This window comes from Niallia sp. FSL W8-0177 (genome assembly GCF_038006285.1).
GTDB classification, from domain to species: domain Bacteria; phylum Bacillota; class Bacilli; order Bacillales; family Cytobacillaceae; genus Niallia; species Niallia circulans_A.
Window position 1 is genome coordinate 3,227,997 of the sequence record NZ_JBBOUX010000001.1, and the last position, 115,343, is coordinate 3,343,339.

The 115,343-nt window shown below is 34.7% G+C and carries 95 protein-coding genes, 1 pseudogene and 4 riboswitches (2 of these 100 cut by a window edge); of the genes and pseudogenes, 20 read left to right on the forward strand and 76 right to left on the reverse strand.

The window, feature by feature from the left end; genetic code table 11:
* From NST77_RS15910 to NST77_RS16085, 36 genes are all read right to left on the reverse strand, one after another.
* On the reverse strand, positions 1–244 hold the 5' portion of the coding sequence (locus NST77_RS15910) for a hypothetical protein (protein WP_095322053.1). It extends 110 nt beyond the left edge of the window; 244 of the gene's 354 nt are visible here — the first part of the coding sequence; it begins with the start codon at positions 242–244; the stop codon falls past the left edge of the window.
* Positions 244–645, reverse strand: coding sequence for a flagellar export chaperone FliS (fliS, locus tag NST77_RS15915; protein ID WP_095330289.1), 402 nt, complete (start codon positions 643–645; stop codon positions 244–246). Before fliS (NST77_RS15915) ends, NST77_RS15910 begins: the two co-directional genes overlap by 1 nt.
* A gap of 25 nt (positions 646–670) precedes the next feature.
* On the reverse strand, positions 671–2,494 hold the full coding sequence (fliD, locus tag NST77_RS15920) for a flagellar filament capping protein FliD (RefSeq protein WP_095330288.1): 1,824 nt from the start codon (positions 2,492–2,494) through the stop codon (positions 671–673).
* Between the two features lie 18 nt (positions 2,495–2,512).
* The gene (locus NST77_RS15925; RefSeq protein ID WP_082138407.1) at positions 2,513–2,935 is read right to left on the reverse strand and encodes a flagellar protein FlaG; all 423 of its coding nucleotides are present in this window, start codon (positions 2,933–2,935) and stop codon (positions 2,513–2,515) included.
* Between the two features lie 53 nt (positions 2,936–2,988).
* On the reverse strand, positions 2,989–4,176 hold the full coding sequence (pseC, locus tag NST77_RS15930) for a UDP-4-amino-4,6-dideoxy-N-acetyl-beta-L-altrosamine transaminase (protein ID WP_095330287.1): 1,188 nt from the start codon (positions 4,174–4,176) through the stop codon (positions 2,989–2,991).
* A gap of 30 nt (positions 4,177–4,206) precedes the next feature.
* Positions 4,207–5,148, reverse strand: a complete 942-nt coding sequence (locus tag NST77_RS15935) for an SDR family NAD(P)-dependent oxidoreductase (protein WP_047943887.1) — start codon at positions 5,146–5,148, stop codon at positions 4,207–4,209.
* A 128-nt stretch (positions 5,149–5,276) separates the two neighbouring features.
* Positions 5,277–6,329, reverse strand: coding sequence for a pseudaminic acid synthase (pseI, locus tag NST77_RS15940; protein WP_095330286.1), 1,053 nt, complete (start codon positions 6,327–6,329; stop codon positions 5,277–5,279).
* A 17-nt stretch (positions 6,330–6,346) separates the two neighbouring features.
* Positions 6,347–7,282, reverse strand: coding sequence for a CatB-related O-acetyltransferase (locus NST77_RS15945; RefSeq protein ID WP_095330285.1), 936 nt, complete (start codon positions 7,280–7,282; stop codon positions 6,347–6,349).
* A 33-nt stretch (positions 7,283–7,315) separates the two neighbouring features.
* The gene (locus NST77_RS15950; RefSeq protein ID WP_095330284.1) at positions 7,316–9,220 is read right to left on the reverse strand and encodes an NAD-dependent epimerase/dehydratase family protein; all 1,905 of its coding nucleotides are present in this window, start codon (positions 9,218–9,220) and stop codon (positions 7,316–7,318) included.
* 2 nt (positions 9,221–9,222) lie between these two features.
* A complete protein-coding gene (locus NST77_RS15955; protein WP_095330283.1) occupies positions 9,223–9,804 on the reverse strand; it encodes a GNAT family N-acetyltransferase in 582 nt (193 codons plus the stop codon).
* Positions 9,798–10,592 carry an SDR family NAD(P)-dependent oxidoreductase gene (locus NST77_RS15960; protein WP_235850274.1) on the reverse strand — a complete coding sequence of 265 codons (795 nt, stop codon included), beginning with the start codon at positions 10,590–10,592 and terminating at the stop codon, positions 9,798–9,800. Before NST77_RS15960 ends, NST77_RS15955 begins: the two co-directional genes overlap by 7 nt.
* Before the next feature lie 2 nt (positions 10,593–10,594).
* Entirely contained in the window at positions 10,595–11,491 is an 897-nt protein-coding gene (locus tag NST77_RS15965; protein ID WP_095330281.1) for an aldo/keto reductase, read from the reverse strand.
* Between the two features lies 1 nt (position 11,492).
* Positions 11,493–12,218: a cytidylyltransferase domain-containing protein gene (locus NST77_RS15970; RefSeq protein ID WP_095330280.1), complete on the reverse strand. Its 726-nt coding sequence runs from the start codon at positions 12,216–12,218 to the stop codon at positions 11,493–11,495.
* Between the two features lie 15 nt (positions 12,219–12,233).
* A complete protein-coding gene (locus NST77_RS15975) occupies positions 12,234–12,902 on the reverse strand; it encodes an HAD family hydrolase (RefSeq protein WP_095330279.1) in 669 nt (222 codons plus the stop codon).
* Between the two features lie 101 nt (positions 12,903–13,003).
* Positions 13,004–13,681: a CDP-alcohol phosphatidyltransferase family protein gene (locus NST77_RS15980; protein ID WP_095330278.1), complete on the reverse strand. Its 678-nt coding sequence runs from the start codon at positions 13,679–13,681 to the stop codon at positions 13,004–13,006.
* A 7-nt stretch (positions 13,682–13,688) separates the two neighbouring features.
* The gene (locus tag NST77_RS15985; protein WP_095330277.1) at positions 13,689–14,828 is read right to left on the reverse strand and encodes a glycosyltransferase family 8 protein; all 1,140 of its coding nucleotides are present in this window, start codon (positions 14,826–14,828) and stop codon (positions 13,689–13,691) included.
* Between the two features lie 71 nt (positions 14,829–14,899).
* On the reverse strand, positions 14,900–16,204 hold the full coding sequence (locus NST77_RS15990; RefSeq protein ID WP_095330276.1) for a glycosyltransferase family 2 protein: 1,305 nt from the start codon (positions 16,202–16,204) through the stop codon (positions 14,900–14,902).
* Positions 16,205–16,274: 70 nt separating this feature from the next.
* Entirely contained in the window at positions 16,275–17,552 is a 1,278-nt protein-coding gene (locus tag NST77_RS15995) for a glycosyltransferase (RefSeq protein ID WP_095330275.1), read from the reverse strand.
* Between the two features lie 270 nt (positions 17,553–17,822).
* Positions 17,823–20,654 (reverse strand): motility associated factor glycosyltransferase family protein, encoded by a 2,832-nt coding sequence (locus NST77_RS16000; protein WP_176474202.1) that lies wholly within the window; start codon positions 20,652–20,654, stop codon positions 17,823–17,825.
* 21 nt (positions 20,655–20,675) lie between these two features.
* A complete protein-coding gene (locus NST77_RS16005; protein WP_095330273.1) occupies positions 20,676–21,686 on the reverse strand; it encodes a UDP-N-acetylglucosamine 4,6-dehydratase family protein in 1,011 nt (336 codons plus the stop codon).
* Between the two features lie 15 nt (positions 21,687–21,701).
* Positions 21,702–22,292, reverse strand: coding sequence for a hypothetical protein (locus NST77_RS16010; RefSeq protein WP_095320499.1), 591 nt, complete (start codon positions 22,290–22,292; stop codon positions 21,702–21,704).
* A 152-nt stretch (positions 22,293–22,444) separates the two neighbouring features.
* Positions 22,445–23,557: a flagellin N-terminal helical domain-containing protein gene (locus NST77_RS16015; RefSeq protein ID WP_095320498.1), complete on the reverse strand. Its 1,113-nt coding sequence runs from the start codon at positions 23,555–23,557 to the stop codon at positions 22,445–22,447.
* 146 nt (positions 23,558–23,703) lie between these two features.
* Positions 23,704–23,937: a carbon storage regulator CsrA gene (csrA, locus tag NST77_RS16020; protein ID WP_095330271.1), complete on the reverse strand. Its 234-nt coding sequence runs from the start codon at positions 23,935–23,937 to the stop codon at positions 23,704–23,706.
* Positions 23,937–24,386, reverse strand: a complete 450-nt coding sequence (gene fliW, locus NST77_RS16025; RefSeq protein WP_095330270.1) for a flagellar assembly protein FliW — start codon at positions 24,384–24,386, stop codon at positions 23,937–23,939. Before fliW ends, csrA begins: the two co-directional genes overlap by 1 nt.
* Before the next feature lie 120 nt (positions 24,387–24,506).
* Positions 24,507–25,652 (reverse strand): flagellar hook-associated protein FlgL, encoded by a 1,146-nt coding sequence (gene flgL / locus NST77_RS16030; protein ID WP_095330269.1) that lies wholly within the window; start codon positions 25,650–25,652, stop codon positions 24,507–24,509.
* A 45-nt stretch (positions 25,653–25,697) separates the two neighbouring features.
* Complete coding sequence (gene flgK, locus NST77_RS16035; protein ID WP_095330268.1) at positions 25,698–27,347, reverse strand: flagellar hook-associated protein FlgK; 1,650 nt, start codon at positions 27,345–27,347, stop codon at positions 25,698–25,700.
* Between the two features lie 11 nt (positions 27,348–27,358).
* Positions 27,359–27,844, reverse strand: a complete 486-nt coding sequence (locus NST77_RS16040; RefSeq protein ID WP_095330267.1) for a flagellar protein FlgN — start codon at positions 27,842–27,844, stop codon at positions 27,359–27,361.
* Between the two features lie 21 nt (positions 27,845–27,865).
* Positions 27,866–28,120, reverse strand: a complete 255-nt coding sequence (gene flgM, locus NST77_RS16045; RefSeq protein ID WP_095330266.1) for a flagellar biosynthesis anti-sigma factor FlgM — start codon at positions 28,118–28,120, stop codon at positions 27,866–27,868.
* Between the two features lie 279 nt (positions 28,121–28,399).
* Positions 28,400–28,837, reverse strand: coding sequence for a YaaR family protein (locus tag NST77_RS16050; protein ID WP_095330265.1), 438 nt, complete (start codon positions 28,835–28,837; stop codon positions 28,400–28,402).
* A gap of 165 nt (positions 28,838–29,002) precedes the next feature.
* On the reverse strand, positions 29,003–30,412 hold the full coding sequence (locus NST77_RS16055) for a flagellin N-terminal helical domain-containing protein (protein ID WP_095330264.1): 1,410 nt from the start codon (positions 30,410–30,412) through the stop codon (positions 29,003–29,005).
* A gap of 20 nt (positions 30,413–30,432) precedes the next feature.
* Positions 30,433–30,864 carry a flagellar export chaperone FliS gene (gene fliS / locus NST77_RS16060; protein ID WP_095330263.1) on the reverse strand — a complete coding sequence of 144 codons (432 nt, stop codon included), beginning with the start codon at positions 30,862–30,864 and terminating at the stop codon, positions 30,433–30,435.
* Between the two features lie 55 nt (positions 30,865–30,919).
* Entirely contained in the window at positions 30,920–31,216 is a 297-nt protein-coding gene (locus tag NST77_RS16065; protein ID WP_047944767.1) for an EscU/YscU/HrcU family type III secretion system export apparatus switch protein, read from the reverse strand.
* Complete coding sequence (locus NST77_RS16070) at positions 31,213–36,333, reverse strand: hypothetical protein (RefSeq protein ID WP_341123197.1); 5,121 nt, start codon at positions 36,331–36,333, stop codon at positions 31,213–31,215. Before NST77_RS16070 ends, NST77_RS16065 begins: the two co-directional genes overlap by 4 nt.
* 137 nt (positions 36,334–36,470) lie before the next feature.
* Positions 36,471–36,884 carry a TIGR03826 family flagellar region protein gene (locus tag NST77_RS16075; RefSeq protein WP_095334308.1) on the reverse strand — a complete coding sequence of 138 codons (414 nt, stop codon included), beginning with the start codon at positions 36,882–36,884 and terminating at the stop codon, positions 36,471–36,473.
* Positions 36,885–36,897: 13 nt separating this feature from the next.
* Positions 36,898–37,590 carry a ComF family protein gene (locus NST77_RS16080; RefSeq protein ID WP_095334307.1) on the reverse strand — a complete coding sequence of 231 codons (693 nt, stop codon included), beginning with the start codon at positions 37,588–37,590 and terminating at the stop codon, positions 36,898–36,900.
* A complete protein-coding gene (locus tag NST77_RS16085) occupies positions 37,587–39,086 on the reverse strand; it encodes a DEAD/DEAH box helicase (RefSeq protein ID WP_095334306.1) in 1,500 nt (499 codons plus the stop codon). The genes NST77_RS16080 and NST77_RS16085 overlap by 4 nt, the downstream gene beginning before the upstream one ends.
* A 466-nt stretch (positions 39,087–39,552) precedes the next feature.
* Here NST77_RS16085 and NST77_RS16090 point away from each other — a divergent pair, with 466 nt between their 5' ends.
* Complete coding sequence (locus tag NST77_RS16090; RefSeq protein ID WP_095334305.1) at positions 39,553–40,509, forward strand: hypothetical protein; 957 nt, start codon at positions 39,553–39,555, stop codon at positions 40,507–40,509.
* A 561-nt stretch (positions 40,510–41,070) separates the two neighbouring features.
* Here the strand turns inward: NST77_RS16090 and NST77_RS16095 are convergent.
* The 3 genes from NST77_RS16095 to NST77_RS16105 all read right to left on the reverse strand — a co-directional run bounded on the left by NST77_RS16095 (position 41,071) and on the right by NST77_RS16105 (position 44,224).
* On the reverse strand, positions 41,071–41,910 hold the full coding sequence (locus tag NST77_RS16095) for a DegV family protein (RefSeq protein ID WP_095334304.1): 840 nt from the start codon (positions 41,908–41,910) through the stop codon (positions 41,071–41,073).
* Between the two features lie 317 nt (positions 41,911–42,227).
* A complete protein-coding gene (locus NST77_RS16100; RefSeq protein WP_095334303.1) occupies positions 42,228–42,914 on the reverse strand; it encodes a response regulator in 687 nt (228 codons plus the stop codon).
* Between the two features lie 170 nt (positions 42,915–43,084).
* A complete protein-coding gene (locus NST77_RS16105; RefSeq protein ID WP_095334302.1) occupies positions 43,085–44,224 on the reverse strand; it encodes a sensor histidine kinase in 1,140 nt (379 codons plus the stop codon).
* 544 nt (positions 44,225–44,768) lie between these two features.
* Between NST77_RS16105 and NST77_RS16110 the strand changes: the two genes are divergently transcribed.
* From NST77_RS16110 to NST77_RS16125, 4 genes are all read left to right on the forward strand, one after another.
* Complete coding sequence (locus tag NST77_RS16110; RefSeq protein WP_341123754.1) at positions 44,769–45,401, forward strand: YigZ family protein; 633 nt, start codon at positions 44,769–44,771, stop codon at positions 45,399–45,401.
* A 130-nt stretch (positions 45,402–45,531) separates the two neighbouring features.
* The gene (locus NST77_RS16115) at positions 45,532–46,629 is read left to right on the forward strand and encodes an LCP family protein (protein WP_172859593.1); all 1,098 of its coding nucleotides are present in this window, start codon (positions 45,532–45,534) and stop codon (positions 46,627–46,629) included.
* A gap of 271 nt (positions 46,630–46,900) precedes the next feature.
* The gene (locus NST77_RS16120) at positions 46,901–49,270 is read left to right on the forward strand and encodes a SpoIID/LytB domain-containing protein (protein ID WP_341123199.1); all 2,370 of its coding nucleotides are present in this window, start codon (positions 46,901–46,903) and stop codon (positions 49,268–49,270) included.
* A gap of 154 nt (positions 49,271–49,424) precedes the next feature.
* Entirely contained in the window at positions 49,425–49,562 is a 138-nt protein-coding gene (locus tag NST77_RS16125) for a hypothetical protein (protein ID WP_163186423.1), read from the forward strand.
* A 63-nt stretch (positions 49,563–49,625) separates the two neighbouring features.
* Here the strand turns inward: NST77_RS16125 and NST77_RS16130 are convergent, their stop codons facing one another.
* The 6 genes from NST77_RS16130 to galU all read right to left on the reverse strand — a co-directional run bounded on the left by NST77_RS16130 (position 49,626) and on the right by galU (position 59,953).
* Complete coding sequence (locus NST77_RS16130; protein WP_123258255.1) at positions 49,626–50,684, reverse strand: glycosyltransferase family 4 protein; 1,059 nt, start codon at positions 50,682–50,684, stop codon at positions 49,626–49,628.
* Positions 50,685–50,983: 299 nt separating this feature from the next.
* Complete coding sequence (locus tag NST77_RS16135) at positions 50,984–52,537, reverse strand: glycosyltransferase family 2 protein (protein ID WP_123258256.1); 1,554 nt, start codon at positions 52,535–52,537, stop codon at positions 50,984–50,986.
* A gap of 161 nt (positions 52,538–52,698) precedes the next feature.
* A complete protein-coding gene (gene tagH / locus NST77_RS16140) occupies positions 52,699–53,508 on the reverse strand; it encodes a teichoic acids export ABC transporter ATP-binding subunit TagH (protein ID WP_095334310.1) in 810 nt (269 codons plus the stop codon).
* A gap of 16 nt (positions 53,509–53,524) precedes the next feature.
* The gene (locus NST77_RS16145; RefSeq protein ID WP_095334296.1) at positions 53,525–54,343 is read right to left on the reverse strand and encodes an ABC transporter permease; all 819 of its coding nucleotides are present in this window, start codon (positions 54,341–54,343) and stop codon (positions 53,525–53,527) included.
* 508 nt (positions 54,344–54,851) lie between these two features.
* Positions 54,852–58,709, reverse strand: a complete 3,858-nt coding sequence (locus tag NST77_RS16150; RefSeq protein ID WP_341123200.1) for a PA14 domain-containing protein — start codon at positions 58,707–58,709, stop codon at positions 54,852–54,854.
* A 344-nt stretch (positions 58,710–59,053) separates the two neighbouring features.
* The gene (gene galU, locus NST77_RS16155) at positions 59,054–59,953 is read right to left on the reverse strand and encodes a UTP--glucose-1-phosphate uridylyltransferase GalU (RefSeq protein ID WP_095334294.1); all 900 of its coding nucleotides are present in this window, start codon (positions 59,951–59,953) and stop codon (positions 59,054–59,056) included.
* Between the two features lie 564 nt (positions 59,954–60,517).
* Between galU and tagU the strand changes: the two genes are divergently transcribed.
* On the forward strand, positions 60,518–61,444 hold the full coding sequence (gene tagU, locus NST77_RS16160) for a polyisoprenyl-teichoic acid--peptidoglycan teichoic acid transferase TagU (RefSeq protein ID WP_095334293.1): 927 nt from the start codon (positions 60,518–60,520) through the stop codon (positions 61,442–61,444).
* A gap of 77 nt (positions 61,445–61,521) precedes the next feature.
* On the opposite strand, the gene NST77_RS16165 is transcribed toward tagU, so the two are convergent.
* Positions 61,522–63,642: a CDP-glycerol glycerophosphotransferase family protein gene (locus tag NST77_RS16165; RefSeq protein WP_164464098.1), complete on the reverse strand. Its 2,121-nt coding sequence runs from the start codon at positions 63,640–63,642 to the stop codon at positions 61,522–61,524.
* A 535-nt stretch (positions 63,643–64,177) separates the two neighbouring features.
* Here NST77_RS16165 and tagD point away from each other — a divergent pair.
* Positions 64,178–64,573: a glycerol-3-phosphate cytidylyltransferase gene (gene tagD, locus NST77_RS16170; RefSeq protein ID WP_095334292.1), complete on the forward strand. Its 396-nt coding sequence runs from the start codon at positions 64,178–64,180 to the stop codon at positions 64,571–64,573.
* Positions 64,566–65,744, forward strand: a complete 1,179-nt coding sequence (locus tag NST77_RS16175) for a CDP-glycerol glycerophosphotransferase family protein (RefSeq protein ID WP_341123201.1) — start codon at positions 64,566–64,568, stop codon at positions 65,742–65,744. The genes tagD and NST77_RS16175 overlap by 8 nt, the downstream gene beginning before the upstream one ends.
* Positions 65,745–66,017: 273 nt before the next feature.
* On the opposite strand, the gene gloA2 is transcribed toward NST77_RS16175, so the two are convergent.
* On the reverse strand, positions 66,018–66,407 hold the full coding sequence (gene gloA2, locus NST77_RS16180) for an SMU1112c/YaeR family gloxylase I-like metalloprotein (RefSeq protein WP_341123202.1): 390 nt from the start codon (positions 66,405–66,407) through the stop codon (positions 66,018–66,020).
* Positions 66,408–66,494: 87 nt separating this feature from the next.
* Entirely contained in the window at positions 66,495–67,457 is a 963-nt protein-coding gene (gene galE / locus NST77_RS16185) for a UDP-glucose 4-epimerase GalE (RefSeq protein ID WP_341123203.1), read from the reverse strand.
* Positions 67,458–67,828: 371 nt separating this feature from the next.
* Here galE and NST77_RS16190 point away from each other — a divergent pair, with 371 nt between their 5' ends.
* Positions 67,829–71,449 carry an alpha-amylase family glycosyl hydrolase gene (locus tag NST77_RS16190; RefSeq protein WP_341123204.1) on the forward strand — a complete coding sequence of 1,207 codons (3,621 nt, stop codon included), beginning with the start codon at positions 67,829–67,831 and terminating at the stop codon, positions 71,447–71,449.
* Positions 71,450–71,488: 39 nt separating this feature from the next.
* Here NST77_RS16190 and NST77_RS16195 read toward each other — a convergent pair whose 3' ends face one another.
* The 5 genes from NST77_RS16195 to NST77_RS16215 all read right to left on the reverse strand — a co-directional run bounded on the left by NST77_RS16195 (position 71,489) and on the right by NST77_RS16215 (position 76,141).
* Positions 71,489–72,235 (reverse strand): WecB/TagA/CpsF family glycosyltransferase, encoded by a 747-nt coding sequence (locus tag NST77_RS16195; RefSeq protein ID WP_171509966.1) that lies wholly within the window; start codon positions 72,233–72,235, stop codon positions 71,489–71,491.
* Between the two features lie 233 nt (positions 72,236–72,468).
* A riboswitch (cyclic di-GMP riboswitch) is annotated at positions 72,469–72,557 on the forward strand.
* 405 nt (positions 72,558–72,962) lie between these two features.
* Positions 72,963–73,109: a hypothetical protein gene (locus NST77_RS16200; protein ID WP_164463704.1), complete on the reverse strand. Its 147-nt coding sequence runs from the start codon at positions 73,107–73,109 to the stop codon at positions 72,963–72,965.
* A 14-nt stretch (positions 73,110–73,123) separates the two neighbouring features.
* Positions 73,124–73,465: a single-stranded DNA-binding protein gene (locus NST77_RS16205; RefSeq protein WP_095329937.1), complete on the reverse strand. Its 342-nt coding sequence runs from the start codon at positions 73,463–73,465 to the stop codon at positions 73,124–73,126.
* Positions 73,466–73,733: 268 nt separating this feature from the next.
* Positions 73,734–75,470, reverse strand: a complete 1,737-nt coding sequence (locus tag NST77_RS16210) for a phospho-sugar mutase (RefSeq protein WP_123258261.1) — start codon at positions 75,468–75,470, stop codon at positions 73,734–73,736.
* Positions 75,471–75,634: 164 nt separating this feature from the next.
* Entirely contained in the window at positions 75,635–76,141 is a 507-nt protein-coding gene (locus NST77_RS16215) for a cupin domain-containing protein (RefSeq protein WP_095329935.1), read from the reverse strand.
* 236 nt (positions 76,142–76,377) lie between these two features.
* Between NST77_RS16215 and NST77_RS16220 the strand changes: the two genes are divergently transcribed.
* Entirely contained in the window at positions 76,378–78,060 is a 1,683-nt protein-coding gene (locus NST77_RS16220; protein WP_171509967.1) for a methyl-accepting chemotaxis protein, read from the forward strand.
* Between the two features lie 858 nt (positions 78,061–78,918).
* Here the strand turns inward: NST77_RS16220 and NST77_RS16225 are convergent.
* From NST77_RS16225 to NST77_RS16275, 11 genes are all read right to left on the reverse strand, one after another.
* The gene (locus NST77_RS16225; protein ID WP_095329932.1) at positions 78,919–80,376 is read right to left on the reverse strand and encodes an MFS transporter; all 1,458 of its coding nucleotides are present in this window, start codon (positions 80,374–80,376) and stop codon (positions 78,919–78,921) included.
* Between the two features lie 97 nt (positions 80,377–80,473).
* Complete coding sequence (locus NST77_RS16230; RefSeq protein WP_171509968.1) at positions 80,474–81,085, reverse strand: cysteine hydrolase family protein; 612 nt, start codon at positions 81,083–81,085, stop codon at positions 80,474–80,476.
* Positions 81,086–81,155: 70 nt separating this feature from the next.
* Complete coding sequence (locus tag NST77_RS16235) at positions 81,156–82,190, reverse strand: ABC transporter substrate-binding protein (protein WP_171509969.1); 1,035 nt, start codon at positions 82,188–82,190, stop codon at positions 81,156–81,158.
* A gap of 44 nt (positions 82,191–82,234) precedes the next feature.
* The gene (locus NST77_RS16240) at positions 82,235–83,050 is read right to left on the reverse strand and encodes an ABC transporter permease (RefSeq protein WP_095329933.1); all 816 of its coding nucleotides are present in this window, start codon (positions 83,048–83,050) and stop codon (positions 82,235–82,237) included.
* Positions 83,051–83,121: 71 nt separating this feature from the next.
* A complete protein-coding gene (locus NST77_RS16245) occupies positions 83,122–83,892 on the reverse strand; it encodes an ABC transporter ATP-binding protein (protein WP_341123207.1) in 771 nt (256 codons plus the stop codon).
* Positions 83,893–84,011: 119 nt separating this feature from the next.
* Positions 84,012–84,404, reverse strand: a complete 393-nt coding sequence (locus tag NST77_RS16250; RefSeq protein ID WP_204259866.1) for a Na-translocating system protein MpsC family protein — start codon at positions 84,402–84,404, stop codon at positions 84,012–84,014.
* Positions 84,405–84,579: 175 nt separating this feature from the next.
* A complete protein-coding gene (locus NST77_RS16255; RefSeq protein ID WP_303984314.1) occupies positions 84,580–86,013 on the reverse strand; it encodes an NAD-dependent succinate-semialdehyde dehydrogenase in 1,434 nt (477 codons plus the stop codon).
* A 127-nt stretch (positions 86,014–86,140) separates the two neighbouring features.
* The gene (locus tag NST77_RS16260) at positions 86,141–88,381 is read right to left on the reverse strand and encodes a GAP1-N2 domain-containing protein (protein WP_341123208.1); all 2,241 of its coding nucleotides are present in this window, start codon (positions 88,379–88,381) and stop codon (positions 86,141–86,143) included.
* Positions 88,382–89,203: 822 nt separating this feature from the next.
* A complete protein-coding gene (locus NST77_RS16265) occupies positions 89,204–90,154 on the reverse strand; it encodes a nuclease-related domain-containing protein (RefSeq protein WP_341123209.1) in 951 nt (316 codons plus the stop codon).
* Positions 90,155–90,176: 22 nt separating this feature from the next.
* A complete protein-coding gene (locus NST77_RS16270) occupies positions 90,177–91,172 on the reverse strand; it encodes an acrylyl-CoA reductase family protein (RefSeq protein ID WP_341123210.1) in 996 nt (331 codons plus the stop codon).
* 312 nt (positions 91,173–91,484) lie between these two features.
* Positions 91,485–92,081 (reverse strand): AAA family ATPase, encoded by a 597-nt coding sequence (locus NST77_RS16275; RefSeq protein WP_341123211.1) that lies wholly within the window; start codon positions 92,079–92,081, stop codon positions 91,485–91,487.
* A gap of 174 nt (positions 92,082–92,255) precedes the next feature.
* Between NST77_RS16275 and NST77_RS16280 the strand changes: the two genes are divergently transcribed.
* A complete protein-coding gene (locus NST77_RS16280; protein WP_163186517.1) occupies positions 92,256–93,344 on the forward strand; it encodes an iron-containing alcohol dehydrogenase family protein in 1,089 nt (362 codons plus the stop codon).
* A gap of 32 nt (positions 93,345–93,376) precedes the next feature.
* Here the strand turns inward: NST77_RS16280 and NST77_RS16285 are convergent, their stop codons facing one another.
* Both NST77_RS16285 and ric read right to left on the reverse strand, forming a co-directional pair.
* Complete coding sequence (locus NST77_RS16285) at positions 93,377–94,273, reverse strand: NAD(P)-dependent oxidoreductase (protein WP_341123212.1); 897 nt, start codon at positions 94,271–94,273, stop codon at positions 93,377–93,379.
* Positions 94,274–94,341: 68 nt separating this feature from the next.
* On the reverse strand, positions 94,342–95,031 hold the full coding sequence (gene ric / locus NST77_RS16290; RefSeq protein ID WP_095329919.1) for an iron-sulfur cluster repair di-iron protein: 690 nt from the start codon (positions 95,029–95,031) through the stop codon (positions 94,342–94,344).
* Positions 95,032–95,185: 154 nt separating this feature from the next.
* On the opposite strand from ric, the gene NST77_RS16295 reads away from it, so the two are divergent.
* Positions 95,186–95,881, forward strand: a complete 696-nt coding sequence (locus NST77_RS16295) for a Crp/Fnr family transcriptional regulator (RefSeq protein WP_341123213.1) — start codon at positions 95,186–95,188, stop codon at positions 95,879–95,881.
* Positions 95,882–96,306: 425 nt separating this feature from the next.
* Entirely contained in the window at positions 96,307–96,756 is a 450-nt protein-coding gene (locus NST77_RS16300) for an AraC family transcriptional regulator (protein ID WP_163186454.1), read from the forward strand.
* 412 nt (positions 96,757–97,168) lie between these two features.
* Here the strand turns inward: NST77_RS16300 and NST77_RS16305 are convergent, their stop codons facing one another.
* Complete coding sequence (locus NST77_RS16305) at positions 97,169–97,651, reverse strand: transporter (RefSeq protein WP_341123214.1); 483 nt, start codon at positions 97,649–97,651, stop codon at positions 97,169–97,171.
* A gap of 847 nt (positions 97,652–98,498) precedes the next feature.
* Positions 98,499–98,600, forward strand: a riboswitch (cyclic di-GMP riboswitch).
* A 66-nt stretch (positions 98,601–98,666) separates the two neighbouring features.
* Between NST77_RS16305 and NST77_RS16310 the strand changes: the two genes are divergently transcribed.
* Positions 98,667–98,858, forward strand: a complete 192-nt coding sequence (locus tag NST77_RS16310; RefSeq protein WP_163186415.1) for a hypothetical protein — start codon at positions 98,667–98,669, stop codon at positions 98,856–98,858.
* 91 nt (positions 98,859–98,949) lie between these two features.
* Positions 98,950–99,357: a YkvA family protein gene (locus tag NST77_RS16315; RefSeq protein ID WP_163186456.1), complete on the forward strand. Its 408-nt coding sequence runs from the start codon at positions 98,950–98,952 to the stop codon at positions 99,355–99,357.
* 33 nt (positions 99,358–99,390) lie between these two features.
* Here the strand turns inward: NST77_RS16315 and NST77_RS16320 are convergent, their stop codons facing one another.
* From NST77_RS16320 to NST77_RS16355, 8 genes are all read right to left on the reverse strand, one after another.
* Positions 99,391–100,572: a NupC/NupG family nucleoside CNT transporter gene (locus NST77_RS16320; RefSeq protein ID WP_095329897.1), complete on the reverse strand. Its 1,182-nt coding sequence runs from the start codon at positions 100,570–100,572 to the stop codon at positions 99,391–99,393.
* 348 nt (positions 100,573–100,920) lie between these two features.
* Complete coding sequence (locus NST77_RS16325) at positions 100,921–102,129, reverse strand: M20 family metallopeptidase (RefSeq protein ID WP_341123215.1); 1,209 nt, start codon at positions 102,127–102,129, stop codon at positions 100,921–100,923.
* A 12-nt stretch (positions 102,130–102,141) separates the two neighbouring features.
* The gene (locus tag NST77_RS16330) at positions 102,142–102,999 is read right to left on the reverse strand and encodes a MetQ/NlpA family ABC transporter substrate-binding protein (protein ID WP_095329895.1); all 858 of its coding nucleotides are present in this window, start codon (positions 102,997–102,999) and stop codon (positions 102,142–102,144) included.
* An 80-nt stretch (positions 103,000–103,079) separates the two neighbouring features.
* Positions 103,080–103,742, reverse strand: a complete 663-nt coding sequence (locus NST77_RS16335; protein WP_047943633.1) for a methionine ABC transporter permease — start codon at positions 103,740–103,742, stop codon at positions 103,080–103,082.
* The gene (locus tag NST77_RS16340; protein ID WP_095258424.1) at positions 103,742–104,758 is read right to left on the reverse strand and encodes a methionine ABC transporter ATP-binding protein; all 1,017 of its coding nucleotides are present in this window, start codon (positions 104,756–104,758) and stop codon (positions 103,742–103,744) included. Before NST77_RS16340 ends, NST77_RS16335 begins: the two co-directional genes overlap by 1 nt.
* A gap of 140 nt (positions 104,759–104,898) precedes the next feature.
* A riboswitch (SAM riboswitch) is annotated at positions 104,899–105,009 on the reverse strand.
* Positions 105,010–105,520: 511 nt separating this feature from the next.
* Positions 105,521–106,828: a nucleobase:cation symporter-2 family protein gene (locus NST77_RS16345; protein WP_123260535.1), complete on the reverse strand. Its 1,308-nt coding sequence runs from the start codon at positions 106,826–106,828 to the stop codon at positions 105,521–105,523.
* A 1-nt stretch (position 106,829) separates the two neighbouring features.
* Entirely contained in the window at positions 106,830–107,438 is a 609-nt protein-coding gene (locus NST77_RS16350; RefSeq protein ID WP_095329891.1) for a xanthine phosphoribosyltransferase, read from the reverse strand.
* 162 nt (positions 107,439–107,600) lie between these two features.
* Positions 107,601–107,702, reverse strand: a riboswitch (purine riboswitch).
* Positions 107,703–107,827: 125 nt separating this feature from the next.
* Positions 107,828–108,706 (reverse strand): methyl-accepting chemotaxis protein, encoded by an 879-nt coding sequence (locus NST77_RS16355; RefSeq protein ID WP_163186462.1) that lies wholly within the window; start codon positions 108,704–108,706, stop codon positions 107,828–107,830.
* A gap of 134 nt (positions 108,707–108,840) precedes the next feature.
* On the opposite strand from NST77_RS16355, the gene NST77_RS16360 reads away from it, so the two are divergent.
* The 5 genes from NST77_RS16360 (at position 108,841) to NST77_RS16380 (ending at position 114,852) form a co-directional block, all read left to right on the forward strand.
* A complete protein-coding gene (locus NST77_RS16360; protein ID WP_095329890.1) occupies positions 108,841–109,530 on the forward strand; it encodes a response regulator transcription factor in 690 nt (229 codons plus the stop codon).
* Positions 109,527–110,528 carry a sensor histidine kinase gene (locus NST77_RS16365; RefSeq protein ID WP_172859431.1) on the forward strand — a complete coding sequence of 334 codons (1,002 nt, stop codon included), beginning with the start codon at positions 109,527–109,529 and terminating at the stop codon, positions 110,526–110,528. The genes NST77_RS16360 and NST77_RS16365 overlap by 4 nt, the downstream gene beginning before the upstream one ends.
* Positions 110,529–110,651: 123 nt before the next feature.
* Positions 110,652–111,416, forward strand: coding sequence for an ABC transporter ATP-binding protein (locus NST77_RS16370; RefSeq protein WP_095329888.1), 765 nt, complete (start codon positions 110,652–110,654; stop codon positions 111,414–111,416).
* The gene (locus NST77_RS16375; protein ID WP_095329887.1) at positions 111,403–113,346 is read left to right on the forward strand and encodes an ABC transporter permease; all 1,944 of its coding nucleotides are present in this window, start codon (positions 111,403–111,405) and stop codon (positions 113,344–113,346) included. Before NST77_RS16370 ends, NST77_RS16375 begins: the two co-directional genes overlap by 14 nt.
* 246 nt (positions 113,347–113,592) lie before the next feature.
* Positions 113,593–114,852 carry an IS110 family transposase gene (locus tag NST77_RS16380; RefSeq protein WP_341122637.1) on the forward strand — a complete coding sequence of 420 codons (1,260 nt, stop codon included), beginning with the start codon at positions 113,593–113,595 and terminating at the stop codon, positions 114,850–114,852.
* 241 nt (positions 114,853–115,093) lie between these two features.
* Here NST77_RS16380 and NST77_RS16385 read toward each other — a convergent pair.
* Positions 115,094–115,343 (reverse strand): annotated as a pseudogene (locus tag NST77_RS16385) (IS1182 family transposase) (its annotated part continues 1,310 nt past the right edge of the window); the annotation flags it as partial.

A 115,343-nucleotide genomic window follows, 5' to 3' on the forward strand; every position in this document is an offset into this window, starting at 1 on the left:
TTATTTTCCCTTGCAAAGAAACCATCTTGTCATTCAGAAGTTTCTCTGAAGCTATCATTTCCTTTTTATCTGCTTCATTAATCTTCGGCCATAAAGGAAGCTGATTTAATAGTTCTTCCCTCTTCTCTAATAAATCATTTATTTCCTTTATAACAGCTTCTCTTTCCTCTATCGTTCCTTCCTCTATCGTAAGAAGTCCAAGCAGCTTTTTCGTACACTCTTTATAGTCAGTTAATAGACTCATTATGCTAATCCATTGGAAGGTCCAATATCTTTTTTCGCTATTTTTATTACTTCCTTCCAAGTATCACGAAATTCGATAACATAACCTTCGACTTCATTTAATATATTAATATCATTCTTAGTATTAGCTTCCACTAACCTTCTGTAAATATAATCGTACATTTGGAGCATATTTTTAGAAATATCGATCTCTAAATTTAATGTAATCATCAACTCATTAATAATATTTTGTGCTTTACCCAGATTTTCATTTCGTTTTTCAATATTTTTATCCTCAATAGCTCTTTTCGCTAATGTAATAAATTTCAAACAACCATTATACAGCATAAGAGTCAAATCACCGGGAGACGAAGTATTGACTGCATTCTGCTTATAGGTTTGGTATGGTTGATTAACTGCCATCTACTTACTCACCCCTAAGTTATTATTATCCATTTTGTGCAAAAAAGCCTGTTAATTGCGAAGATTGATTATTTAATTTTTGTATAGCCTTTTCCATTGCGTTATACTGTGCCCAATAACGATCTTCTATTTGCTTTAATCGATATTCCATTGATTCAATATTATCATCAATTCGCAGCATATCTTTACCAATGGTATAATTATATTCCGTTTTAAACGTATTACCAGCTTTTTCTTCAATTTGTTTCATTGTATCTGATATATCCGTTCTTAACCTTCTCGCTAATCCTTGTTGATCAGTTGTTGGGCCATCCGCCATAAATAACTGGTATACCGCTTCTGGATTATCTTCGATTGCTGCTTTTAATTTATCTTCATTAATTTCTAGCTTACCACGTTCTAAATAGTCCTTCGAAGTAGTGATTCCAATTTCAGCCAACTGATTATATTTTTCAATTGTTTTTGTTTTATCATTAACTGTTACAGACGCATATAAGGAGTTTCTCATTTTATTTAAACCAGAGGTTAAAAGGGGATCTCTCTTCAGTAAGCCACTTTTCGCCTTTTCCTCCCATTGCTCAATCTCCTTTTCACCCATTGCCGCCTTCTGTTCTTCTGTAAGAGGCTGAAAAGCTGAATAACGCTGAGCAGTAAGTTCTGTATTAACAGCACCGATTGTTTCATTATATTTATCTACAAAAGATTTTATCGTATCAAAAATACTATCTGTATCAGTTTGAATATTTACATTCACACTTTCACCAGCAGTAGTATTTTTATTTAAATTAAAGGTAACATCGTTCATTGTAAAGGTATTGGATTTTCTAGTAGTTTTTAAACCATTAATAGTGAATTCAGCATCAGACCCAGCAGTTTTTTCAGTTAAAATCAGAGTTTTAGTAAAAAATTCTGCATCCTTTCCCAAAAACTCAATTTCTTCTGCTCCATTATTTAGTATACCAGTATCTGTGCGTTGGGCGACTACTTTATCTGTACCAGTGTCATAAAACATACTGATCCCGACATTAGAACTGTTAATTTTACTAAACATACTATTTAATGAAGTGGAGCCATCAATTTTAAAACTTTGCTTATTCTTTGTACCATCTTCATTTGTTGTTTGAATATCAAACTCAATATAGCTGTTCTTCTTAAGATTGTCCCCACTCACTGTTACCGTGCTATTTTCTGGAAGAATTTCACCAAATGTCATTTTTCCGGTGGCTGGATTAACATATACAGTATCAGCTGCTCTAGTGCCTTTTTCTGGAGCATCTCCTTCTATCAGCTGAACTTTAAACGTTTTATCGGTCCCTCCTGTGACAGTTATTGAATCAGGAAATCCAGATAAGGAAGTACCACCTAGATATATTTCGTCTCCTTGTCCTGTTAAAGTCTGTGAAAAACTTTCTCCCTTCCATTGAATTCCTGAGTCATCAGAGAGTTTGCTTTGCTGGGAAAGTAAACTCTTGGTAGGATCTAACGTACTATTACTAATTTTATTTGCACTTTGTACTTTAGCGGACTTTGCCATTACAACATCGGAGATATTATAGGAAACATTCCCCGCATTCGCTTTTGCACTTACTGATACTATATCCTTGTTCGAAGAAACAGCAGTTCTTTTCATCATATTTGATTGTTTGGAAATACCTTCAAATATAAATGTATCGAACTCTTTTAATTTTGCATTCATTGTTCGGTAATTATCACGTTGCCATTCTAAAATTTGCTTTTGTTGTTTTAGTTTGTCTAGGGGCATACGCTGCACTTTCATTAATGAATCGACAATCGATTGTGTGTCAAGTCCACTGGCAAGACCGGTGAATTTTATTGAATTTACACTCATTATAAATCCTCCTATAATTTAAAGCTTTTTATCGATAAATATTCCGATAAACTCTGTCATTTTTGCATAGATGTCTAAAAGTTCTTTAGATGGAATTTCTCTTATAACCTTCTCTGTAGCTTTATCAACGACTTCTATATAATAGCGTTCTGTTTCATCATGGACCTTAAAATTTATAGAAGTATAATGTGGCTTTAAAAATTCATTGATACTCGTTACTATTTCTTCCGCTTTCTCTTTTTTCAGAATGTTAGTCGATTCTTCTGAAAGAGTATCCACCAATTTGGTGTAGTCCCTATTATTTAAGCTAATTTCATTATCATTTCTGGTTGAGTTCACTAAGTTAGATATAGTCGATTGTTGTTGATTCATCTCCAATTTCATCCATATAACAGCTCCTCTATCAGATCCTTTAATTTTTATATCGGATACTCTAAACATTTATTAACAAAAAGTTATTTCAATTGTAAATAAAATGGGATAAATAAGGAAAATTACCTTTCTTTCGAAAAATAGCCTATTACTTTCTGCACTGCTTTTATTACAGATTGCACATCTTCCTCTGTCATTTTCGGAAATAAAGGAAGTGTAATCGCTTCTTCATAGTAGAGTTCAGCGTTAGGACAAATTCCCTTCTTATATCCTAAGTTTCGGTAATAAGCTAAAGTATGGACTGGGATATAATGAACATGCACACCTATATTTTCAGCACGTAAAGCTTCAAATATTGTCTTTCTATCTACCCTTAAACTCTCTAATCGCAATCGAAGCATGTATAAATGCCAACTTGATTCACCAGCTGCCTCTTGAAAAGGTACCACTACATTCGGAATGTTATGAAAAGCAACTGTATATTGATTAGCAATCTCTCTGCGTCTTTTCACAAAACTATCAAGTCTTTTTAATTGGGAACATCCAAGACTAGCTTGTATATCTGTCATTCGGTAGTTCATACCTAAATCAACCATTTCATAGCTCCATGGTCCCTCATCCCCTTTTAAAGTATCCTTCGTAATGCCATGTGACCGAAATAATCGAAGTTTTTTTGCATATTCATCTGAATTAGTGACAATAATGCCACCTTCACCTGTCGTTATATGCTTAACAGGATGAAAGCTGAACATCGTCATATCAGCTTGAGAACCAACCTTTTCTCCTTTATAAGAAGCGCCGATCGAATGTGCACCGTCTTCTATAAAAACTAAATGATGCTTTTTACATAACGCTTTAATTCCATCTAAATCCGCCGGCTGTCCTGTATAATCTACAGCAATAATTGCCTTTGTTTTAGAGGTAATCAGTTTCTCGATATTAATTGGGTCAATATTATAAGTTTGTTTATCAATATCCGCAAAAACTGGTTTTCCTCCCATATAAAGAACACAGTTGGCGGACGCTGCAAATGTCATTGGGGTTGTAATGACTTCATCTCCATCATCTATGCCAGCTGCATAACAAGCACCATGCAGAGCAGCTGTGCCATTTATAAAAGCAACGGCATATTTTGTGCCGACATATTCTGCTATCGCTTGTTCAAATTGATCAATTTTAGGACCCTGTGTTAAATAAGGACTTTGCAATGTTTCTACAACTGCCTGTACATCTTCTTCTGTAATCCATTGTTGGCCATATGACAGAAACTCCTGTCTTACTGGTTGGCCTCCATACAATGCTAATTCCATTTCATTTTCCTCCTTTGGAAAAAAGCCACCTTACATCAGGTGACTTTTAATCCATTCTTCCGTTTCTCTTAATCCTGCTTCTAAGGTATACTTAGGGCTCCAATTTAATAATTGTTTTGCCTTATCATAATTGCATAAAAGCTTTTGAATCTCACTTTGCGGATGAATATGTTCAATGTGTTTAATACGGTCCGAATCTCCAACAATTTTAAGGGCCAGTTCATTGATAGAAACGTCTCTTCCTAAGCCAGCATTTACAATTTCTCCGTTTACAGCATCTGAATATCCAGCATTCACAACAAATTCTGCACAATCTTCCACATATAATAAATCTCTTGTTTGCGTTCCCTCACCATATATATGAAGCTGCTCTCCAGCTATTTTTTTCTTCAGAAAAATAGCTACTACGCCACCTTCTCCTCCAGTTTTCTGAAAAGGTCCATATGTATTAAACGGACGGATTACAACAGTTGGCAAACCGTAAGCATGATAATAAGACAATACCATATTTTCCGCTGCAATTTTACTTCCTGCATAAGGAGAAGCTGGTTTAATTGCATGCTGTTCTGTAATCCCTGTTTCATCGGTACATTGATCATACACCATACATGTACTCATAAACACAACCTTTGTGTTGGTTTTTCTACACTGTTCCAATACATAGAAAGTCCCGATAGTATCGTTGTTAAAAGTTGTTCGAGGATCATCAATCGAATCTTGGACATTAATCGATGCTCCAAGATGATAGCAAATATCAAAGGATGTTTTAGCAAACAATTTCTCTAGCAATGCCTCATCCTTAATATCGCCAATAATGAATTCCTCCAGTTGATCTTTAAATTCCTCAATATTTTTCTCACTGCCATTGGATAAATCATCTAAAATCCAGACTTTATGTCCATCTGCCAGCAACTTCTTTGCCACAGCTCTGCCAATAAAGCCTGCTCCGCCTGTTAATAGAATATTCTTCAACTTTAATCCTCCTACTGAATTGCTTTACCTTGCTTTTAAGCTTAAAACATGAACCACATTATAATAAGATCCAATATTTTTTATCATAAACTTGTTCTTAAATAGATTATAAGATAGTAATTCGCCCTTTATTTGAAACAATCCCAAGATAATGGTGTCCCTTTTTTAAAGGACTTCTGAAATTTCATCCCTAATGTCCGTTCAAAATATTTAGGCGACAATCCTTTACCTGGACGGATAGATCGAACATTTTCAGTAGTAACTAGCTCTCCTTCTTCTACATCCTTAACAATGTAAAGAGAACGTCGATGTTCTAAAGAGGCGGATTCATCTTTTGTTGTTCCATAAGTAACTTTTCCTAAACTTTGCCATGCTCGCTTACTATCTTCCACTAGTACTTTCATTTCTTGCGGTTCCATGGAAAAAGTAGAGTCTACTCCACCATCAGACCGTAATGTTGTAAAATGCTTTTCTATTACGGTTGCTCCTAATGCTACGCTAGCAACAGAGACACCTACACCTAACGTATGATCTGACAAACCAACCTCACATTTAAAAAGCTCTTTCATATGTGGAATTGTTCTAATATTCGTATTTTCCGGGGAAGATGGATAAGTACTTGTACACTTCAATAATATTAAATCCTCACACCCTGCTTCTCTCGCGGCACGCACGGCCTCATCAATTTCAGCGATGCTAGCCATTCCAGTAGAAATAATAACTGGTTTGCCTGTCGAAGCGACTTTCTTGATAAGAGGAATGTCGACATTTTCAAAAGACGCAATTTTATATGCAGGAACATTTAATGTTTCTAAAAAGTCAACCGCACTTTCATCAAAAGGAGAACTAAAAGCTAATATACCTAACTCCTCGCATTTCTTAAAAATTTGTTCATGCCATTCCCAAGGAGTATAGGCTTCTTTATATAATTTATAGAGTGAACTTCCCTTCCATAAATTATTGTCATTCTCAATAAAAAACTCCCCTTCATCAATATCCAAGGTCATTGTATCTGCTGTATAGGTTTGCAACTTAATTGCATCAACACCTGCTTCCGCAGCTTTTTCAACAATTTGTAATGCTCTTTCCAATGATTGATTATGATTTCCAGACATCTCTGCGATAATAAAGGGAGGATGGTTCTCTCCAATTAATCGATTTCCAATACGTATCTCTTTCATTTGTACCCTCTTTTTATTTATTTTTTAATTTCTTTACTGTATTTTTCGAAGAATTCAGTTGGATTCATAAGAAGATCCATATTTGCTTCAATTTTACCATTTGGCCAATCCCACCATCTAACTTTATTGAGAATCTCAATTTGCTGATGAGTAAATCTGTATTTTAATACCCTAGCAGGTACTCCTACAACTACTGCATAGTCTGGAACATTTTTTGTAACAACTGCTCCTGCACCTATTACTGCTCCATTGCCAATGTTCACACCTGGCAATATCACTGCATTTGCCCCAATCCATACATCATTTCCAATGATAATCGGCTTATTCTTGTCTATTGATAGAATATCAATTGGATTAACATTTCCATTTATTATAGGCCCTCTTACTTCTCTTCCTATTATTGATTCCTCTACATATAAAATAGGATGGGTTGTGATCAAATCTATCGGATGATTTCTAACACCAATTATAGCTGAAGAATGTATAGAACAAAATGCACCTATTTTTTTTAATACTCCCATATCGAAACTACAGTATTTTAAATATCCATAACTAAACTTGCCTATTTGTATTCCGTTAATAACTTGTTCATAATCCTTAATTTCTGGATTTTGTTTACTTATAGGATATCTACTATAATGTTTGTCCTCAATTAGTCCCATACTTATTAATTGCTTAGAAATCACCTTATAACTAGCACTTGCAATAAAAATAAACAGATTATCAAAGATATCTTCTAATATATATTTGGGTGAATGAACAGGTTTATTTAAAAAGGTAATATCCCATCTTGTTGAATTATTATCAAGATAATAAAAGACCTCTCTACTAATTAATTTTAAATTAGCTGATAACTTAATCGCACTAGAACCTGTACCAAATATTACTATTTTTCTATCTTGTACATTCTTCTCGATATAATCATTTAACAAAATTAGTTGATCATAGTTCATTTATTTCTTCAACTCCGTGTCCTATTGAGGTTATTAAACAAATGTATCACTAACAAAACGAACCATTTTTACTCCAGTTTTTGCGGGAACAAAGGAATAATCATTAATATTCATTCCCTCTGACTCTAATAAAAACCAACGGAAACTGTCTAACCCTGCATTTATACTTAACGTACTAGCTCCGCCAAATCTAGCATTGCACTCTATTATGTGATAATTTTCTTTCTCGTCTTTTATAACCTGCAAAACAACATGTCCATATAAATTTAATTTTTCTACTAATCCTTTTGCTAACTCTTCTAAGCGTTGATCTTGAATGGTTGTAGTAATTTGAGATTCCCCATTTACTACTAAGTCTCTTGTTCTACATATAACTCCCTTAGCCTTTCCATTTTTGCCAACATATAAATCTATGCTTATTTCTTTCCCTTTTATATAGGGCTGATAGATTGGCTCCATTAATTTTTCTGCATGCAATTTGGCATTTTCCTCATTTAAATTTATTCCGATATTTTGCGAACCTGCACCAAATCGTTCTTTCACCACATATGAACTCGCTTTAACTTGATCAATTGACAAAGCAGTCGGAATAACAGGTAGGTTGAATGACTCTAACTCCTTAGCAAAAGTTAATTTATCTAAAGAAGCAGCAATTCCCTTTTCATCTGATACCATAACGTGTACACCCGCTGCTGCTAATTGGTCTTTATTACGAGCAAACCATAATAATTCGCCATCACGTGTCGGAATAATATATTTAATTGTATTTTCCTTACAATAACGCAACAGCTCCTCCACAGTTAAAACAGAAAGTAATGGCATATGCCAAAAATCATCAGTAAAATATGCTGCCATGCTATTCTCGTTACCATCTGCACTTATTATTTTGCTATCCCATCCTAACTTTTGAACAGCTTTTCTAACTGCTTCTATTAAAGGTACTTTTTTTGAGGCACTGGTAATTAAAATATTTCCAAATGCTCCGGTATCTTCCTTCTGTTTCTCCACTTGTTTCTTTTCGAAAGCAATTAATTCTGGAATCATATCCTCTACTTGTTTTTCAGGCATCCAGCCAGTATATTGTTTTAACTTTGTTACATCAGCTTGAGAGGCTTCATAAAGGATATCACTTTCTTCTTCCGAATAATTCATATCAGGGAAATGCTGTTTTAAAACAGCTACTACATCTGATACTTTTCGTGCGTTTCCATTACCAAGGTTCACAATACCACTTGCATCGCTAACAGCAAGCCTTAAAAGTCCTTCTGCCACTTCTCCTGCATAAATATAGTCAAACATGCCTTCTTTTCGATAGACTTTGATTGGCTCCTTATTTAATAGAGCTCTAATCCATCTTGAAATGATGTCACGAGAATTCTTTCCATAAACTCGATAAATTCGAGCATTAACCGAACTAAAAGAAACCTGATTGAACCCTTCTAAAAAGCGCAGTTCAATTTCATGCATTAATTTAGCCACACCTGTCAGATTCCGTGGATAGATAGGGTCACTTTCTTTTAACAATGTTGGCACGGAAGCCGGCTGATTAAATTGATATAAATCAGGATTATAAATTAAGTAACTAGATGCAAAAACTACTCTTTTCAGATTAGGATTATCTTTTAAACAATCCATTAAATGATGGCCTAATTTTACATTATGCTGATCATTCTCACTCCAGAATTCATATGTTTCCACCGATCTTTCAAACGTTGCCGCTAAATGAAAGAAATATTCCGGATCAAAAGCATCCAGTTCTTCTTTTGTTATGTAGTTTAAATCTCCTTGCCAGTATTTAATATTTTCAGACCATTCTGCTGGCTTGGATTTTAAATCTCCTACAAGAATTTCTGCACCTAATTGGTGAAGCTTAGAAACTAATTCCCTTCCAATAACTCCTGCACCACCGCTAACAAAAACACGCTTGCCTTTAAGCATGATTAACACTCCTTACTTAATAAACATCCATGTAGTAATGAATCGACAAATTCATTTTTTATTACAACATGCTGCTTCATTCTTCCCTCAAATTCAAACCCATTCGCTTCTAAAATCCCCACATGAAATGGTCGTATATCATACGTTTCTGTGAATAAACGATTAAATTTTAACTGCTGTTTCGCTATTCTTTTTAAAAAGTTTAAGAAATACTGAAAATCTTTTTCATACAGTTGATTATTTTTTACTCGGTTAGGATTAACTAAAAAGGATACTTCTGCTCGTTTAGCCTCCCAATCAATATTTGTCAGTCCTCCATATCCGATTAACTCTTTATTATAAAAATAACTAAAAAGCAATTGTTTAGGTTCTTCTTCCCCAAAAAGCGGGATCACTACTTTTTGGTAATACAAAACTTGTCCTTCATCTGTTATTGGCTGCTTTTGTCTTAATACATCCATTTGTTTATTTCGATATTCCTTTATCTTCATCATATCTTCTCGTCTAAGCGGCTCTATATGATAATTATCCTGCTCTAGAATATTCTCCTTCAGGCACTTATATTGATAGGATTTACTTACCATGCTGTCCAACCACCATCCACACATAGATTATGTCCTGTTACAAAAGAAGAAGCATCTGATGCGAGATAAGCAACCGCCCCTTTCAATTCTTCCGGTCTCCCTACTCTGTTCAATGGATTCTTCCTAGCTAGCTGTTCTACAAATTCTCCATTCTTCAGTACTTCAGGTTTTGGAAAAGGGCCTGGCGAAATGGAATTAGCTCTAATTCCTTCCTTGCCATAATGACTTGCTATATATTTTGTAAATTGGATAATAGCTGCTTTGCCAGCACCATAATTGGGCGGATTATTTTGGCCACTGTCCCCGTAAATTTCTGGATTTGGCGATACTACTCCATACATAGAGGAAATATTAATAATATTTCCAGAGCCTTGGGCAACCATATAGGGCAAAATACTATTCGTCAGGCGAAAGGCCTGATTAATTGTTCCATCAATACCCATTTCCCACATCTTGTCAGTCATGGATTCAATCTTCCCTGTTGTTCCATATGAAGCATTATTAATTAGAATATCAATCTTTTCAAACTCTTTCAGAGCTACTTCAACACAATTAGTAATAGAATCTCTATTTGAAACGTCTAAATAGATAGGTAGGCAAATAACTCCATATTGATTCATTAATTTTTCCGCTAGCAGCTTATTATTTTCTTGGTTTCTGCCTGCCAATATTACATTGGCACCTGACTCTGCAAGACTTTCAGAAATGGCGGAGCCTAAATGCCCACTGGCACCAGTTATAAGAGCGGTTTTATGTTTTAAAGAGAATAACTCCTTCAACGATTTCAATACTAATCCCTCCATTTTGACGGATTTATTATATTTTCAGGAATATCTCTAAAGGATATATTAATTTCATCCATAATTGAAGAGGAGAGCGTAGGCAATTCACTAATGCGTATGTTTTCTCTCAACTGGTCCAAAGATTCACATCCAACAATCATTTTATCCACATAAGAATTGTCTCTTATAAAGAGAAAAGCGAGTTCACTTATCTTCAATTTCTCCCTTGCCGCAATTTTTTTTAATTTTAGTAAATACGGAGAGGCAGCTTTTAAAGAATTGGGCAGCTCCTGTTCCTCTAAAAATAATAGCCCCTGCAAATAAACGCTTCTCACATGGATTTCAATTTTATTATTACTTAATTCTTGTAGAAGCCCCTCATTTATTAAACGTAGGTCAAAAACATTCATTGGCACTTGAATGATGTCAAAAATCCCTAACTCTATTACTCTTTTCACCTGCTCAGGTGAATAAATAGAAATTCCCATTTTATTAATGTGATACTTTTCTTTCAGGTTTTCAATCCATTCACGATCTTTGTTCGTTAATTTTTCCAAAACATTTGCATCATGGAATAACACACCATATAGCTTTTCTATCCCTAATTTGTTCTGTGATGCTTTTATAGATTTTTCTATTTCCTCAATATTATTTTCGTTCATAGAAGGAATTTTAGTAATAATATTTAACGATTCATCCATTTCTTCTTTTAAAAATGATCCTATTATTTCTTCACTTTGCCCATATCCAGGTGCAGTGTCAAATGTCATAATTCCGTGTTTTACAGCATAATTTAAGATTTCTGCTGCTTTTTGCTTATCAGGTTGACCAATTCGGTTTGCAATCCCATATACCTGCCCTAACTGAACCGTTCCTAAGGCTAATTTCTTTTGCGTGTGATTCATCTTATTTCACCTTTTTTTGTTCAATATGTTGATTTATCATAGTTAATTCTTTATTTCCCTCTAGATAGTTTAGAATATCCTCTGTAGAGATAAATTTATTATCTGCAAAATGCGTCGCAATAACGGATAAGAGTTGATAATCCTCTTGTGTATCTAATGTTAATCTTACATCTTTGTCTAAAACATACTTAGGAATTTCCACGTTAACTTGTTTAAATAATTCTCTATTTTCATAAGCATAGTAGGTTACATGCTCTCGATGATAATCTTTCTTGCCATGGTTATAGATATAAGTCAACGCTGAAGAAGAAATAATTTCAACTCCTAATCCTAATGGAATAGGTTCCTTATATATTACAATATCTCCTTGCACTCTCTTTATGTCTTCAATAACTTCATCAGCTAGTTCATAATGAAAGAAAGGACAATCGCCAAGTGCCCTGATCACATAATCTGCTTTATATTGTTTTGCACATTCAAAATATCTAGATAATACATCTTCTTCCGAACCTTGAAATACCTCTATGGCATTTTGATTACACCATTCTACAATCTGGTTATCAGCTTCTTTCTCAGAAGTCGCCACAATCACTTGATCAATACCTTTTGCTGCCTGGCATCTTGAAACTGCATAATCTAACACGTTCGTATGTCCAAATGGTAATAGCACCTTGCCAGGCAATCTTGTCGATCCCATTCGCGCTTGTAGTATAGCGATAACTTTCATGTTTTCACCTGTTTCCTATCTTATTTCCATTAAGGAATAAATCTTTTTATCTGCTTCATAACCTTGATCAAGTTTTGTCTGCATATGATCTCCAATTTCTCTTACGATACGGATCGTATGGAGACCTAATTTTTTCGCCGTTACGAAATCCTTATTGGGATTATCCCCAATATATACACAGTCTTTCATATCCACCTTTAAACAATCGCTCATCCTCTGAAAAGCTAGAGGATGAGGCTTCCAAAACTCAGAACCACCTAAATCATCCGTAACAATAATAGAGGGAATTTGCTTATCTAACCCTAACGCTTTTAACTTATTCCATTGCATGGATGAATTCCCATCTGTGATAATACCAATGGGAATCTTCTTTTCCGTTAATCTCTTTAGGCATAAAACAGCGTCCTCGTATAAATGAATAGAAGGCTCATGCTTACGATATACATCTACTAGTTGCTTTACATCTACTTGAATACCATACCTGTCACAGACATGATTAAATACCTTTCCTCGTCCGTTTTGTTTCCATTCCATTATAAAATGCTCGGCCAATTCTTCTTCATCGAGAAAAGGATTCACTTTTGCTAGAAAGGAAGCAACACTGTAAAATCCTGATTTTACATAATCATGCTCACAATACAAGGTGTCATCCAAATCGAATATGTAGGCTTTATGATTAAACATTTTAAAACTTCCTTTTTATCGTTCTGTTATCATCATTATTATTATCGGAAAAGTTTAGCGTTTATTAAACAAAAAAAGACTTGAGAATTCAAGCCTTTTTATTATTTTCGATACTGGGTTTTTAAACATTCCCATACCCGATATAGCCAATCTATATTTTTTAGTATTATAACAATATAAATAACCACATCTAATCTTTGAAAAATAGCTCCTAAAGAAATTAGAAAAAAGATTGTAAAATGATCAAATCCTGGTATAATTCCTTTACTTAAAAACCATTCCTTCCATTTGGCACGCTTCATTTTATTTCTTCTCATAAAAGGAAGTATATAATAATGAACAATAAATAAATCCCAATAGATTGTTACAATAAACAATATTTTTGCCCATAACGGTACATCTATAATTATTGCTAATGTTAAAAACAAAACTATTCTAACTAATTGATCAAAAAGTTTATCTAACTTTGCTCCTAAAGCAGAGCAATTATTAGTTAGTCTCGCTAAATTCCCATCTGCTCCATCCATAAAATGATGAAGCTGAAGAAGGATTGCACCTGTAATCCAATAGTCGAAAATAAAAAATACCGATGCGACTATTCCTAAAAAACCAGCAATAATAGTAACCATATTTGGTGTTAGCTTCAAATCATAGACTATTTTTGTAAAGAACGGATCAATTACATGGGCATAATAGCGATTAATTGCATAGTCGTGTTCTCTTCTTTGCTGAACAATGTATTTGTTTTTAAATACCTGATACTCTTTTGTTAAATTCATATTTTAGCTACCATTCTTTTAATAATTCATTTTCATACCCTAATGAAACGAAATGCTTTAATCTTTTAAGCCCCAACTCTGTTAGCTGTTCTTCAATCTCTACATAATACATACTCGCTATGATGATAAAGATTTCATCTATATTTTCATCTGCTAACACATTAGGAGTATGGATTTTCTTACCCTTTGCTACCTTCCCTGATAAATCTTTATTGTTATCTAAAAAATAAGACACAGTACCATTCAATTCAGTTACTCTTTCTAGTAATCTTAAGCCACTACCACCACTACCAAATATTATAATCCTCTTATCCATTAATAACTTGTGAATAATAGCATTTTCAGGCGGAATATCATCTTTCCAAGGTGTCATGGCTAAGTACTTTTCATATTCCTTTTTAAATGGGTGATTATTTAAGAGTTGCCAAGGTTTAGAGGCTTCAGTAAAATGGACAAGTTTTGGCCCTCTAAATGAACTATTGCCATAAACATCCTGACTTAATATATTCCATTCTGATGGGATTTCAAGGGAATCATTATACAATAATGCATTAATCCCATCTTGATCGTGATAAAGTAAATTATCCCCAAATTTATTTAGATAAGTAAAAACGTTTGAAGAATGATTACATTGCCTCCATTTATTTAAATTCATTAGTAATACACCTGCATTAAAATATGGTGCTTTCTTCGGCATATTCAAATATTCATTTCGTTGATTATTAGCTGCTTCTTTTTTTGCCCCAATAGAAAACTCACTTATATCCATATTCCACAATTCACTGATATCTCCATTGACTACGATATCACTATCCAGATAGACAACTTTATCTATATCATTACTAAGTAAGTTAGGTATTAAGATTCTATAATATGTCGCTGTTGAAAGATGTTTATCTACCTTCAATTTCTTAATCTCATCTTCATTTGTCATAAGAAACCTAAACTTAGCTTTATTTGTAATGAATATCTCTTCTAATTTGTCAATGTTCTCCTGATGAATACCGCCATTTATAATATAAAAATTTATGTTTCTAGTTTTAGTATTATTAATAATGGATATAATTAAAACTGCAAGATGTTTCACATATCTATCATCACAAGCACACACTATATTTATCAAAATAACACCTTCAATAATAATCATTTAGTCAACAGATTTAAATAATAACTTACAGAACTTCATAATTATTTTGTAGTTTCATTAAAACTCTTAAGTTAGATTAGTTCATCTATTATTACAATTTGTTGAGGATTAATTCCATATCTATTTATTAGGTTTTCTTTAATTACATACCTTTCTTCTGAAAGAACAGATATAAAATATGTTATTTGTTGTTTATTTTTAAGGTTTTCTATCCCTATTATGGGACAACCTTCAATTTCTTTTCCTACAATCGAACTATTGCTATCTATATAACTGATCACTCTTATACCATAATTATTTAATGTTTCCTTAAAATAATATGCCATTCTCTTAGATCCAACAATAACACTATTATTCTTTATACTTTGTACCTTCTGCTCTACTTTGTTTTGTTTAAGCTCCTGTTCAGATAATCTAATATAGTTTGAAAATACAGATTCATCCCATAAGTCAAATAATGCTTTTTGATAGTATCCTACTGCCTCAGTTATATGAAATAATTTTTTTGCTATAATTGATTCTAAATATGTTTGTGAATAAATTTTTTTCATTCTATTAGACTCTAGTAAGAAATGTCCCCATTCAAGAAATTTTATATATTCGTTAGGTGTAATTTCTTTTATTTGGGCATTACTTAGTTTGGTATGAATTATCAATTCTTCAGGTAATGGATTGATATCTAATCTTTTCAACTGCTCTAATCTTATTTTATCTGCAAATTGTTGTTGTATTTTATAACCAGCAGTCGATATTTGTTCCTTATGTCTTCTATAATAATAAAGTACCTCCGGAATACAATGAATTTTAATATTATTATTTAATTGTGTATACCATTGATAATCAACAGCTGCCTTAAAGCTTTCATCATGATAAAGTAATTTTTCCTTCGTAATCTTATCTTTACGAAACATCATAAAACTAGGTATTCCTGGTTGAAATAACCAATTAGCTCTAATTGCTTCATCAGTACAATCGTATGAATGTATAGCTCCATATCGATTATCTTTAATCTCTTGAACCTTACATACTACGACATCAATATCTAAGTTTTCATCTAGAAAGGCAGACTGTTTAAATAATCTATCCTTATGATTTATATCATCCGAGTCTGATATTGCTATATATTCACCAATTGCATGTCTAAAGCCAATATTCCTACTTGCTGCTACTCCTAAATTTACTTTATTCTTAATTAACTTTATTCGTTTATCTTTATATTTTCCAATTAAGTTAACTGTATTATCTGTAGAACAATCATCAACTATTATTATTTCGATATCTGCTAGTGATTGATTTAGCAGACTATCAATATTGTCACATATATATTTTTCCCTATTAAAACTAGGTATAATCACACTTACTTTTGGTTTTTTCATTCTATTCTCCTTTGAATATAGTCAAGGAGTTAACTTGCTTTTATTTTATAGCTTTTAGTATAGTCTGCAGCTACTTATTAACAATCAAGAAGTTTTCTCCTCTTTTGTATCCTTTACTTTCTAATTGAAAGGAAATTTCCCTATACCAACTCGAAGCAATAATAATAAAATCTTCATTAAAAGAAATTTGACTAGGATCGTTTATAACAACATTTTCTATAAACGAATCCCAATGGTTAGGGTTATTGTCATAAAAATTTTTTATTTTTATTCCAAGACCCTTTAAAAAAGAATAAGTTAACTTTCCAAGTTCTCCAGCACCAAAAATACAAATATTTCCATATGAAATACCCTTCAATAGAACTGATATATCAGTATCCTCTAAATAGAAAAAATAATCGTTAAAATCATCCATTAAAAATTCTTCATTTCTATTAAATATTTTCTTTTTTAATATTTCAACTTCTTCCCAAGCCCCTGTTCGTTTGGTTATTTTTGGTAACACTTTCTGTTCCAACTGATATAAATTACGCCAATTAAATAACAAACTCTCCCAATTTTTATGTTTCCCTTTTAATCTATCTTTTGATATTCGTTGTTTTTCTAATTTCTTCTGTAGATGTTCTTCATTATTAGCATAATCATGAAATATTATAGAAATTGGAGAATAAATTTGTTTTTTCATATCTGGTTCATACTCCAATAATCTAATAGAAAGATCTGGTCCTCCATGACCAAATGTAATATTATCATCCCAGCCTCCAACTCTATAAAAAGACTCAGCATTGATTGAGGCATTTCCCTCCAAATCAATATACGATGGGAAAAATTTATTGCCATGATAATAATGGTTCTGTTTTGTATTTAGAATATTATTATTTATCTTAGGTAAATAAACTCCTCTCACACATATTACATCGTAAACTTCAAAAGTTAATAAATGAGACTCAACTAATTGTATATCTGGTATTCCATCATCCTCTAGAAAGAGCAAAATTGGCCCATTAGCAAAAACTGCACCAACGTTTCTAGCTAAATAGGCACCAGTATTTTTATTTAATTTAATATAAGTATCGACAAAAGGAATTACTTCAATAAACTCTTCATCACTCTCACCATTATTTACAAATATTAATTCAAAGTTATGACATCGCTGTTTTTGAAGTATCTGTATGTTTTTAATAGTATCTGGGTGTCTTCTCCATGAAATTATTACAATAGATATACGAGGATTATTTATTATTGTTTGTCTTTCTGCTTTCTCGAAGCATTTAATGTACTCCTTTTTCTTAAAATCCCATTTTTTCTTGTTTAGCTCTTCATTTAAAGAATAAGTATAACTTGACATATTTTACTCCTAAGTATTGATAATAATACATAATTCATATATCAAAAAAACGAACAAGATATTTTAGCATTTCTTCTGTCTTTTTAAATATTTATTATATCCGCTAGGTAACATTCCATTCATTAAAGAGAGTCTATTTCTTATTTCTCCACTATAAACATAGATCTCTTCTTATTATTCACAATCTATAAAGTTATTACAATCTTATCATTTTGTTTTCTTAAAAAGTCGCACAATTCTTCTTATAAAAGGAATTTACTCTAACTGAAATTATAATTTTAACAATGGCCTGAAGCCATTTACTTTGTAACTTTTACTACCTTTTGTATAACTCCAGTAATTCCCATCTTTACCATACCATTTATCTAGACGACAGTACTTTCCTCTTATTACTATCTTATCATTTGTATTATCTACAAAATCGTTGCACCAAGAAGTTCTTCCATCTATTAAATTCCAATCAACTTCATCCATTAAAGGGCTTTCTATATAATTCGTCCAATCATTATCAATATCTTTTTTATTTTTCCCTCCAGTTGGTAAACTTATTTTCTTATTTAGTCTGTTTTCCTCTAATCTAAAATTATTTAAACCACTTTTAATATTAATCCAAGAAATTTCATTCTGCACATTACGATCAGCAATTAATTTTTTCTCTCCACCTATTTCATCCACCATAATAAAATAAAAGTCACCATCCGGATATGCAGAAGCTTCTGGCGGAAGGAATGGTCCTGTTTCTTCGCCTAATCCACTAAACTGTCCAACCTGATTGTATTTAGCAGCATAATGACAGCGAATTCGTTCACCAATTTTTATTGTATTTATATCCGTAACTTCATCTACATGAAGTAATCTTCCTGTTCTCTCTATCTCCACTCCAGTAAAATAAAAATTACCTTCTCCTTTAATTACAACATGATGTTCTTTATTCTCCAAATTTGATTCTTGAAAGAGCATTTGATTTATTCTTTTTGCAAAAAGCTCCTCATTTTTATTTATATGGGTAGTAAATCTTTTAACATTACCATCTATCCTTATTTCCATATTTTTCGAACCTAGTTTACTAGTAGAGCCAAAAATCTTAAATGATGTTCCTGTAAATTTAAACTCTAATTTAGAATCCCCGCTAGAAACCATCTGTTTGACAGGATAATTAATCATTTTGCTAGGAGCATAGTTTTCCTTTTTCCATTCTCCTTGAAAATCAAAAGCTCCACAATCACTTGCATAAAATTTGTAGTGTTGCTTTTTTGCATTTGTTTCAAGAAGTAAATGCACATTATATACACTTCCAATCACTTGATCCATTGTTTGTTTGCATCGATTAACATATGGAAGAAATGCATTGAGCACTAATTTTGCCTTCTGATAAATGTCCTCAGTCTTTCTAATTTCTGTGGCTCTTATAATCAATGCTTGATATTGAGTTCTGTTTATTGGGAGGATGTATACTTTATAGAATTCATTATTAGTTAGTTTTTGCATTTCATTGTTCAACTGATTAATAGCTTTATCGAGTTTTCTTGCTTGTTTTTTCTCAGCTAACTCTTCTATCTCTATAAAGTATTTTAGAACTCGCTTATGCAATTTTAAATATTGCTCTATCGATTGTTCTACTAAGCCTATCTTATTACTTAGAGTGTTTTCAATGTAACTTGATTGTTTCTTATGCCAATCCTTTGAGACAACTTCGATTTTTAATCTTTCTTCCATTAAAAGACTTAATGGCTGATATTTAGTTCCAATGATAGCAGCTCCGCCATTTGTAGTATTTATAACTTCGATATTTTTATAGGAAGATACATAATGTTCTAAATAAGTCTTCATATTAATAAACCCTTTAGTAGACTTAATTAGATTGCCATGTACATCTTCTACCATTACAATATTTTCTTTATCCTCTTCAATCTTTTCCTTTTCATTTTCTATTTCACTTGAATAACGTTGCTCTCCTTTTAGGGCCAGGTTTTGTCCGACCAAAATGATTGGATTAGATTTTAATTCGCATGCAAGCTGCAAAGTAACTGCAGCGATAGTTGGTGCATCATTAATTCGTTTTACATATTGAGCAGAATCTCCAATATAATATGGTGTAACGGTATCCTGAGAAGTAATCATATGAAGTTTAGGTCCAGGATAGTGCTTAAGTGTTTCAAATCCCACGCTCGTCCCATAAATCATGGGGACATCAATCACATCATTTTCAAGCATTTTTGTAAATACTGAATAGTTTATTTCTTGAGGATCATAAGTGCACACAGCATCAGGAATAATCCCATTTACAATAAGTGCTTTATTAGCAGAACCAACTGCAAAAATAAATGCTGTCTTTTGCGCTTTTATTTTTCTTAAGTTTTCATATTCCTCTTCTAAAGATGGGCCAGCAGAAACAATAATTAATGGTTTATCCTTAAATACTTCTTCATACCCATTAAGTATATTGGGGCTAGATAGAGTAACTGGCAGATTAATAAGACTATTCAATGTCCATCGAGAACTATATTTATTATCAATATAATAACTTTCATATTTACGAGTAATGGCTTCCCTAAAGTGTTCCGCAAACTCCTCCGATTTTTGATTGAAGACTCTTTCATAACTTGGAAGTACTATAAGTAATATTCTCTCTTGAATATTCAATGTTAAATTAAGTAAAAATTTTTCCGAACCATCTTCTACTGTATCGATGTAGAGATTTTTTAAACGGTTTAAATCTAGTTTTTCTAACCTATTTAATTCAAGAAATCTTTTAAACACATTCGGTATTGGTTCAAACATAGAATAATTCAATTTTGGATATCTATTTAATAATTCCTCAACATGATATCCAAGTCCTACCCCATAAAATAGCACGTGATCATACTTATCTAATTCGTCCTTGTAGCGATCTATCAAAATCTCTGCTTCTCTTATTGGATCATATTTACTATGAAGATAGTAAGGACGTTTATCTATTATTACAGAGAGCGTTGCAACTTGATCATCCTTTGTTTTAAGGATCTCTATATTCATCTCATCCTTATAATTTTCCAAAATACTAAAGGAACTACGCAAATGAGGAAATTTATTAATGATACTAGTTTGTTTATCCCCTATCATCTGAGTCTCTCCAATCATTAATTAAATTAAGTTTTCTTTCCGTATCCATGTTTTTAATATATCCTTTGATATTACTGCCTCCTCATGTGGATGTACTTTTTGAAACGTCGGAGTAATTAAATTTGGATAGTTCTCGCCTGTCGCACCATATGGTGGCCTGATTATATACATATCCTCTGTTTCTAATGCAACTCGACCTTCATCCTCGGTCATTAATTCTTCATACATTTTTTCACCAGGGCGTAAGCCGATTTCCTTAATATCAACTCGATGGGAGCTGTACTGTTGTTCCATATCATCGACAATGATTTCCACTAAATCCTGCAAGCGTATAACAGGCATTTTCAAGACAAAAACTTCTCCGCCGTAAGCTATTGCATTAGCCTTTAACATTAAAGCTATTGCCTGCTTAGGCGTCATCATATAACGAAGCATTTCCTTATTGGTCACAGTCACGTGACCTTTTTCTATAATTTGCTTTTTAAATAATGGGATAACCGATCCCCTTGATCCCATTACATTGCCGAATCGAACAGAACTAAAGATGGTATTTTTAGGACCCTTTTGATAGTTGGCTGCAGAGATGAGTCTTTCCGCTGTCAATTTTGTTGCTCCATATGCATTTGTAGGGGCAATTGCTTTATCTGTACTTGTAAATAGGACTCTTTTTACACCCGCATCTAATGCTGCTTGAATGACATTCTGTGTTCCGATAACATTTGTCTTTACTGCTTCAAAGGGATTATATTCACAAGCAGGCACATGTTTCATTGCTGCTAAATGAAATACAAAATCAATATCTTCCATCGCCATTAGTAATCTTTGTTGGTCTCTTACATCACCAATTAGGTATCTGATATTCGATTTATTTCCCATCTCTTGCTGCAGTTCAAATTGTTTATATTCATCCCTGCTAAATATCCGAACAACTTCCGGTTCACACTTTAAAAGTTCTATTAAAAGCTGCTTACCTATTGTTCCTGTTCCGCCAATAATTAAAATCTTTTTACGATAGTATAGATTATTATCCATTTAATTAACTCTTTTCTACTTATTTATAACCTGAAATGTCTTTTCAGTGATTGATTCAATTGATTCAAATTGTGGGAGAATTTCATAAGAAATAATATCTCCAATTAAGATGTAATCATGATTTTCAATTGCATCCAGCAGGTTAGGCAATTCAACTTCGAAATGATTAGCGACATTCAATAGATTTTCCTTATACTCATTTAACTCCGTATTACCCATACTCTTTATCGTACTATACACCCAATTTAAACCTTCCAATAAATCTTGAAGCAATCCCCATGCTTCTTCTGTTGGAGATTGATAAAACTGCTCTGTAAGCTGCTTAATAATTGGGATGGCACGATTACTATATTGGTTTAATGATACCGTTAAATCGTTAATAAATTCATCAATTGTTTTTGTCACTAATTCTATTTTTTCAATTGTATTGATTTGCTCCATAATTTGTTCTTCAAAATCACTATAAACTTCTTTTCCATTAATAATTAAATGACTAAAGTATAATTTGTTTTTTTCTAAGTCTTCATTAATTTTTTGTATAAGTATATCTATATTTTTCACGCTATTTTCATAAATAAGCATTTCACTGGATAGATGTAATTCCATTTAGTAACCCCCAACAATGTATTCTACTTACTATATCGGTATTATTTCAAAGAGTTGAATAACAAAACAGAAGATAAATAATGGAAGGAAAGGTATCGAGGCGTTATAAAAGCAAAAAATGACTACCGAAATCCGGTAGTCATTTAAGATTATTAACCTAATAATTGTAATACTGATTGTGGACGTTGGTTAGCTTGAGCAAGCATAGATTGTGATGCTTGAGAAAGGATGTTAGACTTAGTCATTTCCATCATTTCTTTCGCCATGTCTACGTCACGTACACGAGATTCAGCAGATTGTAGGTTCTCAGCAGAGTTACCTAAGTTACTGATAGTATGCTCTAAACGGTTTTGGAATGCTCCAAGCTTAGAACGCTCAGCAGAAACTTGGTTAATAGCTGCATCGATAGTTGAAATTGCAGCAGTAGCTTTTTTATGATCACTGATATCTAGAGCATATACTGCAGCACCAGTAGCGTTACCAGCATCAGTAAGTTTATTTGCAGCACCTGAAGCAAATTTAGCATCAGAAGATTTTTCTACAAGTTCAGCACCAATAGTTGTGCCATTTTCAGTTAGAATTTTGTTTCCAGTTGTTGAAGCACCACTAGCAGATGTATATTTTTCAGTTCCATTAGTAGTCCAAGCATTTTTTTGACCAACTTTATCGGAATCACCAATTTTTGCTGTAGAATTCTCAGTTCCAGCAACACCAAGTGCTTCAGCACGCATATCGAAAATGTCTACTGTAAAGTTTTGTTGTGAGTTTGCACCAACTTGTAAATGTAAACCATTTCCACTTTCTGTGTTACCAGCAGTTGCAACTCGCTCACCATCTTTTAATGCTTGTGAACCATTAAGAAGTTTCTTTTGGTTAAACTCAGTATTGTTACCAATACGGTTGATTTCAGAAGTTAATTGGTTCAATTCTTTTTGTAGCTCTTGACGGTCTTGATCTGTATTAGTATCGTTAGATGCTTGTGTAGCAAGTTCACGCATACGTTGCAGAATAGAATGCGTTTCGTTTAAAGCACCTTCAGCTGTTTGGATCAATGAAATACCATCTTGAGAATTACGTTGTGCTTGGTTTAAACCGCTGATTTGTCCACGCATTTTTTCAGAAATTGCTAGACCAGCTGCGTCGTCTCCTGCACGGTTAATACGTAAACCAGAAGATAATTTCTCCATAGATTTTGAAGCATTTACTTGGTTTGAACCCATTTGGCGATAAGTATTCATCGCTGATAAGTTATGATTGATAATCATTATTTGTTTTCCTCCCTGAATATAAATAGTTCCACATCCATGTGGTTAGCCGGTCATTTCAAAAAGTCGGCCGCCTTCTTGAATTGCCGTTCTATTAAATATATCGTCAGGGAATTATTTATGTTTAGTATATTAACAATAAAAATCTAATTATTTTTTCCTAATTGATTAGTAAGATTTTTTACGAAATCAACTGAGGCAATTCCCGCCTCATTATTCTCATTTTGGATGGCAACATAGACTTCTTTTCTATGTATTTCAATATGTTTCGGTGCTTCGATTCCGATTTTTATTTGCTCTCCTTCAATTGCTAGAATCGTTATCTCAATATCATTTGCAATTTTTATCGATTGATTTACTTTCCGTTTTAATACCAGCATTATTTAGAACCCTCCTTTTGTTCCTTGAAAAGAAAAAGTTCATGTTTGGTTTGATAATCTGAATCTACTAGTATGACTTGCTTGCCTCTTTTCAGCCTATCATTTATAACAATTGGACCTTGAAGATTAGCTGTAATGCTTTTCAGCTCTTCTTTAATGGTTAATAGAGAAAAGATGACTACTTCTTTTGTATCTTGTATTTTTAATAACTCTTTCACCTCATCGGAAATTTTCACTGCATATTCTTTAAAATACAAAAATGGATCTATCATGACAAAAGCTAATAAGGGGGTTGCTACTGATTGAAGTACGAAAAGGTCTGCTCCTCCTTCTAAAGGCAATATATAAAATTCCTTCTCCTCTTCAAAACCAGGTAATCCTTGTTCAAATCGAATTATTTTTTCTTTTTCTATAGCAACATTCCCATGAAATTTCGTTTTTATTTCCACTTTATTACCACCATTCTCATTTTAATTTATTATTTGCATCCAGTTAAAAAAAAATTCTGTTTACCATCCTATCTATAGGTAATTCTATTATAAAGGAAAAAAGCTATCCAATCGGACAGCTTATCGTAAAAAGTCTACTAATGATCTTTGCATAATTTGCGCTCCTACTTGAAGTGATGCATTATGAACCAGCTGCTGTGTTAAGTAGCCCATCACAGCTTCTTCAAAATCCATATTTTCATTCTCAGAAAGTGTTTGATTCGCAACAACTTCTTGCTTCTTCAATCTACTTTCAACCATTTCAGCACGATTCAATTGTGCTCCTAATTGAGACTGTGTAGAAACAACATCCGTTATATATCCATCAATTGCATCTAATGATTTAGTAATTTCCTTGCCTGTTGCATCGGGGTCCAAGATCATTTTCTTAATTGCCTCAATTCCACCAAACATATCTAATGAAAAAGCATTACTTGAAGTTATGTTAACAGGGATAGATATACCTTTTGAGACTTCTAATAGCACTTGATTTGAATTCGTCGAAACAGCAGTATCTTTTGAAATAACAATACTTCCACTATCTATTTTCTTTTCAGCAGCAACTGTTTCTCCATCTTTATATGGTAATTCTTCTTGATAGGTATATGTTATTTCTCCTGTATTTCCATCAATTTCAATCGAAGAGCCATTTTTATTTTTAAACATATTATCTGTACTATCATAGGTATATTTATTTCCTTGATAGTTTATTACATATTCAGAAGGATTAATAGACCCATCTGCTAAACCAGCTTGAAATCCCTCAAATTCCATATCTATTTGATTTAAATTCATGGGAGAGGAAGCTGTATCAGTGCCATTAAAAATATACTTATCCCCTACTTTTGTTTCTGCCAATGTTACTAACTGTTCTTGTAATGTGGTAATTTCATCGACAATATTCTTACGTGCCGTTTCATCATACGTATCATTTGACGCTTGCACTGTCAATTCTCTAATTTTTTTTAAAATTTGATTCGAGCTATCTAGAGCTGTATCAGCATTTTCCATCCAGTTATATCCTTCATTAAGGTTGCGCTGATATTGTTTTATCTCCGATACTTGTGTACGATAACGCATCCCTTTCATAGCTATAACAGGGTCATCTGAGGGTCTAGTTATTTTTTTCCCCGTTGTAATTTGATCAGAAAGCCTTTGTAAATCCTTATAGCTATTACTAATGTATTTCATATTATTATTGGTAAGCATTGATTGAGTTACTCTCATTATCTATTACACTCCTAGTTTTAATTAGTTAGGAAATAGAAGTTTTTATCTTCCTCCGACACCCATTCCATTAATAACTTTATCAAGCATTTCATCCACGATTGTAATCATTCTTGCCGCTGAATTATATGCCTGCTGGTATTTGATTAAGTCTACCATCTCTTCATCAATTGATACACCACTTACAGACATTCTTGATTGCTCAACTGAAGTCTTTAATATTCCTGAAGTCTTTTCCATCCTATTTGCCTCAGAAGCTTGTTCTCCTAATTTGCCAATAACCCCTTGATAAAAGGCTTGGACATTTGTTTTATTCCCGCCAAAATCAAGAATCGAATCCTTTACTTTTGAAAGGTTTAAGGCATTTGTTCCATTTCCAGCAGAGGACTCTGTAGCAGCTGCTATGTTATCTACATCCTCCAAAATTTCCTTGGACAATACAATACTACCAGCTGCTCCTTTTGGATTATCAGCTGTTATATTGCTATCTGTAAAACTAAAGAAGTCAATATCTTTGGCAGTTCCATCTTCTATTTCATTTAAACTATATCCACTTCGGTGAACCTCATTAAAAGCTGTTACAAACGTATAGACCATTTCATCTAAATCGTCAAACATAGCATTATATGTGCCCTTTATTTCTCCGCCTTCCATATAACCGTAACCTTCAATTACGCCTTTCAGCTTCCCTTGACTATTTAAGGCCTTGAAATCGTTTAAAGTATATACACCATTTGCAGCATCAGCATCAGCATCCGTTTCTATTCCATCAAACTTACTTTTAGCAGTCGGGTCATCATTTAGTTTAAAAAATTTAAAAGAGGTAACTGGGCTGTCTAATTCTTCTCTACTATCAAATTGGATATGGATGCCATTTGCTGTTCTTGTTGATGCATCTATTAGTTTAATAGGCTGACCATTAGAATCTGTTAAGATATCCCCCTCAGGTGTTGCCATGTATACATCATAAAGTCCCTCAGCACTTGCCCGAGCTAATCCGCCGCTGGACTTAGCTTCTACTTTAATATTCATCATCGTAGAAAGAGAATCAAGCAATCTATCACGTTCATCATATAAGTCATTAGGCAAATAGCCATTAGGCTCCACAGCACCTATTTGCTGATTCAATTGATTAATTTGCTTCAACACACTATTAATATTATCTTCTGTATTTTCTAATTCATTTCTATTATCTTTTTGAATTGCTTTTAAAGAAGAATACATATATTTAAACGTATCCGCCAAAGCAGATCCACGTTCTCTAACAACTCTTCTTGCCCCTTCATTTTCTGGCTCTGTCGCTAAATCCTGTAAGGAATTCCAAAATTGATCCATACTATTCGAAATCCCTGTTCCAGATAACTCATCCATAACATTTTCCATTTGTGATAACATTTGTGCCTTCGAATCCCAATATCCCAATTTACTAGATTCTTTGCGATATTGCATATCTACAAAGCTATCTCTAATTCGTTCAACCTGATCAGCTTGAACTCCAGTCCCCAAATGACCTGGCATTACCGGACTATTCTGACCAACTGTAGGAAATCCTTGTGTAGCAGCTAAACTTACTCTTTGTCTCGTATAGCCTAATGTATTAGCATTTGCAATATTATGCCCAGCTGTAGCAATAGCTGATTGCTGTGTTGTCAAAGCACGCTTTGCAGTTTCTAAGCCCATAAAGGTTGAAACCATTGATTCTCCTCCTAAATCTTTGATTCAAATATCGAAAATCCTTCTTTTTGATAAGGATTTTTCGTCTCTGACCGATTGTAATTATATGTGTCTATATCTGGCTTTAATAAATCAAGAGAGACCTCAATAAATTGCAGAGATTGGTTAATAAGTTGTTGATTTGTGTCATTTTGCGTTTTTATTAATCCCAGCACTTCTACCAGTTTCTGTTTTATTTCCATTAATATCTCTTTCGTTTGATCGTCAACCATTTTTATAACATCATTTAATGTTGTCTGCGTTGATACATTACCTAAAAAATTATTACAATTCAATTGCAATTCTTGATCCTTTTTTTGAATAGCTTTAATATACTTTTGTTCTTTGCCTGTGATTACTCTTAATTGATCTGTATCGCCTTTAATAAGGATGTCTTTTTTTTCAAAAGAAAGTTGCAACAGATCTTCATGCAAGGAAAGTATGTCTTTTAACGAAGCTTCAATCTTTTCGGTCTGCATCCGAAATCCTCCTATCTTTCCTTAGCTCTTTTTCCAGAATGATAGAATTTTTTCAGCAACTTCTTTTGAATCTACTTGATATGTTCCTTCACTAATTTGCTTTTTTAGCTCTTGAATTTTTTCTAGTCTTACTTCATCTTGTGTACCTTGAAGTTCTAACGCAGCTTTTGATATTTCCACTTTGTCTTCTTTTTTTATGTTTTGTGCAGTTGCATTTTTTTCCATCTGCTTTTTATATGGATTCATATTTACCGGATTATAATTATTAATTTTCATTTTTACACTCCTCTACAGAAAATTTGACCTTATGTTTCATATATGGAAATTTACTATACTCATCTTTCAGTTCTTATTCTTCTATCTTCTATATCGGTCAAAATTTTTCCTTTTAAAGACTAAAACTTGTTTTTATACAAATTAGACTGATATTCCTATTTCTATTCTAACCAGTCTATTCATATTTCATGTTCAATTTAGTCAAAATATCCCGATATAATAAAAAAGCAGCATAGAATTCCTGGGAATTCACTTGCCGCAATAGTTCTAATTACTTATTCAAGTATATATATTAATTAAAAGACCTTGGATTTCACCAACTGATTGTAATATATCTAAACCGTTTTTTTCTTTGTCTAATAAGGTATTGGTTAAGTCCACCAGCTTTTTATCCACTTCTTTAACAATTTTATATACTTTCGTTCTTCCTCTTCGATTAAAACCACTCTGCTCTTCTAGTTTCAAAGCATTGTTAACCGCTTCATCCATAAAATCTTTTACCATTTTTTTGTATCTGCGCAAATCATCTACCGTACGGTGTTCCGATAATTTTTTCCCTTGTCCCTCAATTTCTTCTACTAATTTTGTTAATTTGTCATAAACTGCCTGTTGACGATTTTTAGAAATAACTTCTTGAAAAGAAATACTCTCTGCCGGCAAATTATCTTTACTTTTTATTTTATCCGTACTTGTCCTCGATACTCTTTGTACTTCCATATATAAACCTCCCTTTCATAATTATAAATATATTTAGATTTCCAAGAGAAGATTGTTAATGTAGTTAATTTTATATTTATTACACACATATAGCATTTATATTATCATAAAATAGAAAGAAAAAAGCTAGTCCATCTTTTACCAGGACTAGCTTTGATTTAATAATTACGATTGTAGAAGCTGTAGAACTCCATTTGGTAATTGATTTGCTTGAGCCAGCATCGCTTGAGCTGATTGATTCAAGATATTATTTTTTGTAAACTCGGTCATTTCTTGAGCCATATCTGTATCACGGATACGAGATTCTGCAGATGTTAAGTTCTCATTTGTTACTTGCAGATTGCTGATTGTGTGCTCTAAACGGTTTTGGGTAGCACCTAGTTTAGCACGAATGGAAGAAATTTGGTTAATCGCTTGGTCGATTTTGAAAATTGATTTGCTTGCATCATCATTTGAAAGAATATTCAAATTATTAATCCCCAGCTTTACAGTGCTTAATTGCGGGATATCAATATTCAGATTCTGATTTGTATTGGCACCAATTTGGAATGTTAGAGCTTTGTTTGTTAAATCAAATTGTGATGAACCCTCTTTAACATTCGCTCCAAAAGATAGCTTCAATCCGCCGTGCTCAACTTCTCCATTTCTTGTAATAAGCTCTTTAGAGAAAGTAATTGGAGTAGTAGAATCGTCACCATTCACTTTAGAAACAGATAATGTAACTTTAGATTCTATTTGAACTTTAGCTGTACCATTTCCAGTAATTTGTGCTGTGTCTATCTTTATTTTCTTGCCAGTCTCTGTTCCAATTGTCTCAGTTTTTCCATCTTCACCTACTACTGCTGCAAGCTGGCCAATAGAAAATCCACTTGGATCAAAAATTTCAATATTGGCGCTTCTTTTTGTTCCATCATCCTGATATCCTGTAACCACCACAGAATATTCTCCTAATGCTAAGTCACTGTCTGGATCCATTGTAAGAACATCTGAGGAACTGATTCCCGCACCTGGTTGATTTAATGTATTAACAAATTGCGGAGTTCCAGAAACTGCCACTTCGTATTTGCCTGTTGCCAAAGTTGGATCTACTACTGTAGGAACCTGCTTTAAGTTTGTTTTTGCCTGTTCTCCATCAAGGAATTGTGTATCAACTGCACTAGAACCATCTAATAGCTTACGTGTATTAAATTCAGTTTTAGCGGCAACACTATCAATCTCTTTTAACAGCTGATCAATTTCTTGTTGAATGGAATTACGATCTGAATCGGTATTTGTGTCATTTGCTGCCTGTACAGATAGTTCACGCATACGTTGAAGCATTGAGTGCACTTCATTCATTGCTCCTTCTGCTACTTGCATTAAAGAAACACCATCTAGTGAGTTGCGTTCTGCCATAGATAAGCCTTTAATTTGCGAACGCATTTTTTCAGAAATCGCAAGTCCTGCTGCATCATCGGCTGCACGATTGATTCTTAAACCAGAAGATAATCTTTCTAGGTTTTTGGAAGTATTGAATTGGTTTTGGTATAGATTGCGGTAAGCATTCAGCGCCTGAATATTGTGATTAATTTTCATTTTAATATGCTCCTTTTGTTTTAATTTTTATCATATGTCATGATATTTTTTTCGTATGCCAATGTTTTTTGGCGAAGACCAGTATTTATCTTAGGTGTTTTTTCTTTCATGCTTGCAGTCCAAGCTGCAAGCAGTTCTTCTACTATCGTTTTAACTTCTTGGATAATGGATATATCTTTTTTTAAATTGGCATCAATAAGTTTTCCTGCTATATAGTTATATAACATGTCTAGTTGATCGGCGATAATTCCTGCCTCATAATTAATCCCAGCGCCAAGTCTCCAGACAATGTCATTAGCTTTCTTTAATTTAACATTCGCGAGGATATAATCTTTATTCTCTATATTTTCAATTGCTTCTTCTAAATTATTTAGGCATGCTTCGTATAATAACGCTGTGAGTTCTTGTGGAGATTTTTGATAGAGTACTTCTTCTGTAATAAGGTTAGCCATGATTTTCCACCTCCAAATGCTCCTGTTTTTTTTATCGGAACAACTTTTAATTTCTTTAATATTTTTTATTCATTTCTTCAATTAATAGAAGAATTTCTGCTATTACTGAATATAATTGAGGAGGAATACTATCTCCTAAGTCCATATCTAATAGATTTGCGACAAGAGAGGAGTCTTCTTGCATATGGATATTATTTTTTTGGGCCAATTCTATTATTTGTTGAGCAACTGCTCCCTTTCCTTGTGCAACAACGGAAGGGGCAGTACTTTTATCGTCATATTTTAATACTGCTGCAACTGGCCCATTTCTTTCAAAACGATTTTTTTGATTATAATATCTTGTCATGCTCATATTTGTAAGTTAACTCCTTTCTCTTGTATGAATTCATTAACGCTTGCAAGCCTTTTATTCTCTTTTTTCTCTATTGCTTCAGCTGAAGGATTCGTAAGATGCGTAAATTGGATATTTTGAACTTGATAACCAATCTCTTGTAAACGATCTACCGCAATTTTAGATAGCGGCGACATTTTCTTTTCAAAATCTGCTGAATCATTTTTTACGGTGATAGATAGATTGCGATCTGTCGCATTTAATAAAATTCCAACATCCCCTAATTTCTTCGTTTCTAAAAGAAAGTAAAGATTGCAATTTTCCCAATCTACCTGCTCTCCTTTTGATTTTGAATTGATAAATACTTGTATATTCTCATTTTTCTCGCCTAACAGCATGGGTAAATTAAAGAACATGCTTTGCAATTGGCTAGATGAATCTTGCTTATTTAATAATTGTTGACCATTAATATTGTTTAATGCCTGTTCCGCCTGCCTGCTAACTGTTTCATCACCTAAATTTTCACTGCTTGCCAATTTCAATAATGTTGTCTTTAGATTATCTTCTTGTTCTTTAGTTGGTGTATGGCTTGAAACAAGTTTATTTGCTACATCGCTCTCTCGATTTAAACCGAATGAGCGGATTTTTTCATACATTTGTCGTGAAGAAGGCTCTTCTCCTTCTAATATATAATTCCTCCCCATATCTTCAGATTGTTTTACCAAACTTTTCAATGGAGATACTTCTTCTAATAACGCACTATTTTTTGAAACATAGTGGACAATTTTTTGTTCAGATGGCTTATATTGAATACTCTCAACCATCTTCTTCACCTCTGAAACAATTTCAGTTGCTTTGGCAGTATTTCCATTAGAAAGATATTTTTTTGCCTCCGCTAATTGTGAGCTTGCCTGGAGTAATCGTTTTTCGGTACGCATATCGGCATATAACATTAAATCACTTTTTAAAATTGTTTGATCTAATTTAGCGATTGTACTTTCAATTATTTTGGATGCTTGCGGAATACTTGAATCTTTATATTTTTCCATTAATTTTTGTGCATTATCTAAATTCCGATAGATTTCTCTCTTTATATCTCTAAACTCATGTGTTGCCTCTGCTAATTTTTGCGATATTTTTGTTACCAATATATCCTTTGATGAGATGCCCATGGCTTGTAACTGACTATCCCATCGTTTCTCTTCCATCTCCACTTGTTTTGGAGAACTATCTTCTACATAATTTTTATTTTCCTGTTGTATTGCTGTTTCTACTTCTTGTAAAGCTTTAGAAATATTTTGTCTAGATGCCATCTCTCTGCCTTTACTACTTAACTCTAATGAAGTATTAATTGCTTTTTCTATCTTTTCTTTTTTATCTGGACTTAAGTTTTCATTTTTACCAAGCTCAGACTTTAAATCATGCAGTGCCTTTTCTAAAATAGGCTCCTTCTGTATTTGTTTAACAGCTTGTTTGATACTATCCAACTGTAATTGAGTTGTCGCGTTAGCCCTAGCAGCTTCTCTATTGCTCTCATTTTGTTGAACTGGACTCTTTTCATTAGGAATTTTTGCATTATCCATATCGATAACCTGATTAAGAGCAGTTTTTATACGCTCTTTGGACGCTACATTTAATTGATCTGCTTGGTTAAGAATCTGTTCTACTTGTTTAACCACTTCCGGCGGCATTTTTGGATTATTGGTTATCGTTTCTTTTACCGTTTGGATCGCTTTTTGTAGGTTTGACTCTTGCTTTATTTGGTCTTTCGTTTGGTTCAATTGATCTTGTACTGCTTTGCTTTGGTCTGTTGATATTGGTTTGGTTTGTTGGGCTGTTATTTCTTGTTCCGCTTTTGTGAGTGCTTGTACTAATTTCTCGCGGCCAGCATTTTCTTGGCCTAAACGCTGACTTATCGTTGCTTCTCTTACTGCCTGTTCTACTTGTTTAACCACTTCCGGCGGCATTTTCGGATTATTGATTATCGTTTCTTTTACCGTTTGAATCGCTTTTTGTAGATTTGGCTCTTGCTTTATTTGTTCTTTCGTTTGGTTCAATTGATCTTGCACGGCTTTGCTTTGGTCTGTTGATATTGGTTTGGTTTGTTGGGCCGTTACTTCTTGTTCCGCTTTTGTGATTGCTTGCACTAATTTCTCGCGTCCTGCACTTTCTTGGCCTAAACGCTGGCTTATTGTCGCTTCTCTTACTGCCTGTTCTACCTGTTTTACTACTTCCGGCGGCATTTTCGGATTGTTGACTATCGTTTCTTTTACCGTTTGGATCGCTTTTTGTAGATTTGGCTCTTGCTTTATTTGGTCTTTCGTTTGGTTCAATTGATCTTGCACGGCTTTGCCTTGGTCTATAGGTTTGGATGGTTGGGCTGTTATTTCTTGTTCGGCCTTTGTGACTGCTTGTACTAATTTCTCGCGGCCAGCACTTTCTTGGCCTAAACGCTGGCTTATTGTCGCTTCTCTTACTGCCTGTTCTACTTGTTTAACCACTTCCGGCGGCATTTTCGGATTGTTGACTATCGTTTCTTTTACCGTTTGGATCGCTTTTTGTAGATTTGGCTCTTGCTTTATTTGGTCTTTCGTTTGGTTCAATTGATCTTGCACGGCTTTGCTTTGGTCTGTTGATATTGGTTTGGATGGTTGGGCCGTTACTTCTTGTTCCGCTTTTGTGATTGCTTGTACTAATTTCTCTCTGCCCGCACTCTCTTGGCCTAAACGCTGGCTTATCGTTGCTTCTCTTACTGCCTGTTCTACTTGTTTAACCACTTCCGGCGGCATTTTCGGATTATTGATTATCGTTTCTTTTACCGTTTGGATAGCTTTTTGTAGGTTTGGCTCTTGCTTTATTTGGTCTTTCGTTTGGTTCAATTGATCTTGCACGGCTTTGCTTTGGTCTGTTGATATTGGTTTGGTTTGTTGGGCCGTTACTTCTTGTTCCGCTTTTGTGATTGCTTGCACTAATTTCTCGCGTCCTGCACTTTCTTGGCCTAAACGCTGGCTTATTGTCGCTTCTCTTACTGCCTGTTCTACCTGTTTTACTACTTCCGGCGGCATTTTCGGATTGTTGACTATCGTTTCTTTTACCGTTTGGATTGCCTTTTGTAGGTTTGGCTCTTGCTTTATTTGTTCTTTCGTTTGGTTCAATTGATCTTGTACTGCTTTGCCTTGGTCTATAGGTTTGGATGGTTGGGCCGTTACTTCTTGTTCAGCACGAGTCAATGCCTGCACAAGCTTCTCTCTGCCCGCACTTTCTTGGCCTAAACGCTGGCTTATTGTCGCTTCTCTTACTGCCTGTTCTACTTGTTTTACTACTTCCGGCGGCATTTTTGGATTATTGGTTATCGTTTCTTTTACCGTTTGGATTGCCTTTTGCAGGTTTGGCTCTTGCTTTATTTGGTCTTTCGTTTGAGTTAATTGATCTTGCACGGCTTTATCTGTTGCTATTGGTTTAGCTTGCTGGGCCGTTACTTCTTGTTCTGCACGAGTCAATGCCTGCACAAGCTTCTCTCTGCCCGCACTTTCCTGGCCTAAACGCTGGCTTATTGCTGCTTCTCTTACTGCCTGTTCTACTTGTTTAACCACTTCCGGCGGCATTTTCGGATTGTTGACTATCGTTTCTTTTACCGTTTGGATCGCTTTTTGTAGATTTGGCTCTTGCTTTATTTGGTCTTTCGTTTGGTTCAATTGATCTTGCACGGCTTTGCTTTGGTCTGTTGATATTGGTTTGGTTTGTTGGGCCGTTACTTCTTGTTCCGCTTTTGTGATTGCTTGCACTAATTTCTCGCGTCCTGCACTTTCTTGGCCTAAACGCTGGCTTATTGTCGCTTCTCTTACTGCCTGTTCTACCTGTTTTACTACTTCCGGCGGCATTTTCGGATTGTTGACTATCGTTTCTTTTACCGTTTGGATGGCTTTTTGTAGGTTTGGCTCTTGTTTTATTTGATCTTTCGTTTGAGTCAATTGATTTTGCACGGCTTTGCTTTGGTCTGTTGGTTTGGATGGTTGGGCCGTTACTTCTTGTTCCGCTTTTGTGATTGCTTGTACTAATTTCTCGCGGCCAGCACTTTCTTGGCCTAAACGCTGACTTATTGCTGCCTCTCTTACTGCCTGTTCTACTTGTTTAACCACTTCCGGCGGCATTTTCGGATTGTTGACTATCGTTTCTTTTACCGTTTGGATCGCTTTTTGTAGATTTGGCTCTTGCTTTATTTGGTCTTTTACTTTATTCAATTCCGTAGCAGACTCTTGTAAATTTCCTGTTTTTATATTAGTCAATACATCCATTATTTTAGTTTTGGCTATCGATTGCAGTTTTTCAGAATCTTGTATAGCTTGTGTAATACTTTTTATATGCTCTTTCGATATCCGTGGATTTTCGCTTATTTTTGTACGTAATAGCTCTATTCCTTTCTGAATATCCGCTTCCGTTTCGATTGAAGAAGATAATTCACTTATTAATTTACTCAAAGCATTATTTGGTTTTGAACTAGTTTCATTTTTTAAAGCATAGACTGTATTATGATGTTCTACTTGATTTTCCGATAAATTTTTTTGAAAATTAGGGTCTATCGCATTAGCTATTTTTGTAATGATATCATTTAAAGGCTCTCCATTAACTGCTGCATGAATAGAACGTAAATTAACTGCTGATATCTCTAGATTTTTGCTTGCCAGAGCACGTATTGAAACTAATTTTTCTTCTATTGTCCCTGTTTCATCTTCCAAAAATGCATTTAACTGAACTAATATATCTCTATTTATAGTAGTCTTTTTTCCTAAAATAGCCGTTGCCATTCTTAATTCATTTTTACTTTTTTCTGAAATACTCATATCTTCTATCATTTTCTCTGATGAAGGATTCGATGGTAAGTCAGGAGTTTTAGTGGTGTTTGTTTTAACTTTTATTTCACCACCATCCATATCACTAATTTGGACAGAAACTCGATTTTCCTTGGGAATCGTTTCTTCAAATTTCACATTAAAGTCTTTTCCTTTAATTTGGACAACCGCTTCAGTTTCTGAAATCCGAGATTTAATTTGGGCATTATATGTTTCATTTTTTAAAAGCTCTAATTGTTTTTCATTGGTTGTTACATTGGATAGTTGGGTTTTATTAGATATTTGCATAATAACACTCCCATAAAATACATTCTTCTTACTATATCGGCCCAATGCTTTCTAACTTTATTTATTCAAGAAAAATGGTAAAATTTAATTAAAAAAGTTTAATAGAAAAATAATTCTATTAAACTTTTTTAATTATTCTACCTTTTATCTAATACTCGATAGGCTGATTTATTTCGTTCTTCAATTTCTCTTTTTCGTTCTTCTTCTTTTTCCATCACATTGAGATCATTCTGTATTCCTGATAAACAAGAATGACACAGCTTCCCTTCGCGAATAATCGTTCCACACTTGGCACAAGGATATCCAAGATTAGGGAATTGGGCAAGCTTGATTCTGCCTTTTTTAATAAATTTATAAATCAACGTTCTTTCTACACCAGTTGCTTCGACCACATCATCCATCTGTGCTGTGCGATTCTGCTTTTTGCGAATATATTGGTATACTTTTTCATAATCTGCTTCTTCTTGTTTATAGCATTTCAAACACACATCTCGAATGTTATTTAACACATATATATCGCCACAGTTTGGGCAATTCCCTAGTTCAGCCATCTATGATTCCTCCTCATCTTGCAATCGTAAAGGAAGTGATGGACTTTGCTCCCGCTTCCTTTAGCACTTTCGCTGCATTTCGTAACGTTGCACCTGTAGTATATATATCGTCCACCAGAACAATATCTTGAGCAATAACAGCCTCTTTCTGCTCTATTTTAAAAATATTTTCTATCTGTAATCGTTGTTTCCGTGTTTTTTTCGATTGTTTTTCACTATGTGTGCGCACAAGACCATTTACGTAAGGAACTTTTGCATAAAAGAGAACTGCCTCTACTTGATTAAAGCCTCTTTCGTACAAACGTTCGTCACTTAATGGAATGGGCATCACCACTTTATTTTTTCCGAAATCCTTCGGTAAAAATGAAACGAAAGCTGCAGCAATTTGATAGTCCCCTCTATATTTAAACCGTGCAATCGTTTCTTTCAAAAAATCATTGTACAAAAATAACGATTGGTTGGATTGCAGTATTCCTTTCCATTCCTCTACGCCCTCCCACTTTTGACAATCATGGCACATACCATCCTTAATATGAACAGATTCCAGCAACTGCAGAGATCGGCCACAAGTTCGGCAAGTATCTCCCTTTATTACTGCTAACTTCTCTTTACAACTGGCACATAAATAACATTCTGGTTCTTTTGAGAAAAGATAGGTCCAATTAAATTCCGGTATAACTGGTGCTAAACAAATCACACAAATCATAATAGAAGCATCCCCTTCTCTCTTGCCTCCTGATTGCTACTCTTAATTTGCTTTCGTGCTAATACCATATTATTTGTTTTTCCATAATGAAAAAAAGTAATCGTTCCATCTGGAAATTCCTTTTTCCTCCCTACTCTTCCCGCAATCTGTACAAGGGCACTCTCTGTGAAAATCCGATTTTCTGCTCCTAACACTGCAACATCTACATTTGGAAAAGTGACGCCCCTTTCTAAAATCGTTGTGGTAACAAGCAAATTTACTTCTTTATTACGCATTTTTAGTACCTTTTCCTTTCGATCAGGATCTTCGGCATGAACTGTTTCAATCGTATCAACAATTGGCTGCAACAGCTTTTTTACTTTTTCCATATAATAAATTTTCGGCACGAATAAAAGCATTGGTTTATTGTGTGGAACCCGTTTTCGAATCCAATCAACTAGCATGACAGGCAGCTTATCCTTTTTCAAGCCCTTTTCCCAATTCCCACACCATTGAAAATCTGGAACAGGCAACGGATATTGATGAAAGCGTGCTGGAATAGTCACAGAGTGTATTTTGTTATGCTTGCACTTTTCTTGCCAGCCTTTATTGGGAGTCGCCGTTAAATAAATAAGTGTCGATTGTTCTTTCCTAGCTTTTTGCACAGCGTATTGAAGCGATTTATCGACGGAATATGGAAATGCATCCATTTCATCCAAAATAATGAGGTCAAAGGCTTGGTGGAACCGGAAAAGTTGGTGAGTCGTGCTAATGGTTAGCGGACTATACTGATGACGTTCTTCACTACCACCATAAACAGGCAGTACCTTTATTTCCGGAAAAACTTCCTGCAGTCGCGGAGCCAACTCGAGGACAACATCTGTACGAGGAGTAGCAATACATACACGTTGATTATCTCGCAGTGCTTTTTCAATTCCTTTAAAAAGAATCTCCGTTTTCCCAGCGCCGCAAACGGCCCAGATAAGGAGCTCCGATTGTACCTCGATAATATGCTCCATTTTCTCTGATGCCACTTGCTGTCCTTGCGAAAGCCTGCCGCTCCATTGTAAAGTGATCTTTGATGTTTCTTGATCTCGTTCTGGTCCGTGCCATGTAATTAATGGGGTACATTCACTTATTCTCCCCATCATGATGCAATTTCGACAATAAGTGCAGTGTTCCTGACAGCGCGCGCAGGGAAAAGTAGCAAATAACTCCTGATTTTCATTGCCACAACGCATGCAAATATATTTATTGCGTGCTTTTTTCTCCACACCTTTCCTATATGAGCAATAACCATTTTCGTAATGTGTTTGGATTTCTTGTTCAGAGAAGGGGAGTTCAGCTAGTAGTAAAGCTTTACCTTGGAGCGTGGCTTGGAGTTGTGGATTAAATGGATAAGCTCTATTAAGCGACGGCGTTATCAGTTGGTTTTGGGAAGCATTTGAGATTCGGAAAGAGTGAGGGGAATTACTTTTCGTTGGGAGTAATATATTGTCCTTTTGATAAAAACGCATTATTTTCCTCCTAGTTCTGATTTACATCAATTTAGAAAAAATGTTTTCGTCCCATAGGCGTTAATCATGCGGAATAAAGTATTCATCACCTGGCAAAAAACAAAGTGGAATCCACGTCCTTTTCCCCCCTGTATCCTGCCAACTTCCGTTGATAAATGGAATATTAGGATGATGAGCTCTATTGCTCGAGAGCAAGGCCTCTAAGTGGAGCGCTCGATATGGATATTCAATTGGTTTACGATTAACTGCTCACTTCCTTTCTTTTTTATACTGAATTTATTCTATACTGCCATTTGAATTCCTGCCTATTTGATAAAAAAGGACTAGTGAATAAAACCAGTTGCTTTTGTTTACTAAACTGCAATTTGGTAACTACATAATTTAAATTTTTTATCGTTAGTCGATATAAAATATAATACCAATTTTCAGTTTTTATATTAACTGGTAATAAAAAAGGAGTGTCGTTATGCAAATTAATCTTTTGTTTGAAGGAGCAGTAAAAGAACAATTTAAGCAACAAGTATCGACCAATACAGATGTACTAACGGGGCAGCCACTAGGTGGGAAAAAGGAAATTGAAGTAGAGCGTGACGGAAAAGCTTTTACTTTAAGATTCTCTGATGAAATCAAACACCTAAAAGCAGCGACAGATGAAGAAATTGCACAAATGTTTGCTCAGCAAGTAGAGGACCCATCTGATATTTTTTCATATCGTCCGCGAGACCAATGGCTTATTTTCAGTCAATATTTAAATGATAATGGTATCTTTGATGGGAAGAATGCGAAGGATATTGAAGAAATTGAAAATCTACTTGTAGATATAACGGATGGCTTAGATAATTTAGATATTGCTACACCAAAAGGCCGAGATATAAAATCTGGAAGCAAACCTATTACACAGCAATTAACTTCTGCTGAGGCACAATTAGAACTTGCCTCTTCAACAGCTGCATTACAACTATTTAGTGAGAAATATGTTACAGGCGATGCGAAAGAGGGCTTTCACCAATTGATTGAACAGTACACAAAGCGAAATGAAAAACGTGTATTGAGTTATAAGTCAATCGAAGAAAAATTTTATCAAGGGCGTGCGAAGATTTATGAAACACGACATATGGATGCATCTTCTTTAAATGCCAAACAAAAAAATAATTTATCGATTACAAATAAACTAGGCAAAATCACTTATACAGAAGCAGAAATTTCCAAAATGATTGAAGGTTATAAAGAAAAATTCGGAATGCTTCAAAATAAATCAGATGTTGATGTCCTCATTGCTAAATTGCAGGATGAGCTATCGAAGTTTGTTACAAAAGGTATTTCTAAACAAGATAAAGACTACGAAGCAGCAAATAACTTCGTTAAAGAGAAAACAGCAAAAACTTTTGAGCGCATTGCAGATTATTGGAAAAAATTATTATAATAATATACAACACCATACAAAATAACGTTTCCAAATCAAAGTTTGGGAACACCCCCAAAACCCGTAAACGTTGATTTAACAACGTTTACGGGTTTTTACATAATGGAAGATTTCAAAAGCTTCCGAGAGCAACAAATGGAGATTAATAAACAGCTGATTGAAGAAATCCTTGATCAGCATGAATACATAGAGAAGCGCTTATAAGAGAGGTACCGGTTGCTCGTAGAATCGATGAGCCAAACGCTGGTGGCTCGTAAAGAGATTACTGCAGCTGAGAATACGGAGAAGAAAAAATGGTGGTATTTTGGAAGATAGGGGAAGTTTAAAAATACCACCTTGTGGATCAAGAAGGGACCTTGAGCCTAGTCAAGTTCTTACAGCGGTACTGGACTGAATGTAGTAAGGGAGGATACAAAGCTGTAAATGCTTGACTAACACGATTTACAAGCTAGTCATGACGAAGGAATGAAAAGGGGCGCTCTTCCCCGTTCATTTTTCCTTGCGACTTCCACAAAAAAATCCCGATTCTTTTCCAAGAACGGGGATTCCAAACAGCATTTATTATCTTTTCTTTATCCAGCCAAGTCCCATTGATCCTTCTCCTAAGTGTGTACCAATAACAGCACCAAAGTAGCTTAAAGAGAATTCGATATTGGGGAATTCTTGTTCTAATTCTGCTTTCCATTCTTTTGCTTCTTCTTCACGATTACCGTGGATGATGGCAGCGTAGTAGCTACCTCCATTCGTTTCTTCGCGGAGAAGTTCGACAATTCGCCTCATTGCTCTTTTTTTTGTGCGGATTTTTTCAAATGGGACGATTATTTTATCCTTAAAATGCAGCAATGGCTTTACCTGCAGGAGACTGCCGATGATTGCTTGAGCACTGGAAAGTCGGCCGCCTCTTTGGAGATTGGATAGATCATCTACCATAAAATAAGCGTTGCTTGTTTGTTTTAATTCGTCCAGAATGGGTATGATTTCTGCTGCGGTTTTCCCTTGTTGGACTAATTTGGCTGCTTCTATTGCATAGAAGCCTTGAACCATGCAGCTTATTTCTGTATCAAAAGCAAATACTTCAATGCCCTCGACCATGTCTCCAGCAGTAATGGCTCCTTGATAAGTGCCGCTGATTCCACTTGATAAATGAACACTTATTACTTCATCATAATTCTTAGATAGTTCTTCAAATAGCTCTACAAATTTTCCAATAGCTGGTTGAGAAGTAGTAGGCAGGTCCATCTTTCTAACTGCTTCATAAAATTCAGATGCAGTTAATTCTCTTTCCTCCTCATATACTTCTGACCCTAAGAAGACTGTCAAAGGGATCATATATATATTGTACTTCTCCCTCACCTCTTTAGGAATATAGGCCGTACTATCTGTAACAATAGCTGTTTTCATGCAATTAGTTACCTTCCTTATCTATTCTTTGTATACATATTTTAACTAAAAAAGTTTATTAGCATTATCTATTAATTCTATTATAATGCACATAAAGAGGAATTTATATGGAATTTTAAATGGCAAGGAACTATTATAACAGATTTTTCACTTTATAGGTTGATTAGAATGGCAATAATTCTTCCCTATCACTTCCTCTAATTCTTTCGCATTTTCATATAATCGCAAGGAAAACACCAACTTCACCAAAATAGAACTATTCGTTAAAAAAAGGAGTTTCCTCAAACCAACAAGTGATTTAGGTAACCCCTTTTTTCTTAACGAACTTCTACCCAACCGTTTTTAATAGCAACAACTACTGCTTGTGTACGGTCGTTCACATTCATTTTTTGTAAAATATTACTTACATGGTTTTTAACCGTTTTTTCACTAATAAATAGTGCCTCGCCGATTCCTCGGTTACTTTTTCCATCAGCAAGAAGCTGTAAGACCTCACATTCACGTCTTGTTAATAAATGCAATGGTCTTCTTATTTCTACTACTTGTACATGATGTTCATCCGAATTTGCATTCTCTAATGCTAAACGGCGATATTCATTAACGAGATTATGGGTTACTTTCGGGTGTAAATAAGAACCTCCATCTGCTACTACTTTAACTGCTTCAACTAAAGCATCTGCATCCATTTCCTTAAGCAGATAACCGCTCGCACCAGTTTTTAGGGCATGAGTTACGTAATTTTCATCATCATGAATAGATAGGATAATAACCTTTGTCTCTGGAAATTTCTCTAGTAATTGTCTTGTTGCCTCTACACCGTTAATGGTAGGCATATTAATATCCATGATTGTTACGTCGGGTTGGTATTCTTCGATTAGCTGAATAGCTTGTGTACCATCGTCGCCTTCCGCTACTACTTCGAAACTCGATTCGAAGTCGAGAATTCTTTTTACCCCTTCTCTAAATAATTGGTGATCATCAATAATAACTATCTTTGTAGTCAACTGCTCCGCCTCCCTTATTTTCTTTAGGCTTTCGTCCCAATGTTATTTTTGGTAGGAAAATGAAGTTCTCGCTTTCCTATCCAGACAAGTATCCTCCACTCCATTCAACGCAAAAGTGTTAAACATCATTTTGGTTAAAATAACATACTTCTAGAAAACAGTCATTTTTATCATCTAATAGGAACGTTGATCATAATAATGGTTCCAACTCCAAGTTTGGAATCAATGGTTAATTCCCCATCCAGTAGTTCTACTCTTTCTTTCATCCCAATTAAACCAAAGGATTCTTCTTTTTTCTCATTCTTATCGAATCCTTTTCCATTATCCTTAACTAAGACGATAACTTGCTCCATTCGTAATTCTACTTTTACGGAGATTTTAGATGCTTCTGCATGCTTTAAAGCATTTTGGACTGATTCTTGAACTAAGCGAAAAATGGCAACTTCATATTTGCTTGGAAGTCTTGTTTCTTTTCCGATGGTGGCAAACTCAATTTTAATTGATTCATGATACTCTTCTGTTGTTTTCAAATATTTTTTTAGCGTCGGAATAAGACCTAGGTCATCTAAAGCCATTGGACGAAGATCATAAATAATTCGTCTTACCTCATATAATGCACTTCGTACCATCACTTTTAAATTTCTGATTTCTTCAAAGGCCTCTTTCGCCCCATGCTCTTTATATATTCTTTCCACTAAGTCAGAGCGCATCATTACATTTGCCATCATTTGTGCAGGACCATCGTGTATTTCTCGAGAAAGTCTTTTTTTCTCTTCTTCCTGAGCACCAATAATTTTCAGACCGAAATCCTGCTTTTGTTTGGCGTCTTCGATTACTTCGCCAACTTGCTTTAAATCACTAACCAAATAATTCATCACGACAGAAATTTGTGTGACCAGATGTTCTGCCCGCTTAATTGTTTCATCTAGCCCTAACAATCGCCGCTCTAGATCATCGCGGCGTTCTCGATACTGCTTTTCTAGGTGCCGATTCATGCTCAAATCCATTTGCAGTGTATGTGCTCTTTCATAAGCTTCGCGTACTTCTGCTTCTGAGTATTCATTAAAATGCTTACTCACTTCTGATAAGCGTTTACGGGCAAACCGAGACTGGATTTCTAGCTTGTCTCCTTTTTCTATCGTTTCTAATACAAGAACTTTCATTTCTTTTAATTCTTCGGTAAGGGTTTCATAATCTTGTCGACATTGTTCTCCAATACGAAAAATTTCATCTTTGCTTGAACCAACGGTTTTAATCATTTGTTCTACAATATAATCTAACGTTTTTGTGTCAAATTTCCTTATCAACATATTTAATTCCTCCAAAAAGGCTAAAACCCTTCCAACATCCATTCTTATTTTAGCTTGAAAGTTAATAATATGTTTAATTCATCGAAAAATAAATTAAAATCGTTATTTAGACATATATCCCCCTATATAAAACCATGTCCGAAGACCTATTAACATCAAGAATTACTGTGAAAAAGTATGTAAAAATGCAATAATATAATCTTATCCTATTCTAAACCAAAAAAAAAGTAAAAGAAAATAGATAGATAACGGCGCCTGTAATCAAAGACTCGTAAGCCTCTCCATGAAATATAGCCCATACCATATGTAGCGGGTCTTTTCGAGCATGGAGTTTTACTTATTATATCATGCTTGCTAAATCGCTATATTAAGATTTGATTACAATGCGAACAATAATTGAACAATAAACAATGTCGAATTATAATGAAATAAGACTAATTATCGATTTTCTACTATTTTTTTATAGAAAATGGTTACAAAAAAAGCTTATATAACGAACAAACCAATATTAGTGGAAAGAGACACAAAGAAAGGAGCTGCCCATATGCTTCCTTCCTATCTTACTGTGCCTAGCTACGGAGAATATGAACTAATTATTCAAAAATCACGCTTTATTGCTCATATCGCTCGAACAGAAACAGAAGAAGCAGCACAGGCTTTCATAGGAGAAATCAAGAAAAAACATAAAGAGGCAACACATAATTGTTCTGCTTACTTAATTGGAGAGCATGATCAAATTCAAAAAGCAAACGATGATGGGGAACCGAGTGGCACCGCAGGAGTACCAATTCTTGAGGTCCTGAAGAAAAAAGGACTGAAAGATATAACAGTCGTTGTTACCCGTTACTTTGGTGGGATTAAGCTTGGTGCAGGTGGGCTTATTCGTGCTTATGGAAAAACAACCTCTGAAGGATTAGCAAATATCGGTATTATCGAAAGAAAGTTAAAGCAAATAATCAGTGTATCCATCGAGTATCCCTTACTTGGTAAAATAGAAAATGAATTACGTTCAAAGAACTATGAAATTAAAGATATCCATTATTTAGAAAATGTCGAAATAGATGTCTTTGTAGATTCTGATGAGGTGGAGACTTATAAGGATTGGATAACTGACTTGACGAATGGACAAGGTATTATAAAAGAAAAAGCCACCTTGTACGCTGAAACCCTCATTTGAATTTTTTACAATTAATACAAAAATATACCTGGTATAGAAATAAACTACTAATTTACGTTAAAGAGTGATAGAGGTAAGATAGTATGTATGATTTCATTCCGCTATTTCTTAATTCAAAAAGGAGAAACTTATGGCAAATAATACAAGAGAGACTTTAATAAAGGATACAAAGAAAAAGAAACGAAAAAAAATTAAGCTTTTTATTTTTGTCCCATTGCTGGTTATTATCTTAGCAGGGATTGGTTATGGAGCTACCTTATATTCAAAGGCAAAATCAGTGGCTGATGATTCTTACGAGCCAATTGACCGTGATTCTAAAAGGGATACAAAAGTAGATCCAAACATTGATGACGTTTCGATTTTATTCATTGGAGTAGATGATAGTAAGAAAAGATCGAGCAAATCCGGCACAACCCGTTCTCGTTCCGATGCTCTCATGCTTGCTACTTTAAATGAAAAAGAAAAATCCGTTAAATTGCTGAGCATCCCACGTGATTCCTATGTATATATTCCGGAACGCGGCTATTCTGATAAAATTACCCATGCCCATTATTTCGGCGGAGTTTCATCAACTTTAGACACAGTGGAAGAATTGCTAGATATTCCTGTTGATTATTATGTAAAAATGAATTTCGATGCCTTTATGGATGTAGTAGATGCATTAGGTGGAATTGATGTCGATGTTCCAGTAACATTTACAGAACAAAACTCAAAAGATAAAGCAGGCGCCATTCATCTTGAAAAAGGTTATCAAGAATTGGACGGCGAACAAGCACTTGCCCTTGCACGAACAAGAAAAATCGATAACGACATTGAACGTGGGAAAAGACAACAATTAATTATGCAAGCCATTATGAAAAAAGCAGTCTCTATCGAAGGGATTACCAAATACTCAAAAGTGATGGAAGCGATCGGAAGCAATATGACAACAGACTTATCATTTAGCGATATGCAATCTTTAATTGCATATGCAACTGCGGATAATGGTTTACAAGTGGAGACACTAACGCTAGCTGGAACTGACGGCCGTGTCGATAATAAATACATCTATCAATTGGATGAAACAGCATTAGCAGAAACAAAATCGATTCTTCAGCAACATTTAGGAATCACTAAAAGTCTTCAATCTGACTCCAACAGTACAACGGATACAGATACAACAGTAGACACTGAATCAAATACTAATACTAATACAAGCACTACAACAGACACTTCTACTTTAAATTAATCTTTATACCTGACATACACTTATCTTCTGGTGTATGTCTTTTTTTGCAAAAAATTTATACTTCTTCTGCTTACATCTATATTTGCCTTCACTCGACTTCTATCAAAACTATTTACCTCTTAAAATACCAGTATTACCCACGAAACAATAGTATAAAAGTATGATAGAATCATACTAGCTTCATGATGAAAGAAAGTTTTACTCTTCTCTCGTTCCAATGGTTTCAATTAAATTACAGATCTACATCAATTAAATAAAAGGAGCAACGATATTGAAAAAAATATTCTCATTGTTGTTATCATTCATCTTATGTATTTCTCTATTACCTACATTTGGACAGCCCACTTATGCAGCAAGCGGCAGTGAACCACAAGTACATGTTATGCTAAAAAATTATCTAGGAAACAAAACTCAAATTAGCATTGCACCATCAGGAACATATAAAACGACAGATGGAAAAATTTCCTTAAACAATACAACAGCCTATACCCTTAAAATAGAACAAGCTAAACTTAAGCTATATAAAGGAAGTACTTTTCTTTATGAAGCTGATTCATTAACATTTGCTCCATCCAATCCTGATGATTATCTAACAATTAACAATAGAAAATACAAAGGTTCTTTTACCTTTATGATGGAAACGATAAATGGTTCTAATTATGTTCGCCCGGTTAACACTCTTGGGATGGAAGAATATCTTAAAGGCGTTGTTCCGAGTGAAATGCCTGCTTCCTGGAATATAGAAGCTTTAAAAGCACAGGCAGTGGCAGCAAGAACATATTCTTGGAATTATGGCGGCAAAACCATTACAGATACAATCAGCCATCAAGTATATGGTGGCTTAAATGATTCCCATCCTAATTCAGATCAAGCAGTTGAAGCAACAACTGGCCAAGTCCTAAAATTTAATAATCGCTTAATTGACGCTGTTTTCTCTGCAAGTAACGGCGGGGTAATGGATTCGGCGAAAAACGTATGGGGCAATGATTTTGCTTATTTAGTAAATGCACAAGATTCGTTTGATACAAGCTATACATGGAGCTTCAATGTTCAGAAAGCCCAAATAAATATGCAAGATTATGATGTAGCAAACCCAGATGCTTGGTGGAATAAAGTTTCTGAAAAAGACAGCACCATTACAACGAATATAAAAAAATGGTTAAATGATAATGGATATAAGGATAAAGACATCAAAATTGTCGCTGTTCCTACCTTATCTTTTGATAACCCTTCTACAACGAAAAGAGTAAGCACAGGTTCTATCTCCATTCAATTCTATGTAAAAAATCAGAGAGATTCAAAAGGAGCACTCCTTTTACAAGAAATAAAACAGGCAAATGTGGCAGCATCGAAAGTAAGAGCAATCATCGGCATAAATAATGTAAAAAGCTATCTCATTACAAAGAGCTCTTCTACTGTTGATACACACAGCATCGCTGGAAGAGGATATGGACATGGTGTTGGTTTAAGCCAATATGGAGCAAATAACCGCGCAAGTGCTGGACAGAAGTACAATACAATCTTAGCGTTTTATTATCCTGGAACACAATTAGTTACAGAATACAGTAAGACTGCTGCAATTACAGTTCCTGAACTAAAAGAAGGAAAAGCTGAATTTAATCAAGCAAACAATACGGTTAAAGTGGGCTTTACCCTAACAAAAGCAACTAGTACTGTTGTAACAATTAAAGATAACGATGGAAACAGTGTTGCTACACTTTTAAACAATGGAGCCTTACAAGCTGGTAGTTACGATTATACTACTAATGCTTCAAGCTGGAATAATGGCAGTTACACAGCTGAAATAACAGCAACGGACATTGCGAATAATAAAGTGACAACGAACATTGCCTTCCAGGTCGCAAAAATAGAAGTGCCAACTATTAGTATTAGTTCCATCAAAACTGCATATGATCAGAAAGGCAATACTATTAATGCATCCTTCGCTATCAATCAACCATCTAAAGTAACGGTGACGATTTCGGACAGCAAGAATAAAGTAATGAAAACTTTAGCTAGCAATAAGTCTCTATCTGCCGGTACGTCCTCCTATAAATGGGATGTCCGTAGTGTAAAAGATGGCACTTATACGCTAACGATAAAAGCGGTTAATAATATAGGAAAAGAAAAAACAGAGAAACAAAATTTCACGCTTAAAAAAGCTGTTGCACCAACAATAAAAGATGTAAAAACAAGCTATGATACAGCAGGTAACAAGATAAAGACTAGCTTTAATATCAATCAATCAGCAACATCCACAGTAAAAATCTTGAATAGTAAAGGCAAGGTAGTTAAAACTCTAGCCTCTAATAAATCATTAAAGACAGGAATCCATTCTTTTACTTGGAGTGTTGGAAAAGCAGCAGACGGCAGCTACACTGTGTCTGTAGAGTCTGTAAATGGAAGTAAACTAAAGAGTACAGTTACGAAAAAGTTCACCTTATATAAAGTAAAAACAGGGACTGTAAAAGCTTCTAATCTTAATATTAGACAAAAAGCTTCCACCTCTTCCAAAAAGGTTGGTTCGATCCCAAACAATAAGAAAGTCACCATATACGCGAAAAGCGGTTCTTGGTACAAAATTAAGTATGGGAAAGTCACTGGTTATGTATCAGCACAATATGTGAAAAATGTGAAATAGCCAAAAAGGTAATTATTATATAGAGCACGGAGCATAGCCTCTGTGCTCTTTTTTATTCACTCCCTTAAATAATAGATAGAAAATCGAATTAAAAGCTTGCAAATTTGTACATACTATTTTTATTGGTATTAAAGTAGTTAAGCGAGGGATTGAAATGAAAAAGTTAAATATTTTCAATAAAGTTACTCCTGAACACTTAAAGCATTATGATAGTGAGATCTTTCATCTTGATGATGAAGAAGGAGAAGAAATAGATTCATTTTCTCTCAAGAAAGAGAATGAATGGATGTAAATGCATAATAATAAAAGTCGGGAATGTCTCCGTTATTAGAGACATTCCCGACTTTTATAATCATTATTTTTTTTCTGCTGAATATCTTATATCATTGATAAATTTTAAGATAGGTTTATAATTCTTCCCTACCAATCCTATTTTCTCTACGATTAATTCAATAACCAACAATACTGTAACAATTAATAAAATGGCTCCCCACACCTTAGCTTGGGAAAAAATAACAGCAACTAAGCCAAAGAAAGAGGCCATTGCATAAATAATAATTACTGTTTGTCTATGAGTAAAACCTACATTTAACAAACAATGATGCAAATGCGATTTATCAGGCGCCATTAACGGCTGCTTATTCACTAAACGACGAATGATCGCAAAAAACGTATCGGAAATAGGAACCCCTAAGATAATCACAGGAATAACAAAGGAAATTAACGCTACATTTTTAAATCCGAGTAATGACATAACTGCTATTATATAGCCGAGAAATAACGCACCCGTATCCCCGAGGAAAATCTTAGCAGGATAAAAATTAAAGAATAAAAAGCCTAATGTGGCCGCTAAAACGATAGAGGAAATAGCAATTACATACCCATTCCCCATAATCATAGCCATTCCAGTAATCGTAAATAATGCGATACTAGAGACTCCTGATGCTAGACCATCTAATCCATCAATTAAGTTCATAGCATTGGTTATTCCTACAATCCACAGAATAGTGATCGGAATATCTAAGAACCCAAACTCCAATTTACCTCCAAAAGGAAGATTGATGAATTCTACCTGTACTCCACCCCAAACAACAACAATCACGGCTGCTAATGTTTGCGCTAGAAATTTCACTTTCGCTGAAAGATTATAAATATCATCTAGCATTCCAGTTACAATAATTACCGCACTACCAAGTAAAATAGGATAATGATAATCTTTATCCGGATTAATAATTAATGCTCCAATTAAAAAACTTATATATATTGCTAAACCACCCATGCGAGGCATAACTTTCTGATGAACTTTACGTTGTTCTGGTTTATCCATTGCTCCTAATTTAAATGCAAGCTTTTTTACTACAGGAGTAAGCAAGATAGAAGCGATAAAACATACAACAAGCATTATATAAATCATATAGATCCTCCCTAATGCCTTAATAACGCACATTTGTAGGCATCCGTCTTTCCTTACAATATCGAGATTTATTATAGCACATTTATGAGATACTTGGTCTCTATAATTTACTATCTTTTTTTACAATTATATTACATAAAAATAATTGCTTTGTTTACTATCATAATATAAGACGTATAAAAGTCCAGAAGGTTTCAACTGATTAATACATTTTTCACCAATTATCGTTCGTTCAATAGAGTTAGTATACGATTTTTCATGTAAGAAAACAGTGACTTAAAAAAGCCACTGTTTTCTTTCTATTTTCCAACATTCAATCCTAAATTAGAGTTAACGGTTGTATAAAAATGAAAGGATTTTTTATCTAATACTTTTTGATGAGGATCTATTCGGCTTATACTTACTTTTTGATAATCATTATATTTAATAAAGATTCCATAGCTTCCTTTTGCTAGCTGTATTAATGCTGAGTTAGGTAAAAATGTTTCATAGAGATACTCTTCAGCTTTCGAAATAGAGAAGGAATATTGATCGTCTGGATTGCTTCGATTTCGAAAAATTAATTCATTTAAATTCTCCGTATAATCTCCATATACATAGAATTTAAATGTATAACCATCTTCTTGGAAACTTCCGTCCTTAAAGAAAGCTGCCATTGATACTCTTATATGTTCATATCCTTCAACAGGAGTGATCATATATGGTAAGTTATCATTAACAATAACTTCCTTCACTTTTTGACTTTTATCCCACATAAATAATTTCGCTATTTTGTCAAATTCACCATTTAGGTACATTTGATAAGCAGATTTATTGATATGATGGAAAAATTGATTTGTTATATCATATTTTAAATCCTTTGTTGTTTCGACTACCTCTGCAAATTTTTTAAAATAGGCACTCTTATTTTTGCTTTTGAAAAAATGCTGTCTATTAAAAAATCTTGTAATACAGTCAAACTCATATAATCTATTTAAAATCATTTTTTCTATTTGTTCATCCAATTGCTTTGCTTTAACATAGTTAATAACTTTAATATTCGTATCCATTTTATGCATGATATCAGTTTGTTTCGTTAGTGAAGCATTATTTTCATCCAAACGATTTAAATAGTAAATCGTTTTGGTTGTAGTGGAGATGGCGCGCGCATGGACCAAAACATCGATGAAAAACTGCTTGTCCTCAGCAAATTTCATTTCTGGATACTTAATATTATTTTCCTTTAATAAAGATGTTTTTACCATTCTTGCTCTTGGTCCTAAATGTTGAAAGATATGGGGAATTGAAGTAGGAAGTACACTTCTTCTTTCCATGCATGATTCATGTTCTCCAACAATCTTTGTTGATTTGCTTTCGACCTGAATCGTTTTCCCAACCACATAATCATCATTAGTTTCTTTTAAAATAGAATACAATGTCTGTAAACCATCTTCTTCTAACCAATCATCTGCATCTAAAAATGTCACATATGGAGAAGTAGATAATTCTATTCCTAAATTCCTTGGATGTCCAGGCGTACCGGTGTTCTTTTCCAGAAAAACAACTTTAATACTATTTGGATATCTTTTAGCATAATCTAGCAGAATAGGTCGTGAATTATCAGTCGATCCGTCGTCTACAAGGATATATTCCACTTGATTAAAATCCATTGTTTGATTAATGACAGATTCAACCGTTTTCTTTATATTTTCCTCTGCATTATATACCGGAGTAACAACTGTAACTAATTTGTCCATTTTCTTCTTAAATATTCCTAAAATGTTTGCTTTTTTTTCATATACATAGTATCCATCCGTGTTGTAATGAATATTATTCTCTCTTTCAAAGCTATTTCGGTTATAGGATTCAGTCATTCCATTAACCTCCCCAATCCATATGTATTTTCCAATATATAAATTACTATTATATCTATCATTCATCATATACCAAGAAAAAGTAATTTTCCATTATTATTCCACATATTCTACGAACTAAAACAAATTTACACAAATAAGAAACCGCCTTATCTGGCGGTCTATATTTTTCCAATATATTCGGGATCACTTTGCTTTTTAAAGCCCTGTTCTCTAAATTCCCTTTTTTCTTTATCATTCATCTTTTTATACTTAGCTAAAAATTCTTCATAGGCAGGGATAACTTCATCAATTTTCCCTTCCATTTTCAGTTGACCATGTTCTAACCATATTCCCTTTTGACAGAATTTTTTCATCTGGCCAATCGAATGACTGACAAAGAACATCGTTTTTCCATTTTTTTTGAATTCATCCATTTTCGCTAAACACTTTTCAGCAAAAGCTTTATCTCCTACAGATAATGCCTCATCAATTATTAAGACATCTGGATTTGTATTTACCGAAATGGCAAAGCCTAGACGTGATTTCATCCCACTAGAGTATGACTTCACAGGCTGATCAATAAATTTTCCTAATTCAGCAAATTCAATAATTCCTGGTTCCAGCTCTTTTATTTGTTCTTTCGAAAAACCAAGCATCAAACATTTCAATTCAATGTTTTCTCTACCCGTAAGTTCATTATTTACACCAGCAGCTACGGCAATTAAAGAGGCTTGTCCATCGATTTCTACTGTTCCCTCTGTCGGTGGAACAATCCCTGCAATAATATTCGATAGAGTAGACTTACCTGATCCGTTTACTCCGACAAATCCAATAACATCGCCATGATTTGCCTCAAAGTTGATATCTCTTAAAGCATAAAAAGGTTCCCCATAACTTTTAGGCAAGAAAATATCCTTTAATTTATCGCTGCTATTTTCATATAATTTATACCGTTTTGTTAAATTTTTAACAATAACTGATTTCTCCATTAAACCACTTCCAATTTTATAAAAAGTCAATAAAGTGTTTTCTAAATCTAACGTGCATATACGTTCCAACAAAAAGTAACACAAGTACTAAACTCCAGAAATAGATCGTAATTCCTAGATGCTCTGTGACAAACCAGCCTTGTCCTAAAAGGGCATAGCGATAACCCTCAATTAAATAATAAACCGGATTTATCTGCATAACTTTCTCAAATTTGTCTCCTAGATGATTAGCAGGCCACAAAATCGGAGTTAGATACAAAAGAACCCTCATTAAAGATTGTAAAAGCATTTGAAAATCTCTTACAATGGTAGAAATAGTTGAAGTTATTAATGCAAGCGCAAATAAAAACATAACTGCAGCAAATAAAAAATACGGAATCTGCAAATAGTATATGGAAATTGGATACCCAATAAATTGATATATAATCATTACTAGAACCATTAATAATAATTGTGGATACAATAATGACATAATGACATAAGAAGGTATAACACTTAATGGAAAATTCATCCTTGATACCATTCTTAAACGCGTGTAAATGGATTTAGAACTTTTCGTTATGGCAGGATATATAAAGAACCAAATCAAAATACCTGCAAGCATCCATATAAAATAGGGATAGGTTTCTCCATTAACACCTTTTACATCATGCCTTTTTTGTACAAATCCGAATACAAACCAATAAATCGAAATTTGGATTGCCGGATTGATTATTTCCCACAAGATCCCTAAATAGTTATTGCGATTAGCACTTTTTAACTCATAAAGGGATAATCTTCTAATTAAATGAAAATGATTAACTTGCTCTTTTAATACTTTAACAATAGAAGCCATTATCTTATAGAACCTTTCTTTAAGCTGTTCCCATTATCTATTCTCACCAAAATTAATGGGATTACACTATATATATTTATTTTGAGGAATACAATGTTTATTTCTTGTTTAAATTAATCATACGTTAGCATAAATTGCAATGCCTTTATTACTATACATCCTTTCCGCTTATTTTGAAATGAAATATTTCAACCTAGATCATACAATCTATCAAACATTATATAAAGAAAAAAGATAGATTTCAAACCTTATCATAAATACCTTTCATTCCACTACCGATAGAGGTAGTGGAATGAAAGGTATTTATACTATCTTTACTACCCTATATTTTGAAAGTTTTAACCAATAAAAGGTATTGGTTAAAACTACGATTCACAACCTCAGCTTCAGGAGAGTTCGCTGAAACAACCTTCTTATCCATAAAAAGCCAAACAATCAACATGTAATTGTTTGGCTTTGACTTTAAATCCGGTCGGAACACTTGTATTCTGACCTTGTTAATTCGCTTTTATTTATATTTAGGTATCTCTAAATCCATACGATAAGAAGTTAACATATTATATAAATTATACATACTGCTTACTTGTTTGCTTGCCCATCCTATATCTGTAGCATATTGATGTACACCAGGTTTACTAGGGTTCCAGCGCATTTTATAAAGTGTGTCTTGTTTATATGTTGCATTATTAATATAATTCTTCCCTATAAACTCTGCTCCACCTATAATCGCTTTTTCTGGAGTATCCCAGCCCATCTTGTATGCATATTCAGATCCGCTCTTTACTGCAGAGCCATCCACTGCCCCGATACCATACATATTATATACTGTTTTCGGTGTAACTTTTTTTCCATCGACACTAGAAACTTTTATACCAGTTGCCAGACTTGAAGTTCCATTTCCAGTTTCTAATAAAGCATGGGAAATCAAATAAATTTCATTAATACCATATTTTTCTCCCGCTTTATTGAATGAACTTCCTTTTCCAGCTAGAATCCCTCTATTTTTAAGTATTTTATCATTTACTTCTTTTGAATTTAGATTCGCACTAGAAGATAATAATAAAAATTGTAGTTTCTGCTTGTTGTCATTCTCAAAATTACTTGGATTCATATAGTATTTAATGTCAGTTGGACTAGCGTTTACCCACGTATTATATTTAACTGTATACTTCGGTGTTATATCGGGTTTAACTTTCCCTACTGGCACCGAATATTTATAAAAGTCAACTTCATACCAGTATTTCCCGTCACTGTCTTTCTTAGCTGTTTTTGATAGAATGGTAACTTTATAATCTCCTTTAAAGGTACCTATAACCCAACTATTTTTGCTGGTCCCACCTCTAACATTCCACGTACCGCTCTTAACAAAAGCATAATCATTCTTGCTACTTACATATTCAAAGGCATCTTCTCTCATATATGCTTTATACTTTTTATCTGTTTGCGCATTTTTGCTAAGTTGAATATTCACAGCATCGTTTAATGAAGTTTTCAAGTCATTATAAGTTTTTGTCACTACTTTTGATTTTTCCATATCAAAAGAAAGATGCGCATCGCCGCTTCCCTCATAATATTTAATCACAAAAGTATGTTTCCCTTTTGGTAGATAGTAACCAATTACTTCTTTTGTTTTACCAATATTCCCATTCCAAGCATCGATTAGTACTTTTCCATCCACCTCAAGTACTGCTCCGTTATCTGCTTTCAGTTTAAAATTGTAATTACTGTTCTCCGTAACATTAAGCACTTTCTTGTAAACAGCCGAAAACTTGTTAGAAGGAATAGCACTATCAGGAGATCCTTTCTTCCAATTAAAATCGATATTATAGATTTTATTTAAAGAATCTTTTCCGCCAATAACAACATTTCTCTTTGAATCTGTTACCTTGTAAGAAGGTGATTGATTTTTGTTTATTACCTCTGGATAATACTCTGCATACCAAGTACCATCAATCATGTTTTGTTCATTATATGGCTGGATAGAGACTTGGAATTTAGCCGTTGATTTATTGTCATAGTATCTCACTTCAATCCAGTGAACATTATCGCCATTTACATTATCTATTTTTACCTTTGTTGCTTTTTCACGATAAGAACCATTTTTCCAATTATCAACGACAAGTTTTCCATCTATATACACTCTTACACCATCATCTGATAATCCTCTAATAACATATTCGCCTGCATCCAGCCTTTTAGCAGTCACATATTTTGCTGAAAAATTATCTTTATTGATTTTTGAAATCGGCGCATTTTTCCCATAATCCTTGGTAAGCGTATTAGAATTAGAATTATTGATTACATTTGATGTAACCGGAGCTCCAGAGAGATTTTTATTATTATAATAATAAGCTACCCAATTACCTAAAGGCTGGATATCAGCAAACGCATAAGCATTTCCTGTTTTCTCCATATAATCTGTTTGAATGATATGTTCTCCCTTTCCTGCTCCTTTAATAATTGCCTTATCAAATGTCCCACTAGAATTCTTCCAACGATCGATTACCGTCTTATTATCTAGTTTTACACGAATGCCATCATCTGCAAAAGTGGAAACAAAATAATCATTGTTTCCCGAAACTTTCCGTAAAAAAGAGGCGGAGAAATTATCTTTTGGCATCCCTGCTATAGGAGCATCTTTTTTCCAAAGATACTGGATGCTTGAAACTTTATTCTTTGAATTTAATCCACCTATAACTGTTCCATTGCCAGATAAACTGGTGTTAGGATAAAAAATATTCACCCATTCCTGGTTTGTAACTACTTGATTAATAGGCTTAATATCAAAATTCAATTTCGCGTTTCCTTTTTTCTCAAGATATTCCACTCTTATCCAATGAATGTTTCTTTTCGATGAATCTGCTTCATTAGTTCTATCGCTTATATTAATCTTATATGCGTCTTCCTTTGAATTCGCAGATGTCCAACGGTTGATAACTAATTTATCATCCACATAAACACGAATGCCATCATCTGCGACAGAACGGATTACATACTCACCTTGATTAAGCCTTAAGGCAGTTGTAAAGCTTGCTGAAAAATTATCTTTTGGTATACCAGACATTGGGGCATTCTTGCCATAATTAAAACTAAATGCTCCTTTGCCATCCCCTTTTAAAATGGTTTTATTTGCAGGGGCACCTTTTAAGCTAGTATTAGAATAATAGTAGCCAAGCCATTGTCCTAATGGAAGAACATCTGCATTTACAAACGCCTTACCTGTCTTTTCAAGATAATCTAACTGAAACACATTATTATTCTGATTTAGATTGGTGATTAATGCCTTATTTGCTTTACCTGAACTGCCTGTCCAGCGATCAAACAAAATGGAATTATTAATTTTCGCTCGTACACCATCATCTGCAAATGTATAAACAAAGTAATCCCCTTTATTTAAAAGCTTATAAAACGATGCTGAGAAATTGTCCTTATTGGTTGAAGCATTTGGCGCGCTTTTCCCCCAATTGTATTTAATATCTTTTATTCCTGTTGAAACAAAAGCGTTCCCTGAAACGTTTGTATTATTAAAATAGGACGCAAACCAAGTGGATGTTGATAATGCTTCTTGAACTGGTTTTAGAGAAAATTGCAAATAACTTTTTCCTGTTTTCTCTACATATTCAATTCGAATTTCATGGACATCCTTTCCTTGGCTATTCTCAATCTTTATTAGTCTAGTATCTTGAGAAACTCGATCACTATCGAGAACTAATTTCCCATCAATGTAGATACGTGTATCATCGTCATGCTTTGTTTGTAAAATATAATTTCCTGCTGGCAATTTTTTATAGGTAAAAAATTTAGCAGAAAAATGATTAGATCCAATTCCTTTAGCATTAGGCTTACCATACTGATAATCAAAGCTTAAATTGCCATTTTTATCTGGTGTAAATACTAAGGCATCTTCCGGATTGCCACTGAATTTTTCATTATTGTAAAAGTAACCAATCCATGAACCGAAAGGAAGCATATCTGCAAATAATACAGCATTTCCTCCGCCTTCATAATATTCAGTTTTTACGGTGTGATTGCCCGCAGATAAATTAGTCATTGGTGCTGCTGAGTAATTTCTACTTGAACTTGTCCAACGATCGATTTTCTTTTGATTATCCAAATACATTCTCACACCATCATCTGCATAGGTATGAAGAAAATAATCTTTTTGTGATTCCGAAATAGTTATATTTTTTTCAAAGCTAGCGGAAAAATTATCTTTGTTTATTCCGGCTATAGGCTCGTTTTTCCCCCAATTAAATCTTATATTGTTATACGATTTAGAAACAGGTGTTTCTGATAAGTTTTTATTATTGTAAAAATTGGAGGACCATGTATTTTCTGCTGCTTTTATGTTCGTTTGGGGTGACATTAACAACAAAAGAAAACATAAAAACAAAGCTGTACCTGCTATTCTCCAAAATACTCGAGTTTCTATTTCCCACTCACTCCTATCTATTTTTTCTATATTCTATTATCTAGTAAAATGGTAAATATGTTAAGAGGATTCGACGAAAATTCGTAGGTAATATTATCTATTTTTTATCGATTCTTGTCAAAATTGCTATTTTTATAAAAATTCACCCATCCACCAGAACTAGTCCATAAGACTTATTCATAGTAATTTATTTAACTATATGACAAAAAACTGCCTCCTATTAAGAAGGCAGTTTTCTCTATTTTTCATTTTATTTCCCAAAAACTATTTAAAAGTTATTACTTAGAAAGTTTATTCATTTCTTGTTCTTTTAGTCTTTCAGCAAGCTCTAATATATAACTTCTTAATTGTGAATTAATATCGGTGCGTTTTAACCCCAACTCAATCGTTGTTTGAATGAAACCAAATTGCTCTCCCACGTCGTAACGATTTCCTTCAAATTCATATGCAAAAACACGCTGAATTTTGTTTAACTTCTCAATGGCATCTGTCAGTTGTATTTCTCCTCCTGTGCCAACTTCTTGTGACTCAAGAAAATGAAATAGCTGTGGTGTAAATATGTATCTTCCGATAATCGCTAAATTAGAAGGTGAAGTTCCTTGCTCAGGTTTTTCTACAAATTTCTTTACTTGATATCTTCTCTTTGTATCCGGTAAAGGGTCAATTATCCCGTAACGATGGGTTTCTGAGTCAGGTACTACCTGTACACCTATCACAGAAGAAAGTGTTTGATCATATTGATCCATCAATTGCTTTAGACATGGTTTGTCATTATCAACAATATCATCCCCTAATAATACAGCAAATGGCTCATCGCCAATAAAGTTTCTTGCACACCAAACAGCATGTCCTAATCCTTTTGGCTCTTTTTGCCGTATATAATGAATGTCCACATTAGAAGATTCCTGCACTTTTGCTAATAAGGCAAATTTTTCTTTTGCAATCAAATTTTCTTCTAATTCTAAGGCATTATCAAAGTGATCTTCAATCGCTCTCTTACCTTTCCCAGTAACAATAAGAATATCTTCAATCCCAGATGCTATAGCTTCCTCCACAATATATTGAATGGTTGGCTTATCCACAATTGGCAGCATTTCTTTCGGCATTGCTTTCGTTGCTGGTAAAAATCTAGTTCCTAATCCTGCAGCAGGGATAATCGCTTTTTTCACTTTACTCATAAAAAATACCTCTCTTATAAATAAATTTTTAGTGCGTCTCTTGCTACTATCTTTAGTATACTGCAATCCAACTAAAAGCTCTATGGCTACACTTTTTGATGGTATTCCCATTATTTCGCCATTTTTTCACATAAATAAACAAAAACCTAATTTTTTGCAACTTTTCTCCTTTAAAGATCGTCTATACATTCAGGGATTAGTGTATCATCATCTATTATAGAACATTTATCATATACTTTTCGTTATTTAAACAATCTTTACGAAATATTACGCATGGAAGATTAGCTTTGCCGGATAATAATTACTGCATGTTCCCATAATAATAGAGTACTAAGCTCTTTTTCATGACTTTATTATATACAAAAAGTTTATCCATAACATTTAATAATCATTCCAAAAGACCTGTGATAAACAAATGACTATAAATTTGCTAATTATTACTGATTGAAAGGCAATGTTGCTTTTCTTATTGTTACTAAAAAAGATGTTCAGTAGAGATGATTTCTGCTATTCTTGAAATAAGTTTACTATCATTTTTTGTCAAGATATGGAGGATATTGTTAAATGAGTAGAAATAAACCGAAAAAAAAGAAAACATGGTTAAAGGTTACTGGTATTGTGCTTCTTCTCCTTATAATTGGGATAGGAATATATCTGTATACTGTATGGAATTCCCTTTCCACAGCTGTTAATAATATGCATGAGCCGATTGATAGACAGACGACCAAAAGAACGGACACTTTAAACCTTGGCAGCAAGGAGCCATTTTCCGTTTTAATGCTGGGTGTCGATGAGCGTGATGGTGACTCTGGAAGATCGGATACAATGATTGTCCTTACGGTAAATCCTGATAAAAAGTCAGTTAAAATGCTAAGTATCCCGCGCGATACTCGCACTGAAATAGTTGGGCATGGTACTACAGACAAAATTAACCATGCATATGCCTTTGGAGGTGTTGCAATGTCGATGGATACGGTAGAAAACTTCCTCGATATACCAATTGATTACTTTATGCAAATCAATATGGAAGGCTTTAAAGATATTGTTGATTCTGTTGGCGGAGTAACGGTAGATAATGATTTAGATTTCACTTATCAAGGAACCCACTTTCCAAAAGGACCAGTTAATTTGGATGGCGAAAAGGCATTAAAATTCTCCCGTATGCGCTATGATGATCCAAGAGGTGACTTCGGTAGACAGTTAAGACAGCGAATGATTATCCAAGCTGTTATTAAAGAAGGAGCTAGCTTAAGCTCTTTAACAAATTTTGATTCAATCTTTGATGCGTTAAGTAAGAACATCAAAACAAATATTACCTTCGATGAAATGATTGATATTCAATCTAAATACAAAGCAGCAGCTGGTAATATTGAGCAGCTTACAATTAAAGGCACTGGACAAACAATCGATAAAGTATGGTATTTAATTGTAGACGATGCAGAAAAAACAAAAATTCAAAATGAGCTAAAAGAACACTTGGATGTAAAATAAAGAGAAAAAGAATAAGGCAATAAAAAAAGACCTAAACTGGTCTTTTTTTATTGCCTTAAAGTTTTACTTTTTAATGATTACCTTTTGTTAAAAACCTCTTCTACTACTCTTTCAGCAGATTTTCCCTCTTCTAGATAGCAAAACTTGTCATAGAAGGTATTGAATTTATCACTTATTGGGTTAACTTCCGCCTCTTTGATAGATTGAATAACTTCTTCTGTCGTTTTCACTAGTGGACCCGGGGCTGTTTTTTCAAAATCAAAATAGAAACCACGTAAATTATCTCGATAATCTTCAATATCATATACAAAGAAAATCATTGGTCTTCTTAAATTGGCATAGTCAAAAAATACGGAAGAATAGTCTGTTACCAAAATATCCGACACTAAATAAAGTTCTCGAATATCTTCATAATTTGAAAAATCAAAAGCAAAGCCAGTGTATGGTGTTAAGTCAAAGTTTTCAGCTACTAAGTAATGCATGCGCAATAAAACTATATATTCATCGCCAAGCTGATCACGAAGCATATTTAAATCTAATTCTAAATCGAATTTATATTTTCCTCTTCCATAAAATTGATTATCTCGCCATGTCGGTGCATACAGAATAATCTTCTTATCCATTGGTAAAGCAAATTTTTGTTTTAAAGCTTCCATGTTTTCTGCCGTATTATCTACATGTAACACGTCATTTCTAGGATATCCAGATTCAATCATTGTTTTATTAAAAGCGAAAGCCCTTTGAAATATTTCCGTAGAATACGCATTAGGAGAAATTAAATAGTCCCAATTAGATGCTTCTTTTAAAAAGTTATTCTTATATTTAACTGTATTTGTACCAGGCATATGCACTTCATCCATATCGGCAGCCAATTTTTTCAGTGGCGTGCCATGCCATGTTTGCAAATAGGTTGTATGGTTTGGTTTTGGAATCCATAATGGTAAGCGACTATTACTCACCCAATATTGGGCTCTAGCCATTATAAATAACCACTTAATAGAGAAGCGTGGCACTATATTTAAATTTCTTCCTTCGAAATTTTTCATGTACTTTTTATCAACACTCCAGTACATTTTATATTCAGGATTAAAATCCTGCATATATTCAAAAATCGCTCTTGGATTACAGCTAAACTGCTTTCCAGCAAAACTTTCAAATACAACGGATTTTTTTCGAACCGGTGCATATCCCATCAACTTAAATGCTTTTTTATATAACGCTTTGATCTTTCGACTTCTCTTAATATCAGTCAATTTTCTTCTGATTCTACTTTTCCATTCTTTCGAACGATTGTAAACATATACTTTGACGGAAAGATAGCTCTTTACCTTGGTCTTTTTAATAAAAATTCTTCTATCTATTCCATCTATTCTGATCACTTTAGCTCTTCGCGATTGCAGAGGATTAAAAGGATTGAATGTTAATCTTGGACTGACCTTTACTATCTCTTCACCATTATCTATATAAGAAAGCTCTATATAGAATCGGAAATAGATTAATTCAGATGTATGTAAATATTCTTTTATAGAAAAGGTGCCTTTAAACCCAATATCATCATAATTTCTGATTCCATCCCCGTATAATTCGGTTAAATCCGTTCTAGTCACACTCTCTAAAGGAAGACGATACTGCTCATCATCTAAATGATTTGTAATGATTAGTGTTTTTTTCATATCATGTTTAGCGCCCATAAGCTTTGTATCTAATACATATCCGCTAATATTTAATAAACCGTCTTTACTAAGATAGGCATCTTCTACTTTCGAAATAAAAGACCTTTTCGTTGTTTTCAGGGAAAGATTCATTTTATTAGTTGTATATGGATAAAAAACAGTGCCCATATCAGCATATTGATAGTAGATCAAATTTAATTCTTGACGATTACTTACGATACGATATCGTTTGTATTCATCTTCTTCAGACTCAACAACAATATAGACATCCCATACTCCAGATTGTCCAAAAAAATCTTTTTCTTTATGTAAATCAATGGTAACTTCATAACTTCCAATCGTATTTTCATCGTCCAATGTATGAAATGGCAGATATTTTTCATTTTCCGTCTTTCTATTTAAAATGAGGAACGATGCTTTATTATCCTCTAAGATACTTGTTTTAAAACCAAATTGAATACTGAGCATATTGTGGATAATGCTGATCGTTTGTATTTGTTTATGATTAAATCCAGATTCACTCATTAAGAATCCCCTCTCCAAAATGCAAATTCCATTAAATCAAGTTATTGAATTATAAAGTTTATCCATTATCCGACAAACTTCTTATTCATCCATTCTCTTATAAAACACCTAACCAACATTATATATAACAATGTGCCGGAATTCAATCAACCATGAGAGCAACATTTATAAAGGTTGTAAAACTTCAAATAATGGCAGAGAGGAATAAATAAAAAATCACTTTTTTTCGCTATTCTAAACAAGGATAAAATGCATTCATTTGATAAATGATAAGAAAACATTCTTTACTATTATTTTAAACAATTTTTGCATAAATATTTCATTTTATGACAAAGCAATGATGATACTTGTCAATAAGCGGAAAAAGTTTTAAAATAAGATAATTAGGGAAAGCTAAAAAAAAGTTTTTCGATTTCACAATCATCATTCAAACATGGAACAATTATTATAGGTGTTTCAAATGACACATCTTAAATAATTAGCCTTTTAATAATTCTATCCTTATTAAATTGTCTATAATTGTAGGAGGAAAAAAATGAAGAAAGTTATTACCTATGGTACCTTTGATTTATTACATTGGGGCCATATAAATATTTTAAAACGAGCTAAAGAGTTGGGAGATCACTTAACTGTTGCACTTTCTAGTGATGAATTTAATGCCATTAAGAACAAACAAGCATATCATAGTTACGATAATCGCAAAATGATTTTAGAAGCAATCCGTTATGTGGATGAAGTAATTCCAGAGCATGATTGGGATCAAAAAATCAGAGACGTTGTGGATCATAATATTGATGTTTTCGTTATGGGAGACGATTGGGAAGGAAAATTTGACTTCTTGAAAGATTATTGTGAAGTTGTGTATCTTCCAAGAACCGTTGGAATCTCTACAACAAAAATTAAAAAGGACCTATTTAAAGTAAATGGTTAGAGAGTTAGCCATTTACTTATACTTAAAACTATTTTCTTTTCTATTTGAGATAGCAAAACTATTTCCTTTACAGAAGAAAATAGTTTTTTGTGTGTCTTTTGTTGAAAATACAACTCATCTCTATGATGAACTGAAGAAGAACAATCCAAACATCCCATGTATTTTATTAGCTGATTATAAAACCTATCGATTTTTTAATGACAAAATGATAACAGATCCGGTTTTATTATTTTCTCCCAAGTATCCTTTATCTTTTCTGAAAGGAATTTTTCATCTAGCAACATCTCAAGTGATTGTGCTGGATAATTATTACGGTTTCTTATCTTCTGTATCATTCAAAGAAAATGTTAAAAAACTACAAATTTGGCACGCCAATGGTGCCATTAAAACATTTGGATGGAATGACTTAAGTGTCAAAGATCGTTCCAAAAATGCCAAGGAAAGATTTGCAGCCGTTTATAAACAATTTGACTATATTATCTCTGGATCAGATAAAATGTCAGCTATCTTTTGCGAAGCTTTCTCTGCTTCCTCCCAGCAAATATTAAATACAGGAATACCTAGAACTGATATTTTCTTTGATAAAGATCATATGGAAAAAATAAAAACCAGTTTTTATAAAAAATATCCTAATCTAAAAAATAAGAAAATCATTCTATATGCTCCAACTTTTCGCGAAAACGAAGAAGAATCATCTAATCAAATTCGATTAGATTTTTCCTATTTAAAAGATAGATTAGAATCCGATTATATATTTCTCGTGAGACTTCATCCCAGTATAACTAATCAAATGGATTTTAGTGAATACAATGGTTTTGTTTATAATTTTTCTGATTATCCTATTTTAAATGACTTGTTATTTATTACAGATATATTAATAACCGATTATTCATCAATTCCTTTTGAATTTTCCTTTTTACAAAAGCCCATGATTTTTTATCCATATGATTTAGATGAATATAGAAAAACTCGAGGCTTTTGGGTTCCTTATCATGAACTAGTTCCCGGTCCTATTGCCTATTCAACGGAAGAAATTGTGCAATTTATTCATCATTCATCTTTCCAAATGGAAAAAATAGCAAATTTCCATCAAGAGTGGAATACGTATTCAATTGGTAATTCTAGTAAAAATGTTGTTCAAACAATAAATAGCTGGTTAACAAAACAATAATATATATAAAGAAGTGGCAGATTAACAAATGTTAATCTGCCACTTCTTTATAAGCCGACATTTCTCGGGAAATACTTGTCAACATTTGTTGATAATTTAGTGTTTTCAATAAATACAAACGCGGTATATATAAACTATAAGAAAAAGAGTAGAAAGGATGATAAATATGAAAATAAAAGCTGGTAGCTGGAGATTACTAAGTTCTCAGGATAAGCAATTTATTTTACAAACTGTTTGTACCCTTTCTCAATATAAGGGAAAAGCACATTCTAATTAAGCCTCATATAATTCAATTGGTAACCCATCAGGATCAGCAAAAAAAGTAAACTTTTTGTTCGTAAAAGGATCGATCCGAATATCTTCCACTGTAATATTATTCGATTGTAAATACTTTACAGTTTCTTCTATATTATTCACTTCAAAAGCAATATGACGTAAGCCGGCAGCCTCAGGATAACTTGGTCTTTCTCTTGGATTAGGAAAGGAAAATAGTTCGATTTGATAGATATTGTTTACTAAAAGGTCTAGCTTATAAGAATCTCTTTCTTCTCTGTATACTTCATTTATAGGCTTAAAACCTAAAAGTTCCACATAAAAATGTTTTGATACTTCGTAATTGCTGCAAATAATCGCTATATGATGAACCTTATTTATATTAAACATTTTATAACTCCTTTTCCGTTAAAAATAAACATCGTTATGCTAGAAAAAAAGCGAAGAAACTGTTTGGATTCCTTCGCCTTCTAGCTATTATTTATTGTGCCATTTCCATGCACTTTTAATAATTGTCTCTAAGCCTCTTTCTGCTTTCCAGCCTAGCTCGCTGAATATTTTCTCCGAGGAAGCAACTAATCTTGCAGGGTCGCCTGATCTTCTGTCACCTAAAATCACATTTGCCTTTGTGCCAGTAACCTTTTCACACATTTCAATTACTTGTTTGACGGAATAGCCTACTCCATTGCCTAGATTGTAAGTTTCTGCTTCTTTTGTTCCATTTAATAGAGCGTCTAATGCAGCTATGTGAGCATTTGCTAAATCTGTCACATGGATGTAATCACGAATGCATGTCCCATCCTCAGTCGGATAATCTGTGCCAAAGACAGAAATAGACTCTCTCTCTCCTAATAGTTGCTGAAGAATAATAGGAATTAAGTGTGTTTCTGGATCATGATTTTCCCCGATTTCACCAGATACATGAGCACCAGCAGCATTGAAATAGCGTAAAACCACATAATGAAGACCATATGCAGCATGAAAATCAGCTAAAATTTGCTCTACCATTAATTTTGATCTACCATAAGGATTAATAGGTGCTGTTTCTGATGTTTCTACAATTATTTCTTCTTTTGGAATTCCATATGTAGCCGCCGTTGAAGAGAAAATAAAGTTTTTCACATTATGTTTTAACATAACATTTAATAACGTTAATGTATTGGCTACATTATTCTCATAATATTTATATGGATCTTGAACAGATTCTCCAACTAGACTATATGCTGCAAAATGCATAACTGCTTTAATTGGATATTTAGAAAAAATCGCTTCTAAATCGTCTGCATTTCCTAGATCTCCTTTTACAAAAATAGCACGGGAATCTACTGCTTCCTCGTGACCTGTTGCAAGATTATCTAATACGATCACTTCTTCTTTCTCTACTAATTCTTTAACCAAATGACTGCCAATATAGCCAGCCCCACCTACTACTAATATCATAGATAATTCTCCTTTAAGTAACAGTTTATCCTCCCTTCTATTTTATCACATTATTTGTAAATTTTTTTACTGTAAGATATTAATCGTAAATTGACACTAAAAAAGGAATAGACTATTGTAAAATAGACAAAATCATAGTATCTTTAAATAGACTCAAATAAAGAAACCGCTTTCAAGTTTTCTTGTCTATCATTCTAACAACAACATCTTATTTTGCTATTTCGCGCAAACGTTTTCACAAATACCCCATCATGAACTCACTTTCTTAATACATCACCTTTATGCTATTAGGGCAATCGTTTTCTTTGCAGTACATAGGTAGTAACAGAAGTCTTTCTGTTCTCATAAAAAAATGGAAAGGAGAATGTTTTTTGAAAACGAAAAAACATCCTTATCTCGCACTATGTTTAATTTTTCTTCTTATTTTCACAAGCTTTGGAGGTTATCTTCCAAGTAAAAAGGCAAAAGCAGATAATTTACTAGATTCTCCTATCGTCAATGCTGATAAGTCTGTACAATTCTCCTATGACAATGCATCTGCACAGGAAGTGAAAGTAGCAGGAAACTTTACTGACTGGCAAAATGGAGCATTAAGCATGAAAAAGGACACAGATAATCGCTGGTCCCTTTCTATTTCAAATCTTGCAGCCGGCGTCTATCAATATAAGTTTATTGTTGATAATGAATGGATAACAGATCCAGCCAATGAGACTATGGAAGATGGCAATAGTCGCTTCGTTGTTCCCGGCTTAAATCTTGATTCTATACCGGGGAAGGTTGAAAAAAGTAAATCCTATCCATTAGAAGCGACGCTAGTTAATAAAGATGGCAGTACACAAAAAGAAACAGAGCTGACTTGGTCAGTGAAAGAGAAAGTAGAAGGGATCGACATTGTTGATGGCCGACTAACCATACAAGACAATGCAAAAACTAATGAATCCTTTATCCTGCTTGCTGAAAAGGATGGGGAAAAGGTAGAAAAGAAAATTGATATTGTTGGCAATATGTATTCGTACACTATTAACTACTATCGTCTAGATGAAGACTATACGAAATGGGATATATGGATTTTTAACAGTGGGATTCCTGATAATGGCTTTCCATTTACAGAGGAAGTGACAAATGATTATACGTTTACAAGTGGGAACTATTCTTTTCCAGAAAATGAAATAACGATTATTCCACGGAAAGGAAATTGGGAAGCGCAAGATATACAGAACTCTATTAAAATAGCTGATGGCAAACAAGCTGCAGAAGCATGGATAATTGAAGGAGTAGAAACTGTTTTCTACGCACAAGATGATGCTATTAAAGCGATAAAAGATTTAAAAGGAGGGGATTATGTAAGGCGCCATATTCAATTTATGTATGATCGTCCTGATTTGGATTATAAAGACTGGAATATCTGGGTATGGGGAACTGGTGTAAAAGATGACCAAATTGATTTTGATCGCAACCTTCATGGAATGGCGACTGCAGCAATTAATGTAAGCGAAGCCGCCCAAAGCGTTGGATTTATTTTACGAAAAGGCGAAAATTGGGATACAGCTATTAAAGAAGGAAATGGCGATCGTTACATTCCTCTAAATACATCGGATTTAATCACAAAAGTTTATGTTACAAGTGGTCAAGAGGAGCTATATATTGTGCCTGAAGTCACTGGACCCGTTTTAGAAAACGGAAATGCTACCTTCTACTACAGAGACAAAGATTTATATGCAAAAAACGAAATGAATAAAATAGAAAAAGTAGAACTTCAATTTAATGGAAAACGTTATAACATGACGAATGAAGCAAAAAATGAGCGTTTTTCCTATACAATAGAAAATATCCCTGAAGGAAAGCATCCCTATTCTTTCTTTGTAACAATCGATGGCATCGAAACAGAAGTAACTGATCCATATAATACGGAAAATGGAGCATCTATGCTTGTCTATGAAAAAGCAGATTTTGACTTGCTTACAGATATCACTCCAAAAGAAGTGACTTATAACGATAATGCCGTCCTTTCCGTTGATTGGCAAACAAACAAAAATACAGCTATCCGTGAAGTATATGCTGATTTACGCGCTATTGGCGGAAAAGAAAAAGTAGCAATTGATCCAAAATTAAAGGAGCTTACCATCGCCATTGACCAAAATACCACTACAGGGGCGAAAGAAATTCCCGTTTACATCACTGATCTGTATGGCAACACTCATACCGATCAAGCAAAAATCACGGTTAAAGCAAGACAATCAGTGGGAAAAGATGATTTTGACTGGGATGAAGCAAGAATTTACTTTATGCTAACAGACCGATTCTTCGATGGAAATTCAGCGAATAATGATCCATATGGCATTGGCTATGATCCAAGTAAACCTGGGACCTATCATGGTGGAGACTTTAAAGGAATTACGAAAAAGCTAGATTATCTCGAAAATCTAGGAATCAATACAATATGGATTAATCCGATAGTAGAAAATATCCAGTATGATGTTCGCTATGAAAATCCAGATACTCCTTATTATGCATATCATGGATATTGGGCTAGTAATTTTGAAAAATTGAATCCTCATTTTGGAACAATGGAGGATTTCCATGAACTAATTGATGCAGCCCATGAACGTGGAATAAAAATTATGGTGGACGTTGTCGTAAATCATGCGGGCTATGGGTTAAAAGCAAGTGATGCCGTAAATGATGGAAAAATCGCCAACTTCCCTACTGCTGAAGATAGAAATCGTTTTGCTGGAATGTTCCGTGATGGCGGCACAGATACTGTACAAGGCGAGCTATCAGGACTGCCTGATTTCTTAACGGAGGATCCAGATGTAAGGAAGCAAATTGTAGATTGGCAAACTAGCTGGATTGAAAAATCAAAGACAGCGAAAGGAAATACCATTGATTACTTCCGCGTGGATACCGTAAAACACGTTGAAAATACAACATGGTCAAGCTTTAAAAATGAATTAACAAAAGTTTTGCCAACCTTTAAATTAATTGGAGAAGCATGGGGAGCTCAAGTGAATGATGACCAAGGCTATTTAAATAGCGGGATGATGGACTCCTTATTAGATTTTGATTTTAAGAATTTAGCACGTGACTTTGCCAATGGTCATATAGAGCGTGTCCAAAGTGCGTTAGAAGAGAGAAACAATAAGCTTTCAAACACAGGCACATTAGGGCAATTTCTAGGTAGTCACGATGAAGATGGCTTTTTAGAATCTGTAGATGGTGATATTGGCAAGCTTAAGCTTGCAGCTGCATTGCAAATTACGTCTAAAGGTCAACCTGTCATTTACTATGGAGAAGAGCTTGGTCTGTCAGGGGCAAATAATTATCCCTACTATGATAACCGCTATGACATGGAATGGAATCTAACGAAAAACAACGATGTTCTGGAGCATTATACAAAACTATTAAATGTTAGGAAAAAATACTCCAGCATATTTTCCAAAGGGACTCGTACTCACCTAGCAGGTAGTGACGCGGAAGGTTATTCTGTCTTTAAACGCGAATACACAAATCAACAAATTTTTGTTGCTCTCAATACGAAGGAAACAGCGACAGACGCAACCTTTGAGGTTCCATTTATGAAAGAAGCAGTAGACTTATATTCTGGTAAAACATATTCTATTAGTGAAAATAAAATTACGCTAACCATTCCTTCTAGAGAAGACGGCGGAACTGTTTTATTAGTAGATGCGGGGCAAGCAAAGCCGCCTCACCCTACAGAACCAGAGGTACCTTCTACTCCTGGAGAAACGGATTCAGAAACGCCTCCAACATCTAATGATAATGGAGGGAATCAACCTGGATCAGATGGTTCCAACAATCAGGGTTCTAAACAAGCAGCAGAACCCTCAACCACTCCTAACAAAGGGAATGGAATAGCAGCACTTCCTAATACTGCCACTGACTCTTATAACCTTATTTTAATCGGGTTAGGTCTGCTAGTAATTGGAACGGTAATATTTATTCGAAGAAAGAAACATACAGCAAATAAATAAGAAAATGCCAGATAAGTTTTTTTCCTTATCTGGCATTTTTCAGTTTGTTTTTCTTTGTTTATAAATAGAGTAGAAAAAGGAGGCATGTCCAACGACATTGCGTTTCCATAATCTTCTCGGTTCTTTACCCATTCGATATAGCCACTCAAGCCGGAGGTCGCGAAAGATTTTAGGAGCTCTTGTCACTTCACCGGAAGAAAAATCAATAAAAGCACCTACTGCCATCGTAATCGTACTCTCTAGCTTTGAACGATATTCATTAATCCATTGTTCCTGTAACGGCATTCCAAATCCTACTAAAAGGATATCTGCTTTACTTTCATTAATCTGACTAATTATATTTTCCGTATTCTCTTTCGGGAAATAACCATCCTGATTACCTACAAATAAAATATTTTGATATGTTTGCTGCAGCCGCTCTTGTGCCTTTTGGGCAACACCTGGTTTAGCTCCCAAAAGAAACACTCGATATGGTTGATTACGCTTCTCTTCATTTAATGATGCAAATAAAGCCGGAATAAAATCTGTACCATTTAAATTCTCCTTAAAAGAAAAGCCGAAAAGCTTTGCTCCCATTTCAATACCAATTCCATCATTTAACAATAAATCAGCATTATTCAGCATTTCCCGATATTCTGTGTCCTTTTGGGCAATATTATATCCATGGTCATTTAGAAAAAAAACATCCGTTGCTATTCTTTTGTCTAGTTTTTCCTTTATATACTTAATAGCTTCTTTTGAGCTTATAACATTTACTTTTAAATTTCCTAGCCATTTCTTATCCATTTTGTATCCCCTAATGAGAAATTTTTTAAAAAAGCCCTTTTCTATTATATAAAAATTGTCTACTAGAAACAATTCAAGCTAACAATCCCTCTACAAAGCAGGACTTCTAATTTGTAAAACTTTTCTCTTTATTAAGAAATATTCACTACACAAATGTTGGAATATGTCGAAAGATTTCATATGAAAATGTTATTAACTTTTGGATAATAGTGATAAAATTTTATTGTACAATTAACAGATAAAGGCAAACCATCTGAAAGGGTGGGACGCAAAGCTTCGGGTCTAAGGTAGATTTTTTTACTATGATGGCTGGGCCACCTTATATTCTATAAGGAGGTTAATTATCATGATTAATTTGTTTCCCACCGAAATTCAAACTGAAAGCAATTTGGATAGTGAATGGTTATCGCTTATCTCGGAGGCATAAAAGCAGGGCTTAACACAAGAAGAAGTTCGTGCAATGTTAACAATACTAGAAAATAGCAACGAATAAATTGTTAGAATATTTTAAAATATGGTAGCGTTTCAACCTTAATAGTTAATCTATTAAGGTATCTTTTCTATTTCACTTCACCTGCAAACAAAAAAAGTGTCACATTGGACACTAAATAATGGGGAATAGAATCGAAGTGTGTATTGATTTTTTCTAATAAAGGATGGTGTTTCAAAGAAAGAGCTTTGAAACGGAAAGATAATTTTTGTGTGAGTAGTGTATATGGTGAAAGTCTTAAGATGTTGGGGAAGTTCGAGTGATAGTTTCCATCTGAATAATATGTTCTAGCTGTTTTATTCTTACATTACATTGTTCTAATTTTTCATTAGTCTTTGCCTGCATTTTAATTAATGTAACCATTAAATCTGGTACATTATTCACCTTGTTTTCCTCCTTTAAGGAATGGTTTGTTCTAGTTTTTTAGGGTCCAAGAAACGTACGGATTCAGCAATAACTTCTGTTACATAGACCTTTTTCCGCTCTTGATTTTCATAGTTTCTTGTCTGTATTCGGCCAACGACTCCAACTAGAGAGCCTTTATGACAATACTGAGCTGTATTTTCCGCTACCTTATTCCAAAAGGTACATTGCACAAAATCTGCATCATAATCACCAGCTTGATTCTTGTAGTTTCTATTTACTGCAACAGTCACATGGACAATAGAAGTTCCTTCTTGTGTTACTCGCAGTTCTGGATCTTTCGTTAGCCTTCCTACTAAAGTAACTTGATTGATCATCTTCTCCCTCCCTTCTCTCTTAAATTAGTAAAATCATACTATAAATTAGAGCAGAGGGAAAATGCCGAAAATTCAAGTTTTGAGCGTGTTTGCATAAAGAAAACGAAGATTTCGCCTAAGCGATTTTTAAGTTTTGGAGCAGATATAACGTTCAAATTTAAAGTTTTGCTTTTTTTATTTTTATCAATAAAAAAACTCCTTCATCGAATGTCTAGAAAAAGAATATCACTTCGCTTTTCCCAAACAATCTTGAAGGAGTTTTGGTAATTTATTTATTATATCCGTCGATTACTGCATTCACTTGCTCCATTACGCCTAGCTTCAGTGCTTCTAGCTTACTTGTGCTTTCTTCTAAAGAAGAACTATTTACGCTAAAATAGAATTTCGCTTTTGGCTCTGTTCCAGATGGACGAAGGCAGAACCATGAACCATCTTCTAAATAATATTTAATTACATTAGATTTTGGTAGATCAATCAATGTTTCTGTTAGACCTTCTGAACGCTTACTTGTTAAATAGTCTTCCACTGCTACAACGTTTAAGCCCTTAACCTCTTTGATAGGAGCTTTACGGAAAGTATCCATAATATATGCAATTTGCTCTGCTCCATCTTTTCCTTTTAATGTTAATGATTCTAAACCTTCTTGGTAGAAGCCATACTTTTTAAAGATTTCTAGTAAACCTTCATGAAGCGTTAATCCTTTTGCTTTATAATAAGCAGCAACCTCTGCAGCAAAAATAGCAGATTGAACAGCATCTTTATCGCGCACGAAATCACCGATTAAATAGCCATAGCTCTCTTCATAACCGAAAAGGAATGTATGCTCATGTGTTTGTTCAAACTCTTTAATTTTCTCTCCAATAAACTTGAACCCTGTCAAAGTATCAATAGTTGGAATGCCATAAGATTTTGCAATCGTGCGGCCGATTTCAGAGGTAACGATTGTTTTAATGACAACGCCATTTTCTGGAAGCATTCCTTTTGCTTTTTTCTCAGACAATAAGTATTCAAGCATTAATGCACCTAATTGATTTCCGGTAAGAACTGTGTATTCGCCACTTGTATCCTTCACTGCAACCCCTAGTCGATCTGCATCTGGATCTGTAGCAAGGAGAACGTCAGCATCGATTTCTTTGCCGTAACGAATCGCAATTTCAAAAGCTGCATGCTCTTCTGGATTAGGTGATTTTACGGTAGAAAAGTTAGCATCAGGTAATTCTTGTTCTTTCACAACTGTTACATTTTCAAATCCAAACGCTTCTAAACCAGCACGGACTGGCTTGTTTCCAGTACCATGTAATGGAGTATAAACAATTTTTAAATCCTTTGCTTCTGGCAAACGATTTAATTGGATTGTTTTTAGTTGTTCTACATAGGCAGCATCTACTTCTGCACCAATATATGTTAATAAACCTTTTTCTAGTAACTCTTTTTCCTCTAAAACTTCAATTGTAAGCTCATCTTCGACTTCATTTACATATTTAATAATGATATCTGCAGCCTCAGGAGGAAGTTGTCCACCGTCTTCTCCGTATGCTTTAAAGCCATTATACTCAGGAGGATTGTGACTAGCGGTAATCACTACTCCCGCAAATGTATTTAAATAGCGTACAGCAAAAGATAATGCAGGTGTAGGACGAAGCTCTTCAAACACATAGGATTTAACTCCAAGCTTACCTACTACTTTCGCAACTTCTAGGGCAAATTCTGGAGATTGATGACGAGAATCATACGCTACAGCTACCCCGCGCTTCATCGCTTCTTCTCCTTGCTCTACTATGTATTTCCCTAATCCTTCTGCTGCTTTACGAACAGTATAAATATTCATGCGATTAATACCAGGTCCTAGTTCTCCACGCATACCGCCTGTACCAAATTCTAAATGTTTGTAAAAACTGTCCTCCAGCAACTTATCAGATGTTTGTAATTCTGTTAGTTGCGTTTTTAAGTTCGCTTCTAATCCTGCAAAACTTGTCCACTTTTCTACGATCTCTTTATAAGCCATTGTCGCTGTTCTCCCACCTTTAAATTAATTAACCATATATCTTTACATTACCTAAAATATGTATATAAGTAAAGATTTTTTCAAAACCATTCTTGTGGAACACTCTTCACCAATTAGGTCGTAGTTCCTATCCCAATAAGATTCCTAGATCCATTTCACGCACATCATTTTTGTCTCCACATCTTTGACAGCGGGCCGTTTTCTCCATAGACTGGATCAGCAGCTGGAAAAAATGCACTTTCAATCTCTTCCTGTACACCATCTAAGTCTTTCTCTACATCTGTTTTTATATTATAATCTTCCCCATTTGGATATGCACCGATCACTTCAAATTCTGGAGAGGCAGATAATTTCTTATGACCAGTTCCTGCAGGAAGCAATAAGACATCACCACTCTTTACAATAAGCTTGGATCCACCTTCTCCGCCTATTTGTAATAAAGCAGAGCCTGTTTTTATCCCCAGAACTTCATGGGCATTGCTGTGATAATGATGATAGGAGAATACTCCTCCTGACCAGGTATTTTTCCAATTATTTTGCTGAAAGACCTTTTCCATTTCGTCTTCCTTATTCTCCATTGCCCTTTTATAATGAAGTGCTGGGAGATAAGGATGATTGGGTATATATCTATTCTGTTCGAAATAATACATTGTAATATCTGGATTCCCCATGGATGCACACCTCTTTGTCAATTGATATTACTGTATACCCCTCTTCTTCCTAAATCATTCCTACAGTTATTGATAGAAGCAACAAAACCATTAATTCAAATAATTACCTCTTTTCTTTTTATTCCGACTTTTGAATTTTCTACTAAAAATAAGCAAATTTCCGTCGATAATATTCAAGGTATCTTTTAATTTTGATATATGAGGATTATTTACATTAAAAAAGGAAGGCGAACAGTATGAAAATTTCCATCAGGTATAAATTATTAGCAAGCTTTCTGATTGTTTCTATTTTATTTATGATTCTGTCCTATTATTCTTATAAAAGTACAAAAGAAACAGTAGAAACTTATGATTATGTAATTGAAACCGTAACAGAATTACGCTCTATTTCTGAACAAATACAGACAAATGCAGCTAGAGAAATTTCAAACTTAAGGGGTTATTTTGTTTATAGAACTGATGCCTATAAAAATAGAGTAAATGGCGCAAGCACAAATATTGATACGCTTGTTAACACTGGGATAGAAATCTCTACTGAGGCAGAAACAGTAAAGCGATTAAAGGATATACAGACTTTAAACAAAGAACTTACTCATAAGGCGAATGCATTGATGAATAGTAATAACCCTTCTCCATCTGCTTTAGATGAGATTACGACATTATCTGACAGCTTATCTGATCAAACGGAAGCTTTTAATATTTGGCTGACCCATGATATTTTGAATCCAGAGGTTGAAAGAGCTCATACAGATTCTGAACAAAGAATGATGCTGGTACTTATTTTTAGTGTATTAGTTACGTTGCTATCTATCGTAATGGGTTTCCTTCAATCAGCTCTTATTATGAAACCAATTCAGTATTTAAAAACAAATATGCAAAAAGTCGCAAAAGGGAACTTACACACAGCAAAATCCCCAATAAAATCCAGAGATGAAATTTATCAATTAAATGAAGCTTTTGAACAAATGAAAGAGAATTTAGCAAAAATGATTGTTAACATGACAGAAAGCTCAAATCTTGTAGCAGCATCTGCAGAGCAATTAAATGCAAGTGCAGAACAATCAAGCAATGCGTCTGCAGCCATTGCTTCCTCTATTCAGGCAATTGCTGCTAGCAATGAACATGCAATTGTTAAAATATCTGGCAATACGCTTGCCTTAGATTCAATTTTAACCGGAGTAGAGGCGATTCAGGATCGTTCTTTGCATGTGTCTGCCTTATCACAAGCTGCCTTTACAAATGCAGAAAAGGGAACAAAACAAATCGAAGATAATTTAACACAAATGAAATTCATTTATGACTCTGTACAACGTTCCAATTCGATTATTGCTTCTTTAGCTGACCGATCACAAGAAATAGGAAAAATGATTGAGTTAATAAGTAATATTGCCGAGCAAACAAATTTATTAGCATTAAACGCGGCTATTGAGGCGGCTAGAGCAGGAGAAAACGGCAAAGGCTTTGCCATTGTAGCCGATGAAGTTCGTAAATTAGCGGAGCAGTCTCAAGCTTCCGCACAAGATATTTCCCAATCTTTACATGGAATTCAGCAGGATACATCCGACGCAGTCACCATGTTAAATGAGACAATGGATCGAGCGAAGAACGGAGTAACTATTTCAACAAATACGGTTGAATCCTTCTCGACCATTGTGTCCAACACTCAAAAGGTGGCCCCAGAAATAGAAGAGGTTGCCCAAACAGTTGCTACCATCACAATACAGATTAAAGATGTGGTCGAGGTTGCAAATGAAATTACCCTTCTTGCTAAAGAAAATGGAAATAGTACAGAAGAAGTTGCCGCTTCTACAGAAGAACAATCAGCATCGATGGAAGAAATTAAAGCTTCTGCTGAATCCTTATCCAGCATGGCAGATGAATTAATGAAAAGTGTGTCTCAGTTTAATAGTGAAAACTAAATTTTTTTGAAGCAAGAAGACCCGAAAAGTTAGCGTAAAAATTACTTTTCGGGTGTTTTTTTGAGGGGAATGGAATAATGATTTGTGGTTTGGCTGATTTCCTGCCCCGATCGGCTGATATTTTCTTACTTTGGCTGATTTCCTGCCCCAGTTGGCTGATATTTTCTTACTTTGGCTGATTTCCTGCCCCGGTTGGCTGATATTTTTTTACTTTGGCTGATTTCCTGCCCCGATCGGCTGATATTTTCTTACTTTGGCTGATTTCCTGCTCCGGTTGGCTGATATTTTTTTACTTTGGCTGATTTCCTGCTCCGGTTGGCTGATATTTTTTTACTTTGGCTGATTTCCTGCCCCGGTTGGCTGATATTTTTCTACTTTGGCTGATTTCCTGCTCCAGTTGGCTGATATTTTCTTACTTTGGCTGATTTCCTGCTCCGGTTGGCTGATATTTTCTTACTTTGGCTGATTTCTCGCTCCGGTTGGCTGATATTTTTTTACTTTGGCTGATTTCCTGCCCCGATCGCCTGATATTTTTTTACTTTGGCTGATTTCCTGCGCCGGTTGGCTGATATTTTTTTACTTTGGCTGATTTCCTGCTCCGGTTGGCTGATATTTTTCTACTTTGGCTGATTTCTCGCCCCGTTTGGCTGATATTTTTTTACTTTGGCTGATTTCCTGCTCCGGTTGGCTGATATTTTCTTACTTTGGCTGATTTCTTGCTCCGGTTGGCTGATTCCCTCGTATTTCCCTTGATTCCCCGGTGTATTTGACTAATTTCTCGCTACTTTTAGCCAAAATCACCATTCATTTCATCGAGTATTCCCTATAAATATTAATTTTTCATCCTTCTTCCACTCCTCACTCCTCCTTCTTTTTTCTCCAGACAGAATAAACAAAATAAATAGCAATTAATACCAGAAGAACAAATAAAAGCAGAAATAAATAGTGAAAGCCTAACATGACTGCCTCGAATTCCGAGCGTCTTGTATCATTCATCCAATCAGTAATCGTTCCATCTAACCACATATTCATAAAAGTAATCGCTAGCGCTGTCCCGATTACCATTCCAATATTTCTTAGCAAGGCAATAGTACTGCTCATCATTCCTAAGAATTGTAAGGGAACATATAGCATCATTATGCTGTAATTGGGCGATGTTAAGATCCCCATCGAGAACCCCAATAAACAAAGCAATATGATTAATGTAGGTAAGGATGTCCCAGGAGATAGGAAGCTCAGCCCAAGCATCGTTATACATAAAAGCCCTAAACCAACTAGGACTACCTTTTCTCCCCCAAACCGGTCTGCTAACGATCCACTAATAGGACCAAGTACTGCCAGAAGCAATGGATAACACATTAATAAAAGTCCTGACTGCTCAGCAGAAAAGCCTAAAACACCTCGTAAATAAAAAGGTAATATAACAGTCGAAGCAAATGCTGCACAATAGCTTGTCATTAAGATTAATCCACCGGCTTTCACAATGGGGGAAGAGAAAATTGATGGTTGGATAAACGGGTGCTCCTCCTTCTTACTATGGAAGAAAAAGAAAAGAAAACAGGCAACACTAACACAGGCAATCCCTAATAAATAGATCTTATAAGCTCCCTCGCCAATCGAGTTGAGAACAAAAACAAAGGAAACAATCCCTATCCCAAAATAGATGCTGCCTTTGTAATCAAAGCTAGAATGTTCAAAATGGCGGTCAATTGGAACAAATTTCTGTGCTAAAAAATAGGCTCCAATACTTATTGGAACAACAGTCCAAAATAAGATATGCCAAGAAAAGGATTCGATAAAAAATCCACCAACAGAGGGACCTAATAATGCTCCGATTCCGACAGATGTACTGATAATCCCAAGGGCTTTTCCTCGATGTTTCTCAGGATAAACATCTGTCACAATTGCCATATTAACTGCTTGAAGCATTGCTGCCCCACTACCTTGGATTACTCTAGCAATAATCAACATAGGAATATTGAAAGACAGGGCGGATCCACATGCTCCCACCGCAAAAACTAAATAGCCAAGATTATGTATACGCTTCTTTCCAAACTGATCTGCTAGTTTCCCCATCAACGGTAAAAACAACATAATCGCCAATAGATAGCCATTGACAATCCATTGGGTAACAGAAAGCTTTGCCGAAAAGTCAATGGATATATCGGTTAAGGCAATATTGACAAATCCAGCAGAAAAGTGGGACAAAAAAGCACCCGTACAAACAGATAGCAGTAAAAGTATAGATTGGAATTTTTGGCTCGAGGCTGATGCTTCTTTTCTTACTTCTAAAAAACTCAGCTTATTTTTTGTCATTTAAATCATCCTTTATGCTATGCATTCAAATCGAAAGAGGAGGAATGAGAGTATTATAAACTTCTCCCCCGTTTCCTCCAATTAAGCTATTCTCTTTCTACTGTAGAGCATGAATAGATTTAACCACTTCTTTACTGGTGGCAACTGTACCAAAGAACTGGTTAATGGTTTGCAAGGTCATCTCATGTGCCTCTTTTGAGAAGGCTGCCGTACAATCTGATAAGAAAATAACATCATAATCCAGCATAAAACCATCTCTTGCTGTTGATTCCACACATATATTTGTGCTAACACCTGCCATTAACAGCGTCTCAATTTTTAATGCTCTCAGAACAGAATCCAATCTTGTATTAATAAATGCACTATATCTATGTTTTATTACGATAACATCATTCTTCTCTGGTTCCAATTGATAAAATCCTGCTCCCCATGTATCCTTTCGGCAAAGCCCCTTCTGATTTTTTCCCTTTAGTCGCTTAATCCACGTTTCTGAATCTGTGCTGTCCTCATGAATTGTTTGTATATAAATAATCGGCACATTTATATCTTTCATCGAAGCGATCATGTCTTTTAGATTTGGCATCATTTCATCTACCATAGATACATCTAAATCCTGCTGAGCTAAGCTTCCTTCTTTATGACAATAATCATTTTGAACATCAACAATTAGTAATGCAGTATGTTTGGGATTCCATTCTAGTTGATTCATCAGCCTCATCCTTTCGTGTTAAATTTATACCTACCTGTATCCTTTTGCATTCCCATCAAAATGATCCATGTTATTTAGAAAGCTCATCCACAAATTGCATGTCAATTAGCTTATCGTATTGATAGCCATTTGTATAAACTCCAGTTTTTTCGACAACTTCCATTGGTTTTGCAAGTGCCTCTTCGGAAATAAAGCCATCCTTACTCCAAAGACTGTCTGCATAAGCCCGATCAAGCGAAGCCTGCAAGCTTTTCTCCGCAGTCGAAGGGAATTCTTGTTTTAAAATTTTCATCGCCAATTCATGATCCTCATCAATCGTCTTAAGTCCTTTCATAACTGCACTGACAAAGCTTTTTACTGTCTCTGGCTCTTCTTCTATTGTTGATTTTTTCACGCTTAATACCGAATATGGGTAGTCACCAAGACTGGCAAAGCTATAAAAGGGTGCTGCCCAAACTCCTTTATTTATTCCTTCGGTAATCTGTGGTTCTGCGCCATTCGCTATATCAGCTTGACCCGATTCAACTAATGAAACGACAGCACTTGCATCTGCAGGTTCTTCTAGTTTGACATCTTTTTCAGGATCTAAACCGACATCCATTAATAACCACCGCGTTAATAAATTGGGACTTCCGCCAAAGCGCCCTGCTGCAATGGTTTTTCCTTTTAAATAATCAGCAAGTTTCTCCTTACTAGTATTGGCTATTGTTTGCTCTGTATCCGCCATTAAGTATACATTGGCTCGATTTACAACATTTACTACAGAAACAATAGGATCAGCATTTCCTGTGTTAGCCATTTGATTCGATTCTGGGCCACCAATATTTCCCCATGCATCCCCGCTAACTACAGAAGTAACATGGGCACCGCCTGTTGCTGTAATTATTTCAACCTCTAGTCCCTCTTCTTCAAAAAAGCCTTCCCGAATCGCTGCATATAAAGGCAGATAGCCAATTAAATGAGCTGGTTCGGCAATAACAAGCTTCTTTGTTCCATTCTCAGACTCTTTTTTACTACTTGTGCCTTTTGTTGAGGAACATCCGCTAAAAATAATTAAAAGTAGTATTAAATAAATTCCAAAATGAAAGTAGCGATTTTTTTTCATGTAAACTTTCCCCCTATTTGATGCTTTATCTAAACTGGATAGAACTACTCTCTCAATCCTTTTCCTCTTAATAAGCGCTTTTCCAGCCAAACAGTCCCTATATACATCAACACTGATAATATGGATAAAACAACAACTCCTACCCATACTAAATTTATATTCATAATTTGTCCTGCGTACAAAATCATTCTGCCAATCCCTTGTCGCGAACTAATAAATTCTCCTACGATTGTTCCCGCTAAGGCTAAGGCAATATTAATTTTCAAACTGCTGACAATCCACGGCATAGCAGAGGGAATAACGACTTTTGTAAAAATATGATGTTTTTTTGCGCCAAGGGAAAAAAGCATTCTTTCTAAATCAGCATCTACACTTTTCACGCCACTATGTGCAGCAATAGCAGTTACAATCACAGTCATCATAAATGCCAGAACAACTTTTGAGCTGAAGCCAATCCCAAAAAGAATAACTAAAACCGGAGCTAATGCAAGTTTAGGGATAGCGTTAAAAGCAATTAAATATGGCTCTGCGATTCTGGAATAAAAATAGGACCACCAAAAGGACAATCCAAGCAATGCACCAAAAAATGTGCCAAAAAGAAAGCCGATTATAGTCGCACCTGAAGTGTATAGAAGATCACTCCATAAAGTTCCTTCCGTAAAAGCAATAACGCCTGTTTCCCAAATAATCGTCGGACTGCTCCAATAATAAGAATCGATTATTTTCCACTTTGTGAATAGTTCCCATAAAATAAAGAAAAGAATACCAATTAAAACTTGCCCAATTAGCGTTATTCGCTTCTTTCTTCTTTCCTTTAATTCCTCATCCTCTATAATCGGCAATGTATCTACCTCTTGCATTTTTACTTTGTGCGGCAAAATAATTTGCTCTGAATTGTCTCTCATCTATGTTCCTCCTCTTTTCAAGAATCTTATTTTTCTAATACTACTTCTTCCTTTAATAGTGCAAATAAATATTTTTTCAAAGCAATGAAATCCGGATGCAATAATGTATCTTGATTGCGTGGCCTTGCTAATGATACGTCTACCTTTTCCTTTAATCGTCCAGGTCTAGGGGATAAGACATAAATTTCATCTGATAAATAAATAGCTTCATCAATATCATGAGTTACAAACAAAATGGTTTTCTTAAAATCAGCCCAAATATCTAACAGCCAAGTTTGCATCAATAATCGTGTCTGGGCATCTAAAGCACCAAATGGCTCATCGAGTAAAATAATATCTTGGTCATATAACAAGGTGCGTAATAATGCTGCTCTTTGTCTCATCCCACCAGATAATTCATCTGGATAATGATGTTCAAATCCCCCTAATCCGTATTTTTGAAGAAGTGGTTTAGCTCTTGCCACAGCTTCTTTCTTACTCACACCCTTTATTTCTAGTCCTAATATGACATTTTGCAAAATACTTCTCCAAGGTAGAAGCAAATCTTTTTGAAGCATATAGCCCACATATCCATTCTTGCCAACAATGTTCTTGCCATCGAGGATTACCTCCCCAGTAGTAGGCTTTATTAGGCCTGCGATGATATTAAATAACGTCGATTTTCCACAACCACTCGGTCCAATTAAGCTGATAAACTTGCCTTCTTGGATTTTCAAATTGGCATCCCTCAATGCTACTACTTCTTTTCCTTCTTTTTTAAAGATCTTATTCGTATGGCGAACTTCTAGTTTATACACCCTAAAACTCCCTCATTTCATAAAATATTTCTATTAATAAAAAAAACCGCCAGAATTTCCTGAGTGTTGTATCTCAGTCTAATTCTGACGGTTTTCCTGCTCTCTTCCAAAGAGTTCATTTAACCAGCCAAATAAGATTCAATTTTCTTGTCTAACATAATAATTGTTCCACTAATCTCTCTCATGGAGTCATAATCCTTTAATATTAGCTGCACCTTGAAATGCAGTTTTTCTTCTAAATTGCGTAAAAGCATTTCCTTGTATTTATCAATTAATAGACGATCAATGATCTCCGCTAGGTTATCACTTGAACTTTCTATAATTTCCAGTACAGGAATACGCTTATGCTTAGCAATAATGATAATTTTATTATCGATTAAACTAATCTGCTGTTCAGTCAGCCCAACCTTAAAAATCAATTGATTGACAAGATTGTTTTCCTTCATGATGCTTTGCTTCAATTCTCCGAGAGTTCTTGGTAGCTGATCAACTAATATAATTATCACCCCCACTAAAGATAGCAGAACGAATAACCCATTCTATAACCTATCAAAAGCTCGCAGCACACAAGCAAAACAAATCTATCTATATAAAATATAGAATATTCTGTTTATTGGATCATATCATATCTTTGTACGACTTTCTTCTATTTTGTCAGAAATTCTTACTCTATTTTTTAGAAAAGGTTTAGATATCTAATTCCAATGAAAGAAATTTATACTCTAAATAATCTTCTAATCCATACTTTCCACCTTCGCGGCCGACTCCTGATTCTTTTACTCCGCCAAATGGTGCTTGTTCAGTGGTTGGTACTGGATCATTGATCCCAATTATGCCGTATTCAAGGCCTTCTGACATTCTAAATACACGAGAGATGTCTTTTGTATAAAAATATGCTGCTAATCCATAGGAAGTATCATTAGCCAAATGTAAGGCTTCCTCTTCTGTTTCAAATTCAAAAATTGGCGCTACTGGTCCGAATGTTTCTTCCGTCGCAATTTTCATCTCATGAGTGGCATGTAATAGAACTGTTGGTTCATAGAAATGACCGTTGTCATATTCTTCGCCAGCTGGTTTTTTTCCTCCATAGATGACTTTAGCACCTTTTTGGATAGCATCTTGAATATGCTCTTCCGTTTTGGCAACAGCTGCTTCGTTTATAAGTGGTCCAATGGTTACTTCTGGATGTAAACCATTTCCAACAACCAAATTTTTCATTTTTGTTACTAGAATATCGGAAAAGCGTTCTGCAATTGTTTTCTGAACATAAATCCGATTCGTGCATATGCATGTCTGTCCTGCATTGCGAAACTTACTTGCAATAACGCCTTCAGCTGCTTTTTCTAAGTCTGCATCCGCAAAGATGATAAAAGGAGCATGGCCCCCAAGTTCCATCGAGATCTTCTTCATGGTAGCAGATGCTTTTGCTGCAAGCTCTTTCCCTACTTTTGTTGAACCTGTAAAAGTGATTTTTCTAACTTCTTGTCTTTCCATCATCGCATCTCCGATTGGAGCCGCATCGCCATGAACTAAATTTAACACACCTTTTGGCAGTCCTACTTCATGAAAAATCTTCATTACTTCTATTGCTGTTAAAGGAGTGGCTTCCGCTGGCTTTAGGACAACTGTACATCCTGCTGCAAGCGCTGGAGCAATTTTTCTAGCAAGCATGGCGATTGGAAAATTCCATGGAGTAATTGCTCCGACTACTCCGACTGGCTGTCTTAGCACAATAATTCGCTTTGTTTCTGAACTAGCAGGAATGGTATCGCCATAGATACGTTTTCCTTCTTCCGCATACCATTCCAAATAATCTGCTGCTAAATTCACTTCCCCCTTAGCCTCTGTAACTGGCTTTCCCATTTCAGTTGTAATAATTGCTGCGAGATCTTCGATTTGTTCCCGCAGTTTATCAGCTACTGTTTTTAAATAAATAGATCGTTCCTTTGCAGTTTTTTTCGCCCATAAAGGCAGTGCATTTTGGGCTGCATCAATTGCTAGATGCCCGTCTTCCTTTCCTCCTCTTGCCACTTCTTCAATAACCTCTGCAGTTGCCGGGTTATAGACAGAATAAGTTTTTCCTGAAGCAGAATGACGCAATTCCCCATTAATGTATTGCATTTTCATACTCCTTTCTCAACTGTTTTTCCCCTATCATAACAAACATTTTCAATAACTCCACTTAATCCGACTTGCTTACTCCTATAAAAAACGGAGCATCTTATTAAAAAAAGACGCTCCGTTTCTCTTAATTCACATAAAAATATCCTATAACTCCAAGAATGCTTAAAACGATTAAAAGAATTCCATATTTGCGAAAAAACTTTACACCTGGATTCGCCGTTTGTTCACGAACTTCCTTTAAAAGTTTTTTCAAAGATTGAGATCGTATACTTGCTAATTCTCTTTTCCGTTCTTTCTTCTTCCAAATAGAATTTCGATCCGTAATTAAGTAATCTTTTAAGGCATAATTGAACCTTGGGCTTGTCCCGAATTTTTTCAAGGACCATTCAATATAATCAAGCATTTCATCTTCAGAACCATATATCGCTATATACGAAAAGACTTGGCGATGCTCCACGCCCTCCATTCCTCCTGGAAAAAGAAGGAGAAATCGTTCATATGGCTTAAAAAGACCATTGTCTTTCGTAATCTCTTGGGCTAAATCACTTGCTTTTGCTTTAATTGGTTCATTTGCCATCCGAAAAACATGTTGTGTTTGTTCCTGAGATAGATAGAAATAGGTATACAGTAATTCTAATACTTCAAACTTCTCCTTTTCCCAGCCCTTTATCTCAAAACTACGTTCCTCTTTGCCTTGTAAAAATATCTCTCCAAACTGCTTAACATCGGCAAGATCTACTTTTTCCAACTGTAATTGTATCAATAGCTGTGCTTTTACATCCGGCAGTACCATCCGCTTATATGATTCAAATGGAATAGACCTTTGAAAATAAACGATTATTTCAAAGACAATGGCCATAGGATGGCTGCTTTTTTTCACTTCATACACTAGTCTATTTTTTGTTGATTTTAAGAACGTTGCATTATGCTCAAAGGAAGAATTTACATGCAATAGATTTTTGATATTAATTAAAATTTGGGATAAGGAATGTTGAAAGCTGAATTCATGCTTTAGATAATCTTCAATAATCTCTGAGTAAGAAAAAATATCACTCATATAAGATAGAACTTGCTGATACGTTTCTGGATATTTTCCAAGAATTCCCCATAGTGATTGGCAGATATCTTCGCCTTCATAATAAGCAATCGTTTTAACAATAAATTCTACAACATCTACATGTTCAACAACCTTTTGGATTTCCAAAACAAATCGCAGATAATCTCGAACAATGGAAGCATCCTTCATCCGCTCTTCTCGATGGAGCACTTGTTTGAAAATATGTACGAGCTCGAGCTTTTCTCGATGATTTTTTTGCAGAAAAGTATACAGCATTTTCAATGTCGCCACTTTATCGTTATCATAAAAATAATAATCTAGTTTTTCCATATAAAATAGAAGAAATAAGTCATTGTATGATTGAAGAGCAAGTTTCTTCTGTTTATCCAATCCTTTTAAAGCCCGTTCACAGTAAACAAAAAATTCATCTAGCTCTGTGGCAGTTTCGAGTGCTTCAAAAGCAAAGTGAAGATAATCATGATCTTCTTCCTTAAAGTTTAAGCCGTTTCTTTTGTCATGACTTAAATCAAAAGTAAATTGGTTTTCCACGGCTCTTTTTCGGAGGCGAATGGATCCCTGTTCTACAAACATTACATGGATATTTTCTAATATTTCTGGTTCATTATGAAAAGTAGTTGCACCAAATAATCTTCTTGTTTCATAGGGCATATATATAAATAATAGTTCCAATAGCCACATTGCATATTTATGCTGCAGATGAGGTGAGGCCTGAAACGATATATACACTCTTTTCTTTTCCGCAACTGCCGTAATACAAGCAAATAATAATTCTTTGAATTTCTTTTCATCCAGTTGTAAAACATGAAACAGTTCTTGCTTTTTAGTAAAGATATTCTCTTTCGTATAAGAGACATATTCTATTTCTTCTAATTTTTCTCCTAGATTGTCGATATCTTCCAAGCTATAAAAATGTTCAATATGAAAAATTTGAGAGGGTTTATGAATCCATTCCTCTTTTCTACTTACAGGAATAATATAATTATGTACAAACAGGCGATTCTTTCGCTTTGGGCTTTCAGCAGGCGCAAAACTAGATTTCCCTATCACTAATTCTCCCGTATCAGGCTGCATTAAAGTAAATTGCGGTGGATAATTCTCTATTTCTTTGTCACTGCTTTTCTTTAATTCACTCGGCATATGATACGTACTAATTGGAATTAGGTATTTCTTGATGAAGCTTTCCTCCACGTTAGGTGAGAAAACTATAGTATCAGACTCATCACCTGTAAGAAAAAGACCTTTACTATCTCTAGTTACTATTTGCTGCTGTATCAGGCTTTTTCCCATTATCCTCTCCTCCTTCTTTCCTTGATTGTATAAGTTAGGTTTATATTAATGCTTCTATATTCATCACTATATTAACAATATAAAAAAACAACTTTCATTTCATTTTCGAAAAATAAAAAACAGCTAATATCTGTATTATACAGGCATGCTGTTTTTTTAAAAACCAACTTCGCTCCACTTTTCTAATAAATATAGAAATTCTTCCTGCTTTTTTACGAAAATTCTATATGTGATTGCCTATTCTAGAAAAGTTCTGGAGTCTGTATCCTTTTTCTTTTTTTGTTTCCTGATTTTGGTAATTGAGCACTCCTCTCTGTTCCCCTTTTCCCTTCTGTCTCCTGCTTTTGGGCACAGAGCGCTCCTCTCCGTTTCCTTTTTTCTCTCTGTCTCTTGCTTTTGGGCACAGAACGCTCCTCTCTGTTTCCTTTTTTCTTTCTGTCTCTTGCTTTTGGGCACAGAGCGCTCCTCTCTGTTTCCTTTTTTCTTTCTGTCTCTTGCTTTTGGGCACAGAGCGCTCCTCTCTGTTTCCTTTTTTCTTTCTGTCTCTTGCTTTTGGGCACAGAGCGCTCCTCTCCGTTTCCTTTTTTCTCTCTGTCTCTTGCTTTTGGGCACAGAGCGCTCCTCTCTGTTCCCTTTTTTCTTTCTATCTCTTGCTTTTGGGCACAGAGCGCTCCTCTCTGTTTCCTTTTTTCTTTCTGTCTCTTGCTTTTGGGCACAGAGCCTTCCTCTTTGGTGCCTCTTATCGCAATTTTTCTAAAAGAAGGTGTTCACGCACGCTCTTTTCTTTTATTTCAGCTTACATGTTATTAACTCGATTATAAACTACTCAAAATAGCTCCAACGGTTGACTCCAGCTAGCTTAAAATGTTTTACTAATATTCTTCTTATTCTTTTTTTGGAATGAATGATTCTACACCAATCATATAATAAGGGGGTTGTTATTTTTTCATTAGGAAAAAGTAATTTCAGTTCTTCTACATTGCGTAATACCGCTGCTTCGACTGTTTCTGCCTGTCTGCATTCTTCACAAACTACCTTCATTCCTATTTCTACCACTTTAAATGAATGACATGTTTTGCAAAAGATGCCTTTCTGTAATTCTTTATATTCATAGATTGGAATTTTTGAAAAAGGAGATTTGTCGATGTGCAATGCTGTTAGTTTTTCAGCCAATTGCTTCTGAAACTTGTTCAGCTTTTTAGAAGGATGACCCATCCTTTTTAAATATCGCTGGACTTGCGTTGGGAAAATAAATGGTAAAGATAGTGGAGCTTGGTATAAGGTAAACTCGGGATTAACAAAAACAACAGAAGAAGTAATTGATTTATTTTCCCAACCATGCTTTTGAAGTAACTGTTGAAATAATGATTCATTCCTCCTTATTTGATTTAGCGGATTACTAATTTCTTTATGCTTCATTGTATAGATACGATCATTTTGATAGTAATAATCTCCTTCATAATTCTTTATTTCGAAAAGATGAATTTCATCAGAGTTAATAATAGTGGAATCGATTTGAAAAGTAGTGTTATTTATTTGCAGTAGTAGATCATTGATTATATAACAGTCGCTCAAAAAAGTTTCTGTGAAGGAATCAAATAATTTTTCTCCTGCCAAGCCTTTTTTCAGATGAGCTAAGTACTGTTTTTCATTTAAATCTAGTTCCATACGTTGATCCAAGGATTGTAAAACGAGGATTTCTGGAGAAAATGTCCGAGGTTTATAGAGCATACTAATTTGTTTCATCCCTTCTTTTTTATTAAAAAAGGCCATTCTATAAGAACAGCCTCTTTTTCTATTCAACTGCAACAATTATTCTGCCTGTTATTCCGCCTTCTAATATTTGGGGTAATTCTTCAGGTAATTGCTGTAAAGATACTTCTTTATACACAAAGGAAGAAAGGTTTTTTGGTTTTAAATCGGTTGCAATTCTTCCCCATATTTTTTGTCTACTTACCATCGGGCAATAGACCGAGTCGATTCCAAGAAGATTCACGCCTCTAAGTATGAATGGAAATACACTTGTCGGCACAGCTCCACCACCTGTTAAGCCACTTACTGCGACCGAACCGCCATAGATTATTTTACTAATAATTGCTGCCAATGATTCACCGCCGACAGGATCAATTGCTCCTGCCCATTCTTGCTTGTCCAACGCTTTTATCTTACCATTATAGACATCTTCTCTGCCGATAATATGAGATGCTCCGATGCTTTTCAAATAGCCCTCTGCTTCTTTCTTTCCAGAGCTTGCGATAACGTTAAAGCCCAATTGGGAAAGCATCGCTACACCGAAGCTGCCAACTCCACCAGTAGCACCTGTCACCAATACAGATCCATTCTCTGGCTTCAGACCATTATCCTGCAATCTTTGTACAGAAAGAGCTGCGGTAAAGCCTGCTGTTCCAATAATCATTGCTTCTTTTAAGCTTAATCCTTCTGGAAGCGGAACAATCCAATCTGCAGGAATACGAGCATATTCACTATAACCTCCAGAATGAGATACACCTATTTCATAGCTAGTAGCAATAACAGGGTCTCCTTCTTTAAAGCGACTGTCTTCTGAAGACACAACTATCCCTGCCATATCAATTCCTGGAATATGGGGATACGTGCGAACAATTTTTCCATCTGGAGTGCTTGCAAGTCCATCTTTATAGTTTACGCCAGAATAATGAACTTTTATGACTACTTCACCAGCAGATAAATCCTCTACGCTAACACGCTTTGTTTCTACTGAAAAATTACTATCTTTATTATCAACTACAACTGCTTGAAAACTATTTTCCATTATTAAATCACCTCGTACTCATAGTATCAATTTAAAAATAGCAGGTCAAAGCAAAGAAATTACCCTATTAATATAGTAAAAATGCGAATTTTCTCTTATAGATGTGAGTGATTTTTTTCGGCTGACTATATTTTTTGATAAAATGCTATCGCAAAATCAAAAAGTACATAGTCCAAAATGGTTAAGGAGAGACCTATTCGATCATATATTATTACATGGATCCTATAGATTAGAACTATTTTCCCGCTAGTCGGAAAAACTTTCATTATGAGTAATATCTAACAATTCCATCACCAAAATCCATTGATTTCTTTATTTAAATAAGCTAATTTCCTTTAATTTATTCCATAATCTATCCGTTCTTTTTCTAAATGGATTTCTTTTATCATCTTTTAATTTTAAGCCTATAACCTGCGCAACTTTTTCGATTACTTCCTCGATATTTAAACCATTTGTGTCCACATGCTCCTTAAAAATAGGACGTTCTAGCTGTTTTAGTCGTGATTCAGCTTGGTTATATGCCCAAGAATCTTCTCCTTCTAATCTGCTGCGTAATCGTTTTTTGATCGTAGCTTTTGACGCCATCAGTGTAACATGTTTAACTATAATTTGATCATTCTGTAATCGCGAGATAATTTCATGAAAATATGCTTCATTCGTAATGGTCATCGGTACTATAATGATTCCATCGTAATCGCTGGTGATTTGTTTTAATAATGAATAGTTCGTCTCTCTCCAAAGAGAAAAATCTTGAAAATCATCCTTTTGTAAGGCAGGTGGAATATTTTTCATTAACACATATCCGAATCTTTCTGGATCAAATACAAATGCATTTTCTAATCTTTTCTCAAGCTCATAGGCAGTTGTCGTCTTCCCTGAACCAAATGTTCCGTTAATCCATATAATCATAAACTTCCCCCATAGTGTATTCTTCTTTTACTATAGCAAATTTATCAATCTTCTTTTCTTCTCACACAAAATTTTTTGAAAAATACCTACTTTTCGGTTTCCGAAAGTTGTATAATTTTTAGAATAATATAATTTATTTACAGAGACTATCTCTAAGGAGGAAAAAAAATGCAAATTCAACCAGAGGACATCGTTAGAAGTGGTCCGAACCAATATATTTGTAAAGAAGGAATCCTAAAGGAGTTAGACAATTTATTGTCTCCTTTTCAAGCTCCTGCCATCATAACGGGTTATAAATCATTTGAAGCCTATAGTCAGTATGTCTCTTCCATTCCTGAACACTGGCAAATTATTCAGCACGCAGGTTATAGTTCGCAACAGGCAATAGAGGAGATCGCCCCATCATGTGGAGCAGCTGATGTCATTATTGGCATAGGAGGCGGCATTATATTAGATACTGCCAAGGCAGTTGCAGATAAATTAAATATCGAAGTTGTTTTAATTCCAACCGTTGCTGGAACATGTGCAGCAAGCACACCATTAAGTGTCATTTATTCACCAGATGGAGAGTTTGAAAGAGTAGCATATCATAGACGCTCTAGTTATTTAACGGTGGTTGATCCTGCATTTTTAATTCACGCGCCGATTGATTATTTAAAAAGTGGAATTGGTGATACCTTAACAAAGTGGTATGAAGCAGAAGCGATTATCCGAAATGCGAACGATGAAAGAGCTCACTCTTTATTTGTCCAAGCTGCATTAAGCCAATCTGTTTTCATCCGTGATATTTTATTAAAGGATAGTATAAAAGCTGTTCAAAGCAGTGAAGCTGGAAAGGTTACAGCGAGCTTTACTAAGACGGTAGAAGCAGTTATTACTTTGGCAGGAACAGTAGGGGGATTCGGCGGGAGATATGGAAGAATGTCTGGATCTCATGCTATTCATAACGGATTAAGCTTTATCGAAGAAACACACACCATCCTTCATGGGCAAAAAGTGGCCTATGGTATTTTAGTCCAGCTCGCTTTAGAAAACCGCATCGATGAAATTGATGCACTGCTGCCATATTATCAGCAGCTCGGTTTTCCAACCAATTTAGCAGACTTACATATTGTAGATAATCAGGCAATAGCTCTACAAAAGGTTGCAGAACATGCTGTTAATCCAAAAGAGTCGCTTCAGCTGATGGGTTCCTATCGAGCAGATGAGGTAATTGCGGCAATGAACGTCCTGGAAAGTCTCACAACTAGCAAATCTGTATAAAAAATGAAAAAGGAGATAGAATTCAACATCGCTTATAGCGATGTTGATCCATCTCCTTTTAACTCTTTTAAAACGGCCATTACATCGAATTCTCCTAATCCATTTTCAAGAGCGGATTGATATGTTTTATGGGCTGATGCTCCAATCGCATTTAATTCAGCCGTTTCACTTGCTAGTCGTAAATCTTTTGCCATATGCTTAAGGGCAAATGCTGCTGGAAACTCATCCTTTAAAATAGACGATGATTTCATTTTTGAAATTGCTGTTCCGACTGCACTTTCATTAATAATAGTTAACATGTCTTCTTTTTTTATTCCTTGGTTTTCTGCAAAAAGAACGGATTCGGCAATTCCTTGTACTGTAATTCCCAATAATAAGTTAATGGCAAGTTTTGCATTACTGCCGGCTCCAGATGGACCAAGATAAATAGAAAGCTTGCTCATCGGCTCCAATACAGCTTTCACTTGTTCGTAAACTTCTTCTTCGCCGCCAACTAAAACAAGTAAATTTCCTTCCTTAGCCGGTTGAACACTTCCTGAAACTGGGGCATCAAGAAACTTCACTCCATTTTCTAAAGCAGTATTATAAATGAATTGAGACGTTTGTGGGGAAACGGTACTCATATCAATAAATACTTTTCCTGCTTTTGCATGTGACAAGATTCCATTTTCAAGATAGATGCTTTTCACAGCATTATCGTCTGAAACCATTGTAAAAATGAGGTTACTGTTATCAACTAGTTCTGTTAACGATTCAGCCTGTTTGGCACCAACAGCAATTAATTCTTTTCCTTTATCAGGTGTACGATTATAGAACGTTAATTCATAACCAGCCTTGATTAAATTCAAAGCCATCGGAATCCCCATATTTCCTAATCCTATCCAACCTATTTTCATACAATCATCCCATCCTTCCCATCCAATAGTCATACACATTTTACCATATTTTTTATCACAATACGTCAATGTGGTTATAGGATAGGAAGAAGAATTACCGTTTATAATCTTCTAAACAATACATTATTCTCTAGATGAATATGATCAAATGTTAAGCTCTCTAATTCTTCTAGTTTTAAATAGGTTAATCGGTACGTATTACATGCATGCAGTGGCAGTTCATAATCATTCGTAGCTTGGCGAATTTTCTTCAATATTCCCCCTGCTCCTTCATGTTCCTCTTCCAATATCGAGATTTCCGCACGAGCTGCTTCAAGACTTTCAGCTTCCTTACTCGCCTCATATTCTATTACTTGTGGAAAAATCCGCTGCTCTTCTCCAAGTAAATGTTGTTCTAATTCGTCCTTTAATAAATAAAACTGGGTATACACATCTTTCAAATGTAAATCGCGCTCTCCATGCACACGATAGACTTTACTAACAAATCCATCTAATTCTTCTAATAAATCTCTTGTATTTGCATGGTAATGATCAATAATATATCTCACTAAGTCAGTTAATGGCATATTCATCCAGTCAATCTCTTCGGTTGTCTGCATCTGTTCATACATAATATTGAGGACTTTTACTAAATCCTTATCTTCTAAATGTAAAGATTTAATTGCCTCCCCTATTGGTCGATTTCCCCCACAGCAAAAATCAATTTTATATTCTTTAAATAGTTTACTTGCTGCTGGAAACTTAATAATGATATCACCTGTTTTCGTCTCTTCTGTAAAAATGGCATTCATACGAACACTCTCCCTTATTAGAATAGCTAAAGTATAGAAGATATAGACAAAGGAAAATAGGATTGAAATCACAGATTAAAGATTGTTATAATTTAATTAGATAATCATCGTTTTAATTGTGAAAAAATACACAAATTGACTGGTGGTGTTAATAATGAAACAAAAAATGGTTAGCCCATGTCCTAAACGAGTTCCTATATTTTACTCCTTATCAGATTCAGAAATAAAAAAAATAACAGATATTGTTCATCATAGACTATTTAAAAAAGGCGAGATGATTATAGAGGAAGGAGATATTTCCACCTCTCTTTATATTATTCATAGTGGAAAAGTCAAGCTATCTAAGTTAACTATTCAGGGGAAAGAACAAATCGTTCATTTATTAACGACTGGTGATTTCTTTGGAGAAAGCAATCTTTTTCATGATGACATGGTTATGAACTTAAGCTGCCATGCTTTAGAAGATACAAAGATATGTGTATTAAATAAACAAGATTTTGATCACATAATGTTAAGTAATCCTGACATCTCTTTCAAACTGCTAAAAACGATTACCAAACGCTTATCTCGTACAGAAGATCTAGCGAGAACATTAGCAACGAAAGATCCAGAAGTAAGAATTGCCGATATGCTTATTGAATTCTGTGAGAAATTCGGGACAGAACATCAAAATACTGTTCTTATTACCCTCCCTATCACAAGAGAAGAAATCTCCAGCTATGTTGGCCTTACAAGAGAAACAATCAGCCGTAAACTTGCAAAACTTGCCGACAAAGACATTCTTACCTTAATCGGTAACAAACAAATTCTCATTCATAATAAAGGGAGGCTTCAATCAATAGGGGGATAACTTCCCCCGTTATAATAATGAAAAACAAATAAATATTCATCGCAGCTATTCCTTCTCCTTTTCCAAGCAGGAAACACTTTTACACAAGTAACTTCTTCTACTCTCCTAAGCTGTATGTCTTCCGCGCATGTCCAAATTTGATAAACTATCATTAATGATTTTAAAATCGTTACCAATTAATTATTTCTTCCTTTTTTATAGAACAACCTTCCTTTCTAATTAATAGAAAGGCGCTTCAAAAATCATCTCTCATTTCCATTCTTTTTGCTTCTTTTGAAATAATCTTCTCTACAAAGATATCTGTTTAAATATCCTAGTGAATTACTTCTTGGGAGAAGAACACCATTCTGAAGTCAAAATCTTTTAAAAATTCACTTGAAAAATATTTTAATTCGAATTACCTTATCTAAGAAGGAGGTTATAATATGAATATAACTATTGAAGAAATACCTAAATCAAGGATTGCTTTTTTCCGAAATGTTGGGGAGTATGGGGAAAAACAAAACAAAGAATTGATGGAATCCTTTAAAAAGTGGGCAAAATTGAATGGCATATTTGATAATTCTATTATTCTCGGCATACCGCAAGATAACCCAGAAATCACACCTAAGGAGGAATGCCGTTATGATGTTTGTATTGTGGTAGAAAATGATTTTAATGTAGCAAAACCAGCTCAAGTTGGTGAATTTTCCGGTGGGAAATACGCTGTTTTCTTGCTCGACCATACAAAAGAGGCAGTCAGTGAATTTTGGGGGAATATTATTTCTGAGATAGAAAGAAATAATCTATCATTAAAAGAACAACCAATTATAGAAAGATATACTTCACAAATGATTGAAGATCATTTGTGTGAAATACTAGTTCCTATACAGTAACCGAGCAGGGGCACAGTAGGGTATTAGACGAGTATTCGCTTGATGTCTTTATATAAAAGAATGGCGTTTCCTTATTTAAATTTTGGGCACAGCGAGAAAAGGGGGCTCTGTTACCTTTTTGCACTTTTTCTTTTGGATTTCATTCAAAGAGAGCTCTTCTCTTTGACTTTTTCTCTGTTCCCCTTCTTTTTGTGGCACAGAGACCATGGCTCTATTAAATGTTTCACTTGTTTCTCTTTATAATCGTTACTTTCCCTCTACATCCTTTAAAGTTTCTACATTCAACTTTCTTATGAACCTACTTTTTCATCATTCACGCTAACTTTCACTCATGCTACACCATATTGTATTCCACAAAAACTCTGTTTGATTATCAACATAGGAGATGCCCATCTACACTTCCCTTTCTAGCTTAAATACACTGAAAAGATCGAATACGGTTAGTATCTGTTCGATAATAGATCCAATATTTTTTTTGCCAACGATATCCTGCAATAGAATGACGTCCAATAAGAGTTGGAAAGAACCAAAATCCTTTACCATTTTCTAGCCAGATATAAGTAAAGCGGAATATACAGGGGCGGATAGACATAGATTCAACAGTTGAAGTGCTTGCTTGTGACTGGTTTAATTGTGGTGATCCAGGGTCTGTCCCCCCTCCAATCGGCGGTGCATCTGGATATGCTGGAGATCCACCTACTGGAGGAGGCGGTTGTTCTCCACCTGGAAACGGCGGCAAAATCCCACCTCCGCTTGGTGGTGAAGGAGGAACGGCCCCTCCTCCAATCGATGGCGGAGTCATTCTAGATTCTCCACCTTTTAGCAAACTGACCATCCTATATTGAGGTAGAAAAGATTGTTGTCCATAATGAGCATAATACGGCTGAAAATACATTACTATTCCCCTTTCGAGCTTTTGTATTACTCTATGTAAATAGCCCATTTGAGGTGCAGTAAATAATTTTCTTGTCCGCAATTACTAAGCCCCTTAATTAGGAATCTCCTTATTGCTTTATATCAAAATTCGCTTTCCATTTTTTACGGAAAAGAAAACCTACTAACCCCACATTGCCAATTCTCAGTAACTTCCCCATGTTCCTTCAATAAAATGGAGAGAGCGATAAGGAACAATTATACGAGTTAGTTAAAACAAATTCAGAAATAGCGACAAGTTTCCCGGGAAATTTTCCTAATATCCGTCGATATTACCTTATTAAACCTCAATCAAGCATACACCTTATCACTATTACAACTAGAATAGTAACATTAACCCTTAAATAATGGAGAAGAACGTCGAAATCCAAATGTCTCTTTTTCTTTCTTTGACCATGATACCCTGTCTCAAACCATGATTTTGCACATCTCCCCTCTTCTCTAGATATTCCCGAATAGAATAATATACCAATTCTACTCTTACATGAATGGTAAATTCAATCTTTGCATTGGAAAAGATATTGTTTCAGTCTTCCTTTATCATTTTCTTCCACTCATGGATATTTTTTGAATAACTCCTCTTTTTATATGGGCATTGAATAGATAAACAATTATCAAATGTGAAAAAAAATAAAAAAAAGAAATAATATATAGAGGAAAAAGAGTTTAAATGCCTAATATAGTATAAATAACCTATAATTACGACAAAAAATTTGACATTTATTTTTTTATAAAGATACCTATAGGTCTTTTGATACTGGTATTATGAACTAGTAAGTACTAATCTTATACTATAATAATCTGACTAATCGACGAAAGGGCAAAATCATTGAAAAGTGATGACGTAAAGCTATAGGGGCTTAGGGGTAACGAAGATCGATTTTTTCTACATGATAGCAAAAGTTATGACATTCATTACGCTTGCCAGCCAGTTACCGAATCCACCTTCGACGATTTAAATGAAGGGAAAAGTGAAGATGAGACAAAAAAATAATGATAAAATACTAATCAAACGATCAATCGTTGTAAGCGATCAAAACTATTTTTCACCAGAAACAGGTAATATTTGGAAAGGGCTATTTTTCGGAATGCTTATCAGCATCCCTTTATGGATTTCCTTTTTTGGATGGCTTCGTATTTTCCTTACTTTTGTTGGTAAAATAGACTAGGGATCAGTAAATATTTTACTTATACTACACAAAAGCATATAATCATTATATGAATAAGCGCGAAAAAACCATTAGGAAAGGGGCTTTCATAATGGCAGAATCAAAAGAAAAATTGGAAAAAGAACTTGCTATAGCAGGAAAGCATTATTCGGAGAAAAAATTCTGGTCCAAAATTGCAAAGTTTGGAAAAAAGGCCGGTTCCTCTGTTGTTTATGCGGTGCTTCTCTTGTATTACACTTTACAAAAACCAAATGTACCTAAGAAGGTCAAAGCAACTATTATTGGAGCATTAGGTTATTTTATCCTTCCTCTTGATTTAATCCCTGATTTTTTAGTTGGTATAGGTTATACAGATGATTTAGGGGCACTAGGACTTGCATTATTCCAAGTTGCTATGTACATTGACGATGATATTAAATCAAAAGCAAGATTAAAACTTACTGAATGGTTTGGGAATAAAGTCGATACAACCGAAATAGATAAAAAAATAAATAAATGAAAAAGGGACTATTTTTTAGTCCCTTTTTCATTATTATAGAAATAATCCTACGATTGTAGCCGTTAATATAGATGCAAGTGTCGCCGCTAATAACATTTTCAACCCGAACTTCGCAACAATATCTGCTTTTTTAGCATTAATTGCTTGAATCGATCCAGCAATAATTCCAATACTAGAAAAATTTGCAAAAGATACAAGGAAAGTAGACACAATCCCTACTGTTTTGTTTGAAAGTTCTCCAAGTAATGGCTGTAATTGCAGCATTGCTACAAATTCATTTGCAGCTAATTTCGTACCCATTACAGAACCAGCCGTTACAATTTCGCTGCCAGGTATCCCCATTATCCAAGCAATTGGTGCAAAAATATAACCCAATATCCCAGTAAAACCGATGCCGAAAATACTTGTAAAGAAACCGTCAATTAGAGCCAGTAAACCAACATAAGCAACTAACATCGCGGCAACAATTAAAGCAACACGACCACCATCTAAAGCTCCTGCAGAGATTGCTCCAAAAACAGAATTCGTATTGGAGACATCTTTTACATTGATGCTCTCATCTTCATCTTTTGAAATTGGTGCAAGAAGTGTCGCTATAATTAGTGCAGATAATGCATTTAAAATCATTGCAGCTAGTACATATTGGGGAGGAATCATCTCCATATAGGCTCCCATAATAGATGCAGAAACAGACCCCATCGCAGAAGTACATACAATAAATAATTTATTTGCATTTATCGTATCTAAATGGCCTTTAATCGCAAGAAGTGCTTCCGATTGACCAAAAAAGATTGAGTTAATGCTGTTAAATGTTACTACCTTTGATAAACCAGTAATCTTAGCCAAAGCTCCACCAATATATTTAATTGCTAGAGGCAATACTTTGATATGCGTTAATAAAGATAATAAAGTAGAAGTAAAAATAATGATCATAAGAACATTAATAAAAAAAACACTTCCGCCTTCTGGAACTAATCCGCCAGTAACAAAATTTACCCCTTCATACCCATAGTTAAGGACTTTAGAGACACCGTTAGATGTAGCTTCTACTATTTTTAGTCCTACCGTAGTTTTAAACATTATTAGTGCTACAATAAATTCAAGCACAAATAATACGAGAATAGCTCTGAAATTAATCCTTTTTTTATCATTTGATAGTAAAAAGGCAATAGCTATCGTCACAATGATACCTAATATCCCAACTAAAATCGACATAGAAAATTCCTCCTAAATAAGAAGCAATAACAACCCTTTCCTCTTTATATAAACTATCTCAATATAGTTAATATAACTTCAAAAAACATTGTTAATACATTAAAAACGATATACAGTTTTAGATGTTACCTTATATTTAGGTCAATGTCATCCTTTAATTGAAGAATAAGTTAAATTAATAAAATTTAAATCTTTCTAAATATTATCTAAATATATTTAATTCATATCATTGCAAATACTTATCTAGGTAAATAGCAATATAAAAAGCAATTCCAGGAAATTCTCCTCTGAAATTGCCTTCTGCATTTCTGTATGCTATTGAACTTTCCAGTAACAAAAATAACTATTTTAAATGGAGTTTACTTTTTCTTTTTTCGCTGCTTCAAATGCTTTATTCACACGATTTAAAAGCACACTATCTGAAAGCAAACGATAGCCTGTTTTTGCGAGGACTTGTGCTCCTTTAACAAGGGCGGAATCTCCTGTTGCTGATTTTGCGGCTTCTCGAAATTCGTTCGTATGGGCAATTAAGTCGTCTGGCCCTATTTTAATATGAGGATGAGCAGTTGGAACTTCATAGCTAATATTTCCAGCGTCTGTTGATCCTTTTCCCCGAGATCTTTCCGTTACAACTGTTTCTCCAACTGCCTCTAATTCTTCTTTTAAGATTCCATCTAAAATTGGGTTTAATACAAAATCCTTCACTTCATTTTGAAATCTTTCCACTTTAACAGTCGCACCAGTGGCAAGAGCAGCTCCTTCAGCGATCGCACGAACTTTTGCTGCAACCTCTTCTGTTTTTTTCCATGTTTCGGCACGTATATAGAATCGCGCTGATGCATATTCTGGTATGATATTCGGTGCATCTCCCCCGTTTGTTATAATCCCATGGATTCTGATATCATCAGGCAGCTGTTGTCTAAGTGCATTGATGCCGACGAATAATTGGATAACGGCATCAAGAGCGTTTATCCCTTTTTCAGGTGATCCGGATGCATGTGCTGCTTTTCCGTAAAAATGAAAGTCTAAAGGATCAACAGCAAGTGTTTCACTAGTCAACGATGTTTGTCCAGAAGGATGAATCATTAAAGCGACATCAACATCCTTTAAATAGCCATGTTTCACAAAGCTTCCTTTTGCACTCCCATTCGGACCTCCTTCTTCTGCAGGTGTGCCAAGAACAACTACTTTCCCACCAGTTTCAGACAGCACTTGAGATAAGGCAATACCCGCTGCAACACTTGTTGTTCCAATAATATTGTGACCACAAGCATGCCCTAGACCAGGAAGGGCATCATATTCAGCAAGAAAGGCAATGGTGGGGCCAGATATCCCACTGTCTTTTACTGCATAAAAAGATGTTTCATGTCCAGCAACGGCAATTTCCACTTTAAATCCCGCATTTGTTAGAATATCTACATGCTTTTTGCTTGCAAAAAATTCTTGATTGCCAATCTCAGGATTTGCATGAATTAATTGACTCGTTTCAATATAAAGCTCCTTATTTGTTTGAATGGATTCATTAATTAAATCAAGACTAGATAATGTATTACTCATTTTTTCTCCTCCTTAAAGTCCTTTAAATTGTTTTGCCAACTCATCTTTTGCAATGTCCACTACAATCGAACCACCGTTTGTATCTGCTTCTACCGCTTTCACCACTTCTTCTTCATGATAAAGTTCAACAATTTTCTGATAGGTTTCGTTATTCGCATCCTTTGTACGAGCCGCAAAGATATTTACATATGGTAATACGTTTTTATCCTCTGCATCTTCTAAATAAATGGGATCTTTTACAGGATCAAAGCCTGCTTGACCAGCGACACCATTATTGATAACAGATGCTGCAACATCTGGTAAGACTCTTGGTGTTTGTTGAGCTACAACTGGCAAGATATCAAGCTTCTTTGGATTTTCTACAATCTTAGATGGATCACCAAATAATCCAAAATCATCAGCTAATGTAATTAATCCAGCAGATTCAAGTAATTTTAAAGCACGCGCTTGATTAGATGGATCGTCTGGAATAGCAATTTTGTCCCCCTCTTTTATCTCACTTACATCTTTCACTTTTTCTGAATAGATTCCCATAGGAGCAATCACTGTTGTTCCTATGGGCGTTAAATCTGTTTTGTTTTCTTCATTAAACTGACTTAGAAAAGCAATATGCTGGAAGGAATTAATATCAATATCGCCATTCTCTAAAGCTTGGTTTGGTAAAGTATAGTCTGAAAACTCGACTAACTCGATTTCAATTCCTTCTGCTTTCGCCTTCTTCTTCAAAGTCGGCCAGACTTCTCCATCGGATCCCGTCACCCCTATTTTCACCTTCACTGTTTTATCTTTACTTGATGCACTATCTGACGTGCAGGCAGCTAGTGCCCAAATAGTTGTTAATAATAGTAAAATTGCAAAATATTTTTTCATCTCTCCATCTCCTTAATTAGTAATTTTTGTATAATTTTAACTTTATAAAGCGATAAATATCCCATCGTTAAAGTTCTGTCTTAACGTCTCATTATTTTTCGTGATAATGTATTTCCAATCCATTGAGCAATTTGTACAAGTATAATCAGTATAATGACGGTAACAAGCATAACACTGCCATCAAAACGCTGGTAGCCATATGTCATCGCCACATGTCCCAGTCCGCCTCCGCCAACGGTACCAGCCATCGCAGAAAAATCGATTAAGCTGATCGTTACAAAGGTTAATCCTAGAATCAGTGGTCCTAATGCTTCCGGAATTAATACAGTAAAAATGATTTGCAAAGGGCTTGCTCCCATCGCTTTAGCAGCTTCAATAACTCCTGGATCAATACTGACTAAATTATTTTCTACTACTCTCGCAATTCCAAATGAGGCTGCAATAGTCATAGGAAATATCGCTGCCCAAGTCCCAATCGTTGTACCCACAACTGCTCTTGTTAACGGGCTGATTGCCACTAAGAAAATAATAAAGGGAATAGGGCGGATAATATTAATTAGGATATTGAGCAAACGGAAAACTAATTTATTTTCCAAAATATTTCCCTTCCTTGTCACAAAGAGAAGTAACCCAATCGTAATGCCCAATATAGATCCTAAGATAAGAGTGGTAATAACCATTAATATAGTTTCTCCAGTAGATTCCACAATGCGCGGCCAAAAAGTACTCCAATCAACCTTCATTAAACAAGCACCTCCTCAACTGTTACTAATGCTTCTAATTCATGCAGAACCGCTTTAATATTTTCCTTGCTGCCTTCAAAGGAAACAAGAAGATTCCCATAAAACTTCTCTTGCAATTCCCGCACAGATCCATAAACAATGTTTACATCGACATTAAATTTTCTTGTGACCTTTGAAAGAACTGGATCACTAGCGATTTCTCCTTTAAAAATTACTCTATATAACTTATCGCCGCCCTTATTCCTCCATTCAGCCAATAAAGAAGCAGATGGACGATCCTGCTGGACAGACTGAATAAAACGTTGAGTAGTCGAGTGTTGGGGATTTGTGAATACTTCAAAGACAGAACCATTCTCGATTACTTCACCATTTTCCATCACAGCCACTCGGTCACATATTTCTTGAATAACATGCATCTCATGTGTAATTAATAAAATCGTAATGCCTAAATCCTTATTTACTTTTTTTAATAGACGTAGTATTTCACCTGTTGTATCTGGGTCAAGGGCCGAAGTTGCTTCATCACAAATCAATATATCTGGAGAAGTAGCAAGAGCACGTGCAATCCCAACCCGCTGCTTCTGTCCTCCTGACAACTGTTCAGGATAGTCGTCTGCTTTATCGGATAAACCGACAAATTGCAAGAGCTCTGCCACCCTTTCTTTTATTTCCTTTTTCGATACACCAGCTAGCTTTAATGGGTAGGCTATATTGCCAGCTACCGTTCTAGATGTAAAGAGATTAAAGTTTTGAAAAATCATGCCGATTCTTCGGCGAAGCTTGCGAATCTCTTTTGGTGATAGGGAGGCTACATCTACTCCTTGCACTTGGATATTTCCGTTTGTTGGTGTTTCTAATAAATTCACAAGTCGTAATAAAGTACTTTTTCCAGCACCACTAAAACCAATAATCCCAAAAATTTCTCCTTGTGCAATCGAGATAGAAACATCCTTTACTGCGTTTACTTCGCGACTGCCAAGCTTAAAGGTCTTGGCTACCTTTTGAAATTCAATCATTTGCCCTTCAACTCCTATACTAGGTTAAAAACATACGTATCTTGTCAAGAAGAAACAGGCTTTTAGTGAATGCAAAAAGGCCCTGCTTCTTCTTTCCAGAAAGAAAAAGCAGGGCCTTTATAAGACAAAGAAACTACTTTTTCTCATCTTTCAAATGCACAATTAGCATTTGCAGGAATTGGCACGGTGTTTAATATAAATCCGCTGCCGAGACTTCTTCGGGCCTGTCCCTCCGTCTCTCTGGATAAGAAAAATGTTTTATGTAATTTTGTAAGATTTGATAACAACTATAAAACTAGATAAATAAATTGTCAACTATGTTTTTGTATTTTTTTATTTGCATATATGCTTCGTTATAAAAATAAATTATTCTTATAAAACATTCACTTGATATAAATCCCTATTAATCTTTCCGATTAGTTTTTTCCATATTGCTCGTTACTTCCCCAAGGTATAATAGAGTTTAATTGCTTTTACATGCGGAATAATAAATTATTCTTATTACACTAAAGCTCCTTTACCATCGACTTCAATCCACTCAGAATATTCTCTTAACCTATTTCTATAATCATCGACATATATATATCAATATAATAAAAATCTTAAATGCAATTAAATTTATCGGAATAATTTTTATAAAAAAGAAAGTGTAATTTCTCTCGATTTATTCTTATATTGGATTACTTTTGCCTTTTTGATTAAACAAAATAAGACTTCCCGTTTTCTCTGGAAAGTCTTATTTATTTGTTTTAGCGCCGCTATTTAGGCTGCTGTCTTTTCTTCCATTTGTACTGTTTTGGCACGAGACCCGGGAATTATGTTAAATAATATATTTAAGATAATCGCAGTTAGCCCACCTGCCACAATACCGCTTTGGAAGAGGATGCGGATGCTTTCTGGAAATTTCATAAAGATTTCTGGAACAACAGTTACACCAAGTCCCATTCCAATCGAGCAAGCAAGAATGAGCAAGTTTCCTTGCTGATTAAAATCGACCTGTCCTAGCATTTTAATACCATAGGACACAACCATCCCAAACATTGCAAGTGAAGCTCCTCCAAGGACAGCTGTTGGAATCAATGTTGTAATAGCTGCAATCTTAGGAATAAAGCCTAAAATAACTAAAATGGTTCCTGCTGCATAAATGACATTCTTTGTTTTTACACCTGTTAATTGAACTAAACCTACATTTTGGGAATAAGCCGTGTATGGGAAGGAGTTGAAAATCCCGCCAATTACAGAAGCAATTCCTTCCGCTCGATATCCTTGTGCTAAATCTTTTTCCGAAACCTTTTTATTAGTAATATCTCCTAATGCTAAATAAACACCTGTTGATTCAATTAAACTCACAATAGCAACAAGAGTCATCGTGATAATGGAAGTGAGATCAAAGGTTGGAGTCCCAAAATAAAACGGAGTAATACCATGAATCCATTTTGCCTCCCCCACTTCTGAAAAATGAACCATTCCCATAAAAGCTGCAATAACAGTTCCAATGATAATTCCTAGTAAAATAGAAATGGTTTTGATAAATCCAGTTGTAAATCTATTAAGTAAAATGATGATAGCTAATACACCAAAAGCAAGTACCAGGTTCTTTATGTTTCCAAAATCTGCGCTTCCTTCTCCTCCTGCCATATCATTAAATGCTACAGGAATTAAAGTAAGACCAATAATTGTAACGACAGAACCAGTTACGACCGGAGGAAAAAATTTCACAAGCTTGCTAAAGATGGAAGAGATAAGAACAACAATAATACCAGAAACAATAATTGCACCATAAATGGCCGTTATTCCATGCTTACTTCCAATCGCAATCATTGGACCAACTGCAGTAAATGTACAGCCAAGCATAACAGGAAGACCAATTCCAAAAAATTTATTTTTCCAAACCTGGAGCAATGTTGCAACACCACATGTTAATAAATCAATCGATATAAGATAGGTTAACTGTTCAGGTGTTAATTTTAATGCTCCACCAACTATTAAAGGTACTAGCACAGCACCAGCGTACATTGCTAGTACATGCTGCAGACCTACAGACCATGTTTTTACTGACATTTTTTCCATTTTAATATCCTCCTGCATAAATGCCATCATGTATTCGCTGTTCAGCAAATGTTACTTTTCCACCCTTTAAAGAGGCAATTCTTGCTAGAGATTCTACTCGATAGCCTTTTGCGATTAAATCATCTGCTCCTTGCTGGAATGACTTTTCGATTAATATGCCAATTCCACTAACAGTTGCACCAGCCTGCTCGACAATATTCGCTAAGCCTAAAGCAGCCTGTCCATTTGCTAAAAAGTCATCAATTACAAGAACATGGTCATCTGAATGCATATACTTTTTAGAAACTGTAATTTCATTTGACTCTTGTTTTGTAAATGAATAAACTGTTGCTGTATATAAATCGCTTGTTAAAGTAAGGGATTTTCTTTTTCTTGCAAAAATAACCGGAACATCTAATGCTAGACCTGCCATTATAGCTGGTGCGATACCCGATGACTCTATTGTTAAGATTCTAGTAATCCCAGCATCTTTAAACAATCTAGCAAACTCCAAGCCAATTTCCTTCATCAGCTGAGGGTCCATTTGGTGATTAATGAATGAATCTACTTTCAAAACATGATCACTTAACACAATACCTTCTTTTTCAATTTTCTTCTTCAATAACTCCATTAACTAGACTCTCTCCTTTTTTGGAGGATAGCTAATAGCAATAAATGCTCTAACTAATCCTTAAATAATACAAAAAAGCACAGCCGCTTACTCATAGAGTAAGCGGCTGTGCTTTTAAAAGCAAAAATAGACTGCCCTATTTATGCATAGATCAGTATATCTCCATTTTATACGCTTACCCGTAGTCAGATGATTAACGGTCATCTGGTAGAAACTTGCAGGCCATATTCCTGCTATTATACGAGTGTATTTATCGATTGATTATTTGACAACATAATGGATTATAACGGATTTTTTCGAAAATGAAAACTAAATTTTTTTAATGGATAAAGTTTCCAGCTTAGTGATTGAATAATTAATTGCTAAAAGCCGCTTAAAAAAGACTAATTCTATAGCTTATTAGAATAGTCATTTAACTTTTTTGCCATCTCTAAAATTTCTTCCATAAAGACGGATGTATGTTCAATGGAATCTGCTTGTTTTTCCCCGATAGCTGCAATTTTTCCAATCGATTCATTGATGGACTGAGTTGTCTGTTTTATTTGTTCCATTGTTTGTGAAATTGTCTGTGTAAAGCTGACAGTTTCTTTAGAGAATTTTCGAATTTCATTCGCTACTACTTCAAAGCCTCTTCCTTTCTCGCCTGCTCTCGCTGCTTCAATGGCAGCATTCAATCCTAATAGATTCGTTTGATCTGCAACTTTTTTTATGATAGATACTACTTCATTCGTTTTCCTAATATTTTCTTCGGCAACACTTGATTGTTCTAAAAGAATCTTTGAGAAATCTACTAAAGAATGAGACCCATCTGCAATATGATCAATATGCTTTTGCGATTGTGTTAACGATTTTGTTATTTGATCGACAATATTCCGTATCTCTGTTTGTCTTTTTAATTGAACAGCTATTCCACCAATTACTTCTCCCTTTTTATTTAATATTGGGGAAGCAGTGCCAATAAATTCAAAACCATAAAAATCTGCCGGCACTTCCTGCTTTAAGGTTTTCTTAAGCTGAATTGCCTCTCTCAGCGGTTCATCAGACTGTAAGGGCTGATTTGTTTTGATATGTAAATTAATTATCTCTCCAGGAAAATAAGCGATAAATTTTTCTTTATCACAAATGGCTATCGAAAGATCTGCTGGTATTGCTGCTTTAATAATTGGTACAATGGGAATAATATCTTCTAAAGATTCTACTTGTTTAATCACTGATGCTGCACTCCAATCTGTCAAAATCACTTTACTATAATAGCATACCTCTTCCATATATTAGCGATTTTTTAATTTTCGCTTCCACATCCCTCCTTTGTTAGGAATTAAGATGTTATAATGACCGTAGTTCTCTTCTTATTATTCACAAATAGAAGCGAATAAAAACCTATTCATATGTGGTGATTTCCATGTTTAAAATACTTTTAATCGAAGATGATCAAACGTTATTTCAGGCAATAAAGGAACGTTTAGAGCAATGGTCCTACGAAGCGATTGGGATTCATGATTTTAATAATGTAATGCAAGAATTTACGGAAAAGAAACCTGATTTAGTCATTATCGATATCCAACTTCCTAAATATGATGGGTTTCATTGGTGCCGATTGATTAGAAGCCACTCCAATGTCCCAATTATTTTCCTATCTTCTCGAGATCATCCAACTGACATGGTGATGTCGATGCAGCTGGGAGCCGATGACTTTGTCCAAAAGCCATTTCACTTTGACGTCTTAATTGCAAAGATTCAGGCTACCTTACGAAGAGTTTATAATTACAACATCGAGCAGTCCTCTCTGAAAACTTGGTGTGGTGCCACCATTGATTTTGAGAAAAATACAGTTACCTCCGTCAATGGGGAAATCGAGTTAACGAAAAATGAAATGTTCATTTTAAAAATATTATTAGACAAAAAAAATAAAATCGTATCGAGAGATGATCTTATCAATGAACTATGGAACGATAAACGCTTCGTTAGTGACAATACACTAACCGTAAACGTAAATCGTTTGCGAAAAAAACTTGATGAACTTTCTCTCGGAAGCAATATAGAAACTAAAGTTGGACAAGGCTACATGGCTATTGAAGAGGACACGTTATGATCAGAAAATTTCTAGTAGAAAAAAGAAGCTGGATTCTCTTTATTCTTTTTTTACAGCTGTTTCAATTATTTATGTCCATTATTGATGAGACAATTTCCTTTTATTCAATGATATATATTTGCTTTATTAGCATCCTCTTGTTTGTGATTTTCTGCTTTATCCGCTATCAGAAAGAGACTACGTTTTATAAAAGCCTTTCTGCTCGAGAAGATGATTTAGATCTTACAACCTTAGCGTCAGCAAAAACACCTTTTGAAAAAATAATTGCGGATAGCTTTACAACCCAAACTAGCATGTTAAAGATAGAAAGATATCAAAATCTTCAGCAGCTTGAACTAGAAAAGGATGAATTGCTTTCTTGGATTCATGAAGTAAAAACACCATTAACAGCATTACGTTTACTAATAGATGCTATTGAAAATCAGGAAATGAAGACATCCTTGACATTCGAATGGTTAAGAATTCACCATCTCTTAGATCAACAACTGTACCAAAAACGTTTTTCATTTATTCAAAATGATCTCTACATAGAGAATGTTGATATCGAAATGATTCTTTTCGAAGAAATAAAAACATTACAGTCATGGTGCATGCAAAAAGGAATCGGTTTTGATATTGAACTACAGAAAAAGATGATATTAACCGATGGAAAATGGCTTTCGTTTATTATTAGGCAGCTATTGAGTAATGCCGTTAAATATAGTAATGAATCAGATATTATCATAAGAAGCTATGAGAATGACGGATATAACTGTTTAGAAATAACCGATAATGGAATAGGAATAAGCCCGCAAGACTTGCCAAGAATCTTTGCAAAAGGCTTTACTTCCACCTCCAAGCACCAAAATAATTATGCTACTGGAATGGGATTATATTTATCTAAAAAAATCGCAGATGTACTCAAAATCAATATTGCTGTCCATTCTAAATTAAATAGAGGTACCACCTTCACCCTTACTTTTCCGAAGAACAATGAATTTAATCAAATTCATAACTAAACATAGTGACTGCGAGGCATCGTGACAAAAATGTCACATGCTTCTTTTAATTGTTCGTCAAATCGAGGGAATGGATAAAATACTTTTTGTATACTTAATCTATCATGTAAAGGAGTGTGGAGTATGGATATCTTAGTTGCTTCAAAGGTCCATAAAAGTTATGGCAATAAAGCAAATCGTCAAGAAGTGCTGAAGGGCGTAAATTTGAACGTCCAAAAAGGCGAATTTGTCAGTATTATGGGTGCCTCTGGCTCAGGGAAAACAACCTTGTTGAACGTTCTTTCTTCTATCGATCAAGCCAGCGGAGGAACTATTCGAATCGTAGAGAAGGAAATTACCCGTCTCAAAGAAAAGCAGTTAGCAGAGTTCCGAAAAAATCACTTAGGATTTATCTTTCAAGATTATAATTTACTCGATACTTTAACCGTTAAAGAAAATATTCTTTTACCATTATCGATTACAAAAACGCCCAAAAAAGAGGCTCATCAACGTTTTGATACTTTAGCGAAAGAATTAGGTATTTACGAAATAAAAGATAAGTATCCAAATGAAATTTCAGGTGGTCAAAAGCAAAGAACTTCTGCAGCCAGAGCTTTCATCCATGAACCAAGTATTATATTCGCAGATGAACCAACCGGGGCTCTTGATTCTAAGTCTGCCTCAGATTTATTAAATAAATTGAGTCATTTAAACCAAACAAGAAGTGCAACCATCCTTATGGTAACCCATGACCCAGTCGCTGCAAGCTATTGTAATCGAGTTGTTTTTATTAAAGATGGCCAAATTTATACACAGCTTTATAAAGGAGACCAGGATAGACAGCGCTTTTTCCAAGATATTATCAAAACACAGGGAATTTTGGGTGGTGTGCAAAATGACCGTAAGTAATCTTGTTATTCGAAATCTCAAAAAAAATATAAAATACTATTATCTTTATATTTTTGCCTTAGTATTCAGCGTGTCCCTCTATTTTTCCTTTGTAACCTTACAATATGACCCATCGATGGACGTGGTAGAAAATTCAGTCAAAGGTGGCGCTGCGATTAAAGCGGCCTCTATTCTTTTAATAGCAATTGTTGCGATTTTTCTACTCTATGCCAATACGATTTTTATTAAGCGGCGCGGAAAAGAAATTGGACTTTTCCAATTAATTGGAATGACTAAAAGCAGAATTTTCCGTTTATTAACACTGGAAAATTTCATTTTATATTTTCTATCTATTGTTATCGGTATTTTTATTGGCGTTTCTTTTTCTAAAATAACCATCATGATTCTATTCAAAGTAACCGGAGTCCAAGGCATTGCGAAACTTCACTTTTCGCCAGAAGCTCTCGTCCAAACAGTCATTGTCTTTTGCGCCATATATGTTCTCATTATGTTAATGAACTATATTTTCATTAAAGGCCAAACGATTCTTTCCTTATTCCGGGTTACATCTTCAACAGAAGCACGAGTAAAGAAAATGTCTGTATGGGAAATGATTATCGGTGCTACAGGAATTATTTTTATCATAAGCGGCTACTACATCTCGTCCCAGCTTTTTAATGGCAACTTTCAATCCATGAATGAATTGTTTTTCGCTATGATTTCTATTCTCGCTCTAGTTATAATCGGAACATATCTATTTTATAAAGGATCTGTCAGCTTTTTGTTTAACCTTATTCGTAAAAGTAAGAATGGCTACATTAATATTAATCAAGTACTTTCCCTGTCTAGTATTATGTTTCGGATGAAATCAAATGCTATTTTATTAACAATTATAACAACCGTTTCTGCGCTGGCACTAGGCTTTCTTTGTTTAAGCTATATATCTTACTATTCTGCTGAAAAAAATGCAGAACAAAATGTTCCAGCCGATTTCACCTTTGACAATGTCCAAGATGCAGAAGCTTTTACAAGCCGACTGAAAGAGCAAAAAATTGCTTATAAGGAAAACAGAATTCCTGTTATTCAGACTATCTTTGATATTAAGGGAGTCTTGGCTAATATTCCCGAGGGATTCGCACAAGATACCAGCGAGATGCAATTGCCGGTTATTAGTGAAGACTATGTAGATGATGTTCATCTATCTAAAGAAGAAGTACTTTTTGATGGATATAGTTCTACCTTAGAAAAATTTATCCAATTAAAATCTACAGGCTCGATTACCATGGAGTTAAAAGGCCAATCCATCCCATTAAGTTATTTAGGAATGAAGGAAATGAACATTCTTCCTTTTAACTTTTCTAGCGGCGGACTAATGACCGTAATTGTCGACTCTTCTGTCTTTGATTTAGTAGAAAAGAATAGGGATAAAAGTCTTCAATCTCCTTCTACTCTTTATATTGCGATTAATATTAATAAGGATCAAGATATTATAGACGCTGATAAAATTTATCAAAAACTAACTTTTGAAAGTCAGAAAACTTTATCACGTTATGAGACAAGCCAGTCTCAAAAGGAATTTATGGGATTAGCGATGTTTATTGTCGGTTTTCTTGGGCTAACTTTCCTTATCACATCAGGGTGTATCCTTTACTTTAAACAGATGGACGAAGGAGAAGAAGAAAAGTATAACTATACCATCCTCCGTAAGCTAGGCTATACACAGAATGATTTAGTAAACGGGATTAAATCAAAACAACTATTTAACTTTGGAATTCCATTACTTATCGGCCTGCTTCATAGTTATTTTGCTGTCAAATCTGGCTGGTTCTTCTTTGGATCGGAATTATGGGCACCAATGTTCATTGTAATGGGGCTATATGCAGTACTGTATTCCATCTTTGGAATTCTCTCCGTTATTTATTATAAAAAGATCATTAGCGAGGCGTTGTAAAGGCATCACCGCTTATCATTCAAATAAAAAACATACTAAGATTAGTGGGTAAGGTCATCGACGGATGACTTTGCCCACTATTTTTCTTTTTTAAGTTATAGTGAGAAGGGAAAGAAAGCTCGACCAGCCTCAGGGATCTCGAATCCGAATGATAAACGGAGCTTCTTCACTTTCATTTTTGAATCAGCTTTAAGTATGTTGGGGCCAAGGAGCTCGTGTATAGGAAATTGGAATCGAAATGAAAAAGTGAAGATCTTTCAAAATGATAAAGAAGAGAGAGGAAAAACATTGGAATTAATTATTGCTTTAGATATTTCTATGGGGAAAAGTTACAAAGTCTTATATGACGGTCAAACATGTCTTTCAGAAGGGGAAATACTTCACAATAAGTTTGGGTTTCAAGCATTACTGGAAGAGATTCATAGCCTTCCAGAAGAACCTAAAATTGTTTTCGAATCAACTGGTATATATTCGAAGCCAGTGGAGACCTTTTGTCAGAAAAACAATTTAACCTATTTCTTATTAAATCCTCTGGAAGCCAAGAAACAACTAGAACAGGGAACACTCAGAAGCTGGAAAACAGACAAACATGATGCCCATAAATTAGCACAAATTCATCCATTTGTGGATCGATCAGAAAAAGTACAACAACCTGAAATTTATACAGAACTTCGTGATCTTTCGCGCTTTTATCAAGAAATAGAAGGACAAATAAAACATACTCGGATGTACTTGCACCATGCACTTCAAGTAAGCTTTCCGGAGCTTGAACGATTCTTTTCCAGTAGAGTAACACCTTATGCTTTAACACTAATAGAGTTATTTCCACATCCTGAATTAGTATTACAGACAAGTAGAACCAAGATTAAAAATTTATTGATGAAAACTACGCATAAGAAGATATCAGAAAATCGAGCTATGGAGAAGGCGAAGTTGATCATTGAATACGCGCAAGAATCTTATCCAGCTGTTTCACCAGATAGTGTTCCAACTCAAAAAGTTCAATATTATGCACGACAACTTCTTCATCTATTAGAGGAGAAAAAAATGGTTTCCGAACAATTAATTGTGAAGGCCCGACAACTTTCGGAATTCCAGTTATTTACTAGCTTCCCTGGCATTGGGGAGATTAGCGCAGCACTCCTTATTGGTGAGATAGGCGATCTGTCACGCTTTTCTAATCATAAAAAAGTGAACGCCTTTATCGGCATAGATATTAGAAGGTATCAATCTGGTAAATATGCAGGTCAAGACCATATCAATAAACGTGGAAATCCAAAAGGACGAAAAGTCTTATATCTTATCGTTAAGAACATGATACGCCAACAAAAAGCTGCCCCCAATCATATTGTGGATTATTATTATAAATTAAAAAAGCAACCTCAGGCCAAAAAGGACAGGGTTGCCACTGTAGCTTGCATGAACAAGCTATTGAAATGTATCTATTCCATGGTCAGGAACAATACAAAGTACGAATACTCGTACACGGTCTCTAAGGACCAATAACACATAAAAAGTATACCACACAATACCTCAGTTTGAAAAATTTAATAGAATAGCTGAGGTTATTTGTCATGCTCAAAAATAGTACTATCAAGTTCAAATATTTTTTTATAACTACTTGACTAATCGTAGGAAAGAGGCTGGGACATAACTAGCCTCTAATAAAGAGAAAGGTGAATTTGAGTCCACTCAAATTCACCTTTCTCTATTTTTTCGTGTTAATTCTTCTATTATTTTAGTTAATGGCAGTGAATTTTCTTAAATTCACTGCCATTAACGCGAGGCCCATTTCGTTTTCCACCTTCGATTTTCCTCGTACAGAAAATCGAGTGAAACGCAAATTAGCCTTCAAGAATCCAAAAACTGGTTCCACATCGGTTTTGCGTTTTCGATAGATGGCACTCGTTTTCTCTTCTGAAAGCTTCGCTCTCACATATTCTTTTTGCTGTTCCCATTTTTTGTTCACCATTAGTTTTCGATTGTTTCCTTCTTTT

Excerpts from the sequence above, each read along its gene's own strand:
- NST77_RS16355 (WP_163186462.1), bottom strand. The coding sequence starts at position 108,706 with ATGGAAGAGGTATGCTATTATAGTAAAGTGATTTTGACAGATTGGAGT.
- pseC (WP_095330287.1), bottom strand. The coding sequence starts at position 4,176 with ATGGAATTAGCATTGTATGGAGGCCAACCAGTAAGACAGGAGTTTCTG.
- NST77_RS16150 (WP_341123200.1), bottom strand. The coding sequence starts at position 58,709 with ATGTCACCCCAAACGAACATAAAAGCAGCAGAAAATACATGGTCCTCC.
- NST77_RS16365 (WP_172859431.1), top strand. The coding sequence starts at position 109,527 with ATGATCAGAAAATTTCTAGTAGAAAAAAGAAGCTGGATTCTCTTTATT.
- NST77_RS16325 (WP_341123215.1), bottom strand. The coding sequence starts at position 102,129 with ATGAGTAATACATTATCTAGTCTTGATTTAATTAATGAATCCATTCAA.
- NST77_RS16275 (WP_341123211.1), bottom strand. The coding sequence starts at position 92,081 with ATGATTATATGGATTAACGGAACATTTGGTTCAGGGAAGACGACAACT.
- NST77_RS15965 (WP_095330281.1), bottom strand. The coding sequence starts at position 11,491 with ATGAATCACACGCAAAAGAAATTAGCCTTAGGAACGGTTCAGTTAGGG.
- pseI (WP_095330286.1), bottom strand. The coding sequence starts at position 6,329 with ATGAAAGAGATACGTATTGGAAATCGATTAATTGGAGAGAACCATCCT.
- NST77_RS16095 (WP_095334304.1), bottom strand. The coding sequence starts at position 41,910 with ATGAAAACAGCTATTGTTACAGATAGTACGGCCTATATTCCTAAAGAG.
- NST77_RS15990 (WP_095330276.1), bottom strand. The coding sequence starts at position 16,204 with ATGAAAAAACCAAAAGTAAGTGTGATTATACCTAGTTTTAATAGGGAA.
- NST77_RS16065 (WP_047944767.1), bottom strand. The coding sequence starts at position 31,216 with ATGAGCATGACAAGATATTATAATCAAAAAAATCGTTTTGAAAGAAAT.
- NST77_RS16285 (WP_341123212.1), bottom strand. The coding sequence starts at position 94,273 with ATGACTATTGGATGGGAAGGATGGGATGATTGTATGAAAATAGGTTGG.
- NST77_RS16360 (WP_095329890.1), top strand. The coding sequence starts at position 108,841 with ATGTTTAAAATACTTTTAATCGAAGATGATCAAACGTTATTTCAGGCA.
- NST77_RS16300 (WP_163186454.1), top strand. The coding sequence starts at position 96,307 with ATGAATATAACTATTGAAGAAATACCTAAATCAAGGATTGCTTTTTTC.
- NST77_RS15945 (WP_095330285.1), bottom strand. The coding sequence starts at position 7,282 with ATGAACTATGATCAACTAATTTTGTTAAATGATTATATCGAGAAGAAT.
- NST77_RS16040 (WP_095330267.1), bottom strand. The coding sequence starts at position 27,844 with ATGCAGACCGAAAAGATTGAAGCTTCGTTAAAAGACATACTTTCCTTG.
- flgL (WP_095330269.1), bottom strand. The coding sequence starts at position 25,652 with ATGAGAGTAACTCAATCAATGCTTACCAATAATAATATGAAATACATT.
- NST77_RS16085 (WP_095334306.1), bottom strand. The coding sequence starts at position 39,086 with ATGCGTTTTTATCAAAAGGACAATATATTACTCCCAACGAAAAGTAAT.
- NST77_RS16115 (WP_172859593.1), top strand. The coding sequence starts at position 45,532 with ATGGCAAATAATACAAGAGAGACTTTAATAAAGGATACAAAGAAAAAG.
- NST77_RS16165 (WP_164464098.1), bottom strand. The coding sequence starts at position 63,642 with ATGAGTGAATCTGGATTTAATCATAAACAAATACAAACGATCAGCATT.
- NST77_RS16330 (WP_095329895.1), bottom strand. The coding sequence starts at position 102,999 with ATGAAAAAATATTTTGCAATTTTACTATTATTAACAACTATTTGGGCA.
- NST77_RS16350 (WP_095329891.1), bottom strand. The coding sequence starts at position 107,438 with ATGGAGTTATTGAAGAAGAAAATTGAAAAAGAAGGTATTGTGTTAAGT.
- NST77_RS16310 (WP_163186415.1), top strand. The coding sequence starts at position 98,667 with ATGAGACAAAAAAATAATGATAAAATACTAATCAAACGATCAATCGTT.
- gloA2 (WP_341123202.1), bottom strand. The coding sequence starts at position 66,407 with ATGTTTAATATAAATAAGGTTCATCATATAGCGATTATTTGCAGCAAT.
- NST77_RS16260 (WP_341123208.1), bottom strand. The coding sequence starts at position 88,381 with ATGGGAAAAAGCCTGATACAGCAGCAAATAGTAACTAGAGATAGTAAA.
- flgK (WP_095330268.1), bottom strand. The coding sequence starts at position 27,347 with ATGGTTTCAACCTTTATGGGCTTAGAAACTGCAAAGCGTGCTTTGACA.
- NST77_RS16075 (WP_095334308.1), bottom strand. The coding sequence starts at position 36,884 with ATGGCTGAACTAGGGAATTGCCCAAACTGTGGCGATATATATGTGTTA.
- ric (WP_095329919.1), bottom strand. The coding sequence starts at position 95,031 with ATGAATGCCATTTTTACAGAAGAGACGAAAACAGGTGATATCATTATT.
- NST77_RS16000 (WP_176474202.1), bottom strand. The coding sequence starts at position 20,654 with ATGATAGGGGATAAACAAACTAGTATCATTAATAAATTTCCTCATTTG.
- NST77_RS16175 (WP_341123201.1), top strand. The coding sequence starts at position 64,566 with ATGGTTAGAGAGTTAGCCATTTACTTATACTTAAAACTATTTTCTTTT.
- NST77_RS16320 (WP_095329897.1), bottom strand. The coding sequence starts at position 100,572 with ATGTCGATTTTAGTTGGGATATTAGGTATCATTGTGACGATAGCTATT.
- NST77_RS16315 (WP_163186456.1), top strand. The coding sequence starts at position 98,950 with ATGGCAGAATCAAAAGAAAAATTGGAAAAAGAACTTGCTATAGCAGGA.
- NST77_RS16220 (WP_171509967.1), top strand. The coding sequence starts at position 76,378 with ATGAAAATTTCCATCAGGTATAAATTATTAGCAAGCTTTCTGATTGTT.
- NST77_RS16225 (WP_095329932.1), bottom strand. The coding sequence starts at position 80,376 with ATGACAAAAAATAAGCTGAGTTTTTTAGAAGTAAGAAAAGAAGCATCA.
- NST77_RS15950 (WP_095330284.1), bottom strand. The coding sequence starts at position 9,220 with ATGCTTAAAGGCAAGCGTGTTTTTGTTAGCGGTGGTGCAGGAGTTATT.
- NST77_RS15985 (WP_095330277.1), bottom strand. The coding sequence starts at position 14,828 with ATGATTATTATTGAAGGTGTTATTTTGATAAATATAGTGTGTGCTTGT.
- NST77_RS15975 (WP_095330279.1), bottom strand. The coding sequence starts at position 12,902 with ATGTTTAATCATAAAGCCTACATATTCGATTTGGATGACACCTTGTAT.
- galE (WP_341123203.1), bottom strand. The coding sequence starts at position 67,457 with ATGATATTAGTAGTAGGTGGGGCTGGCTATATTGGCAGTCATTTGGTT.
- NST77_RS16195 (WP_171509966.1), bottom strand. The coding sequence starts at position 72,235 with ATGGATAAGAAATGGCTAGGAAATTTAAAAGTAAATGTTATAAGCTCA.
- fliS (WP_095330289.1), bottom strand. The coding sequence starts at position 645 with ATGGCAGTTAATCAACCATACCAAACCTATAAGCAGAATGCAGTCAAT.
- NST77_RS16210 (WP_123258261.1), bottom strand. The coding sequence starts at position 75,470 with ATGGCTTATAAAGAGATCGTAGAAAAGTGGACAAGTTTTGCAGGATTA.
- NST77_RS16005 (WP_095330273.1), bottom strand. The coding sequence starts at position 21,686 with ATGGATAATAATCTATACTATCGTAAAAAGATTTTAATTATTGGCGGA.
- NST77_RS16370 (WP_095329888.1), top strand. The coding sequence starts at position 110,652 with ATGGATATCTTAGTTGCTTCAAAGGTCCATAAAAGTTATGGCAATAAA.
- NST77_RS16205 (WP_095329937.1), bottom strand. The coding sequence starts at position 73,465 with ATGATCAATCAAGTTACTTTAGTAGGAAGGCTAACGAAAGATCCAGAA.
- NST77_RS15980 (WP_095330278.1), bottom strand. The coding sequence starts at position 13,681 with ATGAATTTAACAAAAGAGTATCAGGTATTTAAAAACAAATACATTGTT.
- NST77_RS16050 (WP_095330265.1), bottom strand. The coding sequence starts at position 28,837 with ATGGAAGTACAAAGAGTATCGAGGACAAGTACGGATAAAATAAAAAGT.
- NST77_RS16135 (WP_123258256.1), bottom strand. The coding sequence starts at position 52,537 with ATGACTGAATCCTATAACCGAAATAGCTTTGAAAGAGAGAATAATATT.
- NST77_RS16125 (WP_163186423.1), top strand. The coding sequence starts at position 49,425 with ATGAAAAAGTTAAATATTTTCAATAAAGTTACTCCTGAACACTTAAAG.
- NST77_RS16305 (WP_341123214.1), bottom strand. The coding sequence starts at position 97,651 with ATGTATTTTCAGCCGTATTATGCTCATTATGGACAACAATCTTTTCTA.
- tagU (WP_095334293.1), top strand. The coding sequence starts at position 60,518 with ATGAGTAGAAATAAACCGAAAAAAAAGAAAACATGGTTAAAGGTTACT.
- NST77_RS15970 (WP_095330280.1), bottom strand. The coding sequence starts at position 12,218 with ATGAAAGTTATCGCTATACTACAAGCGCGAATGGGATCGACAAGATTG.
- NST77_RS16335 (WP_047943633.1), bottom strand. The coding sequence starts at position 103,742 with ATGAAGGTTGATTGGAGTACTTTTTGGCCGCGCATTGTGGAATCTACT.
- NST77_RS16270 (WP_341123210.1), bottom strand. The coding sequence starts at position 91,172 with ATGGAAAATAGTTTTCAAGCAGTTGTAGTTGATAATAAAGATAGTAAT.
- NST77_RS16080 (WP_095334307.1), bottom strand. The coding sequence starts at position 37,590 with ATGATTTGTGTGATTTGTTTAGCACCAGTTATACCGGAATTTAATTGG.
- NST77_RS16230 (WP_171509968.1), bottom strand. The coding sequence starts at position 81,085 with ATGAATCAACTAGAATGGAATCCCAAACATACTGCATTACTAATTGTT.
- NST77_RS16240 (WP_095329933.1), bottom strand. The coding sequence starts at position 83,050 with ATGCAAGAGGTAGATACATTGCCGATTATAGAGGATGAGGAATTAAAG.
- NST77_RS16070 (WP_341123197.1), bottom strand. The coding sequence starts at position 36,333 with ATGCAAATATCTAATAAAACCCAACTATCCAATGTAACAACCAATGAA.
- NST77_RS16105 (WP_095334302.1), bottom strand. The coding sequence starts at position 44,224 with ATGTTGATAAGGAAATTTGACACAAAAACGTTAGATTATATTGTAGAA.
- NST77_RS16130 (WP_123258255.1), bottom strand. The coding sequence starts at position 50,684 with ATGATTTATATAATGCTTGTTGTATGTTTTATCGCTTCTATCTTGCTT.
- tagH (WP_095334310.1), bottom strand. The coding sequence starts at position 53,508 with ATGGAGAAATCAGTTATTGTTAAAAATTTAACAAAACGGTATAAATTA.
- NST77_RS16015 (WP_095320498.1), bottom strand. The coding sequence starts at position 23,557 with ATGATTATCAATCATAACTTATCAGCGATGAATACTTATCGCCAAATG.
- NST77_RS16295 (WP_341123213.1), top strand. The coding sequence starts at position 95,186 with ATGAAACAAAAAATGGTTAGCCCATGTCCTAAACGAGTTCCTATATTT.
- NST77_RS15925 (WP_082138407.1), bottom strand. The coding sequence starts at position 2,935 with ATGTTTAGAGTATCCGATATAAAAATTAAAGGATCTGATAGAGGAGCT.
- flgM (WP_095330266.1), bottom strand. The coding sequence starts at position 28,120 with ATGAAAATTAATAATTATAATCCGGTAAATATGAATCCATATAAAAAG.
- NST77_RS16110 (WP_341123754.1), top strand. The coding sequence starts at position 44,769 with ATGCTTCCTTCCTATCTTACTGTGCCTAGCTACGGAGAATATGAACTA.
- NST77_RS16090 (WP_095334305.1), top strand. The coding sequence starts at position 39,553 with ATGCAAATTAATCTTTTGTTTGAAGGAGCAGTAAAAGAACAATTTAAG.
- NST77_RS15955 (WP_095330283.1), bottom strand. The coding sequence starts at position 9,804 with ATGGTAAGTAAATCCTATCAATATAAGTGCCTGAAGGAGAATATTCTA.
- csrA (WP_095330271.1), bottom strand. The coding sequence starts at position 23,937 with ATGCTGGTATTAAAACGGAAAGTAAATCAATCGATAAAAATTGCAAAT.
- NST77_RS15995 (WP_095330275.1), bottom strand. The coding sequence starts at position 17,552 with ATGTCAAGTTATACTTATTCTTTAAATGAAGAGCTAAACAAGAAAAAA.
- NST77_RS16235 (WP_171509969.1), bottom strand. The coding sequence starts at position 82,190 with ATGAAAAAAAATCGCTACTTTCATTTTGGAATTTATTTAATACTACTT.
- galU (WP_095334294.1), bottom strand. The coding sequence starts at position 59,953 with ATGAGTAAAGTGAAAAAAGCGATTATCCCTGCTGCAGGATTAGGAACT.
- NST77_RS16345 (WP_123260535.1), bottom strand. The coding sequence starts at position 106,828 with ATGGAAAAAATGTCAGTAAAAACATGGTCTGTAGGTCTGCAGCATGTA.
- NST77_RS16340 (WP_095258424.1), bottom strand. The coding sequence starts at position 104,758 with ATGATTGAATTTCAAAAGGTAGCCAAGACCTTTAAGCTTGGCAGTCGC.
- NST77_RS16010 (WP_095320499.1), bottom strand. The coding sequence starts at position 22,292 with ATGGAATTACATCTATCCAGTGAAATGCTTATTTATGAAAATAGCGTG.
- NST77_RS16265 (WP_341123209.1), bottom strand. The coding sequence starts at position 90,154 with ATGGCCTTTTTTAATAAAAAAGAAGGGATGAAACAAATTAGTATGCTC.
- NST77_RS16255 (WP_303984314.1), bottom strand. The coding sequence starts at position 86,013 with ATGCAATACATTAATGGGGAATTGCGTCATTCTGCTTCAGGAAAAACT.
- fliD (WP_095330288.1), bottom strand. The coding sequence starts at position 2,494 with ATGAGTGTAAATTCAATAAAATTCACCGGTCTTGCCAGTGGACTTGAC.
- fliS (WP_095330263.1), bottom strand. The coding sequence starts at position 30,864 with ATGGCTAACCTTATTACAGAAGAAGTACTCTATCAAAAATCTCCACAA.
- NST77_RS16215 (WP_095329935.1), bottom strand. The coding sequence starts at position 76,141 with ATGGGGAATCCAGATATTACAATGTATTATTTCGAACAGAATAGATAT.
- NST77_RS16055 (WP_095330264.1), bottom strand. The coding sequence starts at position 30,412 with ATGAAAATTAATCACAATATTCAGGCGCTGAATGCTTACCGCAATCTA.
- tagD (WP_095334292.1), top strand. The coding sequence starts at position 64,178 with ATGAAGAAAGTTATTACCTATGGTACCTTTGATTTATTACATTGGGGC.
- NST77_RS16375 (WP_095329887.1), top strand. The coding sequence starts at position 111,403 with ATGACCGTAAGTAATCTTGTTATTCGAAATCTCAAAAAAAATATAAAA.
- NST77_RS16145 (WP_095334296.1), bottom strand. The coding sequence starts at position 54,343 with ATGGCTTCTATTGTTAAAGTATTAAAAGAGCAAGTTAATCATTTTCAT.